This is a genomic window from Pediococcus cellicola, from assembly GCF_001438655.1.
Classification (GTDB): Bacteria; Bacillota; Bacilli; order Lactobacillales; family Lactobacillaceae; genus Pediococcus; species Pediococcus cellicola.
Genome location: NZ_JQBR01000006.1, coordinates 1 through 115,343 on the forward strand (window position 1 = coordinate 1; position 115,343 = coordinate 115,343).

Sequence of the window (115,343 nt, forward strand, 5' to 3'; positions counted from 1 at the left end):
TTGTAGGTTCGACTCCTACTGGGTGCATTTTTAGGCCTAACTGTTTAGGCAGTTGCCAGACATATGTAAAAATGCCAACTGTTTGAACCGGTTGGCATTTTAGTTAGGCTGAAGATAAAGTTTTTAGAGCGGGAAGTAGCTCAGCTTGGTAGAGCACCTGGTTTGGGACCAGGGGGTCGCAGGTTCGAATCCTGTCTTCCCGATTGAGTATGCGAACTTAATATGGTATCAAAGTCCTACAACTTAAAAATATGAACGGGAAGTAGCTCAGCTTGGTAGAGCACCACGTTCGGGACGTGGGGGTCGCAGGTTCAAATCCTGTTTTCCCGATAATAGAGAGAAGTCTAAAATCATTTTTGATTTTAGGCTTTTTTTATTCTATTGATCAAATAAGAGATGTACGCTGTTAAAATGGAAAATTCACAATCCAATTGTTTTTATCAGTACAAAAAACTTTGCTTTTGAGTGAGATTTTCGTATAATGAAAGTCAACATTAGTCAAAGATGCGAGGAAGGGTGTGCAAAATGCAAGGTCAAAATATTTCCGATATTATTGAAAAATATTTAAAGCAGATTTTGGCAGACTCAGAAGAAATTGAGATTCGGCGCTCGGAGATTGCTGATTTGTTTGATGTTGTGCCATCGCAAATTAACTATGTCATTAAAACGCGTTTTACCATTCAAAACGGCTATGTCGTGGAGAGTAAGCGGGGTGGTGGCGGCTATATTCGGATTGAGAAAGTCAAATTACTTGATGATTTGGATGTTTTGGATACACTTATTCAAGTGATTGGTAAAGCCATCAATCAACGTGATGCGCTTTCAATTGTAAAAAGTTTGTATGAAGATGATGTGATTGACAAACGAGAAGGTAATTTAATTCTGGCCGCCATTGATCGCCACACGTTGGCAATTAGCGATCGTGATGAAGAAGATCAGTTGCGGGCACGGATTTTAGTTGGAATTTTAAATCACTTAAGGTATGAGAGTTAAGAAGAAAGCAGGGTGTTAGCATGGATAATTTATTTACACCAAGTGCCAAAAATGTGCTGGCGATTTCGCAAGAACAAGCAAAACGTTTTAAGCATCAAGCAGTTGGTACAGAACACTTGTTGTTGGCCCTAGCAATTGAAAAAAATGGTATTGCGTACAAGGTTTTTCAACAATTTTCCGTTACAGAGACAGATATTGTTGAAGAAATCGAACGTTTTACGGGTTATGGGACGTTGAAAAATATTGGTACCGATGATTATTTGCCTTACTCACCTAAAGCTAAAGAAATTTTAGCTTTAGCAGGAGATGAGGCTAAGCGACTTGGAGCAGCTAAAATTGGAACTGAGCATTTATTGTTAGCGCTGTTGAGTGATGAAAACATTTTATCCTCACGTATTCTGATCAGTTTGGATATGGATCTGAGCCAAACGCGGAAAGTGATTTTGAGAAAATTAGGCGTCAGTGCATCGGCACAGTTACGCCAAAATCAAGCTCAAGGTAGTCGTGGCAATAAGCCTAAAGGAACACCGACGCTTGACTCAGTAGCCCGTGATATGACGCAGATGGCGCGTGACGGGCAAATTGATCCTGTCATTGGCCGTGAAAAAGAAGTTAAACGTGTTATTCAAATTTTGAGTCGCCGAACCAAGAACAATCCGGTTCTTATTGGTGAACCTGGTGTTGGGAAGACAGCAATCGCCGAGGGATTAGCGCAACGAATCATTGATGGTCATGTGCCAAGCGATTTAGCCAATAAACGGTTAATGATGTTGGACATGGGGTCTTTGGTTGCTGGGACAAAATACCGTGGTGAATTTGAAGACCGGCTTAAAAAAGTCATTGATGAAATTCATGAGGATAAACATATTGTGCTGTTTATCGATGAATTGCATACACTAATTGGTGCTGGTGGCGCAGAAGGAGCAATTGATGCTTCTAATATTTTGAAACCAGCCTTAGCCCGTGGTGAACTGCAAACTATCGGTGCCACAACTCTGAATGAGTATCAAAAATATATTGAAACTGATGCTGCGTTGGAACGTCGGTTTGCCAAAGTGGAAGTTGATGAACCTACCCCTGAAGAATCGGTTCAAATTTTACGTGGATTACGTGATAAATACGAACAACATCATCAAGTTGCCATTACAGATGATGCCATTAAGCAGGCCGTAGACTTATCAGACCGATATATTAGTGATCGTTTCTTACCAGATAAGGCGATCGATTTAATGGATGAGGCAGCCGCCAAAGTTCGGATTGACCAAATGGGTAAAGAGGATCAAAAAGGTTCAAAATCTAAATTGCAGCAGCTTGTGGATGATAAGGAAGCAGCAATTGAAGCCCAAGATTTTGAAAAAGCGCAAAAGATTCGTGTTAAGGAAGAAAAATTGCGTGCTAAATTGGCAAAACAGCAAGCGACAGACGATGGCGATAAAAAGCCGAAGTATCAATTGCAGGAAACTGCCGAAGACGTGGCTCAAGTGGTATCTGAATGGACTGGCGTACCACTGACACAGTTGCAAAAGACTGAAAGTGAACGGTTAGTCAACCTAGAAAAAATCTTGCATGAACGTGTCATTGGCCAAGAGGAAGCTGTTTCGGCTGTTTCTCGTGCGATTCGTCGGGCACGTAGCGGATTGAAAGATCCTGGTCGTCCCATTGGTTCGTTTATGTTCTTAGGACCTACAGGTGTTGGAAAAACAGAATTGGCCAAGGCGTTAGCTGAAGCTATGTTCGGTTCGGAAGACAACATGATTCGGATTGATATGTCTGAATATATGGAAAGATACAGCACGAGTCGTTTGATCGGTTCTGCACCAGGCTATGTCGGTTACGATGAAGGTGGGCAATTGACAGAACGAGTACGTCAAAAACCATATTCTGTCGTCTTATTTGATGAGGTTGAAAAAGCACATCCTGATGTCTTCAATATTCTCTTACAGGTTCTGGATGACGGCTACTTGACTGATTCTAAGGGTCGAAAAGTTGATTTTAGAAACACAATTTTGATTATGACATCTAACTTGGGAGCGACTGCTTTACGTGACGAAAAGTCGGTTGGCTTTGGTGCTAAAGATGCAAGTCAAGATTATCAAGCAATGGCGGCTAAAATTCGAGAAGTCCTTAAACAGAGTTTCCGTCCTGAATTTTTAAACCGAATCGATGAAACAATCATTTTCCATTCTTTGACACGACCACAATTACATCAAATTGTGAAACTGATGGCTCGCAATATTTTGAAACGCGTAGCAGATCAAGGAATGACAGTCAAAATTACACCGGCGGCAATTGATGCGGTTGCTGAAGCAGGATTTGATCCAGAGTATGGCGCACGACCAATTCGACGCGCTTTCCAAACAAAGGTTGAAGATCAGCTTAGTGAATTAATGCTTTCAGGTGAAGCCAAAATCGGTGATAACATTACGGTTGGTGCACGGCACGGCAAAATTCAAGTTGCGGTTCGCAATCCGAAGCCAAAACCTAAACAACCAACAGCTTAAAATAAATAGGAGTCACAGTTAATTAGTTGACAGAAGTCAATAAAATGAGTATGATGTACTTTGTTTGTAACTGTGAATGAAATGAAGCGTTGCGATCTATTGTCCGTGGCGCTTTTCATAAAAAAAGCAAAAATAGCTATCAAATAAAAGAGCTATTTTTGGTTTTTTTTTGCCAAAAAACAGTGCGTTTGTGCATTTGTAATCAAAACGTAACATTGATTGGCAGTTCACGGAAAATTTTAGAGAGGTGAATAACTTGGCAGGACATTTGGTAAAATACGGTAAACACCGAACCCGTAGAAGTTACGCACGGATTAAAGAAGTGCTGGAACTTCCTAACTTGATTGAGATTCAAAGTAATTCATACCAATGGTTCCTTGATGAAGGCTTAAAAGATATGTTCGATGACATTATGCCAATCGACGATTTTGCCGGCAATCTTTCTTTGGAATACGTTGATTATCAATTACTTGAACCAAAGTATACGGTGGATGAGGCGCGTGAACATGAAGCAAATTATTCCGCACCTTTACACGTTACCTTGCGTTTGACGAACCATGAAACTGGCGAAATCAAATCTCAGGATGTGTTCTTTGGTGATTTTCCACTAATGACAGAACAAGGCACATTCATTATTAACGGTGCAGAACGGGTTATCGTTTCGCAGTTAGTTCGTTCACCTGGTGTTTATTACACTAAGGACACTGATAAAAACAGCCGCGATATTTGGGGAACCACGGTCATTCCTAACCGAGGAGCTTGGTTAGAGTACGAAACCGACGCCAAAAATATTGCATATGTTCGAATTGATCGAACACGTAAAATTCCAATGACTGAATTAGTTCGTGCCCTTGGGTTCGGATCTGATGAAGAAATTGTCGATATGTTGGGTCAAACAGATAGTTTGGACAACACTTTAGACAAAGATGTTCATAAGAATTCTGACGATTCACGTGTTGAAGAGTCCTTAAAAGATATTTACGAACGTCTCCGTCCTGGTGAACCTAAGACGGCTGATAGTTCACGTAGCCTTTTGACTGCCCGGTTCTTTGATCCTAAACGTTATGATATGGCCCCAGTTGGCCGTTACAAAGTTAACAAGAAGTTAAGTTTGAAGACTCGTTTGGTAGGTCAGACTTTAGCTGAAACTTTAGCAGATCCTGATACAGGTGAGGTTATTGCTCAAAAGGGTACAGTTGTGACCAAAGATGTTATGAAAGATTTAGGACCTTATTTAGATCGTAAAGATTTCAAAACAATCACATACACACCTTCAGATGAAGCTGTTGTGACGGAGCCAATGACTGTTCAATCTATTAAGATTGCGGACCCTAACGATCCTGAACGTGAATTAATTATGATCGGCAATGGCAATATCGACTTAAAGCTTAAGCATATTACACCAGCTGATATTATTGCTTCAATTAACTACTTCTTCTTGTTGCAAGAAGGAATTGGCTCAACGGACGACATTGACCATTTGGGGAATCGTCGTATTCGTTCTGTCGGTGAATTATTACAAAATCAATTCCGGATTGGTCTTTCACGAATGGAACGCGTTGTTCGTGAACGTATGTCTATTCAAGATGCGACAACCGTGACCCCACAACAATTAATTAATATTCGTCCTGTTGTGGCTTCTATTAAGGAATTCTTTGGTTCTTCACAATTGTCACAATTCATGGACCAAACTAACCCATTGGGTGAATTAACGCATAAGCGTCGTTTATCTGCCCTTGGTCCTGGTGGTTTAACTCGTGACCGAGCGGGTTATGAAGTTCGTGATGTGCATTACACTCATTATGGTCGTATGTGTCCAATCGAAACGCCTGAAGGTCCTAATATTGGTTTGATTAACAGTTTGGCTAGTTACGCTAAGATCAACAAATACGGCTTTATTGAAACACCATATCGTCGTGTTTCTTGGACAACCCATAAGGTTACGGACAAGATTGATTATTTAACTGCTGACGAAGAAGACCAATACGTTATTGCACAGGCTAACTCACCATTAAACGATGATGGTTCGTTTGTCGATGATGTGGTTATGGCACGACATGAAAGTGACAATATCGAAATCAACATTAACAATGTCGATTACATGGATGTGTCACCAAAACAAGTAGTTGCGGTTGCAACGGCATGTATTCCTTTCTTGGAAAATGATGATTCCAACCGAGCTTTAATGGGTGCCAACATGCAACGTCAGGCGGTTCCTTTGCTTGATCCTCATGCGCCATTGGTCGGAACGGGTATCGAATATAAAGCAGCACATGACTCCGGAGTGGCTTTAATTTGTAAGCATGAAGGAACAGTTGAATATGTTGATGCACGTGAAATTCGTGTTCGCCGTGATGACGGTGCTTTAGATACCTATAAATTAATGAAATTCCGCCGTTCAAACGGTGGTAAGAACTATAACCAACGCCCAATCGTAAAAGTTAACGATCATGTGGATAACGATGAAGTCTTAGCTGATGGTCCTTCAATGGAGGGCGGCGAGTTAGCACTTGGTCAAAACCCATTAGTTGCTTTCATGACTTGGCAAGGATATAACTTCGAAGATGCCATCGCCATCAATGAGCGTTTAGTTCGTGATGATGTTTATACTTCTATTCATATTGAAGAATATGAGTCTGAAGCACGTGATACCAAGCTCGGACCTGAGGAAATGACGCGTGAAATTCCTAACGTTGGTGAAGATGCCTTAAAGGATCTTGATGAAGATGGGATTGTCCGCATTGGTGCTGAAGTTGAAGACGGCGACATCTTAGTAGGTAAAGTAACGCCAAAGGGAGTTACTGAATTATCCGCTGAAGAACGATTATTACATGCGATCTTTGGTGAAAAAGCCCGTGAAGTTCGTGATACTTCGTTACGTGTACCTCATGGTGGCGGCGGTATCATCCAGGATGTGAAGATCTTTACTCGTGAAAACGGGGACGAACTTTCACCTGGTGTCAATATGATGGTTCGTGTTTATATTGCCCAGAAACGTAAGTTACAAGTGGGTGATAAGATGGCCGGACGTCATGGTAACAAAGGGACTGTTTCCGTTGTTATTCCTGAAGAAGATATGCCGTACATGCCAGATGGAACACCAATTGATATTATGTTAAGCCCAATGGGTGTGCCTTCACGTATGAATATTGGTCAGGTTCTTGAATTGCATTTAGGAATGGCTGCTCGTAACTTAGGTATCCATGTGGCAACACCTGTTTTTGATGGTGCTCGCGATAAAGATATTTGGGATGCTGTTAAAGAAGCTGGAATGCAATCTGACGCTAAGACGATCCTCTATGATGGTCGTACTGGTGAGCCTTTCGAACAACGCATTGCCGTTGGAGTTATGCATTACATGAAGTTGGCCCACATGGTTGATGATAAAATTCATGCACGTTCAATTGGACCTTACTCATTAGTTACGCAGCAACCATTAGGTGGTAAAGCACAATTTGGTGGCCAGCGTTTTGGTGAAATGGAAGTTTGGGCGCTTGAAGCTTATGGGGCTGCTTATACCCTTCAAGAAATCTTAACTTACAAGTCTGATGATGTGGTTGGTCGTGTGAAAACATACGAAGCAATTGTCAAAGGTGATCCGATTCCACGTCCAGGTGTTCCAGAGTCGTTCCGAGTTTTAGTTAAGGAATTGCAAGCACTTGGTTTGGATATGAAGGTTCTCGATGCTGACAAGAACGAAATTGAGTTGCGTGATATGGACGACGATGATGACGATGTTGTCAACGTGGATGCACTCAGTAAGTATGCTGAAGAACAAAAAGATAAGTCAAAAGAGGATGCTAAAGCAACGGCATCTAAAGACGCTTCTTCTGCCAGCACAACAAAAGCTGAAACAGAAAACAATCAAAAGTAGATTCAAATTGAGGTAACTTTAAATCTTGGAAGCAGGAATAAGTTAGTTTAAGCAATCGAAATAGTTTAATTTAAGAAATCAATTTAAGAAGGAGGTCGATCCTTTGATCGATGTCAATAAGTTTGAAAGCATGCAAATTGGGCTCGCTTCCCCTGACAAGATCAGAAGTTGGTCATATGGTGAAGTAAAAAAGCCAGAAACGATTAACTATCGAACATTAAAGCCTGAAAAAGATGGGTTGTTTGATGAACGAATTTTCGGACCAACTAAAGATTACGAATGTGCCTGTGGAAAATACAAACGTATTCGTTATAAGGGAATTGTCTGTGACCGATGTGGGGTTGAAGTAACGAAGTCCAAGGTACGTCGTGAACGTATGGGCCATATCGAATTGGCAGCTCCTGTAACTCACATCTGGTACTTCAAGGGTATTCCTAGCCGTATGGGCTTAGTTTTAGATATGAGTCCTCGTGCACTTGAAGAAATCATTTACTTCGCTTCATACGTCGTAATTGACCCAGGCAAGACACCTTTGGAAAAGAAACAACTTTTAACTGAACGTGAATATCGTGAAAAGTTAGAAGAATATGGAAATACCTTTAATGCTAAGATCGGTGGCGAAGCAATTAAAGAATTGCTTCAAGACGTTGATCTTGATAAAGAAGCTAAGACCTTAAAAGAAGAACTCAAGGATGCCTCCGGACAGAAGCGGACACGTGCCGTTCGTCGTTTAGACATCGTTGAAGCCTTCATCAAATCTGGTAACGATCCGGACTGGATGGTTATGGATGCCATTCCAGTTATTCCACCAGATTTACGACCAATGGTTCAGTTGGATGGTGGTCGTTTTGCCACATCTGATTTGAATGATTTGTATCGTCGTGTGATCAACCGTAATAACCGTTTGAAACGATTATTAGACTTGAATGCACCTGGAATTATCGTTCAAAACGAAAAACGGATGTTACAAGAAGCCGTTGATGCTTTGATTGATAATGGTCGTCGTGGCCGTCCAGTAGCTGGTCCAGGTAACCGACCATTGAAGTCACTTTCACATATGTTAAAAGGTAAGCAAGGACGTTTCCGTCAAAACTTACTTGGAAAACGTGTGGATTATTCTGGCCGTTCCGTTATTGATGTGGGACCATCACTTAAGATGAACCAAATGGGCTTACCTGTGCCAATGGCATTGGAATTGTTCAAGCCGTTCATCATGAAAGAATTAGTTTCGCGTGGGTTAGCTTCTAATATTAAGAATGCTAAACGTAAGATTGACCGCAAAGATGATGATGTTTACGATGTCTTAGAAGACGTTATTAAAGAGCATCCAGTTCTTTTAAACCGTGCACCTACCTTGCATAGACTAGGTATTCAGGCTTTTGAACCTGTCTTGGTCAGCGGGAAAGCTATGCGTTTACATCCACTAGTTTGTGAAGCTTATAATGCCGATTTTGATGGGGACCAAATGGCGATTCATTTGCCTTTATCAGATGAAGCTCAAGCTGAAGCTCGGTTGCTTATGTTAGCTGCTCATCATATTTTGGCACCTGCAAATGGTAAACCAGTGGTAACACCTTCACAGGATATGGTTATCGGAAACTATTGGTTAACGATGGAACGTGAAAATAGTGTGGGCGAAGGCATGATCTTTAAAGATCTTGATGAAATTCGCTTGGCAATGCAAAATGGTTATGTGTCAGAGCATACACGAATTGGTCTTGCTGTGAGTTCAATGCCTGAAAAGCCATTTACTGATGCACAACGCAAACGAATTCTTGTTACAACTGCTGGTAAAGCAATCTTTAATGACATTTTGCCAAAGGGATTAATTTATTTGAACGAACCTACTGATGAGAATTTAGTTGGGGGAACACCAGATAAATACTTCCTAGAACCTGGTGAAGACATTAAAGCCTTTATTCAGGCTCAACCATTGATTCCACCGTTCAAAAAAGGTTTCTTGAGTGACATTATTGCGCAAGTATACAAGCAATATAAAGTTACCCAAACTTCTTTACTTTTGGACCGGATGAAAGACCTTGGTTATGATGTTTCTACGAAGTCTGGTTTGACGGTTGGTATTTCTGATATTACTGATTTAAAAGAAAAGCCAGAAATTGTGGATGCTGCTCATAAACAAGTTGCCACAGTTACAAAGCAGTTCCGTCGTGGTTTAATCACAGACGACGAACGTTATGAGCGTGTTGTGGGAATTTGGAATGACGCTAAAGATCAGATCCAACAAAAATTGATGGAGAGTTTTGATCCTCAAAACCCAATTTACATGATGAGTGATTCTGGAGCTCGTGGTAATATTTCTAACTTTACCCAGCTTGCCGGCATGCGTGGCTTGATGGCCGCACCTAATGGTAAAATCATGGAATTGCCAATCCTTTCAAACTTCCGTGAAGGACTTTCTGTTTTGGAAATGTTCATTTCAACTCATGGTGCTCGTAAAGGTATGACCGATACGGCGTTGAAGACAGCCAACTCTGGTTACTTGACACGTCGTTTGGTTGATGTGGCTCAGGATGTTATTGTGCGTGAAAAGGATTGTGGGACTGATCGTGGCTTAACAATCTCTGCCATCGTTGAAGGTAATGAAGTGATTGAATCTCTGTACGATCGTATTTTAGGTCGCTACACACAAAAATCAGTTTATGATCCTAAGACTGGCGAAAAGATTATCGGTAAGAACAAGATGGTCGACGAGACAAAGGCACAACAAATTATTGATGCCGGCGTTGAACAAGTAACGATTCGTTCAGCCTTCACTTGCAACACTCGTCATGGTGTTTGTGAACGTTGTTATGGTCGTAACATGGCTACTGGTGACCGTGTTGAAGTTGGTGAAGCAGTGGGTACTGTTGCTGCTCAATCAATTGGTGAACCCGGTACTCAGTTAACGATGCGTAACTTCCATACCGGTGGTGTTGCTGGAAACGAAGATATCACGCAAGGATTACCACGTATCCAAGAAATTGTGGAAGCTCGTAATCCTAAAGGTCGTGCAGAAATTACAGAAGTAACTGGGACGGTTGAGTCTGTTGAAGAAAATCCTGCGGAACGTACTAAAGAAGTTACGGTCAAAGGTGAGACTGATACGCGGACTTACACATTACCAATTACGGCACGGATGAAAGTTGCTGAAGGTGACTTCATTCACCGTGGTTCTGCTTTGAATGATGGTTCTATTGATCCTAAAGAATTATTGAAGGTTCGCGATGTACTTTCAACAGAAAATTATCTGTTGCGTGAGATCCAACGTGTCTATCGTATGCAAGGTGTAGAAATCTTGGATAAGCATGTGGAAATCATGGTTCGTCAAATGCTTCGTAAGATTCGGGTTATGGATCCTGGCGATACAGACTTGCTTCCTGGTACTTTGTTGGATATCAACGACTTCAAAGATGCTAACTACAAGACGTTAATCGCTGGTGGTATTCCGGCAACGGCTCGTCCGGTATTACTTGGAATCACCAAAGCTGCCTTGGAAACAAATAGTTTCTTGTCAGCTGCATCCTTCCAGGAAACAACTCGGGTATTAACCGATGCTGCTATCCGTGGTAAGAATGATCCGTTAGTCGGATTAAAGGAAAATGTTATTATTGGTAAGATTATTCCTGCTGGGACAGGAATGCCTGACTATCGTAAGATTCTTCCTAAAAACGTCGGTGGTAACTTGGCTGAACCTAAGTCATTAAGCGATGTTGAAAAAGAAATGAATACAGAGACAACCAAGTAGGTTTCTGAATTTCAAAATTAAAAGTGCAGTTATTCGAATTCATTCGAATAACTGCATTTTTTTGTTAGGCAGTTACTAAAAAATAGGCGAAGGTAAGATAAGGGATGAATGGGATTTGTTTTGTTCGATAGTGTGAAAATAGTAGCTGACTAATTAAACAGGAAGCAGCAGCGACAAATAAAATGACCACACTTGCTTGCAGATGGGTGAGTAAAATGAATGCAAAAAAGAGTTCGAAGTCAGCTTCACCAAGACCCGGTATGAATGAAGAAAGCTGAAATGAGGTTAACAAGCTAATTGCCAGTAAACCTAGCACGATCAGATTTAGAAAAGTTGGGTGGTAAATGAAACCAATAACTCCAAGGACGCCGATTAAATTGCCATTGACCCAGGTTGTTTTTAAGTCTGTTAAGCTCAAATAAATTAGGCTAATGACAATGAGGAGACGACTAATTAAAGCTAAATTGCTGGAAGCAGTTTGAAAATTGTGCAAAAATAAGATTCCCATCAGCAGCTCAATTAGACATGAGGTGGGGGAAAATTCTTTTTGACAATACCGGCAGCGCCCGTTCAAAAGACAGTAACTTATGATAGGAATGAGATCGAAGGGTTGCAAAACGTGTAGACAGTTGTCACAGTGTGATCTGGGTGAAATAATGGACTGACCTAGAATTGTGCGCGCCACACAAAGTGTCAAAAAAGAGCCAAGGGATGCACCAAGAACAAAAAAATAGATTTGAATAAGCATGATAAAACCTCCATTACAGAATAAATACGTCTTTTTTAAACAAATCAATGTTTAGTCAAGGAGTTTTTTTCAAAATAAAAGAGCTGATGATAGCGATTAATTCGTAAATTAGATGTTATAAGCGATTGACAAGGCGGGGGGATGATGATAATCTAAGAAAGGTGCTTTTTGTGGACAGGTTCTGTATTAGACAGACATGCTGACTGGAAACAGTGGCACAAAGCCATATCAAGGCGATTTTTTTATAATCAAAAAAGAACCACCTGGATGTGTGTACTTAAATAGTTTAAGATTTTTTATTTGGAAGGGGAAACAATTAATGCCTACAATCAACCAATTGGTTCGTAAGGGTCGTCATTCGCAGAGTTCTAAATCTAAAGCTCCTGCTTTGAACTATGGCTACAACAGCATGAAGAAAAAAGCAGTTGCTAACCCAGCACCACAAAAACGTGGTGTTGCAACTCGTGTTGGTACCATGACACCTAAGAAACCTAACTCAGCTTTACGTAAATATGCACGTGTACGTCTTTCTAACTTGATCGAAGTCACTGCATATATCCCAGGAATCGGTCATAACCTTCAGGAACATAGTGTTGTGCTTATCCGTGGCGGCCGTGTTAAGGATTTACCTGGTGTTCGTTATCACGTTATTCGTGGTGCACTTGATACAGCTGGTGTGACAGATCGTAAACAAAGCCGTTCTAAATACGGTACAAAGAAACCTAAGAAGTAAGGAGGTTATTTAAATGCCAAGAAAAGGTCCTGCATCAAAACGTGAAGTATTACCTGATCCAATTTACAATTCAAAGCTTGTTACTCGTTTAATTAACCATTTAATGTTAGATGGTAAACGTGGTACAGCTTCAAAAATTCTCTATAACGCATTCGATATTATCAAATCTGAAACTGGTAACGAACCAACAGAAGTATTTGATGAAGCAATGAAGAACGTTATGCCTGTTCTTGAAGTTAAGGCTCGTCGTGTTGGTGGTTCAAACTACCAAGTACCAATCGAAGTTCGTCCAGATCGTCGAACAACTTTAGGCCTTCGTTGGATTGTGAACTATTCACGCCTTCGTGGTGAACATACAATGACAGAACGTCTTGCTCGTGAAATCATGGACGCTGCTAATAATACAGGTGCTTCAGTTAAAAAGCGTGAAGATACTCATAGAATGGCTGAAGCCAACCGAGCATTTGCTCATTATCGTTGGTAATTTTCCGCTTGTTGCTTAATCCGTTTGATAACGGTGAGCAATAATGAATGGCTATTATATGAAGTCCATATAGTAGTCATTTTTTATAATTTTGACTCTTTGACCATTAATTTGAAGGGAGAAACATTTTTTAATATGGCTAACAAAAGAGAATTTCCACTTGAAAAGACTCGTAATATCGGGATCATGGCACATATTGATGCTGGTAAAACGACTACTACAGAGCGGATTTTGTACTACACTGGTAAAATTCATAAAATTGGTGAAACCCATGATGGTGCTTCACAAATGGATTGGATGGAACAAGAACAAGAACGTGGGATTACCATTACATCAGCCGCAACGACTGCTGCATGGAAAGACCACCGTATCAACATTATCGATACACCAGGACACGTGGACTTCACTGTTGAAGTTGAACGTTCCCTACGTGTGTTAGATGGTGCGGTTGCTGTTCTTGACGCTCAAGCAGGTGTAGAACCTCAAACAGAAACTGTTTGGCGTCAAGCTTCTGATTACAGTGTGCCACGGATTGTGTTTGCAAATAAGATGGATAAGATTGGTGCTGACTTTGATTACTCAGTACAAACCATTAAAGACCGTCTTCAAGCAAATGCCTTACCAATCCAAATGCCAATTGGTGCTGAAGACGATTTCGAAGGGGTTATTGACCTTGTCGAAATGAAAGCTGACCTTTATGATGAAGATCAACTTGGTACTGAGTGGGATACAGTGGATGTTCCTGATGAATACAAAGAAGAAGCTGAAAAACGTCGAACAGAAATGATCGAACAATTGGCTGATATCGATGATGACATCATGGAAAAATACCTTGGTGGCGAAGAGATTAGCAAAGAAGAAATCAAAGCTGCTATCCGTAAAGGTACTTTGAATCTTGAATTATTCCCTGTTTTGGCTGGTTCAGCTTTCAAAAACAAGGGTGTTCAGATGATGTTGGATGCTGTTGTAGATTATTTACCATCACCATTGGATGTGAAACCATACAATGCAACTAATCCTGAAACGGATGAAGCTGTTGAATTAACAGCCGGTGACGATAAGCCATTTGCTGCCTTGGCATTCAAAGTTGCTACTGATCCATTCGTTGGTCGTTTGACTTATATTCGTGTTTATACAGGAACTTTGGAATCAGGTTCTTATGTTTTAAATGCGACTAAAGACAAACGTGAACGTGTTGGTCGTTTGCTACAAATGCATTCTAATCACCGTCAAGAAATTCCAGAAGTTTTCTCAGGTGATATTGCCGCAGCAATTGGTTTGAAGAATACCACTACTGGTGATTCTTTAACTGATCCAGATCATCCATTACATTTGGAATCCATGGAATTCCCTGATCCAGTTATCCAGGTAGCCGTAGAGCCAAAATCTAAGGCTGACCAAGATAAGATGGATATTGCTTTACAAAAGCTTGCTGAAGAAGATCCTACATTCAAGGCTGAAACTAACCCTGAAACTGGTGAAACTTTGATTGCTGGTATGGGTGAGTTACATTTGGATATTATCATTGATCGTATGAAACGTGAATTCAACGTTGAAGCAACGGTTGGTGCTCCTCAAGTAGCTTATCGTGAAGCCTTCACAAAACAAGCTTCTGCACAAGGTAAGTTTGTTCGTCAGTCTGGTGGTAAAGGTCAATATGGTGATGTTTGGATTGAATTCACACCTAATGAAGAAGGTAAAGGATTCGAATTCGAAGATGCTATTGTTGGTGGGGTTGTTCCTCGTGAATTTATCCCAGCTGTTGAACAAGGCTTGCGTGAAGCTTTGAATAACGGTGTACTTGCCGGATATCCATTAGTTGACTTGAAAGCTAAGTTATATGATGGTAGTTATCATGAAGTCGATTCTAGTGAAGCTGCATTTAAGGTAGCTGCCTCAATCTCACTTCATAATGCTGCTAAGAAAGCTGCACCTGTAATTTTGGAACCTGTTATGAAGGTTGAAGTTCGTGTACCAGAAGAGTACATGGGTGATATTATGGGTCAAATTACAGCTCGTCGTGGTCGTGTTGAAGGAATGGAAGCTATCTCTGGTGCTGAAGAAATTCATGCCTTTGTCCCACTTTCAGAAATGTTTGGTTATGCTACTACCTTACGTTCTGCATCACAGGGTCGTGGTACTTTCACAATGACCTTTGATCATTACGAAGCTGTTCCTAAGTCTATCCAAGAAGATATCATCAAGAAAAATGGTGGTTCTTCAAGCAAAGACTAAGGTCTAAAGCTTTTAAAACGAAATTAAAAACGTCTGATTACAGTTTTTCACTGTGATCAGACGTTTTTTTGTTAAAAGATTTCGGCACCTAAGCAATTTTTGAAATGGGAGATGGCCCATTCGTGTCCAATAGGATCAAAACTAGCGACTGCCTTTTGATCGATACGAATTTTATAATTTAAATTGTAAGCAGAAATCGCAGTTTGTAAAATACAAATATCTGTGCACACGCCAGTTAACAGAAGTGTGTCGATTTTATGCGTACGCAAGTAATTATCTAAGTTGGTATTTACAAACGCACTGTATCTATTTTTGTCGAAATAATAGACTTGATCGCGATCGGCATTCTGGGTATACCAGTTTTGAATTTCACCATACAATTCGTGACCCCAGGAGTCCTTCAAGTTGTGCGGCGGAAACAATTTTGTTTCAGGATGAAACGGCTCATCTTTTTTGTGCAGATCAGTAGGAAGAATAACGAGGTTATCGTTTTTTATGAAGGAATTTGCTAACTTTAAAATTTCGTCTTCAAGTTTTTGACCGGGTGTGCCAGTGGTCAAAGCACCTTCATCGGCAACAAAATCGTTTGTGTAATCTATAATAAGAAGTGCGGTAGTTTTATCCAAAGAAACCACTCCATTTCATTTTAATGATTAAAGTATGCACTTAAAACCGTTTTCAAATGTTACAAATACATTACAATTCGCAGAACGAGAAAGAATTACGTTCAAACTCTTGTAAAGCCGCGCCATATCTAGTAATATAGACAAGTACTTGAATTTTAGCGGGCTTTTTATGCCCACTAGTCAGGTAAAACAAGGAGCTTTGATGTGGAAGGTTGCGACACACCCGGCCGCTTTGCCACGACGGTGTGGCGGTAATTTCCACGGAGCAAGTCTCATTTTCAAAATAGACGAAGGAGGGAACACAATGGCAAAACAAAAAATTCGTATCCGTTTGAAGGCTTACGAACATCGCATTTTAGATCAATCCGCAGACAAGATTGTCGAAACGGCAAAAAGAACTGGTGCCACAATTTCTGGTCCAATTCCACTACCAACAGAACGTACAATCTACACGGTTTTGAGCTCGCCACATAAGTTTAAAAAAGCTCGTGAGCAGTTTGAAATGCGTACACACAAGCGTTTGATTGATATCGTTAACCCAACACCAAAGACAGTTGACTCATTAATGAAGTTAGATCTGCCAAGTGGCGTTGATATTGAAATCAAGCTTTAATTTTTAGGAACACAAATTTAGTATCACAATAATATTGGAGGTGTACTCATGACCACAAAAGGAATCTTAGGAAAAAAGGTTGGTATGACCCAAGTCTTTACGGATAACGGCGAATTAGTTCCCGTTACCGTTGTTGATACAACACCAAACGTTGTATTACAAGTTAAAACCGTTGAAAATGATGGTTATAGCGCAGTGCAATTAGGGTTCGATGACAAACGTAAAGTATTGAGCAACAAACCTGAACAAGGTCATGTAGCAAAAGCAAATACAAATCCTAAGCGCTTCATTCATGAAATCAGAGATGTTGAGCTGGGAGATTTAAAGGTTGGCGATTCAATTAAAGCTGACTTGTTCGCAGCAGGCGATATCGTTGATGTCACAGGTACTTCTAAGGGACATGGTTTCCAAGGAAATATCAAGAAGGATGGACAACATCGTGGTCCGATGGCACATGGCTCTCGTTATCATCGTCGTCCTGGTTCACTCGGTGCAATTATTAACCGTGTGTTCCCTGGCAAGAAATTACCAGGTCGGATGGGGAATAACACACGAACAGTTCAAAACTTAGAAGTTATTAAAGCTGACACAGAAAACAATGTTTTATTGATCAAAGGAAATGTCCCTGGATCAAAGAACTCATTCTTAGTTGTTAAGAATGCGGTTAAACCACATAAAAAGTAGAAAGGAGGACTAAATTAAATGACAAGCGTATCTTTATATAAACAAGATGGTACAAAGAATGGCGACGTTGAACTTAATGCTGACATTTTTGGTATCACACCAAACGATAATGTGATTTTTGAAGCTGTTGTGATGCAACGCGCATCAATGCGTCAAGGCACACATGCTGTTAAAAATCGAAGTGCAGTTCGTGGTGGTGGTAAGAAGCCATGGCGTCAAAAGGGTACTGGTCGTGCACGTCAAGGTTCAATTCGTTCACCACAATGGCGTGGCGGTGGTATTGTATTTGGCCCCACACCTCGTTCATATGCATACAAGTTGCCAAAGAAAATGCGTCGTTTAGCGTTGAAGTCTGTACTTTCACAAAAAGTATTGGATGACAGTTTGGTAGTTGTTGATGATTATAGCTTTGACCAACCAAAGACTAAAGCTTTTGCACAATCACTTGACGGCTTAAAAGTTACAACGAAAGCATTATTAGTCCTTGAAGATGATAACGTGAATGCTGCTCGTGCAGCTCGTAACCTTAAGAATGTGAAGATTGTTTCACCAGCTGGTGTAAATGTCTTAGACGTTGTTAATAGTGACAAACTCGTTATTACTCAAAAGGCTCTTTCTCAAGTAGAGGAGGCTCTCGCATAATGGAATCACGTGATGTAATTTTACGTCCAGTTGTCACTGAAGCTTCAATGGCAGAAATGGACGACAAACGCTACACATTCGATGTTGATACTCGTGCAACTAAGACAGAAGTCAAAAAGGCCGTTGAAGACGTTTTTGATGTTAAGGTTGTGAAGGTAAACATCATGAATGTTAAAGGTAAGCTCAAGCGTCAGGGACGTTATTCTGGTTATACCAAGAAACGTCGCAAGGCAATCGTAACCTTGTCATCTGACTCAAAAGAAATCAAATTATTCAACGAAGAATAATAAATAAATTATAGGAGGAAAAACACGTGGGGATTAAGAAGTTTAAACCAACGACAAATGCTCGTCGTGGTATGACACAGCTTGATTATAGTGAAATTACCAAGACGACTCCTGAAAAATCGTTACTCGAATCTCAAAGCCACACAGCTGGCCGTAACAACTCCGGCCGTATGACTGTTCGTCACCGTGGCGGCGGTAACAAACGTCAATATCGTATTATTGATTTCAAACGAATCAAAGATGACGTTCCTGCTACTGTTAAGGCAATCGAATATGATCCAAACCGTACAGCTAACATCGCTTTACTTGTTTATGCTGATGGAATTAAATCATATATCATCGCACCAAAAGGACTTAAGGTTGGCGATAAGGTTCAATCAGGTTCAGATGCTGATATCAAAGTTGGTAATACATTACCATTAAAGGATATTCCAGTTGGTACAATTATTCATAACATTGAATTAAAGCCTGGTAAGGGTGGCCAGTTAGCACGTTCTGCTGGTGCATCAGCTCAATTACTTGGTAAGGAAGGTAAATACGTCTTAGTACGTTTAGCTTCTTCTGAAGTTCGTATGATCTTATCTGCTGGTCGTGCTACTATTGGCGCTGTTGGTAATGAGGAACACGAATTGGTTAATGTTGGTAAAGCAGGCCGCACACGTTATAATGGTCAGCGTCCACATGTTCGTGGATCTGTAATGAACCCTAACGACCATCCACATGGTGGTGGTGAAGGTAAAGCACCAGTTGGTCTTCCATCACCTCTTTCACCTTGGGGTAAGAAGACAGTTGGTAAGAAGACACGTAACAAACGGAATAAGTCTAACAAATTTATCGTTCGTGGTCGTAAACGTGGCCGCTTAGGTAATATTTAGTCGAAAATTTCCCTAAAGGAGGTTTCATAATGGGTCGTAGTTTGAAAAAAGGACCATTTGCAGATGAACATCTTTTGAAGAAGATCGATGCACAAAAAGATCAAGAAAAGAAATCTGTAATCAAAACATGGTCACGTCGTTCCACAATTTTCCCAAGTTTCATCGGTTATACAATCGCTGTTTACGATGGTAGAAAACATGTCCCAGTTTATATTCAAGATGACATGGTTGGCCATAAGCTTGGTGAGTTTGTTCCTACACGAACATTCCATGGACATGGTACCGACGATAAGAAAACAGCTGCTAAATAAGGAGGATGAATCATGGCTGAACAAGTAACATCTGCACATGCAACTGCAAAGACTGTTCGCATTGCCGCTCGTAAGGTTCGTTTAGTAGTTGATCTTATTAGAGGAAAAAGCGTCGCAGAAGCAATTGCAACTCTTAAGTTTACACCAAGAGGTGCATCACCAGTTGTCGAAAAAGTTTTAATGTCTGCTGTAGCAAATGCTGAAAATAACTTTGACTTAGATCGTGAAGACTTGGTTGTAAGTGAAGCTTATGTCAATGAAGGACCAACTTTAAAACGTTTCCGTCCTCGGGCAAAAGGTTCTGCTTCACCAATTAACAAAAGAACAAGTCATATTACAGTAGTCGTATCTGAAAAATAGGAGGGAACACGCGTGGGTCAAAAAGTAAATCCAAATGGATTTCGTGTTGGTATCATCCGTGACTGGGAAGCAAAATGGTATGCTGAAAAAGATTTTGCTAACTATTTACGTGAAGATTTACAAATTCGTAAATTCATCTCAACTAAGCTTGCCGACGCATCTGTTTCCAATGTTGAAATCGAACGTGCTGCAAATCGCGTGAACATTTCAATCCATACCGCTAAACCTGGTATGGTCATTGGAAAAGGCGGATCCGAAGTAGAAAGCTTACGTAAACAATTAAATGAACTAACAGGTAAAAGAGTTCATATCAATATCATTGAAATCAAGAAACCTGATTTAGATGCTAAATTAGTTGGCGAAAACATTGCTGCTCAATTGGAAGGCCGTGTTGCTTTCCGTCGCGCAATGAAACAAGCTATGCAACGTACAATGCGTGCAGGTGCTAAAGGTATCAAGACACAGGTTGCTGGCCGTTTGAACGGTGCAGATATGTCTCGTGTTGAACATTATTCTGAAGGAACAGTTCCATTGCACACATTGCGTGCTGATGTAGATTATGCTTGGGTTGAAGCAAGTACTACATACGGTCGTTTAGGTGTTAAAACTTGGATCTACCGTGGAGAAATCTTGCCAGAAGCTAAGAGTTCCAAAGGAAATTCTAAAGAACAAGGAGGGAAATAATCATGCTAGTACCAAAACGAGTTAAGTTCCGTCGTGTGCATCGTGGTAAAATGCGTGGTGCCGCAAAGGGCGGTAAGACTGTTACATTCGGCGATTACGGTTTACAAGCTTTGGATTCACATTGGATCTCAAACCGACAAATCGAAGCAGCCCGTGTAGCTATGAACCGTCACATGAAACGTGGTGGTAAAGTTTGGATTAAAATTTTCCCTCACAAATCTTACACTTCTAAAGGTGTGGGTGTTCGTATGGGTAATGGTAAAGGTACTCCCGAAGGTTGGGTAGCACCAGTTAAACGCGGTAAGGTAATGTTTGAAGTTGGTGGTGTTAGTGAAGAAGTTGCACGTGAATCTCTACGTCTTGCTTCCATGAAGCTACCAGTTAGAACTAAGATTCTCAAACGCGAGGAAGTAGGTGGCGAATCAGATGAAGGCTAAAGAAATTAATGAATTAACCACTGATGAGATGCTTAAAAAGGAACAAGATTACAAAGACGAGTTATTCAACTTACGTTTTCAATTAGCTACTGGCCAGTTGGAAAACACAGCACGTTTGAAGCAAGTACGTAAGAACATTGCTCGTATTAAAACAGTTTTACGTCAAAAAGAATTAAGCAAGTAGAAGAATACGAAGGGAGGAACTTAACACATGAGTGAAGAACGTAACGCTCGTAAAGTATATCAAGGACGTGTTGTTTCAGACAAGATGGATAAAACAATTACGGTTCAGATCAATACTTACAAAACGCACCCTGTTTATGGCAAACGTGTTAAATATTCAAAGAAATACAAAGCACATGATGAGAATAATGAAGCTAAAGTTGGCGATATCGTAAGAATCATGGAAACACGGCCTTTGTCCGCAACTAAACGATTCCGTTTAATCGATATTGTTGAGAAAGCAGTTATTATCTAAATTTGTTATTTTTAATCTCGTATTCTGATACAAAAATGGAAGGAGGACACTAACTGTGATCCAACAAGAGAGTCGTTTAAAGGTTGCTGATAATTCTGGAGCACGTGAAATTTTGGTCATCAAAGTTTTGGGTGGTTCCCGTGTTAAATTTGGTTATATTGGTGATATTGTTGTGGCTACTGTCAAACAAGCAACACCAGGTGGCGTTGTCAAAAAGGGTGACGTCGTAAAGGCAGTTGTTGTTCGTACAAAAGATGGTGCACACCGTGCTGATGGCTCATACATCAAATTTGATGAAAATGCTGCAGTTCTAATTAAAGATGATAAGAGCCCTCAAGGAACACGTATCTTTGGACCCGTTGCACGTGAATTGCGTGACAAAGATTACATGAAGATTGTTTCTTTGGCTCCTGAAGTATTGTAATTAAGGATCGGATCGAAGGAGGTGCAACACGGCATGTTTGTAAAAAATGGTGATAAAGTTCGCGTAATTAGCGGAAAAGAAAAAGGCAAAGAGGGTACAATCATTAAAACCCTTGCTAAAAAGAATCGCGTTGTGGTTGAAGGCCTAAACAAAGTAAAAAAACATCAAAAGGCAAGCAATTCTAATCCTCAAGGTGGGATTGTCGATGAAGAAGCAGCAATTGATGCTTCTAATGTGATGTTAATCGATCCATCAACTAACGAACCTACTCGTGTAGGCTATAAAGTAGTCGATGGTAAAAAAGTACGTTTTGCTAAAAAATCTGGCGAAACAATCGATAAATAATTCGTGAAAGGAGGAAAAAATTTTCATGTCTAATCGTTTGAAAGAAAAGTATGTTAAAGAAGTTACCCCAGAACTCATGAAGAAATTCGATTATACTTCAATCATGCAAACACCTAAGGTTGATAAAATCGTTTTGAACATGGGTGTTGGTGACGCAACAACTAATGCAAAAAATCTTGACGAAGCAGTTGAAGAATTAACTTTGATCTCTGGTCAAAAACCATTGGTTACAAAGGCTAAGAAGTCTATTGCTGGTTTCCGTTTACGTGAAGGAATGTCAATTGGTGCTAAGGTCACATTACGTGGTGAACGTATGTATGATTTCTTAGACAAGTTGATTAATGTTTCCTTACCTCGTGTTCGTGACTTCCATGGTGTTAGTTCAAAGGCTTTTGATGGTCGTGGTAACTACACATTAGGTGTCCGTGAACAATTAATCTTCCCTGAAATTGATTATGATAATGTCAACCATGTACGTGGTTTGGACATCGTTATTGTAACCACTGCTCAGACAGATGAGGAATCACGCGAATTATTGGCACAACTTGGAATGCCATTCGAAAAGTAAACGAAGGGAGCAATAAATTTGGCAAAAAAATCGTTAGTTGTTAAGAGTCAACGTCCTGCAAAGTATTCGACACAGAACTACACACGTTGTGAGCGTTGTGGCCGTCCACACTCTGTATATCGTAAGTTCCACCTTTGCCGCATTTGCCTTCGCGAGTTAGCTCATGAAGGTCAAATCCCTGGCATGAAAAAAGCAAGCTGGTAAAATTATACCGGAGTAAAAGGAGGGTAAACATTAATGTCTATGACTGATCCTATCGCAGATTTCTTAACACGGATTCGTAATGCCAATATGGTACGTCACGAATCTTTAGAAGTTCCTGCATCAAAAATCAAGCGTGATATTGCTGAAATTCTTAAGAATGAAGGCTTTATCAAGAACGTCGAATATGTCGATGATGACAAACAAGGTATTATTCGTGTGTTCCTAAAATATGGTAAAAACAAAGAACGTGTCATTACAGGCTTGAAACGTATCTCAAAACCTGGTTTACGTTCATACGTAAAAGCTGATGATGTACCTAAGGTCTTGAATGGTTTGGGTATTGCAATCATTTCAACATCTGAAGGTGTGATCACTGATAAAGAAGCTCGCGCTAAAAAAATCGGTGGCGAAGTATTAGCTTACATTTGGTAGAATTTTAAAAGAGTAAGGAGGTGCCATCAAATTGAGTCGTATTGGTTATAAACCCGTAGAAATCCCATCTGGCGTTGAAGTTAAGGCTGATGGTGATCAAGTAACTGTTAAGGGACCTAAAGGAACTTTAACACGTACTGTAAGTGATGAAATCACAATGACTGTTAAAGACAATGTGGTTACATTTGAACGTCCAAGTAATGATAATAAAATGCGTGCCTTACATGGGGCAACTCGTGCAAACTTCAACAACATGGTTGAAGGTGTTACAAAGGGATATAAGAAAGATTTGGAATTAGTTGGTGTTGGTTATCGTGCTCAACTTAAAGGAAAGACCTTGGTATTGAACTTAGGCTATTCTAACCCAGTTGAACTTGCAACTCCTGCTGATTTACAATTGGAAGTTCCTGATAACACGCATATCACTGTTAGTGGAATTAGCAAACAACGTGTTGGTGATTTTGCTGCTGAGATTCGTGCTGTTCGTTCTCCAGAACCTTACAAAGGCAAAGGTGTTCGCTATGTTGGTGAATATGTTCGTCGTAAGGAAGGTAAAACTGGTAAGTAATGCCGCATAGGCTAAACATATAGAATATTCTAGAGGTGAAAATTGTGATTTCAAAACCAGATAAAAATAAAACACGTCAACGACGTCATACACGTGTTCGTAATAAGATTTCTGGGACTGCAGAGTGCCCACGCTTAAATGTATATCGTTCAAACAAAAACATCTACGCTCAAGTAATTGATGACGTAGCGGGTGTGACGCTAGCAAGTGCCTCAACATTGGACAGTGAAGTTAGTGGAAACACAAAAACTGAACAAGCAAGTTCTGTTGGTGCTTTAGTTGCAAAGCGCGCAACAGAAAAGAAAGTTGAAAATGTCGTTTTTGATCGTGGCGGTTATTTATACCACGGACGAGTACAAGCTTTAGCTGAAGCTGCTCGTGAAAACGGACTTAAATTCTAAGATAAGGAGGGAATACCGTACATGTCGAATTATATCGATCCAGAAAAGTTGGACTTAGAAGACCGTGTTGTTTCCATCAATCGTGTTACTAAGGTTGTAAAAGGTGGACGTCGTCTTCGTTTTGCTGCTTTAGTTGTTGTTGGCGATAAGAATGGTCACGTTGGTTTTGGTACTGGTAAAGCTCAAGAAGTACCAGAAGCTATTCGTAAAGCCGTTGATACTGCAACTAAGAGCTTGATTGAAGTACCAATCATTGGCACAACCATCCCTCACGAAATCATCGGTGAGTTTGGTGGCGGCCGTATTTTATTGAAGCCTGCTGAAGAAGGTTCTGGTGTTGCAGCCGGTGGTGCTGTTCGTGCCGTTATGGAACTTGCAGGAGTTGATGATGTTACAAGTAAACGTTTAGGTTCAAACACACCTGTTAACGTTATTCGTGCAACATTCGAAGGACTGAAAGGCTTACGTAGTGCTGCTGATATTGCTGCATTGCGTGGGGTTTCAGCAGAACACTTGGCTGAATAAGGAGGAACAAATGATGGCTCAATTAAAGATTACACTTATTAAAAGTGCAGTACATCGCCTCCCAAAGCAACGCAAGATTGTTAAAGAATTAGGTTTGGGACGGGTTAACAGCTCAGTCGTTTTACCTAACAATGAGGCGACTCGTGGTGCAATTTTCCATATTGCCCATTTAATCGAAGTTGAAGAAGTTAAATAATTATAATTAGTTAGGAGGTGCCGAAACTTATGAAGTTAAATGAATTAAAACCAAGTGCTGGTTCTCGTAAAGTACGTAATCGTGTTGGCCGTGGAACATCATCTGGTAATGGTAAGACATCTGGCCGTGGCCAAAAAGGCCAAAAGGCACGTGGAAAGGTTCGTTTGGGCTTTGAAGGTGGGCAAATGCCTCTGTACCGTCGAATTCCAAAACGCGGATTTACTAACATTAACCGCAAGGAATATGCTGTTGTTAACCTTGACAGCTTGAATATTTTCGACGAAGGTGCAGAAGTTACCCCAGAAGTTCTTTTAAAAGCTGGCGTAATTAAGAAAGTACTTAGCGGCGTTAAAGTTTTAGGTAACGGTGAGTTATCAAAGGGCTTGACCGTTAAAGCTAATAAATTCTCAGAAAGCGCAGTAAAAGCAATTGAAGCTGCAGGTGGCAAAACTGAGGTGATTTAATGCTATCGACTATCAAAAACGCTTTTAAAGTAAAGGATATTAGAAACAAAATTCTATTTACCCTAGGTGTTTTGATTATTTATCGTTTAGGTGCGTATATCACAGTTCCTGGGATTAACGCCAAAGCATTACAAAGTGTTGCTTCCTCTGGATTGGTTGGCATCTTGAATACCTTTAGTGGTGGTGGCCTGTCCAACTATTCGATTTTTGCGATGGGAGTTTCACCATACATCACCGCTCAAATTGTGATTCAGTTATTACAAATGGACATTGTGCCACGGTTTGTTGAATGGAGCAAACAAGGTGAAGTCGGGCGTCGGAAATTAAATCAGGCGACTCGTTACTTAACAATCATTCTAGCGTTTGTGCAATCAGTTGGGATTACTGCCGGATTCAATGCTTTAAGTAGTTTGAATCTGGTTGAAAATCCAAGTGTTCAGACTTATGTCACAATTGGGTTAATTTTAACTGGTGGAACCATGTTAGCAACCTGGATGGGTGATATGATCACCGATCGTGGGCTTGGTAACGGGGTGTCCATTCTGATCTTCGCGGGAATTATCGCGCGAACACCAACAAGCATCTATCAAATTTATCAAGAACAATTTGTTGATGTGGCGAAGAGTGATTGGCTGAATAGCTTCCTCTTTGTAGGTGCTTTAATCATAATTGTTTTGGTTATCGTCATCTTTGTAACTTGGGTTCAACAAGCTAGTCGCCGGGTACCTATTCAGTACACTAGAAGAGCTTCCGGTGCGCCAGACAGTAGTTACTTACCTCTAAAGGTTAATGTGGCTGGTGTTATTCCAGTTATCTTTGCGAGTTCGTTCATTGCAACACCACAAACTATTTTGATGGCGTTTGCGAATAACCACTCACAAGATACTTGGTATCAAGTTTTGTCTGATGTATTTAACATGCAGACAACGGATGGTGCCATTCTTTACACGTTCTTGATTGTTGTCTTTACCTTCTTCTATGCTTTTGTTCAGGTTAATCCAGAGAAGTTAGCAGAAAATCTTCAAAAACAAGGGAGTTATATCCCTGGCGTTTGGCCCGGTCATGAAACACAGAGTTATGTGTCTCAGTTATTAATTCGTTTATCAGTTGTCGGTTCACTATTTTTGGGACTAGTTTCTCTGATCCCGTTATTAGCGCAAGACTTCTGGAATTTGGATGAATCAATCGGTTTGGGCGGAACGAGTTTGTTGATTGTTGTTGGTGTTGCGATTGAAATCATTAGTCAAATTGATGGCTTAATGATGAAACGTGAATACGTCGGCTTCATTAGAGATCCAGAACAAGTGAAATAATATGGAGGGAAACATGATGACAACACTTAATCTTGTGTTAATGGGATTACCTGGTGCTGGTAAGGGAACGCAAGCCCAAAAAATTGTTGATGAATTCAAAATTCCTCATATTTCTACCGGTGATATTTTCCGAGCAGCAATGAAAAATGGCACTGAAATGGGAATTGAAGCAAAGAAATACATTGACCAAGGTAACTTGGTTCCTGATTCTGTTACAGATGGTATTGTTGAAGAACGACTTTCTGAGGATGATACGAATGCCGGTTTTATGCTGGATGGTTATCCCCGAAATATCGATCAAGCGCATGCTTTAGAGACAATGACCACCAAGTTAGACAAATCAATCAATGCAGTGATTAATATTCATGTTGATCCAGCTGTTTTGGTTGAACGTTTATCAGGTCGTTTCATTTGTAAAAACTGTGGGGCAACCTACCACAAGTTGTATAACCCACCAAAGGTTGAAGGTACTTGTGATGTTTGTGGACACCATGAATTTTATCAACGTGAAGATGATAAGCCTGAAACCGTTAAAAATCGTATCGCAGTTAATACAAAGTTGAACACACCTTTAATTGATTTTTATAATGAAAAGAAATTATTATATACGGTTAATGGTGATCAAGATATCAACGATGTATATAAGGAAATTCAAAAGGTGTTACGAGCTATTTAATGGTTGCCTGTTCATTATTACCGGTTAATTTCGTTTATTTGCAAATGAAATTACCTTATGGTAAACTTGTTCAGGTTTAGCTTATAGTACTTTGATACGGTAAGCACTGAACGAAATGAGTTTGTAAAGAAAAGAACAGTGAAATGGGAGGCACATTTAGTGGCAAAAGATAATGTCATTGAAATTGAAGGTAAGGTAAAAGAAACTTTACCAAATGCGATGTTTAAAGTAGAACTCGAAAACGGTCATGAAATATTGGCACACGTTTCTGGTAAGATTCGTATGCATTATATTCGGATTCTTCCGGGAGATAGGGTAACTGTCGAAATGTCGCCATATGATCTCACCAAGGGTCGTATTACCTATCGTTTCAGATAAGTTTTAACGTTTTAGGAGGAATATTCATGAAAGTACGTCCATCAGTAAAACCAATGTGTGAACATTGTAAAGTAATTAAACGTAAGGGACGCGTTATGGTTATTTGCTCAGCAAATCCAAAACATAAACAGCGTCAAGGAAAATAATTAAGCTGGAGGTGAAATTTAATGGCTCGTATTGCAGGTGTTGATTTACCACGTGATAAGCGAATCGTGATTGGTTTAACATACATTTTTGGTATCGGAAATACTACTGCTAAAAAGATTTTGAAGGATGCTGGCGTCTCTGAAGATGTCCGTGTTCGTGACCTTTCTGCAGATGATGAAGATAAAGTCCGTGCACAAGTAGATAACTACCGTGTTGAAGGTGACCTTCGTCGTTCCGTAAGTCTTGATATCAAACGTCTCCAAGAGATTGGTTCATATCGTGGCATGCGTCATCGTCGTGGTTTGCCTGTTCGTGGACAAAACACAAAGAACAATGCACGTACTCGTAAAGGCAAAAAAGTTTCAATCGCCGGAAGAAAGAAATAATAAATAAAGGAGGCTAGCATATTGGCAACCAGAAAGACTTCTCGTAAACGTCGAGTAAGAAAGAATATTGAAGCTGGTGTGGCACATATTCACTCAACTTTTAACAATACATTAGTTATGATTACAGATCCTCAAGGAAATGCTGTGGCATGGTCATCAGCAGGTTCACTTGGATTTAAAGGTAGTCGTAAGTCGACTCCATTTGCTGCTCAAATGGCTTCTGAAGCTGCAGCAAAAGCAGCAATGGAACATGGAATGAAATCCGTTGAAGTTGCTGTTAAGGGTCCTGGTTCTGGTCGTGAAGCTGCTATTCGTGCACTTCAATCTACTGGATTAGAAGTTACTGCTATTCGCGATGTAACACCAGTTCCTCATAATGGTTCTCGTCCTCCAAAGCGCCGTCGTGTATAGTGCGTCAATTTTTTTGAGGGCTAACTTCAGGATGCATTCAAAGTTAATATGCACAACGCGTTTTGAAAGGGGTAAAGATTAGAATGATCGAATTTGAAAAACCAAACATTCATAAAATTGATGAGAATGAAAATTACGGCAAGTTTGTCGTCGAACCACTTGAACGTGGCTATGGCACAACTTTAGGTAACTCTTTACGCCGTATTTTGTTGTCGTCATTGCCGGGTGCAGCGGTTACAAGCATTCAAATTGATGGCGTTCTTCATGAGTTTTCAACGATTGAAGGCGTGGTTGAAGATGTCACACAAATCATCTTGAACATTAAAAAGGTTTCTTTGAAGATTGAAAATGATGAAGAGAAATCTTTAGAGATTAATGTTAAGGGACCAGCAACAGTCACTGCTGGTGACATCCAAGGCGACAGTGATGTCGAGATCCTAAATCCGGATCAGTATATTTGTACCGTTGCTGATGGCGTTACCTTTCATGCCGTGTTAACAGCTGATACTGGTCGTGGTTATGTTTCGGCTGATGAAAATAAGGCTCGCAAGGATGATATGCCAATTGGTGTTCTTCCAATCGATTCCATTTATACCCCAATCGAGCGTGTCAACTATCAGGTTGAAAATACACGTGTTGGTCAGCGGGATGACTATGATAAGCTCACATTGGATGTTTGGACAGATGGTTCAATTAGTCCGAGTGAAGCTACCAGTCTTTCAGCTAAGATCTTAACTGAACACTTGGCTTTATTTGTTAATTTGACAGATGAAGCTCAAGAGGCTGAGATCATGGTCGAAAAGGAAGAAACACATAAAGAAAAAATGTTGGAAATGTCCATTGAAGAGCTTGATTTATCAGTTCGTTCATACAATTGTTTGAAACGTGCTGGAATCAATACTGTTCAGGAATTAACTGACAAAACTGAAGCACAAATGATGAAAGTTAGAAATCTAGGCCGTAAATCTCTTGAAGAGGTTAAAGTTAAATTGTCTGATCTTGGACTTTCATTACGTAATGAAGACTAATTATAAGGAGGGTTTCCATTCATGGGCTATCGTAAATTAGGTCGTACAAGTTCACAACGCAAGGCTTTGCTTCGTGACTTAACTACTAACTTAATTGTTAATGAAAAAATTGTCACAACTGAAGCACGCGCTAAAGAAGTACGATCAACTACCGAAAAAATGATCACATTAGGTAAACGTGGCGACTTACACGCACGTCGTCAAGCTGCTGCTTTTCTTCGTAATGTTGTGGCTGATGTTACTGAAGATGGTGACGATGTTAAAGTTACCTCAGCTCTTCAGAAAGTATTCGGTGATTTAGCAACTCGTTACGCTGATCGTAAGGGTGGTTATACACGAATTCTTAAGACTATGCCTCGTCGCGGAGACGCTGCACCAATGGTTATCTTGGAGTTTGTTGACTAAAGCTTCAAACATAATTTAGAATTTTTGATTTAACAAATTTATCACTAAAAGTTGTGGTAGGGTGTAATGATGTTGGAAGTCCATTCCGAGTCTAGCCCACGGTTAATAGTTTCTATTAACTATCACTGCTTTTCAGTGATTTTTTTGTGCTTACATAAAAAGAGAAGTATACTAGGGAGCATGTTTTTGATGTGGTAAAATATAAAAAAAGTCGAAGGAATGTTTACGATGAACAATGTAATCAAAGTTACTAATTTAACTTATGCCTATTCACCAGATACACCAGCTGCACTTAAAGACGTTTCCTTTTCGATTCCTGAAGGCAGCTGGGTGGCAATTGTGGGTCATAATGGTAGTGGCAAAAGTACTTTGGCTCATGCAATTGACGGCTTACTAGATTTCAAAGAAGGCCATATTTGGGTTGACGGTATTGCACTCACTGAGGAAAATTTGTGGCAAGTTCGTAGTCGAATTGGCATGATCTTCCAAAATCCTGATAATCAGTTTGTGGGATCAACAGTGGAAGATGATGTCGCGTTTGGCTTGGAAAATTTAGCGGTTCCTCATGAAGAAATGATGATGAGAGTGACGGAAGCTTTGGAACAGGTTCAAATGAATGATTTTCGAAAAAAGCAGCCGGAGCAACTGTCTGGTGGTCAAAAACAGCGCGTGGCACTGGCAGGTGTGATTGCGATGCAGCCTAAAATCATTATTCTAGATGAAGCTACGAGTATGTTAGATCCCATTGGACGTCGCGAGATCTTAGACGTCATAAAACGGCTCCGGGAGCGCTTGGGGATCACGGTGCTATCGATTACTCATGAAATGGACGAAACTACTGGTGCTGACCAAATCATTGTGTTAAATGATGGGCAGATTGTGGAAACAGGCACGCCAGACAGAATCTATGCAAAAAGTGAAGTGCTTAAAAAATTGGGATTAGATGTGCCTTATCCCCAGCGTTTAAAGCAAGCTTTGATGCAACGGCAAATTACAGTGCCTGAAACCTATTTTAATGAGGAAGGAATGGTGACTTGGTTATGGCAATCACTTTTAAAGAAGTAAGCTACATTTACCAGCCGGATACGCCATTTGAATTTCAGGCTTTGCAAAAAATAACGACGCAGATTAAAGACGAGTCGTTTACCGCGTTAATTGGCCATACTGGTAGTGGGAAGTCGACATTTTTACAGCATTTAGATGCTTTACTGAAGCCGACTTCTGGCACCGTTTTGATTGGTGACACAGCTATTACGCATGAAACAAGTAACAAACATTTGCGGCTTCTACGGAAGCGAGTTGGGATTGTTTTTCAGTTTCCTGAAAAACAACTGTTTGCAGACACGGTGGAAAAAGATATTGCCTTTGGACCGGAAAACTTTGGTAGCTCACCGGAACAAGCAGCCCAGATTGCACGTCAGATGTTAAAACTCGTCAAACTTCCAGAAGACATTTTAAACCGATCACCTTTTGAGCTGTCTGGTGGGCAAATGCGGCGTGTCGCCATTGCTGGTGTTTTAGCTTTGCAACCAGAGGTTTTAGTTTTGGATGAACCAACTGCGGGATTGGATCCTAAAGGGCGTCAAGAAATGATGCACCTTTTTGCAGAGTTACAGAAGCGTGAACATTTGACCATTGTGTTAGTTACCCATCAAATGGAGGATGTGGCAAACTATGCGGATCAAGTCATTGTGATGGAACACGGAAAGATTGTCAAAGAAGGGACGCCAAGATACGTCTTTGCCGATGTGAAATGGCTGCGAGATAAACAACTGGACGTTCCAGCCAGTACAGAATTTGCATTTGAGATGCAAAAAAGAGGTTTCCTTTTTGACCAGTTACCACTGACGGAAGCCGAACTTGCTGATGACATTGCTGATATGTTCAAAGCAAGGGGGAAACGCAATGAATAAGCTATTATTTGGTCGCTATATTCCCCAAGAGTCATTTGTGCACCGCATGGATCCACGTGCAAAGTTAGTTTTGAGTTTTTTGTATGTGATCATTATCTTTTTTGCGAATAATTGGTGGATATATGCCCTGATGGCAATTGTGGCCCTTTTAAGTATCTGGGCTTCTAAAATAAAACCAAAGCTTTTTGTTGAAGGTGTTATGCCGCTCATTTGGATTATTGTCTTTACGATGGTGATTCAGATTTTCTTTGGAACTGGTGGGCAAATGTACTGGCACTGGGGCATATTTTCTATTACGAGTTTGGGGATTTTGAATGCCGCCTATATTTTTGTACGGTTTACGCTCATTATCCTGATTTCGACATTGTTAACGTTGTCCACGTCGCCCATTCAACTTTCAGACGCGATAGAATCGTTACTGCGACCGTTGACTAAATTACATTTTCCGGTTTATGAAGTGGCTTTGATGCTGTCCATTGCGCTGCGGTTTGTCCCGACCTTGATGGACGAGACAGAGACAATTATGAATGCGCAGCGGGCTCGGGGAGTCGATTTTGGTACGGGAAATCTTTTTACACGTATTAAAAAAATTATTCCTATCTTAATTCCTTTATTTGTCAGTGCCTTTAACCGGGCGGAAGATTTAGCCACTGCAATGGAAGCACGTGGGTACCAAGGTGGCAATGGTCGTACAAAGTATCGTTTATTAAAATGGGGAATCAGAGATAGTATTGCGACACTCGTCTATTTATTGATGGCGGTTATCGTCCTCGCTATCCGATTTCTTTAGGAGGATTTTATGTATCGTTATAAAATAACCATTGCTTATGATGGCACTCATTTTGCAGGTTTTCAAAAGCAACCCAAGCAACGCACTGTCGAGGGCGTTTTGCAGCGAGCGGTAAACAAGATTGCTAAGAATCCTGTAAAGATCATAAAGGTTTATGGTTCAGGCAGAACGGATGCTGGGGTACACGCCTTAGGACAAGTTGTGCATTTTGATATTCCGTTTAACTTGTCAGAAAATGCCATGTTGCATGCGTTAAACAGCATTTTGCCACTTGATGTAGAAGTTCTAGAAGTACGTCATGTGCCCGCAGAATTTCATGCGCGATATGGCACACAGGGGAAACGCTATCAGTATCGTCTCGCGTTAGGAGAATTTGTCGATCCGTTTAAACGAAATTATACAGGACATTGGAAGTTTCCCTTAGATGTCGAACGTATTCAAGCAGCATTGCCTGATTTGATTGGCAAACATGATTTTTCAACTTTTTGTGCAGCAGGCGGTCACACGAAGACTAACATTCGTGAAATTTTTGAAGCAACTGCCAAATTTGACGAGAAACAAAATGAAGTCATTTTTGAATTTTATGGTAGTGGTTTTCTTTATAACATGGTGCGAATTATGGTTGCCGTTTTAATTGAAATTGGGAGTAAGAAACGCCCAGTTCACGATATTCAAAGATTGATTCAGGCAAAGGATCGCAACGAGGCAAGACAAACAGCACCCGCAAGTGGCCTGTATCTAAAAAAGGTCTATTATCCAGAAGAATTTGAAAAATGAGGATTGACTTTAGTGGCGGTAATTAGTAGAATTGAACATGGTATTGTTTACCTCCACAAATAGGCCCCGGAAACTTATTAAAGTTGAGTTAAACAAAACAGAAATTGGAGGAAATACAAGTGCGTACAACATATTTAGCAAAACCAGGCGAAGTAGATCGCAAATGGTACGTGGTAGATGCCACTGATGTTCCTTTGGGACGTTTATCAAGTACAGTAGCAGCTATCTTACGTGGTAAAAACAAACCAACATTCACACCAAACGTTGATACAGGTGACTTTGTAATCGTTGTGAATGCAGCAAACGTCAAATTAACTGGTCGTAAAGCGACACGTAAAATTTACTATCATCATTCCAATCATCCAGGTGGCTTAAAAGCTAAGACTGCTGGTGAAATGCGTGATAAGACTCCTGAAAAATTAATTGAGACTTCAGTTAAGGGAATGCTTCCTCATAATTCACTGGGTCATAAAATGGGACTCAAATTACATGTCTATGCTGGCTCAGAACATGATCACCAAGCTCAACAACCTGAAAAGCTTGACATCACTAACTTAATTTAAGGAGGAAACGAATTTTGGCAGAAGCACAATATCGCGGCACTGGCCGTCGTAAAAACTCTGTTGCTCGTGTACGTCTTGTACCCGGCACAGGAAAAATTACTGTAAATGACAAAGCAATCGAAGACTACATTCCATTTGCTAACTTACGCCAAGTGGTTATTCAACCATTTGAAGTAACTGAAACAACTGGCACTTACGATGTTCTTGTAAATGTTAATGGTGGTGGTTTCTCCGGACAATCTGGCGCTATTCGCCATGGAATTGCCCGTGCATTACTTGATGTAGATCCTGATTTCCGTATTCCTTTGAAACGTGCAGGTCTCTTAACTCGTGACCCTCGTATGAAGGAACGTAAGAAATATGGTCTTAAAAAGGCTCGTAAAGCTGGCCAATTCTCAAAACGTTAATATGCAATCAATGTTTCAAATACCTCTTCGTTGCGAAGAGGTATTTTTTTGTACTAAAAAAAGGCACGCAAGCGTTTGATGGCTGCGTGTCCTTTACAAAGAGAAGCTTATTTGTTGATTCGGTGATAGTTTTCATCGAAGTACTTACCGGCACGAATTTCGTCAGGAAGTTCAGGATAAGGGGCTTCACTAATGACATCTTCATTATTCTGACCGGCATCACCCATGTAAGTAATGTTGGCAAATTCTGGGACCACTAACTTAGGGTAAGTTTCGTATTTTTCTCGAGAAGCTTCCATGAGATCAATGTGGTCATTTTGGTAAGTGACTGTAATTTCGGGATGTTCTTGGACCCAACGTGGAAAGAAAATGGTACCGTTTAGCTTCTTTTCATTAGGGACAAAGTCCAAAGCCACATCAGTGCCAGTTGGTTCTGTCCAAGCTACCTTATAAATACCGGGAACTAACATAACAATGTTAGCTTCTTGATCCTTTACCCAGCGGCCAGCGACCATACCGCCATGAATACGGTAGTCAACAGTATGATCATTCTTGGCGTACCATTCGTATTCCCAACCGTTATCGTATGTGTAAATAAAGTGCGTTCCTAAAAAGTCGTCAAGTGTTTTAAATTCTTTTGTCATAAGTAATTCCTCCTGCAAATATTTATAGGTCAATTAAAACATGTATTTATTTACATGTTTTAATTGACTAGATCATGTTACAATACTTTTATTAAATCGTCAAGGGAGAAGTCATCATGGCGCAAAAAAATCGTTTAAAATATATTTTATTAGGGTTACTAAAAGAAAAAAAACAAACGGGTTATGATTTGGCAAAGTCCTTTGACTCTGATATTGGTGAGTTTTGGAATGCCAATCACAGCCAAATTTATCCATTATTGAAGCGGATGGAGCAAGCTAGCTTAATTGACCACGAACTTGATACTGTGGGGGAAAAATTAGAGAAGAAGACTTATTTTCTAACAGCTTTGGGTCAACAAAGTTTCGAAGATTGGTTAAAGTCGCCATCTGAAATGGGTGGGGCACATGATGAATTTATTTTGAAACTCTATTTTATTAATGATGCCCGTTCTCCCTTGTTGAGCACCATGATTAGTGAGCAAGAAAAATACCATAATGCTAAACTGGCACAGTTACAAGCTCAATTTAAAGCTAAATTTCCTACTGACAAAGAAGTTCAGGCAAATTTTGGCCATTCGTTGGTTCTACGTCATGCCATTGAACGAGAAAAAGGATACCGCAGTTGGTTAGAAGAAATTAATCAAACTCTGGAAAATTAAATGTCGGAAGAAGTGTGGTAACGGCGTTGCTAGTTATTTTTTTAAATAAACGCATGCGGACAAAAATTGACATGTTCTTAAATGTTGATTAGAATTAATCATTATATCTAATGAATAACCCATAATTTTAGGAGTTGAACTATGCCAAAAAATAAAAAGCTTGCGGATTTGTTTGTTCGTAAAGAAGTGAACACAGATATGTTTAAAAAAACAGGATTAGAGAAGTCGTTAACGGCGTTCAGTTTAACCACAATGGGTGTTGGGGCGATTGTCGGTGCAGGAATTTTTATCACACCCGGGATTATTGCCGCTATGTATAGTGGACCAGGCGTTTGGTTGTCATATTTATTGGCGGCCGTGGTTTGCTCATTAGCCGCACTTTGTTATTCGGAATTTTCGTCAACCATTCCGTTAGCAGGCAGTGCCTATACGTACATTTATACGGTGTTTGGCGAACTTTTAGCCTGGATTCTTGGATGGTCACTCATTTCGGAGTACTTATTCGCCGTTTCGTCGGTTGCAGTGAGTTGGTCAGCTTACTTTCAAAATATTTTGGCTGGTTTTCATCTTCACCTTCCTGAAATCTTTCGGGCCGCTTATGGGACTTCCGGTAGTCCACATGCCATTTTTGATTTACCTGCTTTTGCGATCACCATGATTATTGCCTATCTGCTGGTACAAGGCGTTCGAGAATCCGCTAAGGTTAATGCTGTGATGGTCATTCTCAAAATTTCGGTCATTTTGCTTTTTATCCTTGTCGCAGCGTTTTACGTTCGTCCAACTAACTATAACCCAATCTTACCTTTTGGCTTCAAAGGAGTCATTAGAGGCGCTGCTGTGGCTTTCTATGCCTATATTGGCTTTGATGCGGTCTCAACTGCTTCCGAAGAAGTTAAAAATCCCAAAAGAGACATGCCAATCGGGATTGTGTCTTCATTGATCGTAGCTTCCGTGCTTTATATTTCACTATCAGTGGTATTAGTTGGCGTGGTGCACTACACGAAGTTAAATGTGGCGGATCCAGTCGCCTTAGCGTTGCACCTTATTAAACAAAATTGGGTTGCGGGCATTGTGTCATTAGGGGCCGTTGTGGGAATGACCACGGTTCTAATTGTGATGTCGTATGGTGGCACACGCCTGATCTTTGCGATTAGTCGAGATGGTCTGTTACCAAAGGTGTTACATAAATTAAATCCTAAAACACATGTGCCAGTCATCAATACATGGGTGTTTGGATTGATTGCTAGTATTTTTGCTGGTATCATCCCGTTAAGCAAAATTGCAGAGCTGGTTAACATCGGAACCCTTTTTGCGTTTGCAATGGTGTCCTTGGGCGTTGTTTTTCTACGTAAAGATCGCAAATTTCGTAATTTACCAAAGTCGTTTGAAGTTCCGCTCTATCCAGTTATTCCCATTTTGTCGTTCTTAGCTTGTGGCTATCTGATGTTGCAGTTGGCTGCATTTACTTGGGAAATGTTTGGTATTTGGCTGGTTATTGGTTTGATTTTGTATTTTAGTTACGGATTTTCACACAGTGTGGCACGTCGTGAAGAAAAACTTTAATAAAAAAATATTGAAAAATCCCTCAAGTTTGGCTGATTGGCTAAGCTTGAGGGATTTTTGGTTTTACAGATGGTTAGTATCCTTTAGTGAGATCGACTTGATTTTTCAAGGACGTATCCTGTTTTAAAAACTTTTGGAGGTTTCCTAAAAAGAGTTTGTGCTGAGCGCGACCTAGGTGTTTCATTTGTGGTGAATAATGAGGCGTCAGTATGACATTTGACAGCTGCCACAGCGGATTATCTGGTGCAAGTGGTTCTTGTTCAAAAACGTCAAGCGCCGCATGTTGTACGTGGTGGGTATGGAGTGCCTCAACTAGCGCTGAGGTGTCAACAGATTTCCCGCGACCCACATTGACGAAGAGATAGAGGTTTTGCAAATAGTCAAAAAACGCTTGGTTATAAAAATGGGTTGTCTCATTAGTGAGCGGCATGACATTGACAATCACATCTGTCGAAGCCACGGCCTGTTGCCAATCGGCTTGCGCAAAAGTGTGTTCAAAATTAGCTACGGGATGACCAGTTCGATTGACGCCATTGACTTTAACATGAAAAGCCTGCAGGAGACGAGCTAATTCACTGCCAATATGACCAGTCCCAAAAATAGTCCAGGTTGTTCCTTCCAAAGTTAAGGCATTAGTAAGAGCTGGCCGTGGTGTCCAAGTAGCCTGGCGTGCGTTGTCTAGAAGAATTGGAAAGTCACGCATGAAGTACAGGGCATACAAGATAACTGTCTGTGAAATGGGAACCGCATGAATGCCACTCATGTTAGTCACTAAGATATGATGGGCTTGCAATTTTGCTAAGGGCAAATAGTCTACACCGGCACTGAGTGTTTGTACCCATTTGAGTGCACTGTTGGGGCTTTCCAAGACAGCCGTTGAGAGATCTGGTTGCCATCCCAGCATGATCGTGATTTGTGCGTAATCTTTAGGCTGAATGGATTGCGCTGTAAAAACTTGGACATTTAGTTGTTGATATGCCGTTATGTCTAAGTCTGGATTGGTGGATAAAACTAAAAGTTTTTCCAAAGCTTAACATCTCCTTATAAAGTCGCTTAAAATTAAATTTCTCGCTGGTTTCATGATATAATGTTTTCTAACAATTAAGAAATTAAACGGCTTTTTAGTTTTGTGAGGGATTAAAATGGGGAAAAGACGTGTTGCTGGCCGTGTGAGTATTTTAGGATTATTCGCGGCCATTATTATTTTACAAAATTATGTCCCAATGATTGGGTATTTACCAATTGGACCACTAAGCGTGACCACGATTCACATCACGGTGATCATTGCAGCGGTCGTGTTAGGACCGGTTGATGGGGCAATTGTCGGTGGTGTCTGGGGAATCGTGGATTGGATCCGAGCTTTGACGGTGACTTCCAGTGCTTTAGGAAATATCGTTATGGTCAATCCACTAATTTCAGTGTTGCCGCGAATTTTGATTGGTTTGATTGCAGGATGGTTGTTTACCAAATTGGCAAAAGACAAAACTAAATTAGGGTTACCCTTATTAGTTAGTGGGATTGTTGGTGCACTCACCAATACAGTGTTAGTTTTAGGTGGTATTGCGTTATTTTTTGGTAATGGCTCAGCAGTTTTGTCCGCAATAAATTTTTCGGCACTGACGCCTTATATTTTGTTGGTTGCTGCCACAAATGGGATTCCTGAAGCAGTCGCAGCTGCTATTTTGGTACCATTGATCGCAACGCCATTGTTGAAATATACTAAAATTGGTCAACAACGATTCGCCTAAATATTTATTGAACGTCACATTTAAGCAGAAAGATGGATGAATTTGGCAAAAAAGCGAAAACGACGAAAAAATAATCTGTTATTTAAACGGGGCAAGCTGCAATTGTCAGGTGTTATTTCGGTGATGCTTATAGTGGGGATGCTGATTGTTTTGGTTGCACAATTGGTGCCAAGGTTAACAACGACCACGACAAATTCGACGACCAGTGATTTGAGTACTGCAAATCATCAACAATTTATCCGTACCATTGCGCCATATGCGCAGAAAATGCATAAACAGTACGGCATTTTACCAAGTATTACGATTGCACAAGCTATCTTAGAGTCAGATTGGGGCACTAGTCAGCTTTCCAAGTCTTACAATAACTACTTTGGAATTAAAGGCACCATTTATCAGACAACTAAGGAAATGAAAACGCAGGAATTCGTGAACGGAAAATGGGTGACGGTGACAGCACGTTTTCGTGTTTATAACAATTGGCAAGAATCCGTTCGTGATCACACGTTGCTATTTGTCAATGGCACCAATTGGAATAAAAACCAGTATCGCAGTGTGTTAAGTGCCAAAGATTATCAAACGGCGGCTAAAGCCCTGTACGAGGACGGTTATGCCACGGACCCAGATTATTCCCAAAAACTGATAAGTCTAATTCAGACTTATCAGTTACAAAAATATGACCAACAATAAAAATAATTAGGAGGTACTAGTTTGAAACTATTAGAAGATCGTATTCGCCAGGAAGGAATTGTTTTACCACACAACGTTTTGAAAGTTGATAGCTTTTTAAATCATCAAGTTGATCCTGAATTGATGTTTGCAGTGGGGAAGGAATTTGCCAAACGGTTTGCTGACAAGCCCATTACCAAAATTTTGACCGTGGAATCTTCAGGAATTGCACCAGCAGTCATGACTGGGTTAGCGATGCACGTTCCTGTCATTTTTGCGCGTAAACATAAAAGTTTAACACTGACAGATAATTTATATACTGCGGATGTGTATTCTTATACAAAGCAAACCACCAATAAGATTTCAATTGCCAAACGTTTTGTTTCACCAAATGATTCGGTATTAATCATTGATGATTTCTTAGCAAACGGACAAGCTGTTGAGGGGCTACTCTCCATCGCAGAAGACGCAGATATTTCAGTACAAGGAATTGGCATTGTGATTGAAAAAACTTTTCAAAAGGGACGCAAAATCATTACCGCACATGATATTCAATTGGAAGCGTTAGCGCAAATCAGTAGTTTAGAAAATGGACAGGTCCATTTTCTAAATTAATTGAAAAACTCGTTTAAATTGCTTGCCAACGGGCAATGACAACAGTAAGATTATAAACAGAAGGCTTATAATCGAAAATGAAGAAATGCACATTATGACGTGTGTAAGAATGGGTGGGTTAAATGACAGTTTCAAATAATGCAACGCTATATCCTGGTAATACTTTAGGCATTATTGGGGACAGCACGAATGGGTCTCAGTTGATCACAGCAGCGCGCCGATTGGGACTGCGCGTAATTGCCTATGGGGCTAATGAAGTCAGTGAAACCATGCAATTGGCGGATGTACATATTGTTGGCGAGTCCACTGATGGCAATAAATTACGTGAATTTGGTGAAAAGTGTGATGCCGTTATTTACGAATCGGACCACGTGGACGTTCAAACACTCAAGTACTTGGAGCAGTTTACCAAGATACCTCAAGGCACTAACGGACTTGAGGTCACACAAGACCGGTTAATTGAACGCGCGTTTTTTGATCAATTAAATTTGAATTCGGCACCGTATGCTACAGTGATTAGTCTCAGCGATATTTATGAATCAATTAATGCCATCGGTTATCCAAGTGTGCTGAAACCAATTCAGAAGAACTTTGGTGATCGTAAGGAGTTACGGATTCATACCCAAACGGATATTCCTGAAGCAGCCGATTTATTGAATGAACAAACTTATATTTTGGAATCCACAATCCCAGCAAAACAAGAATTAGCGGTCACAGTTGTGCAGGGCATGAATGGAGAACGCAAGATTTTTCCAATTGTGGAAAACGTTTATGCTGAAGAACATTTGGTGGAGTCTATCGTACCAGCAGTTGTTTCTGATGGTGTTCAAAATGAATTGCTCCGGATTACGAATGAAGTAGCGGACGGTTTGGAATATGTTGGTGTGTTTGAGATTGCATTTGCGGTCACTCAAGCTAATGATATTTATGTCAAACGTGTGGTTCCGGCTATTCACCGTCCTGGTTATGTATTTAATCGAGCGACTAACGTGAGTGTCTTTGATCAACATTTACGGGCGGTTGCCGGAATGCCACTTAGCGATATCAAGTTGTTTGTGCCAACGATTATGGTTAATTTTGACAAGAGTCAGATGGCGGCCATCCGTACGCAGTGGAATATTAAGAATAATTGGTATTTTCACTTATATGCGCAGAACAAAACGACTGAAAAACAGACACGTGCAGGATATGCTTTGGTTGAAGCTAATTCCATTCAGCAAGCACAAGAGCAAATTGATAATACCGAGATTTGGTCAAAGGCAGTTGTTGATTTTAACGACGCACAATAAAAGTAAACTTTCAGAATCAGGATGCAAATTGATCTTGATTCTGTTTTTTTACAATTTTTCAGAATCCAAGAGATATTTTGATATTGCGGGTCAAGTCGTGGCTAGTTTTTGTTATAATTAATGTTGATTGATTTTTTTGTTATAGAACTGTTTTATATAGAGAGGATTGAAACTTTTGACCGAAAATAGGTTATTGAAGGGGCTAAATGATAAACAAGCCCAGGCTGTCCAAACAACCGAGGGACCGCTTTTAATTATGGCAGGTGCCGGAAGTGGCAAAACACGGGTTTTGACGCACCGAGTGGCTTACTTAATCGAAGAAAAGGCCATTAATCCTTGGAATATTTTAGCCATTACGTTTACAAATAAAGCGGCTAAAGAAATGCGTGAACGGGTCATTAAGTTATTGGGTAGCGCGGGATCTGATATTTGGGTTTCCACGTTTCATGCGCTATGTGTCCGGATTTTACGGGCTAACATTGATCAGATTGGCTATAATCGCGCATTCTCAATTGCGGATACCAGTGAGCAACGGACATTAATGAAACACATCGTGGCTGATTTGAACTACGATCCCAAAAAGTTTGATCCGAAATCCTTACTAGCGGCTATTTCAAATGCTAAAAATGACTTGTTGACACCAGAAGACTTTAAAGCCAATGCTAAAACGCCATTTGACGCAGTTGTAGCTGCTGCATACGAGGAGTATCAACGCCGACTGAAGATCAATCAAGCGTTAGATTTTGATGACTTGATTATGCAGACGATATTTCTATTTAAAAAGAATCCGGATACCTTAAGTTTTTATCAAAACAAATTTCACTACATTCACGTGGATGAGTATCAGGATACGAACCAAGCACAATATACATTGGTTAATATGTTGGCTAAACGCTTTGAAAATATCTGTGTGGTTGGGGATGCAGACCAGAGTATTTATGGCTGGCGAGGCGCGGATATGACCAATATTTTGAATTTTGAAAAGGACTATAAGGATGCTAAAGTGATTTTACTCGAGCAAAATTATCGGTCGACTAAAAAGATTTTGGAAGCTGCCAATTCCGTGATTAAGCACAATACTACCCGCCGCCCTAAAAAATTATGGACCCAAAATCACGATGGGGATCCGATTACCTATTATCGTGGTCAGAGTGAAAATGATGAGGTCCATTTCATTGTGCAGCAAATCAAGCAGCAAATTGAAGAAAAGCACTATCAATATGGGGATTTTGCCGTTCTGTACCGCACAAATGCACAGTCACGTGCAGTTGAAGATACTTTTTTGAAATCCAATATCCCGTATACAATGGTGGGAGGCCATAAGTTCTACGACCGAAAAGAAATTCGTGACGTGTTGGCTTATCTCACGCTGCTAGCCAATCCTGACGACTCTATGAGTTTTGAACGCGTTATTAATGAACCAAAACGGGGCATTGGGGCTAGTTCACTAGAAAAGCTGACGGATTTTGCCAACTATAATCGTTGGTCGCTATTTGAAGCAGCCCAAAATGTGGAAGTCGCTAATGAAATTGCGGGACGTGCTAAAAACGCGATTGACCATTTTGCTGCGGTGATGACCGATTTGAAACGCATGGCGGAATTTTTAAACATAACTGATTTGACGGAACAAGTCTTAGATAAAACAGGCTATAAGGCTGAATTAGAAAAGTCACGTTCGTTAGAAGCTCAGACACGTTTAGAAAATATTGAAGAATTTTTGACGGTTACCAAGCAATTTGATGATAGCCATGAAGATGATGAGGAAACAACTGCTGAGACACGCCTAGCTGATTTCTTAGCAGACTTAGCGTTAGTTTCTGATCAGGATAGCGTAGCAGAAGAGCCTTCAGCAGTGACACTAATGACACTTCATGCAGCCAAAGGTTTGGAATTTCCGGTTGTTTTCTTAATCGGAATGGAAGAGGGCATTTTTCCCTTATCAAGAGCAGCTATGAATGAAGATGAGTTAGAAGAAGAACGACGCTTAGCCTATGTTGGCATCACACGTGCGCAGAAGAAGCTGTATTTAACAAATGCTTATTCCCGTATGTTATACGGGCGGTTACAAAACAATCCAGCTTCGCGCTTTATTGATGAAATCGATCCGGATGTTTTAGAATCGGCTAATCAAACTGCCGGTGGTGCTGCAAATGGGTACGAAAATGGTGCGCACACTTATCCGTTCGACAAAAAGATGGAAAGAGCAACGGCAACGACGTATCATCGTCCACCAGTCAAGCCACAGAAATTTACGGGAACCGGTGCAGATAAAATGAGCTGGTCAGCCGGTGACAAGGTACAACACAAGGCTTGGGGTGTTGGAACCGTGGTAAAAGTGACTGGTAAAGGGGAAGATGCAGAATTAGATATTGCCTTTCCTGATCAAGGCGTCAAACGGTTATTAGCAGCTTTTGCCCCAATTAGTAAAGTGTCGTAGCCCCAAATTTTAATTTTTAAGAAATAAACGTGAATTGTAATGAAAAGCCCTTGACAGGTTTTCGATTTAATCCTCATAATTCAGAGTGAATTATGATTAAAACGGGAGGAAATACACGGTGAATCTAAAGAAAAGTTTGGTTGGGATGGCAATGTTACTTAGTGTGACTTTACTAGCTGCATGCGGCAATTCAAACAGCACGACGAATTCGTCTTCCAGCAATAAAACGGCAACCAGTTCTAAAGGTGGAAATTATCAGGTAACTGGTCAATCTAACAGTGATCAATACGCCGGCGTCATTAAGAATGGCAAGTATCTCACCAGCAAAGCACGGGGGATTACGTCTAATCAAAACTCTAATTTAATGAATTTAAAGAGTTTTGAAACTGGCCTGCAGGATATTTCCAAGAAACAATTTTCAACAGAAAAATATGTTTTTCAAGAGGGCCAGTACCTGTCCAGTAGCACCGTACAAAATTGGATTGACCGTAAGTCTAAATCTAATCCGGATGGATTGAATCCAGAAAGTAATGGGTCAACTGATCCTGAAAAACGAAACCCGATGTATTTGCAGTCACTGGAAGAACAAGATTACGTACAAAAAAGTGGCAGTAAATTAAAAATTGGTGGAGTTACCATTGGTTTGGCAATGAATTCTGTGGACTATTACCGAAAGACAACTTATGGTGCACAGTATCAAACTGACATTAGTGATGCTACTTTGGAAAAAGAAGGCAAAGCAATGGCTAAAGAAGTCCTCACACGACTACGTAAAAAGCCGGCTTTGAAGAATGTTCCAATCGTTATTGCTATCTATAAGCAAGCCTCCAACGATAGTTTAATTGGTGGTAAGTTTGTGACTTATGCCATTAATACGGGAAACAGCCTTGGCAAGTGGCGAGCGATGGATATTCAAAACGTGGTCTTCCCTCTGAAGACAGGAGAATCTGCGCCTAATGATAATGATGCCGATGCCTTTTCTAACTTTAAGACTGAAGTAGAAAGCTTCTTCCCTAACTTGAGTGGGGTTACCGCGCAAGCTCAGTATAAAAATGGGTCGTTACAAGGCATGAATGTGTCAATTACCACCCAATTTTACAGTGAAACAGAAATCAGTAGCTTTACCCAGTTTTTAGCTGATCAAGCACAAAAATACTTACCAAGTGGTGTCAAAATTGATATCACGGTCAGTTCAACCACAGATGGGGTTCAGAGTTTCTTAAGTCGTTCAAGTACGGCCAAGAAGTTTTCAACTCACGTATTTGGGAGCTATTAACTAGTTACTTTAAATAAGCGTCAAAAATTATGGTAAAATTATTTGATAGATTTGAAAGAAGGATGAATCATGGCAAACGAAGAAAAAATCGATAAAGCCCAAGTTGAACACGTTGCCAGCTTAGCAAAATTGCAATTTGAAGATGCTGATCTTGGTAAGTTTACAACGCAACTAGGTGACATCATGGAATTATTCAATACTTTAAGTGAAGTGGATACCAGCAATGTCGCACCCACATTCAGTGTCACTGATCAATTTAACACGATGCGTGAGGACGTTGCCGTCAACAGTCACCAAAAAGAAGCCTTACTAAAAAATGCGCCTGACACTGAAGAAGGATTCATTCGTGTGCCAGCAATTATTGACGAAAGTGAAGGTGCAAACTAAATGAATTATTTTGATACTGATCTCACAACCTTGCATGACAAGCTTGTCAATAAAGAATTGACTGCAGAACAGTTAACTCGCGAAACATTAGCAAAAATCAAAGCGGATAATGAAGCAATTAATGCCTACATCACCATTGATGAAGAAGGGGCTTTAAAAGCTGCTAAGGCAATTGATGAAAAAGGAATTGACGCAGACAATTTATGGGCCGGAATTCCAGTTGCTGTAAAGGATAACATTGTGACTAAGGGTTTGCGGACAACTGCTGCTTCTAAGATGCTTGAAAATTTCAATCCCATCTATGATGCCACAGTAATTGAAAAGTTGCGGGCTAACGACGTGATTGTGATTGGTAAGACCAACCTAGATGAGTTTGCCATGGGGGGTTCTACCGAAAATTCTTACTTTAAGACAACCCATAATCCTTGGAATGTCAATAAAGTTCCTGGTGGTTCTTCAGGTGGCTCAGCAGCAACTGTTTCAGCTGGTGGCGTGTTAGCAGCTCTCGGTACTGATACGGGTGGTTCCATTCGTCAGCCAGCATCATTTACTGGTGTGGTTGGTGTAAAACCCACATATGGCCGTGTTTCTCGTTGGGGGATTATTGCCTTTGGTTCTAGTTTGGATCAAGTGGGTCCCTTTACCCGATCTGTGAAAGATAACGCAGCATTGTTGAATTTGATTGCGGGCCATGATGAACATGATATGACGAGTTCTGACAAGGCTGTACCTGACTTCACCGCCGGATTGGACGGTTCTGTTAAGGGAATGCGAGTAGCTTTGCCAAAGGAATACTTAGGTGAAGGTGTTGACGAAAACGTCAAAAAGGCTGTCTTAGATGCCGCAAATACTTTCAAAGAATTAGGTGCTACAGTAGACGAAGTTTCTTTACCACATAGTAAATATGGGATTGCGGCGTACTATATCATCAGTTCTTCGGAAGCTTCCTCTAACTTGCAGCGTTTTGACGGCATCCGATATGGGTTCCGTGCTCAAGATGTGAAAAATCTAGAAGACGTTTATGTGCGTTCACGTTCAGAAGGTTTTGGGGATGAAGTGAAACGTCGAATTATGCTTGGAACTTATTCTTTGTCTGCAGGTTACTATGATGCATACTTCCGTAAAGCAGCTGAAGTACGGACATTGATGATCAATGATTTCAAAAAAGTTTTTGAGGACCATGACTTCATTATTGGGCCAACAGCACCAACACCAGCTTTTGGAATTGGTGAAGAGTCGTCTGACCCTAAGAAGATGTACATGAACGATGTGTTGACGGTTCCAGTCAACATGGCTGGCTTACCAGGCATGTCCTTGCCAGCAGGTTTTAGCAATGGCTTACCAGTGGGCTTGCAAATTATTGCGAAACCATTTGATGAACAAACGCTTTACAAAGCAGGCTATGCTTTCGAGCAAGCCACTGATTTTCATAAACAAACCCCTGAGATTGGAGGAGACAAATAATGAATTTTCAAACGACAATTGGACTAGAAGTCCACGTGGAATTAAAGACGAATTCTAAAATTTTTAGTCCGTCTCCAGTTGAATTCGGGGATGAGCCAAACGCAAATACGAATGTGATCGATTGGGGCTATCCTGGTGTGTTACCCACCACCAATAAAGGGGTTGTAGAATCAGGAATTAAGGCTGCTTTGGCCCTTCACGCCGAAATTGAAAAGCATAATCATTTTGACCGAAAAAATTACTTCTATCCTGATAATCCTAAAGCTTATCAAATTACACAGGCAGATAAGCCAATCGCTCATGATGGCTGGATTGAAATTGAAGTTGATGGGAAAAAGAAAAAAATTGGGATTGCTGAAATGCATATTGAAGAGGATGCGGGGAAAAATACCCATAATCCTAATGGCTACTCCTTCGTGGACTTAAACCGTCAGGGAACGCCTCTGATTGAAATTGTGTCTAAACCTGATATTGCATCACCAGATGAAGCTTATGCTTATCTAGAAGCTTTACGTCAACGCATTCAGTTTACGGGAGTTTCCGATGTGAAGATGGAAGAGGGCTCGATGCGTGTCGATGTCAATATTTCCATTCGTCCTTATGGTTCCGACAAGTATGGGACCAAAACAGAATTAAAAAACTTAAACTCCTTTAATTATGTCCGTAAAGGCTTGGCTTATGAAGAAAAACGGCAACAACAAGTGTTGCTGTCTGGTGGTACTATTCAACAAGAAACGCGTCGTTTTGACGAGACCACTGGCCAAACGATTTTGATGCGTGTTAAGGAAGGTTCCGATGATTATCGTTACTTCCCAGAACCTGATTTACCGGCCTTATCAATTAGCGACGATTGGATTCAGGATATTCAAGAATCCATGCCAGAAATGCCTGGAAAACGTCGTGAACGTTACGTGAGTGAGTTAGGTTTGAAGGATTACGATGCCATGGTCTTGACGCAGACTAAGGAAATGTCAGATTTCTTTGACGCCACGGTCAAAAACGGGGCGGATGCCAAGATGGCAGCCAACTATTTGATGGGTGATGTGAATGCCTATCTGAATGATCAACAAGTTGATTTGCAGGATACGCAACTCACACCAGAACATTTAGCAGCGATGATCAAGATGATTAGTGACGGCACGATCTCTACCAAAATTGCTAAAAAAGTTTTCAAGGCAATTACAAAAGGTGAAGAACCAGTTGCTTGGGTCAAGAGTAAAGGGCTTGTTCAATTATCAGACCCTGCACAATTGCAACCCATTATTAAAAAAATTGTGGATGACAATCAGCAATCTGTCGATGACTTTAAGAACGGAAAAGATCGTGCAGTTGGCTATTTAGTGGGTCAGGTGATGAAACAGACCCGTGGACAAGCTAATCCAAAGGTTGTTAACGAACTTTTGATGAAAGAACTCAATAATCGTTAATCAGATTTTGTGGAGGAACCAAAATGCAGAAAAGAGCACGCGTCATTTATAATCCTACTTCCGGACGTGAAGTTTTAAAACAAAATATGATTGACATCCTGAATGTCTTTGAAGAAGCGGGCTTCGAAAGTAGTGCCTACGCGACGACACCAGAACCTAATTCAGCACGCAATGAAGCTCGGCGTGCGGCTAAAGCTGGGTTTGATTTAGTCGTTGCGGCTGGTGGAGACGGGACCATTAATGAAGTGGTTAATGGCATTGCCGATTTGCATTTCCGACCAATGATGGCAATCATTCCCGCTGGGACAACGAATGATTACGCACGAGCTTTAAAGATTCCTCGTGAGGATCCCGTTGGTGCTGCTAAAGTTGTGCTGAAGAATCAGCGCATTAAAATGGATATTGGTAAGGCAGGCGACAATTACTTTATTAATATTGCGGCTGGTGGGTTACTCACGGAGTTAACCTATGATGTGCCGTCTAACATGAAAAGTATTTTCGGTTACCTGGCTTATTTGGTTAAAGGAGCAGAATTACTGCCACAAATTAAACCAGTTGATATGGATATTGAGTATGACGGTGAACATTTCCGAGGAAAGGCGTCGATGTTTTTCTTAGCCTTAACTAATTCTATCGGTGGTTTTGAGCAGATTGTGCCTGATGCTTCATTAGATGATGGTCGTTTTACACTAATTATCGTGAAGGCGTCTAACCTGGTTTCCATTTTACATTTGATGGTGAAAGCTTTGAATGGCAATCATATTGACGATCCGCGGATTATTTATCGCAAACCTAAGCGGGTAAAAGTCAACCCAGTTAATGACCGAGTTATGGTAAACATTGATGGGGAGTACGGTGGGGATGCCCCCATGGTGTTTAAAAATTTGCATAAACATATTGAAATGTTTGCAAATCTTGACAAAATTCCCGATGCCGCCTATGATTTACCAGAACCCGGCGTGGCAAAGGCGGAAGAAAACTTCGTTAAACAGGTCAAAAAATTACCTGAAGATGACGAAACCAAACAAGACCAATAAATATAATTCAAAAGCCGTCCTTGAATATGAGGAATTTAAAAGTTTTCGATCATTGCGCGTGTGAATAGTTGCTTAACGTGGCGATGAGGTGTAAAGTTTTAAATTGCTGAACATTCAATGGGACGGTTTTGTGATAGTTACTTGAAAAGAAAAATGAGGATAAATATGAAATTTAAAGCACCAGTTACCAAAAATGAAACGTATGACGTGACCATCATGGATTTGACTTATCAAGGCATGGGAGTTGCCAAAATTGATAATTTTCCAATCTTTGTAGCTAATAGTTTGCCTGGAGAAGAAATTACCATGAAAGTTACAAAAGTGGCTAAAACTTATGCTTTTGGGCGTGTACAAACATGGAAATCAAAGAGTCCTGACCGTGTTGAAATCAAGGATAAGCAGTATACCCAAACTGGGATTACACCATTGCAACATTTGGCTTACCCAGCACAATTGGAATTTAAGCAACATCAGATCCAAGAACTCTTTTATAAAGCCCATTTAGACGAAGTTGAAGTTAGCCCAACCGTTGGTATGGAAAAGCCTTATGGCTACCGAAATAAGGCACAGATTCCCGTTCGCAGTGTAAATGGTCAATTGACAACTGGTTTTTATCGTCGTAATAGTCATGATCTAGTACCAATTGAAGACTTCTATATTCAAGATCCTGAAATTGATAAGGCTATTTTAGTTGTTCGTGATATTTTACGTCAATATCATACAGCACCTTATAACGAAACTAATCATACCGGCGTGATTAAAACAATTATGGTCCGTCGTGGACATTTTACTCACGAAATGATGATCGTGTTAATTACACGTGCTAAAAAGATCCCAATGAACTTTGAAATTGTGGAAGAGATTCGTAAACAGCTCCCTGAAGTGAAGAGTATTATCCAAAATGTGAACGCAGCGCAAACGAACGTTTTGTTGGGTAAAGAAGAAAAAATTCTCTGGGGTAGCAACGTGATCCATGACGAATTACTAGGATTACGTTTTGCAATTTCCGCTGATTCCTTCTATCAAGTGAACCCTGTTCAAACAGATAAGTTGTACGACCTTGCGATTCAAAAAGCCGGTTTGACTGGTAAAGAAACTGTTATTGATGCTTATTGTGGAATCGGTACGATTTCCTTAGCAATGGCTAAACACGCTAAAAAAGTTTATGGCGTGGAAATTGTCGATAAAGCCATTCAAGATGCCAAAATTAACGCTAAATTAAATGATATCCGTAATGTGAGATTTACTGTTGGTAAGGCTGAAGAAAAAATGGCTGATTGGCAACATGATGGTCTGAAACCTGATGTTATTGTGGTGGACCCACCACGTAAAGGTTTGGCACCAGAATTTATCACCGCTGCTGCTGAAATGGCACCAAAACGAGTTGTGTATGTGAGCTGTAATCCAGCTACTTTGGTTCGAGATGTGCAAACATTCATGGATAATGGCTATCACGTGGCACAACCAGTTATTCCATTGGACCAGTTCCCACAGACACCACATGTGGAATCTGTTACAGTTTTGGAACATAAATAGACTTACAGAAAGTGACGGTGACGTCGCTTTTTATTTTTAAGTGGCGCTTGCGTTGAATATAAAAAAGCAGATTTGAAATCCTTACCATTGAGTTTGAAATCTGTTTTTAGTTTAAATGACACTCCGGTTTAGTTTAATGGACTCGCTTGGTGAGGATAAAAGAGCCTGCAAACGCCAAATATAATAACTTTTCTGGTCATGGTACAAGCAGCCAGCTTTCATCTTCAGGATGTAAATTGTATGCGTGACTGTGTTGATCAATTGAAAAATGCCAATTCCGCACGGTGTCGTACGTTGCCCTTATCACAAGAGGTGCAAATTCTGCTTGCATGGGTAGATACTTTTGATAGGGGCCAAAACCTAACCGATTGAAAAGTTGCATGGCGTAACGGTCAGCGATGAAGACCCTTCGCTTAAATGTATAAAGTAAAATGGTGTCAGCTGTCTCGTTGCCAATGCCTGGCAGTGACAACAGTTCTTTACGTAGTTGAGGCGTAGGGATTGCTATAAAATTTTCATATTTACCACCATGACTAAGGTACCAAGTTGTAAATGCTTTTAAATAACTTGCCTTATGCTGATGAAAACGAATATGAGCAATCAGTTGATTGACTTGTGGAAGTGACAATTGGTCCATTTTTGATGGTGTCAAATAAGGCCGTAGCAAGGTCATTGCTGCTTGAACATTAGGTCGATTTGTTTGTTGGCCAATTATGGTCCGAACTGCGCCAGCAAAGGGGGAAAATTGCGAAACTTGTTGTCTGGGGTAGTGCAGATTTAAATTCGTTAAGATAGTCAGTTTTTTTTCGTCATCATCCATTTAAAACACCGTCTTTCAAAGAAATAAATTTTAACTTATTTTAAGCGTAATGGTTTTCGTTTTGCAAATAAATGGGTTACTTCAACATATTGAAACTATATAGACTTGGCTATTCGCATGTTTTTGATGTAGGCTGAAACCTTCTCAAGATATAAGTTATGAAATTTGCTACCATGACTTCATTTATCGGGAGAACTTTAACGGTCCCAATTTAGGCAATCTTCTGCCAACTCGGATTCGAAGTCCCGTAGATTAAGTGCGACCTTAACTAAACTTTCAGTGTAATCAAAAAAAGTTCTGACATGAATCGAATTTCATCGAATTATGTCAGAACTTTTTTTGATGATTTCTGTCCTTAGACTTTACTAGTCAAAATCGAGGGGAAAACTGCCCATTTTAGTCACAAAAACGAAAAGATTCAAAGAACGACTCGTTTGTTTCCTGGACCTTTTTCCTCACTCACTTTTAGTTAGGTCAGAATGTGGAATTGTGTCTGTAAAATGATGACCGTAATGTTAATGATTAAGAAGAGTGCGATCACGATCACATGGAAGGTCTTGTGCTGCATCAAAATGGCAATGTACTCTCGAATAAATGCATTGGGAATAAAAAATTTGCTGGTTTTGGCACCAATTCCATCAATGTTTAAACCCACAAACCGGGCATAACCAGCAGCTCTAAAGGTGTGATAGTCACTCGTGGCGAAAATACCTTGTTGCAGGTTGAGTTGCCGTTGTTCTAAGAGCCGTTTTGAAAACAGCATATTTTCATAAGTGTTTTTGGACTTTGTCTCTGCGATTAGAGGATAGTCTGCCATACCATGGGCCATCGCATAGGCTTTCATGGCTTGTCCCTCTGGCAGAGTTTCATCAGCACCTTGCCCACCAGAAAAAATAACTAGTGGAAATTTACCGGTCTTTTGATATTGGAGATCGCCAAACTGCTTAGCTTTTAGGATCCGAGAAGCCAGTAATGGTGAGACTTCATTGCCATTAATCAGACCAGCTCCCAGGACAATAATATAATCTTGGTGTAATTTTGGTCGAAAAATTCGAGTAATTAAAAACGAAGTCATAAAGTTGAGTAGCCAGAAAACAGCGTACAACGTTAAGAAACTAAAAGTATTTAGCAAAAATTGTGCCACTGGAGCTGGTAAGTTTGCCTTAATGAATCGAGAGAAAAATGGGGCTAAGATGACCACGAGACCCAAAAATAACGTGAGCATGTTACCTAGTGAATGACTTTCCCGCCGCCAAACGATCCACGCATTCCAGAGTAAAAGAATGCCTAACGATAAGTATAGCAGCAAAATTGGGACCATAATCAAGACAATGATCACCGCTAAGACAGCCTCTAACCACTGAATACCACTTTCAAAGATAGTTAAACTCACAGCAAAAGCGAGCATTAGCAGAGCTGAGTTCCCTAAGATACCATTTAGTAAGCGAAATTTATTTTTCTTTAGGCTAAAAAATAAAAGGGCCACCAAGATGATAAATATGGCCCAGCTTGTGAGCGTCACAACCGTTTCAATGTCAACTTTCATAGCAATTTCCTCCGTAACTTTATAATAGCAAATTACGCGAGTTTTAGAAATTTATTTGTGGGACCTGTAATGATAATAGCGCTTAGTTAGGTAGTAAACGGGGATGCCAAGAATCGTAATCAAAACGCCAATGACAGCCAGCCAAAATTCCGTGATGATGGTGGTGACTAAAATGAAGACACCGCCCAAAATAGCAATGATGGGTACGACTGGATAACCAGGAATCCGATACGGCCGTTTAAGATCAGGTTCTCGTTTACGTAAAATAAACACCGCGATAAAAATCAAGAGGCTAAAGAACCACATGACGAACACAATCATATCTGTTAGATGATCAAAGTTGCCTAACAACATCATGAGGACGGCAATTGCAAATTGTAATACGCCCGCACCATAGGGAGCAGCGGTCTTTGTAGAAACTTTGCGAATGAATCCACTAAATGGTAACGATTGTTCTTCAGCCATTGCTAAAGGAACTCGCATACCAGTCATAGTATAACCGTTGATAGCGCCATAGACAGAAATTAAAATGCCAATTGTGACTAATTTTCCGCCTAGAGCACCAAATAAATGGATCGCAGAAGCGGAAGCCGCATTTAAGTTGCCGGCAATTTCAGAGATGGGTAAGGTTTTTAAGAAGACTAAGTTGATTAAGGTATAAATAATGGTGATGAAGGCTAAGCCCCAGCCAATAGCGCGTGGTAAATCTTTTTCAGGATGTTTCATTTCGCCGGCGATCGCGCCAACACCAAGCCAACCATCGTACGCAAACATGGTGGCCAGCAAACCACTGGCAAATGCTGAAAATAGATTTGTATGCGTACTTGTACTCGGTAATAGATGAAGCGCGGTGTCTCCGGGAGAAAACAAACCCACAACCACAATCAAGGCGATTGGGATCAATTTAAAAATTAAAGCCCACGACTGGAGGCGACCAGCAGCCTTAGCGCCAAGAAAGTTAATTAATGTGATCGAAAGACCGGTCACAATCGCAATTAGCAGCTGACTAGCTTGGTTTAAATGCAAAAGCGCTTGTAGCTGTCCACCAAAAACAATGGCTAATGCGGCAATATTGGCGGGAAAATAGATTAAACTTTGAGCCCAACCAAATAAGTAGGCAGGAAGTTTGCCGTAAGTGTATTCTAAATATTTCACAGCCCCACCAGTTAAGGGAATTGCAGCAGCCAATTCGGCACTGGTCAGGCCTGCACAGATCGTTAGCAGACCGCCAAGAACCCAAGCGACTAGGGTCAGACCGGCAGATTGAGTTGCTTCGACCACGCTTGCTACTTTAAAGAAGACACCGCCACCAATCACAGTCCCCATAACCGTTGCTAAGGCCGCAAATGTGCCAACTTCTTTTTTTAGTCCGTCGTTTTCAGCTTGCAAGTTAAATCCATCTCTTTTCTGTTCACAGTTTTTCCATTATAGCAGAAATTAAGGACGGACCTATAGTGATAATCATCAAAAAGAGAAATGGTGTACAATAGAAAAAAACGGCGGTAGGGGATGAATTGATTTGAGTCAGCCAGAAATCAAACCGATTTATAGTAGTACCTATAAACATCAAAAACGGCGACCTTGGCGAAAGTGGTTGATTGCACTCGGTGTGATAGCAGTCATCGCCCTCTCCTTTCTGGGGTGGCATTTGTGGCAATTACATCAAACCCAAACTTTACGACGGTATCCCATTCGTGGCGTGAGCGTTTCACAACAAAACGGTTTTGTTGATTTTCAGGGTGTGCAAAAGGCAGGAATGCGCTTTGCCTATTTGAAAACGACAAGTGGCACGACTTATTTTGACGATAACTTTACTGCCAATTACGACCGCATTCAAGGCAGCAATTTGAAGGTAGGGGTATATCAGGTTTTTAGTTTCAGTAAATCCGCCCGTGAACAAGCCCAGTACTTTATCCGTAAAGTGGGTCATAAAGTGGGCAACTTGCCCATTGCCATTCAAGTTACCTACTATGGGAACTATGCCGATAAGCTACCTGATAATAAAAAAACGGGCCAGAAACTGCAAGCCTTAACGCGACAGTTGGCTAACTACTATGCGAGTCCTTGTATTATTTGGACGACGTCAACAATTGCGAAAAATGTCGTGACGCCGTACCTTTCGGATAGTCGTCAGTGGTTGATGGTCAACAGTTTAAGTCAGTTAGCCAATAAAAAATTGGATCGGCGTGTGGAATTTGTTCAATATGATGACGCCGCTGATTTACAGGTATCAGGACAAAAGATGTCTTTTACCATGTCTGTTTTTACGGGTGAAAAACAAACCTGGCAAGAAATTGATTAATGCATGCATTTTAAAAGGGACTGAAATCAGCATAAGATTTCAGTCCCCTTTATTTTATTTCGTCACTTTGTAATTACCCAGCAAAATTGGGTAGGTTTCATTGTCCGTTTCGTCATAAATAGAAACTGGACGCTGGTCATTGGCGCGAATGCGGATATGGTAGCCATAGCGATCTAAAAAAGTGATCGTGTATTTATCCCAATTTTCGACTTTGGACTTGATGGCATGACCGTCAATTAATAAATCAAAATTAGGCCGAATTTCAACGGTATGAATGCGATTTGAATCGTTTGCGCGGTAATTCCACGTGCCAACAAAAAATAGCGGGTTAAGTTGCGGTTCTGGGATGTCGTTTTCGTGGAGTTTTTTTGAAGTTAAGATTCCTGTCACAAACGAAGCTGCAATTAGCCCGATATTTTTTAATTTCACCATCATCAAATCCTTTCCGTTAACTTTACTCTAAGAGTAGCATTTATATATTTAAAATACACGTCATTTTAATTAAATTTTAACGACTTTTTGAATATACGGCTTTTAAATATACTTACCTGAATAACACTGATAAAATGAAAGTTGAAAGTAAACAAAATTGGAGGGCGGATCATGATTAAATTAGGAATTATTGGAACGGGTTGGATTACACAACAATTTATCGATGCAGCACATGCCACACAAAAATATCAGCTCACGGCGGTTTATTCACGAACTGTAGAAAAGGCCAAGCAATTTGGAGAAACCAAAGGCGCTACTTTTTTCTCCGATGACCTGAATGCCTTCATGGCTAGTGATGCCATCGATGTGGTGTACATTGCCTCACCAAACAGTTTACATTTTGAACAGGCAAAATTAGCCATTGAAAATGACAAGGTTGCGATTGTGGAAAAACCAATTGTGGCCAATTTGAAACAAATGGAAATACTTCGCCAGACGTTGGAAAAACATCCTAAGGCGTTGTTATTCGAAGCAGCTCGTCAGATTCATCAACCAAATTTCAAGGCGGTAAAGGACCAAATTGAAAATCTTGGTCGTATTCAGGGCGCGACGCTGACTTATATGAAATACTCAAGTCGCTACGATGCTGTCTTAGATGGCAAGGAACCTAATGTGTTTTCATTAAACTTTGCGGGTGGTGCGCTTCAAGACTTAGGGGTCTATGTGACCTATGATGCAGTGGGGTGGTTTGGAATGCCTGATGATGTGGCCTATTACCCAACCTTGACACCAACGCGTGTGGACGGTAAAGGCGTGGCTATTTTACGATATCCTGAATTTGACGTCACATTGAATATTGGTAAAACGAGTAATTCTTACTTACCATCTGAGATATATGGCTTAAAAGATACGATTGTCATGAGCAATCCTGCTGATTTGGAGACCGTGAGTTATCGGGATGATAAAGGAAATGAAATGTTGATTGGCACTAAGCCCGCAGACAATCCGATGATCTCAGAAGCTGAAGACTTTGCGCGTGTGATTGAAGATCCGCAAAATGACCAAAATCAAAAAGACTACTGGAAATGGCTTGATTTAAGTCAAAATGTGACGAAATTGTTGTATAATTTACGTCAATCTGGCAAAATAGTTTTTCCAGACGATAATAAATAGACAGATAGGATAAAAAATGGATAAGCAATTTGAACAATATTTTGAACAACAAGGCTTTAAATCTCAGACCGCCATTCAAAAGGCGGTTTATGAACCTTTAAAAGAGGACCGCTCTTTAATGGGGTTGGCACCAACCGGATCCGGCAAAACGCTGGCATTCGTGATTCCGCTATTAGAAAAAACAGCACCTAGTGATGGAACTCAAATTTTGGTGCTGGCTCCTTCTCAAGAATTAGCCGTACAAACCACTGATGTCTTTCGTCAGTGGGGGCAGGTCAATCAAATCAAGACGACTTCTCTAACCGGCGGTGCTAACATGCAGCGTCAGATCGAACGTTTGAAAAAGCATCCAGAAGTTGTGGTAGGAACTCCCGGTCGGATGTTGTCGTTGATTCATGAAGGCCGGCTGAAATTAAAAGATGTCCAGACAGTGGTGGTGGATGAAGCTGACGAACTTCTCAAGGACGAAACCCTGGATGAAGTACGTGAGATTGTCATGTCAGCGCCTGTGGATGTCCAGTTGGCCTTTTTCTCAGCTACACAAGCTAACACGCCAGAGAAATTATCACAGCTTTTTGGTGTAACGGTTGAACAATTTGATGTCCGCCAGACCGACACCACCCAAGGCGAAGTGATCCATGGTTTAGTCAGGGTGGCATCTAATAAAAAGGTGACCTTTTTACGGCGCTTAGCCAAGCTGAAGCATTTTCAAGCTTTGGTCTTCTTTAATCACGTGTCCACATTAGAACATGTAGCGGCAGAGCTAAAACACCAACACGTTTCTAGTGTAAAATTAGCCGGACATCAAGTGCAAACGGAACGGGCGACTGCAATGCGCAAGTTTCGTAAAGGCGAAGCAAAGTTGTTGTTGACCACTGAAATGGCAGCTCGTGGTCTTGACATTGCCGACTTGCCAGCCGTCGTCAACTATGATTTACCAGAGACCGCCACAGCCTATACGCATCGTACCGGACGAACAGGCCGCATGGGGCGCGATGGTATGGTGGTCAATATGGGGGATGATCATGATCTCCGTGATCTTCGTAAGTTAGTTACCGAATTTACATTTAAGCCGTTGTACTTGTTACATGGACAGTTGACGGACCAAAAAGAGGTCTTGGTAGAATCATCAAAAGCAGCTGATGAAACAAAGGCGGATCTCCAGGAAGCAACATCCAAAGTATCCACAAGTCAACCAGTAGCAGCCAAACAGGTGAAAAAGGCAAGTAAATCAGCTTTTGCGGGTGGCAAACCTAAAAAGAAAATTAATCGCAAAAAGCATTCCAAGAAAAAGGGGATGCGGCATAAGAATATAGAACGTTTTGAATGATAAGGAGTAAGAGAAATGACAACACCTTTAAAAACTTTAACGATTGCCGGCAGTGACACCAGTGCGGCTGGGGGCATGCAGGCCGATTTGAAGACCTTTGAGGAATTTGGTACCTATGGTATGGTTGCGTTAACCTGTATTGTGACAATGGATCCTACAGATTGGAGTCATCATGTCAATCAGGTTGATCCGCAACTTCTAAAGGATCAATTAGCCACTGTGTTTAGCGGTGGCAATCCAGATGCGATGAAGACGGGGATGCTGGGAGACCAGGCAACGGTTGAAATCGCGTATCATGCGATTAAAGATCACGGCTTAAAAAATGTCGTGATTGATCCTGTGATGATTTGTAAGGGTGAAACCGATGTGTTGAATCCGGACGCAGCCAACGCTATTCGGGATTTGTTGCTTCCACTAGCCGATGTCACTACGCCTAACTTATTTGAAGCCGGTGTGCTCTCTGGCATGGGGACCTTGCATAATGTCGATGAAATGAAGCAGGCCGCTCGAAAGATTCATGAATTAGGTGCTAAAAATGTGGTCGTTAAAGGTGGCAAAGGCTTGAATGGTGACGAAGCAGTTGATGTCTTCTACGATGGCAAAATGTTTGAATTACTGAAATCTGAAAAGCAAGCCACTGATCGTAATGCTGGAGCAGGCTGTACATTTGCGGCGGCTGTAGTTGGTGGGCTTGCCAATGGCTTGAGTGCTGTGGATGCGGTTCATCTCGCGAAGAAGTTTGATACTGCAGCGATTCAAAACGGTTTTGACTTGAATAATTTCCTCGGTCCCGTTTTCCATCCTGCTTATCGCATACAAGAGATTGGCAAACTGGTTTAGAGAGATAAGTTACAAAAATGTAATATTTCTAAAATAAAGTATGAATCATCTGACAAAGAGTATGATTATATACAAGAAATAAATAAGAAATCGTTTTCGGGTAAAATTTGAAAATGGTTTCTTTTCTTTTAGGCGTGTAAAGGGGACAATGAAGCATTGCGTATTCAATTATTGCATGGTAATCTATAATTTAGTTGTGATAGTTAAGATAGTGAATGATTACTTTTAAGTAAATTTATAAAAATACATAAATGAGATAGACGGAGGATATTATGGAACAAACCGACCAAAACGTTGTCACGATTAGCGAGATTCTGCTGACCTTACGAAAGCACATTAAGTTAATCTTAGGGACCACCATTTTGATCACTGCTTTGGCAGCAGTCGTGACATTTTTTGTGATGACGCCTAAATATAGTGCTGGCACACAAATCTTAGTTAATCGAAAATTAAGTGCTGATATGCAAGGCGCACAACTACAGGCTAACCAGGCTGATATCCAAATGATTAATACATATAAAGATATTATTACAAGTCCGGTTGTTCAAAAGGTCGTGAAGACGCAAACGCGGAATTTGCCAGGCTCAGTAGATAGTGAAGTCAGTGTAGCAACACAAACAAATTCGCAAGTCTTTACCGTAAATGCAACGGCAACGAATCCCAATACGGCAGCTTCTGTAGCTAACAAGACAGCGACGGTCTTTAAGCAAAAAATCGGTAAGATTATGAGTATCAATAACGTGACGATTGTGTCTAAAGCTGTTGTGAATAATACCCCAGTTTCACCACGAGTTAATCTTAATTTGCTTGCAGGTGTGGTTCTGGGATTGATCTTGGGTATCGGGTTAGCCTTCTTGAGTGAATTTAACGATAAGACCGTTAAAGATGAGAGCTTCTTAACAGATACGTTGGGTTTGACCAGCTTAGGAATTGTCAATGAGATTAAGCAAAGAGATTTAGAAAAACAAGTCAGTCAACGTTTAGCTGGATTTGAACGTTCCGAAAATATGCGCAGAAGGGTGTAGGTGAAATATGCCATTATTTAGAAAAAAACGTAAGTTGAATAATGCAAGTCTCAAAAACGGAGTTGGGTTGGTGACGGTAACAGATCCGAGTTCTGTCGTTTCCGAGCAGTTTCGGACCATTCGGACAAACATTCAATTTTCTTCCGTAGATAAGACATTACGTTCCATTGCGGTCACTTCACCAGAACCTTTTGAAGGCAAATCAACAGTTGGGGCTAACTTAGCTGTTGTATGGGCTAAGCAAAATCAGAAAACGGTGATTATTGATGCGGATATGCGGAGACCAACCGTTCATCGAACGTTTAATTTACTGAATGCTAGTGGGTTATCAAGCTATTTGGCAGGTAACGCAGTCTATGAAGAAATTGTCCAATCGACTGATGTGCCTAACCTCAGTGTCATTACCAGTGGTCCCGTGCCACCAAACCCGGCAGAATTACTGAACTCGCAACGATTAGATACGTTGATTCAACGTTTACAAAGTGAGTTTGAGATGATTATTGTCGATGCGCCACCTGTTAATACCGTGACGGATGCCCAGGTTTTGGCTGCTAAAGTAGATGGTGTCGTTTTAATTGTGCCTCAAGCTATTGCGGAAAAAGGTAGTGTGATTCATGCCGTTGAGCAACTTAAGAAAGTGCAAGCAAAAATCTTAGGTACTGTTATGAATCGTTTTAAGGCATCAAAAACACCTGGCTATTACGGTGGTTATTATGGTGGTAACTACGGTGGTTATTACGGAGTAGATGACAAGCATGATTGATCTTCATTGTCATATTTTGCCCGGAGTTGATGACGGATCCCCTGATTTGGAAACGTCGATCGGGCTTGCAAAAGTTGCCGTAAGCCAAGGAATTACACATATGTTATTAACACCTCATCATATGGACGGGGTGTATTTTAACGCTAAGAATAGTGTGATTGAAAAAACAAATGCCTTTCAGACAGCGTTAAAAGCAAATGATGTACCTTTAACTGTTTTTCCGGGTCAAGAGGTACACATCACGGGTGAGCTTTTGAAAGCTATTGAACAGGATCAAATTTTGTTTGCCGATGAGAGTAACCGATATTTGATTTTGGAATTACCACATAACGAGGTGCCTGAATACACCAGCAAGTTATTATTTAACTTGCAATCACTTGGAATTACACCGGTGCTCGTGCATCCGGAACGTAATCAAGGATTTATGGCAGATCCAAGTAAGTTATATGGCTTCGTGAGTCAGGGCTGCGTGACGCAATTAACAGCTAGCAGTTATGTGGGTGTGTTTGGCGAACATGTGCAAAAGTTTACCGAACAGATTATCGACGCTGGTTTAGGTTTCGTGTTTGCCTCTGACGCGCATAATTTCAAGGGACGGAATTTCAAAATGGCACAAGCTTTTGAAAAGTTAGAAAAACAAAAGGGCGTTCGGTTTGCAGAAATTTATAAAGAAAATGCGAAAAGTATTATTAATGGGGATGATGTGATCTTGGGGGAGATTCATCATATTCACGAGAAAAAAAGAAAGAAATTTTGGGGATTGTTTTAAATTAATTATTAGTGAACTTTAACTTGAAATAAACTGAGATTAATTCAATAACACTTCTTAATGGGTAATGGAGTTTAGTAAGTTAGAGTTCTGGAGGAATATGGATGACTCGTCGGACAAAAAAAATAATTCTGATGTTGATTGATGCTGTTTTGCTTGTATTGGCAAACGGCATTGCGTTCTATTTTGTAGATCGTTATGTGGCATTATCAGCTTTATATTTGAGTGTAACTATCTTTGCAGAAATAATATTGTATTTAGTTATTGCCAGTGTAGATCGAGTATTTTCAAAAATTAATCGTTATACAAGCATCAAAGAAGTTACTTCAATCGTTCTTGCGGTGACTGTTGCATTTGGTATTACTTTACTTGGATTGATGTTGCTAGGTGCTAATTATAGTTTGCGTCATTTAGTGTTGACGTATCTTTTTTCGATCATGTTCATTGCTGGTAGTAGGTTGACTTGGCGTTATTATGTGGAATATAGACTGCACAGACGAGGCTTAAAATCTAGTAAACTAATTCCTACCTTGGTAGTTGGCGCTGGTGATGGTGCAAGTATCTTGCTGAGTAGATTAGCCTATGATCAACCAAATGTAAATGTGATTGGTCTGGTTGATGATGATCCTGATAAACAAGGAACGTGGTTGCATGGTATTAAAGTACTCGGAAAATTAAAAGATTTACCTAGTTTGATTCGAAAAAATGAAATTGAACAAGTGACAGTCGGTATTCCGTCTTTATCGCCAGCCGGTTATGAAAAAATAATGAGTGTATTGGAGAATACAAAAGTTACGGTCAATAGAATGCCAAAATTGGGTGATATTCTACTTGATCAAAGTAATGTGGGTCATTTGGAAGATATTGATGTTGCTGATTTGCTAGAACGCCCTGAGGTTAAATTAAATATGGACCAAATTTCTGACAAAATTACTGATAAGGTGATTCTGGTGACTGGCGCAGGGGGCTCAATTGGCTCTGAAATAGTTCGACAGGTTTCGAAATTTCGTCCCAAAAGGGTATTATTGTTAGGACATGGGGAAAATTCAATTTATATGATTAACCGGGAGATGCGGAAACTATACCCAGATCAACACATAGATTTTGTACCATTGATTGGCGATATACAAGATCGCAAGTTGATGTTTAGCTTGATGCAGAATTATCACCCCAATATTGTATATCATGCCGCGGCGCACAAACACGTTCCTTTAATGGAATATAATCCACATGAGGCGGTTAAAAATAATGTCTTTGGAACTAAAAATGTGGCGGATGCAGCAAAAGCATCGGGTGTGACGAGTTTTGTTATGATTTCAACTGATAAAGCGGTAAATTCATCTAGTGTCATGGGTGCAACCAAACGAATGGCAGAAATGATTGTGACGAGTGAAAACGAACCCGAAAAGACAAAGTTCTCTGTTGTGCGTTTTGGTAATGTTTTGGGAAGTCGTGGAAGCGTTGTGCCATTATTTAAGCGCCAAATCAAAGCGGGTGGACCTTTGACTTTAACTGATAGAAGAATGACAAGGTACTTTATGACCATACCAGAAGCTAGTCGATTAGTTATTCAAGCTGGTGCTTTATCACACGGAGGAGGTCTATTCATTCTTGACATGGATAAACCAGTTAAGATTCTTGATTTAGCGAAAAAAATTATTCGTTTGTCTGGACATACTGAAGAAGAAATTGGAATTAAAGAAGTCGGAATGCGTCCAGGTGAGAAACTTCATGAAGAGTTGGTTACAGATGCTGAAGCCACCAATAAAAAGGTTTATGACAAGATCTCATTAGGCCAAGTTACATTTTATGATACAAATAAGATTATTAAGTTTGCAAATCATCTGTTAACTTTAAGTGATCAAGAATTAGAAAAAGAAGTTATTGCTTATTCGAATCAGCATAATGGTCAGGATAAGGTTGCAGAGCAAAAGGAAGGATAGATTGATATGTATGAACGCTATGTAAAACGAATACTTGATTTTGTATTAGCAGTTTTTGGGTTGGTCATTCTATCACCGCTCTACTTGATAATAATTATTGCCATTAAATTAGATTCAAGAGGGCCAGTTCTTTTTGAACAAAAACGAATGGCTCAAAATAAAAAATCATTTAAAATATATAAATTTAGAACGATGCGTATAGATACACCGCATAACATGCCAACACATATGCTAGTACATGCAGATAGTTATATTACTACTGTGGGTAAATTTTTGAGAAAGACAAGTTTAGATGAATTACCACAGTTACTAAATATTCTTAAAGGCGAAATGAGTGTAATTGGACCACGTCCGTGTTTAATGAATCAGAAAGATTTGATTTTGGAACGTGATAAGTATGGTGCTAACAATGTAAAACCAGGATTAACGGGATTAGCACAAATTAGTGGGCGTGATGAGTTACCAATTCCAGTTAAAGCAAAATATGATGGTGAATATTGTCGAAATATTAGCTTTGGTAAGGATATTAGAATATTGTTTGGGACTGTTACATCTGTATTGAAACATGATGGAATTAAGGAAGGAAAAGCGACAAACACTAACGCTAAGAGGTTGTAATGAATGAAAAAGGTGTTAATAACAGGTAAAAATAGTTATGTTGGTCTCAATTTTAAATCATATGCAGAAAAAAAATACTCAACTAAAATTCAAGCAAAATGTGTTTCAGTTCGGGGAGAAAATTGGCAGAAATTAGACTTTTCAAAGTATGATACTGTGTTGCATGTTGCAGCCCTAGTTCATAAGAATGAAAGAAAGCATTCTTTGAATGAATATCAAGCAATAAATAAGGATTTGACTATAAAAATAGCAAAAATGGCTAAATCAGCTCATGTTGGCCATTTTATTTTTATGAGTACAATTGCGGTTTATGGAACTGTAGAAGACTCTAAAATAACAACATACTCTACTTTAGACCCAGTATCTAAGTATGGTAAAAGTAAATTAGAGGCAGAACAAGAGTTAAAGAGATTAGAATCAGATGATTTTGTGGTTACAATTGTTCGTCCTCCAATGATTTATGGGCCTAACTGTCCCGGAAATTATAATAATTTAAGTAGATTGGCTAGTGTATGGGGAATCTATCCTAAGTTTTCAAATCAAAGAAGCATGATATACATTGATAACTTGGCTGAATTCTTATCTCAACTTACCATTAAGAAGCTGGGAGGAATATATTTGCCTCAAAATTCAAAATATGTTAGTACTTCTGACTTAATTCAATTGATTAGACAAAATAACGGAAAAAAAACATTTTTTATTAGGGGACTCTCAAGTATCGTAAATATTATGGTAAAACATAATTCTATACTTAATAAAGTATATGGATCTTTAAAAATTGATTTTGAATTGAGCAAACAGAGTCTTAAATATAATAAAGTTAAATTTAATACGAGCATAAAAATGACAAAGATTCGAAGAACTGTAAACAAATGAGGTTAGAATATTGAATAACTTGCAATTTAGTATACTTTTATCAGTGTATTTCAAAGAAAAAACAAAGTATTTACAGCAAGCACTGGATAGTATTATTCAACAGTCTGTTCTACCAACGGAAATCGTTCTTGTAGAAGACGGACCAATAGATGTCTCCTTAGAAAAAATAATAGTCAAATATAAAATTATCTTTTTAAAGCATAAAATAGATTTTCGAATTTATCGTTTTAAAAGTAATCAAGGTTTGGGTAAGGCACTTAATTATGGTGTAAAGAAATGTCGATATAATTTAATAGCTAGAATGGATACTGATGATATTTGTTCAGATTGTAGATTTGAGAAACAGATTCAATTTATGTCTACACATCCAGATATTACAGTTGTCGGATCGGATGTCTTGGAATTTTCAGATGATTCTGCAAATGTATATTACAAAAAAATGCCACAAAAAAACATCAAGGAATTTAGTAAATTAAGGAATCCGTTATGCCACCCCAGCGTTATGTTTCGCAAGAATGATATTATAAGTGTTGGTAGTTATCAACAGTGTCCAAAGTATGAAGACTATTATTTGTGGATTAAATTGTTAGTAAAGGGATTTAAAGTGTATAATATCGGTCTTCCGTTGGTGCAAATGAGAGCAAATTCTGATCAGTATTTACGTCGAGGAGGCATTAGTTATATACAAAATACGTTGTACTTTATTAAATTGGTTCAAAATACTGGTTATTTTGACAAACTCGATATAATTAGTTTCATGAGTAGCAGGGTAGTTACAGCAATTCTACCAAATAAAATGTTAGCTTATTTATACAAAAAAAAATTAAGAGAAAAGATAGATGAATAATTAGAATGTTGATCGTAATTGCTATAAAGCCAAAATAAATTAATTATAATTGATGGAAAAATTGAGCTATGAGATGGAAAAAACTATGACAAGGGGTAATAGTTTTAAAGATAATTAGATTAAAGTTTTCATTATTTATTCTGTTAATTAATTTGAAAAGTACCTTTGGTGCTATACCATCGAATGTTAAATGCTTGGAATTAAGAGAAAATAATAAAAAACACTAGAATTGGACGTTAAAAGGGGATTGGGGGAATTATGACACTTATTTTTAAATTACTTACTTGGCTCAACGCTAGAGTCCCCAAAAAAAAAGACCGTATTGTTTTATATGCAAATTTGGGTTTTCGAGATAATGTGAAGGCTTTATATGACTTTATAATTAAAAAAGAAATTAATAAAAATTATCAAATAATTTGTGTTTCAAATGATTTTATGGAGCTTAGAAGGATTCCAGGAGTTAAATACGTTGGTCTATATACCGGACTATATTACTTTTTCACATCGAAATTTTTTTTCTATTGCTTTGGTAAATATCCAATAAAACCAAATAGAAATCAAGTTGTAGTGAATTTATGGCATGGAATTCCTTTAAAAAAAATTGGGAATATAGAGAAAGGAAATAATAAGGATTATAATTTTTTTAATTATCTTCTTGTTAGTTCTAAAAAGTATGAACCAATAATGAGTGCAGCATTTAAAGCGAAGAATAACCAGTTGTTAAGGTACGGAAGTCCCAGAAATGATCAATTATTCAAAGTGAATAAGCAAAACAAGTATGGTAAAAAAGTTATTTGGATGCCAACTTATCGTGACGAAAATGTTAGACGGAAAAGTTTTATTTATTCTTTTACCAAAGGTGAGTGGAAAAGCTTGAACAATTTATTGCATAAATTGAATATCATGGTGTATTTTAAACCGCATCCTTTAGAAAAACAAAAATTTGCATTCCCTGATAGTATGTCAAATATTCATGTTATTACGGACAATATATTAAGTGGCAAAAAAATTGATTTGTACAAATTAATTGGAACGATGGATGCAATGTTGACCGACTATTCATCTGTTGCATTGGATTTTCTTCTGTTAAACCGACCAATTGGTTATATTATCGACGATTTTAATAGCTATAAAAAAGATAGAGGTTTCATTAGTGAAGATCCTAAAAAGATGTTTATCGGCACAAAAATAGTTTCGAAAAATAGTTTAATCAACTTTTTTCAAGATGTTGCTAACGATAAAGATAATTGGATAAAAGAACGTGTAGAGGCCAATAAAGTTTTTAATCAGTATGATAGTAAGGGGCATAATTCAGAAAAAATATTGGAAAGAGTAGGAATTAAATTTTGACAATACGAGTTTTACAAGTTTTAGGAAGAGAACCTGTGGGTGGTGTGGGCACGTTCATCAAAAACAATATTGATAATTCTACTAACATTGTTTTTGATGTAATTGATTCTCCAAGTAAAAAAAGTGGCTTTAATAAGTTTATTGAGGAAAAAGGAGGTAAGGTTTTTTCTTTTCCAGCTTTGAATGCACATGAAATGTTCTCCTACTGGAAACAAACTTATGATTTTTATAAAAAAAATGCTGAGTATTATGATATTGTTCATGTGCATAGTCCTGCAGTAGTACTTCCACATATGATTTTTGCAACTTTATTCGGTATAAAAATTAGAATATATCACGCACACAATGTACGTTATAGTGATTCTTTTGTTAAGGAAATTAGAAACGCTCTGCTTGTAAAGATTGCTCTTTTTTTTACGACAGATTTTTTGGCTTGCGGTGAATTAGCTGGACGAGTAAATTATGGGAAAAAGTTTTTCACGGTTATAAAAAATGGCATTGATGCTAATTATTTTAAATTTGAAATAAAAACCAGAGAAAGAATGAGAAAGAAGTATAACGTTGAAAAAAAGATTGTCGTGGGATACGTGGGAACTTTATCAAAAATTAAAAATGTAACTTATATATTACAAATTGCAGAGAACATGAGGGATACCAAAATACAGTTTATGATTGTGGGAGATGGAAATGAAAGGCAAAAGATAGTTAATTTAATAAAACAAAAAAACATTAAAAATGTACAATTAATTGGTAGAGTAGAAAATGTACAGAAATTTTATAACGCATTTGATGTTTTGATTTTACCTTCTTTAAGTGAGGGATTTCCTATGGTTGCAATTGAAGCACAAAGTAATGGACTTCCTCTAGTTGTTTCAAAAAGAATTGATTCGACCATTGATATTTCAGGAAAAGTTGTTTTTGAAGGAATTGCAAAAAAGAATTTATATCAATGGCAAAAAAACATTGAATATTGTATTAGTAAACCGAACAATAGAATAGAAGCATATTTAAAAATTAAGCAACATGGATATGATATTTCGCAAACAAAGTATGAATTGAGTAGCTACTACGCTGCAACTATGAAAAAGAGGTAATGTTATGATCTTTTATGTCGGAACATTTTTCTTGATATCTATATTAACTTTGATTGCGCAATATTTTTCTCCTGAAAACCTTAGACAAATTTTACTTTTTTTAGTTTTTTTAATTTTATTATTTATTTTAGGGTTTCGGAATTATACTGTTGGAAGCGATACTCCGACGTATGTAAATTTGTATAACTCTATTGGAACTTTTCCTATACATTGGAGTGATTTTTTTTCCAGTCGGTTTGAAATTGGTTTTTTAAAATATTTGTCATTCTTACATTTATTTTCTACAAATTACGTAATAATGCTTTTCACTTCAGCTTTTATATTTCTATTTTGTTGGTTTTGGTCAATAAAAAAGTTGTCAACAAACATTTTTCTAAGTTTTGCGATTTTTTTTGGATTGAGAATTTTTACGTTTGCGATGACTAATCTCCGTCAAACCCTAGCAATGGGATTGGTTCTTGTTAGCTATTTGTTGTTTGTTAAGGGAAAAAAATTTTTAGCAGTAATTATGGTTATTATTGCAACTACTTTTCATATATCTGCTATTGTTTTTTTGCTTTATTATTTGATTAGTTCCGTAAAATTGACTGTTAAAGTTGAAATTGCTTTAGCAGTAGTGACCGTTATTGCTCTGTCGTTGTTTCAAACCATAACTGAATCGTTTTCGCAAATTTTTAGCCGATTTGAATCATATACGGAAGCGGGAATGACGCAGGGAACTGATAAACTATCAATAGTGGTTAATATATGTATTTTAATTTTGATATTTATATTTATGCAAGTAATCAATTATTCTTATCAAAAAAATGATAAATCATTGCAAAATTTCGACTTTGAAAATTCTTATAATATGATTATTTTTATTGGCATACTTTTTAGTATTATTTCTTTAAAATTTGTAATGATTAGTCGATTAGTTTATTATTTTTCTATGTTTTCGGTTTTTTCTCTGCCTAATGCGTTGAAGAAAATTAAAGATAAGCTTTTACAAAGCACTTTGGTTATTATTCTTTTTTTGTTTTTTATGGCTTATGTGTTGATAATCATGTGGTTTCGCCCAGAATGGAATGTAATTATTCCGTATTCATCATCATTATTTTTGTAAGTGATTTCAAATAAATAAATTTGAGTGAGGTAAATTATGATTCCGAAAACGATTCATTTAATTTGGTTGGGGAAAAGTTCATGGAGAATAAGAAAACAAATAAATAATATAGCAAAAAGTTGCCCAGACTGTGAAATAAGAGTATGGACTTTGTCAAATTTTGATACAAGTAAGTTTGAATATACTTGTCAGGCTATGCAACAAAAACAATATGCTTTTGTAAGTGACTATATTAGATTGTGGGTACTATATAATTTTGGTGGCACATATCTTGACTTAGATGTTAATATTATTCAACCGATTAATCGAGATTTTTTTGAAAATGATAATTTTGTGGTTGGGTTTGAAAAAAATGATATTATTGGCAGTGCAGTTATATCTGCCGTAAAAGGATCTCAGGTAGTTAAGGAAATGTTAGATTATATGGACTCGTTAGTCAAAATAAATCCCGAGACAATTGGTAAAATTGCAAATGTAACTTGGATGAGTCAAATTATTCATAATCATGGAATTCTGCTTGATGGCAAGGAACATGTTAACTCTTATGGAATTCATGTTCTCGGTTTGGAAGCATATGGTTTTCCAAATGCGTGTTCTACAGTTGTTCATATTATGTCAGCATCTTGGGTTAGCAGGCGTCCTCTATCACAAAAAATTGGATCAATTTTGCGAAAACAAGTAACTAGCAAAAAAAGGGCAGTATTATATCATCGGGTAAGATCTTTAATTTGGAAGCGACAGGGAGAATAATTATAATTCATGAAAGTATATAAAAACTTGTTGTGGAATTTATCATTGCAATTTGTCACGTTGGGATTACCACTTATTACTATCCCGTATATTTCTAGGGTATTAGGACCAACTGGTGTGGGAATAAATGCATATACAAGTTCGTTTGCTCAATATTTTGTTTTAGTTGCGGGTCTTGGAATTGGATTGTATGGTACAAGACAGATTGCTGAAAGTCGTGACAATAAGATTGAATTGAGCAACCAATTTTGGAGATTAATAGTAATAAAAATTACTCTTGGACTGATCTTAACTGGAATTTATTTTTTGCTTGCGCTTCATAGTGAAAAATATCAAATGTTTTATGCTGGACAATCTTTGACGCTGTTTGCGACAATAGTCGATGTTACTTGGTTTTTTCAAGGAATTGAACTTTTTAGAACAACAGTTCTTAGAAATGTTTTCATGCGGTTAATCTCTACTATTTGCATTTTTTTGCTTGTAAAAACTCCTAGTGATACGCTAATTTATATTATTATTTCATCAGGATCTACACTTCTTGCAAATGTTATTTTGTGGTTTGGTATTAGACGACATGTTTCCTTTACTTTTCCTTTCAAATTACATGATATTTTTAATGATCTTAAAGGAGCAATTTCTTTATTCATTCCCCAAGTTGCCACTCAAATTTATTATCCAATTAGTAAGATGTTGATAGGACTACTGATAGGAGTACAGGCATCTGGTTTTTTTGAAAATTCTGACAAAATTATTAAAGTAATTGTTGGTATAATTACCTCTTTCAGTACAGTCTTTTTACCGCACATTACGCATTTTTTCGCAAATGGGGAAACAAAAAAAATTAAAGAATCGTTTTATAACTCGTTTCACATTATAGTGTTTGCTGGACTTGGATTAACGGGATTAATGATTGTTAATGCTCCTCAGTTTTGTATATGGTTTTTTGGAAATAAATTTGCAAACGTTGGAGAGTTGATGCAGACTGAGGCGGCAGTAATCTTTTTTATTGCTGTTAGTAACACTATTGGTTATCAATATTTAATTCCCACGGGTCAAGTACGTCAGTATAACATTGGAGTTATAATTGGATCCATGTTGAACATTATATTAGATATTCCACTTATTCTGTTATACGGGGTTTTAGGAGCAATGGTGGCAACTGTAATTTCAGAATTTGTTGTTGTAATTATTTTGGTAAGAATGTTACGTTCGGCATTTGAGTATAAAATGCTTTTTGTAGAGAATATAAAATATCTTATTGCATTTGCAGGATCAATCATATTTGCTCAATTTGCAGTTCAGGTTATGAAATCTTCTTCCATTTTTTTATCATTAATAAGTGTATCACTAGTATCACTTGTTAGTTATTCTATACTGATAATTGTGCTGAAACCAAAAATATTGGTAAAAGCAATTAAATATGTGCTGAAATTATAGTATTCTTAGAAAAAAATGAATTTAGTACGAAAAAATTGAGTTTAGAAACTTTCGTTGATTTCATGAATTGACGTAGGCTGGTTTACAGAAGAATCTAAGCATGAGACATGAACACAAAGGATCGTCCAGGTCACGATATGCGTTATGCCATTGATTCTACTAAGTTGCGCGTCCAGAACTGGGGTGGCAGCCTGAATTTATGGACTTTGCAAGAAGGCTTCAGACCACTATTGATTGGTATACGTAGCATGAAAATTGGTGGAAAGATAAAAGAAGGCTGTTGAGAGCAGATATACAGCAACTTGGCCGTTTTACAATTCAGGTGGCTGCGTTTTGCCACCTTATATAAGAAAAAAGTTAAGATTTCAAATATTTAATGAATTTAACAGGGTATAAGGATACGATGGCTATAGATATTCACAGGGACCAATGATGAGAAACGAACATACAAGGGCAAAGAAGCGTCACACGGTCAGGAACTTCATCTTGACGATCATTATAGTGCTGGTAGTTTCCGTTGGGGCGTATATATGCAGCTCATCTGAAACACGCAGCTGATAATACCTACCAAAGTGAGAAAATTAAAAAAATCGTAATGCTAGAGCGGTGCTTCAGCAAAAGAGTCCCATTTCAATTTTGTTGATGGGTACTAATACTGGCGCATTAGGGTGTTTATATAAAGGGCGAACCGACGCGATATGATGCTAATTACAATGAATCCCAAGACAGATCCAGTATTTCCCTTATACAGGCGTAACGATTTCTGGATACGAAAGTGAATCGCCCTCGACGATTAATGTGGTTTATGTGTTTGGTAGTTCAGGAACTGCGATTAAGTCAGTTCAAGAAACGCTGAATGTCCCAATTGTTTTTTATGCTGCGATAGACATGGGTGGCATGGAGAAAGTAGTTAACATAGTTAGCGGCGTGACGATGATGACTATTATAAGTTTTAAGTATGAGGGCTATATCTTTACAAAGGGTGAGTCTACACATATGAATAGTGGCTTATTCACGAATGAGCTACGATGATCCCCAAGGTGATTATGGATGTCAAATATGTCAGCGCGAAGTGATCATGGCAATTGTGAGTAAGGTTGGTTCAATATCATTCTTACAAAAATTTCTTAGATTCTATTTCGGCTCAAATGGAGACAGACTTGACATTTAGTGATTTGACCGCCATTGTACAAAAAACTATCGTGGTGCTAGAAAGACCGTTTTACAGTCACATTTACAAGGAACTGATGGTACTGTGAATGGTCGAAGAATGAAATTGATGGCTAATAGTAAATTACAACGGGTGACAAACTTAAAAAAGTAATCTTGATTTAAGCCACGCTAAAACTGGTAACATTGCATTGAGTATATCGGCTACTAAATCTAGTTCTGATAGTAGTGTGCAAAGTTATAATGTGGACGCAGGAAACTAAAATAAATGAAAAACGCGACATTCGGATTTTACTGATTCGAATGTTATTTTTTAGGATCACTTAATGCATAATTGATAACGTATTATTTAAGGAGGGGTAACTAAATGCGTAAAGACGAATCGTATCTAAATTTGTTTAAAAATCCTGAAAAATTAGAAATAGGTAACCAGTTAGTAATAAAATTTGTTTCACCAGAGTATGTTCAAGATGTATTAAATGGAAATGTATATATGCGACAATTGAAATTTTTTAAGCACTTGGAGGATGATCAGCGTGGAGATGAAAATGAAGGCACTTGGAGACAAAAATTTGTTAACGAAGATACTGAAGTGAGTTCAAAAGTTTCGTATAAATTTATTGATGAAATACAGATTGCCTGCTTTACCCTATTGGATAGAGATCGAGATTTTAATAAGATTGAAGATAATTGGTATAAGCTAAAAGCAGATGTAGCAAAAGACTTAGAAAAAATAAGATGAGGAAGAGATGCGGTCTTTTTGAATGCTAAGGATTTTAACCAATCTCTATATCAAACACATCAAAAAAGTCCAGATTTTACTTGGTCAATGATAGGATATACTGACTGCATGCAAGAGGATGTGAATAATGATTTTAGGGCGAAGTACATTGAAAGTCAGATTTTTATTAAAGATAATTTTTTTGCCAGTCAACGTGAATTGCGATTAGCAAAAATCGGACCAGATGCAGAAGATTCAATAATGGTGAAGTTAATAGGACAATTAAGAATGAGGCGGTTTAAAAGATCTACGTTGAATTTGAAAAAATTAAAGGTACAGAACAGGATTTTCATGTGAAAGAAAATGAATAAATTATAATAGTGGCTTTGTTGTAAAATTCTAGTTGGTGGAATGAAAAGACTTTATTTAGTGTTGTTATTTACTACGGGTTTTAAAAATGCAAATCTCTTCCTTGATGAACCTTTTTATGCATATTTGGATAAAAAAGATATTAATTACTGAAAAGCTATATTCATGTGATGTCAGTTATATTAATTAGCATAAGAAAAAGCTTGGGAGACTTATTGCAGTTTGAAGATGAAGATACAAAAAAGAGTAATTCAATGAATTTGATGAAAGATCGAATATTGAGGAACAAGGCGAATTTCGGAAGTCTCATTTTCAAGGGCAAAAGAAGTGAACAGTTTGCTAATCAAAAAGGGCTTTTAGAATTTTTTCTGAGGAATATTCTCGATTTATATAGGTGTTTACTGATGATACTTTTAGATAATCTTAAACCCGTACTGTATATTATTGATATGAGTTAAGAAATTTGTAATTATGAGAGGCTTAAATTGAGCACTAGAGAATTAGCGATTATAAGTTGGATATTTTTGATCGGAATCTTCTGTATATTGGATGGTAAATTAAGATCATCTGTATTTGGTATGTTTGAAACAGTAAAGGAATTACTAGCTCAACCAGTATTTAAGATAATTCTTTTTAATCAGATAATTATACTGATTTTTTTTAGTTGGAAAATCTTTCAATACAATTTGTCTTGGTGGATGTTAAAAGATTATTCAATAGATTTTTTTACAATTTTGACTTTTTTGGGAAGTTATCAGTTCATTAAATTTCGAAATGCCTTATTTGGAAGCCTAGGGTTGAGCTCCCTTTTTCAATACTTATTGGGAAATTTTACGTTTTCGTATTGTGTGGAGATGCTGCTAATCCCGGTACTTGTAGTCCTAAGTCTGATTGTGGTTGTTGCGGAGCAAAAGGGATTTACCAGTGTTTTTAAGTTCTTTAACGAAATTCTCAGTATCATTGGAATGTTTTTAATTGTTTATGTAATTTTTAGGGCAGTAATTAGCTGGCCACAAGAGCTTAGCGTTGCATATTGGTCAGGATTCTTCATTACAGCAATAGCTTGGATTGTTAACTTACCGCTTATGTTTCTTTCTATTCCAATGTTTCAGTATGATGTTATTGATAATTTTCGAAATGGGAAAAAAACTATTTTAGAGATTTTATGTCAATCTAATCTATTTTGGTTAAAAAGGTTTATTTACGGTTACCTATTTTTTCAGAAAGTTGATCAAAAGATTGTTTCAATTTCTCAAGGAGGGTTATTGAATAGGAGGTTAGTCATTATTTTAAAACGGGGAACTCTTCCGAAAGAGGCGAAAAAGGTCGAAATGTATTATAGATTACTTTTTGCTAAAAGTTCAAATTATAAACAAAACAAGAAAATTATTCCGATTAGAATTGAATGTAGAAATGATTTGGACAGAGCTTTGATAATTAAGCCCTATGAGATTTCAGATCTGCAGGAAATTTATAGAATTGATTAGTTATGCTCTCAAAGTATGAAATCTTTATTAGCATTCGTTATTTCCATTTTTTTGAAAAATGTTCTTGCAAGTTTAAAGTATGTGTCGATACGCAGACAATATCAGATCTATATCGAGCTAAAATGGCAAATAATTCTAACATTTTGTTACCTTGGAATTGTTTGCCATTATTTTTGTGCAGATTTTTCCAGATAACTAAGGGTATAAAAACGGAAGCAATCCCTGTAAAATGTTATTCACCAGTATGATTTTAATTACATCTTCAAAAATGTCTTTCAGAATCTTTTTTTCTCAACGATGTTACCAATAGCCTACTAGGTATAAATAAAATACATGTACTTTAATCTATGCAGTTATCAAAGATCGAGAGTGTCAAATTTTATGTGTAAATGAAAAAGCCTCTCACCTTTGGACTTCACATTGATTCTAATGTGTCTTGAACTAGGTTGAACCCTTTATGTGTTCGTTGGTCAATCAAGAATTACGGTCATTAAGGTTCTTTCCAAAGATTCTTCATTGGAAAATTGTTCACGTTTCATTGTTTGTCGCTTAAATTTTTTGTTAAAGGATTCGATAAGATTGGTACTATAAATACTAGAACGAATAGCCGGCGGGAAATTAAAACATACCAGTAATTTCTGGCTCTTTAATAATGCTTGTGTAACTTTGCACCAATGATCAATAAAATTGGCTAAGCTGTGCTCAGCCATTCGTTTATTGGCTGCTCGATGAATTAACTTAAAATCATTTAACACAGCCTTACGGTCATGAACTCGTATATGATGCGAAATATTACGACTTACATGAACTAGGCATTGTTGAATACCAGCGTCTGGATAGTATTTACCAACGGCAGTTTCTAGGCCAAACAAGTCATCGGCCACAAAAAGTAAGGTTTATTGCACGCCACGGTGCTTCAAATCAGCTAATACTTCAGACCACACAGAACTAGATTCTGTAGGAGCTATCTTGTAAGATAGCACTTCCTTATGACCATTAGGTTGAATGCCAATCGCAATATGAACTGCTTCTTTGGCAACCGTGTCACGCCGTAAGGAAGAAACGTGGCATCTAAATAAACGACGGTGTATCGTTCTGATAACGTTCGATTCTTGAAAGCCTCAACTTGTTCTTTAACTACCTTAGTTAAAGTGGAAACTGTCTGTGGCATGTAATAGGAACCATACATCTTTTCCATCAGACCTGCGATCTCATGAGTGGTAATTCCCTTTTCATAAAGTTGAATGACGTTTTGTTCTAACTGGTCTGTTCGTCGTTGATAAGCTGGTAATGTGTGGTTAACAAATTCTCTGTTTCGATCACGGGGAATCGTAAGATTCAATTCGCCATATTTTGTATTAAAGGTTCTCATGTAGTGTCCATTACGAGAATTCCCTGAATTGAAGCCATTCCTATCGTAGGACTCATAACCTAAAAATGCAGAAAGTTCGTTTTGTAATAGCTCATTAACGGGCGATTCTAGTTGTTTTTTGAAAATAACATCTAGATCCTGGTGCTGTGACGATTTCTTTGGTAAACCATGGGGAAGCCTCCTGTGATGTTTGTTTAGACGCTATAAGGGAGAGGCTTCCCCTTTTCAATAAATCATTTACACATAATTATTTAAACACTCATTTTCTAGAGTGGCATTATACTTCCATTGATGTTTCGGGTTATAATTATTTAGAGAAGAAAAAATAAATTTATTTTAATTCTGGAGGAAAAATGAAAGGTATAGTTTTAGCAGGTGGTTCGGGGACGCGTTTGTATCCTATAACTGAAGCAGTATCAAAACAATTAATTCCAATTTATGATAAACCAATGATCTACTATCCACTATCAACAATGATGTTAGCAGGAATCAAAGATATTTTATTGATTTCCACACCACGAGACACACCAAGATTCAAAGAATTATTTGGTGATGGTTCACAACTTGGTCTCAGTATTTCCTATAAAGTTCAGGAGAAGCCAAACGGCTTGGCTGAAGCCTTCGTACTAGGTGCTGATTTTATCGGTGACGATTCGGTTTGCTTAATTTTGGGGGATAATATTTATTATGGCAGTGGTTTATCTGAACTTGTACAGCGTTCAGCTAAGAAGAAGCAGGGAGCTACCGTCTTTGGTTATCAAGTAAATGATCCAGAACGTTTTGGCGTGGTTGAATTTGACAAAAATCATCATGTTAAATCGATTGAAGAAAAGCCAGCACATCCCGCCAGCAATTATGCAGTGACGGGCATGTATTTCTATGATAATCAGGTAGTTGAAATTGCTAAAAACTTGAAGCCGTCTCCTCGAGGTGAGTTAGAAATTACAGATATTAATAAAGCATATCTCAAATGCGGACAGCTTGATGTTGAATTATTAGGACGTGGCTACGCTTGGTTAGATACTGGAACGCATGAATCATTGCACGAAGCGTCTGGTTTCATTGAGACGGTTGAAAAACGGCAAAATTTGAAAGTTGCTTGTTTAGAGGAAGTCGCCTATCGCATGGGGTACATTGATAAGGATCAGGTCTACAAATTGGCACAACCGTTGAAGAAAAATGATTACGGGCAATATTTGTTACGATTAATTCAGGAGGATAACTAATGGGAAAGTTAAAAGTTAGCACAACCAATTTACAGGATGTCAAAATTATCGAACCAGCTATTTTTGGTGATCAACGAGGATTCTTTACAGAAACCTATTCTGATCGTGATTTTAAGGAAGCTGGAATCAACTTTGATTTTATTCAGGATAATCAATCTCTTTCAAGCCAAGCTGGCGTTTTGCGAGGCTTACATTTTCAGCGTGGCAAGGCTGCACAAACAAAATTAATCCGAGTAGTGACTGGTGCTGTTTTGGATTTAATCGTTGATGTTAGAAAGGGGTCTCCTACATATAAAAAATGGGAAGGCTACATCATTTCTGCAAGTAATCATAGACAGTTGCTTGTTCCTAAAGGGTTTGCCCATGGTTTTGTGACCTTAACCAATGATGTTAACTTCTTGTACAAGTGTGATAATTACTACAATGCAGAAGCTGATGGTGGCTTTTCATTCAAGACACCTGAACTAGGAATCAAATGGCCAATTGATTTTGACCAGGCGATCACATCTGAAAAGGATGCAAAGCAACCTACATTTACTGAATTTGAAAAGAACAATCCGTTCGTTTATGGCGAAATTTAGGAAGGACAGCTAACATGAAGAATATTATTGTAACTGGCGGGGCGGGTTTTATTGGCTCTAATTTTGTGCACTATGTGGTTAATAATCATCCTGATGTCAAAATCACAGTCTTGGATAAGCTCACCTATGCTGGTAATCGTGCAAATTTAGCAGGTCTTCCTGCAGATCGCGTAAAATTAGTTGTGGGTGATGTTGCGGATGCTGAATTAGTGGATAAGCTGGTTAAAAATACTGATGCAGTGGTACACTATGCGGCTGAAAGCCATAATGACAACTCATTAATTGATCCTAGCCCATTTATTCAAACTAATATTATCGGCACATATACGCTGATTGAAGCCTGTCGTAAATATGGTGTGCGTTACCATCACATTTCAACTGATGAAGTATTTGGAGATTTACCATTGCGTGAGGATTTGCCAGGCCATGGCGAGGGCGTGAGAGAAAAATTCACACCCGATTCACCATACAAGCCAAGTAGTCCTTATTCTTCATCAAAGGCAAGCTCAGATTTATTAGTTCGCGCTTGGGTGAGATCATTTGGATTAAAAGCCACGATCTCTAATTGTTCCAATAATTACGGTCCTTATCAACATATTGAAAAATTCATTCCTCGTCAGATCACTAATATTTTAAGTGGGATTCGTCCTAAATTGTATGGGTCAGGTAAAAATGTGCGTGACTGGATTCATACGAATGATCATTCCCGTGCGGTTTGGTTAATTCTTAATGAAGGTAAGCTTGGTGAAACCTATTTGATTGGCGCGGATGGTGAAAAAGATAATAAGACAGTTCTTGAGATGATCTTGAAGCAGATGGGACAACCAGCTGATGCTTATGATCATGTGAAGGATCGTCCAGGTCATGATATGCGTTATGCCATTGATTCTACTAAGTTGCGTACTGAACTGGGGTGGCAGCCTGAATTTACAGACTTTGCAAAAGGGCTTCAGGCCACTATTGATTGGTATACGGAGCATGAAGATTGGTGGAAAGATGAAAAGAAGGCTGTTGAGGCTAAGTACGCTAAAAATGGGCAGTAACAGCTAGCGGGGTAACACCCGTTTTTTTGATAGAAGGGAAACTATAATGAATCATATTTTAATAACAGGTGCTAATGGACAACTAGGTACAGAGCTACGTCACTTATTGGATGAAAAGGGCATTACATATGCTGCCACTGATACAAAGGAATTGGATATTACTAACCAACAAATGGTAAATGACTATTTTGCTAAAAACAAGCCGGAGTTAGTTTTCCATTGTGCGGCTTATACGGCAGTAGATGCTGCTGAAGAAGAGCCAGGAAAGTCAATTGATGAGAAGGTTAACGTACTTGGGACTCAAAATCTGGCAACCGCTGCAGAGTGTGTAGGTGCAACCTTAGTATATATTAGTACTGATTATGTGTTTGATGGTCAGAATACTGGTATGTATCAAGAAATGGATCCACAAAATCCTCAAAATGAGTATGGCCGTACCAAGAGTTTAGGTGAAAAAGCAGTTCGCGATACCATGAGTAAGTACTATATCATTCGGACATCATGGGTATTTGGTAAGTACGGTAAGAACTTTGTGTACACCATGTTGAATCTTGCTAAAACGCATGACGTCATCACAGTGGTGGACGATCAGGTGGGGCGACCAACTTGGACACGTACTTTAGCTGAATTCATGGTTTACGCCGTTGAGCATCAAGTTGCCTATGGCACATACAACTTGAGTAATGACAATCAGGCCAACTGGTTCCAGTTTGCCACTGAAATTTTGAGGGATACAAAAACAGAAGTCAAACCAGTTAGCTCAACAGAATATCCACAAAAAGCACATCGTCCAGAACATTCTGTTATGTCTTTGGAAAAGACGAAGGCCACTGGTTTTAAGATTCCAACTTGGCAAGAGGCTTTAAAGCAGATGATGGCAATTATTGATAAGTAGTAACCATTTTAAATTTTTTGTTTATGAATAAAGATAGCATTTGAGAAAATCTTATTTTCTAAATGCTTTTTTTGTGACATTTTTTTAAATTGAAATGTTGAAAAATCCTTAGTTATCGGCTTCAATTTGATTAAATATTAAGCATATGATAAGATTTACGAGGCGACTTTGCTGTATTCTAAAAGAAAACATATTTTATTATGAAGGCGAGTTTTCAAAATTATGAATAGAGAAGTAGTGCAAGGTAAAAGAAAGAGTTCAAAAAATAAAATGGGACCAAAATCGAATACGTACATAAAAAAACGACTTTTTAGTGTCACTAAAAGGTCAATCGACATATTATTGAGCTCTGTTGGGCTAATTATTTCATTACCTATACTACTGATAACTGGGGTGTGCATTGTAGTGGATGATCCTGGGCCAATTTTTTATTCACAACAACGAGTGGGAAAAAATGGAAAAGTTTTTCGGATGTATAAGTTACGATCGATGTATCAAAATGCAGATAAAATCAAAGATAAGCTATTAGATAAGAACGAGATTAATGGGCTGATGTTTAAAATGAAGGAAGATCCACGAATTACGCGGGTAGGGTCGTTCATTAGAAAACACAGCTTGGACGAATTACCGCAACTTTACAATGTGCTTATTGGCGATATGAGTGTTGTGGGACCACGGCCACCACTGCTTAATGAATATCAGTATTATACTGAAAAAGATAAGCAACGGTTAGTTGTTAAGCCAGGCTGTACGGGTTTATGGCAAGTAACAGGTCGGAATGCACTTGATTTTGACCAAATGGTGGCGCTTGATTTAAAGTACATCCGACATCAAAGTTTACTTTTAGATTTAAAAATTATGTTTCGCACTGTTAAGGTTATTATTTTTCCTAATGATGCCTATTAATTGTTAAATGAATGAAAAATGGAGTTGTATGATGAATAAAGAATTTTCGTTTTCGTACTTAATTAAATCCTTAATTAGAAGCTGGTATTGGATTGTTGGACTGGCAGTCGTATTTGGACTAGCCGCTTATATGATTCAAAAGTATACGTTCAAACCTACTTATACGGTTAGTACCAATGTTATTGTGAGACATATTGATGTGTCTGCAGGAAATAAATATGATCAATTTACTGAGGATGCCAATCAGATGAATACAAATGCCGTTCTCGCTGCAGATACGTCTAATTTGGAAAAGGTTCAAAAAAAGTTAAAAGATAATGACAGTATTTCGATGTCATTGAAACAACTTGAAAAGAAAATTAATGTTGTCCCACATCCAAGCAGTGTCATTTTAAATATTGCGGCTACAACTTCAAATGCCTACACAGCCACAAAAATTGTCAATTATTTAGCAGAAGCCTATACGCAAAAGTACAACTCTAAAAAAGATAATTATGAAGTGCGTCAAATATCTCGAGCAAAAGAGAGTACTGCACAAAAATCAACGTATGACCATTTTCAAGAGGCTAAAAAATATGGCATAATTGGCGCACTACTCGGTTGCATCATTGGTCTGTTTAGAGGAGTAGGGAAAAATCGTCGAAATCGAGGCACAGCGATCAGATGAAGATAAAAATATTAGTTGCCGCACATAAAAATTATGAGATGCCCAAAAATAGAGAACTGTATTTGCCCATCTTTGTGGGGAAAACACTACATCCTGATGTGAATGAAAGCTTTCAAGGAGATAACACAGGAGATAATATTTCCGAAAAAAATCCGAATTACAATGAGTTAACCGCTATTTATTGGGCTTGGAAAAATTTGGATGCTGATGCGGTGGGTTTAGTCCATTATCGTCGATATTTATCACTTAATAAGAAAAAAGACCTGAATGCCGTTCTTACAAAAGCAGATGTCGAAAAGCTGTTTCAAAAGGCTGACGTCATTTTGCCGCAAAAACGTCGTTATTATGTAGAAACCAATTATTCACATTATGTACATGCTCATCATGCTGAACCATTAAAAATCACACGGGATGTCATTGGTACAAAATTTGCGGTCTATCTTGATGAATATGATCGGGTCATGAACCGACGTTCGGCACACATGTTTAATATGTTCATTATGAAGCGCCCGCAATTTGATGAATATTGTGAGTGGTTATTTGATATTCTTGGTGAAGTAGAAAAAAGAGTAGATATCAGAGATTACAGTGATTACGAAAAGCGAGTCTTTGGATTTATCAGCGAGTTATTACTTGATGTGTGGCTAAATGTGAATCAGGTACGAACTACGGAAGTCAAGTATGTCTTTATGGAACGACAAAATTGGTTTGTTAAGGGCGGAAAGTTTTTACAAAGAAAGTTGACAGGATTTAAAGAATGAAGAAGATCTTGGTTGTTGGAGATTTTATGGTTAGAAGTGGGGTTACCCACTTCATTTTTAATTCTTTTGGAAATCTGGATCCCCACAAATATAAAATTGACGTTGTGAATGTTTCCGGGAAAAACGAATGTCAACAAAAGCTTGATGATTTGGGATGGCATCAATACATGATAAGGCCAGCCAATCAGAAGCTATTGATGCATTTAAAAGACTGGTTTTTATTTTTAAAGGCGAATGCCTCAAACTATGATGCGATCCATTTTAACTATTCAGCAATGTGGAATTTTTTACCAATTCTATTTGCTAAGCTTTTTGGCATTAAACAGATTGTGATTCATTCGCATAATACTTATTTTGGTACAGATGGCAGTGCAACCAAACTAAAAATTCTAACAAGATTACATAATTTAGGTAAAGCAATTATTTGTAACTGGGTGGCAACAGATTTTTTGGCAGTTTCTGAGCAAGCTGCTAAATGGTTATTTACTGCAAAGATTATTAACAAAAATGCATATCGTATTGTTAATAATGGGATCGATTTAGACAAATATAAATTTGATGTTCACGCGCGTCAACGAGTTAGGACACAATTGAATCTAAATTCCAAAAAAGTTTACGGACATGTGGGAGTCTTTGAAAAACGAAAAAATCATCGGTTCTTAATTGAGACTTTTAATCATATTCAGATTCAGGAACCAAATGCTGTTTTAATGCTGATTGGTGAAGGAGTTCTCCAAGATAAGATTAAGGCACAAGTACATAATTTGGGACTAGATGAAAAAGTTCTTTTCATGGGTCGTCGCAACGATTTGAATCGATTATACAGTGCCATGGATGCTTTGATTTTTCCGTCTCTTCATGAGGGTTTGAGCACAGTATTTGTTGAAGCACAGGATTCGGGTCTACCAATTTTTATTTCGGCTGAAATTCCGCTCGGAAATTATCTAAAGGATCTGGTCGTACCAATTTCACTCACAAAAAATGCTTCTCAGTGGGCGGCTTGCATCTTAAAACATCCGGGCAATCCCAATCGCCTTGAACAAACAAAGCAATTGAAAAAAAATGGGTATGGATTTGGCGCGGCAATTCGAGTTTTAGAAAAAGTGTATCAGGATTGAGGAATAGATATGGAAAATGTTGCAATACTTTTGTCGACTTATAATGGCGCCCAGTACTTAAAAGAACAATTGGACTCGATTAAAAATCAGACCTATACGGATTGGGTCCTTTATATTAGAGATGATGGATCTAGTGACGGCACGCAACAAATAATTCATCAATACTGTAAGACTGATACACGGATCAAGTTTATCAATCAAAAAAATCAAGTGAACTTAGGTGTGAAAGACTCTTTTTGGGACTTATTAAAAAATAGCGAAGCTGATATTTATTTGTTTTGTGATCAGGATGATTTCTGGAAGCCTAATAAGGTGGCATTGTCAGTTGAAAAAGTAACGAGATTAGGCTTTGAAACACCAGCGTTAGTATTTACAAACCTTACGGTGACTGACGAGAACCTTAAAGTCGTCTTAGATCGGCAATTACCGGCAAATATTCTGGATACTTTGAGTTTTGAAAAGATGATGACTGATAATCGTGTTACGGGCTGTACTGTTGCGATAAATCACGCATTAAAGAAAATCGCCCTTAACACGGATACAAATAAAATTGTGATGCATGATTGGTGGCTTGCATTATTGGCGAAGTGTTTTGGCACTATGGCATATATATCAGAGCCCACCATTCTGTATAGGCAGCATGGGACTAATCAAGTTGGCACGCATCAAAGCTTAAGTGCACGTCTTAAAAAGTCATTTGATTTAGAAAAACTGTATCAGCAATTTTGTTTAAGTGTGACACAGCTTGAATATCTCAGAAAGAACTATCTGACTGAGGATAGTCCGGATGCACAAGCTATTTCAAATTATTTAGCGGATGTTAAGCATTCACGTTCGTTTGAATCTTTTTTTAAAATTTTTCAGAGGAAGTATAAAAAACATACTTTGCTTGGGACCCTGTCGTTGAACTATTTTGTGTTTGGTAACTATCGAGATCACCAACGAGGGAGGAAATCAAAGTGACTCATAAAACTATTATAGAGCGACTTCGTGCAAGAAAAGACAATCATGTCTTTTTCGTATATGCTTTGTATGAAATCGAATATTTTTTGTTAGGTGCAAGTCAGTTATCAGCAAATCCAGCTTTGTCCAAGTATACAAGACTGTGGTCACTAGGAATCATCCTGTTATTAGGTCTTATAATAGTCTTCTTAAATAAGTTAAATACGTGGGATTGGCTCTTGGGAGGAGCAATCGCACTTCTTGGCGTCTACTCGTACTTTGCGGTCAAGAACAACAATCTCTTGTTGGGGGCACTCTTTATTTTAAGCGCAGCTAACATTGACTTCAAAAAATTTGTAAAAAGAGATTTGGTCTTAAGAACAATTCTATTTGTAACAGTCCTTTTTTTAAATCAGATTGGGGTCATTGCTAGTAACATAGCTGTTCGGCCAGATACGGGTGTGGTTAGAAACGCACTGGGATTCAAACAATTTAATGTTGCTGGAGCAATTGTGATGAGCATTTTGCTAGAGTACATTTTTTTACATTTTGATCATATTAATTGGTATGACGTATTAGGGGTTGCCATTTTTGAAGGGGTCATTTTTAAACTAACGGATTCAAAAGGTGGCCTAATTGCGGTCGGCTTATATTTAGTCATTGCCATTTTGAATACAGCACAAAAACAAATTCATCCTCTAGATTTTGCCTGGATAAAGGGCATTGTTAGTTGGGCATTTTTTGGCTTAAGTGCCATATCTTTCTACTTGGTTATGAATTTCAGATGGGGATCGTCATTTTGGATGAAAATAAATAGTTTATTATCAGACCGAATTAACATTTTATCCCAGTACTACCATCAATATGGAATTGGCCTGCTTCCAAAACAGGTCGGCGCCTATCGAGGTTCTGGAATAGTGATTATGGATAATACATATGTCACTTTAGGAATCCAATTCGGGTTAATTGTTCTTTTGGTTTATGGTTTGTTTTATAATCAATTGGCGATAAAGGCTTTTAATGCGAGTGATTGGGCATTGGCAAGCTTAATCCTGGTTATTAGTATTTTTGGACTTGTGGAATCATCACTTTACATTGTGGGAATTAATTTTACGTTAGTTGCGCTTTTATCCAAAAGTAGAGAGCAATCACGAAAAGAGAAACCTGTCGTTTTGATGAATAAGGAGTTTGTATGAAAATTGTTTTTGTGCTACCCGAAAAAATGAACGTACCTGTTGGTGGATATAAAATCATTTACGAATATGCGGATTTCTTGGCTGGTCAAGGATACGAGGTAGCCATTGATCATTTTTGGTTTTGGAAGCATGATCCTCGTTTTACATCTGCCAAAACTAAGACCAGGCTTTTTTTGAAAAAAATAGCTTATCTTTGTCACTTGAAGCGTGTTGATCCCAAAATTCCTTGGTACACTTTTAAACACAGAGTAAATTTGAATTTTAAATTGAATTTCAAGCCATCCCAAGTAACAAATGGCGATTGTGTCATTGCTACGGCCTGGTTCACGGCGCCATATGTGAATACATTATCCAAGTTTAAAAAAGCAAAATTTTATTTTGTTCAGCATTATGAAATCTGGGACGGCGCAAAGTCACTAGTAGATGCCACTTGGAAGTTACCCATGCACAAGATTGTTATTGCTTCTTGGTTGAAAGATATTGCGGCGCAGATGGGAGAGAAGGCGGAATTCATTCCCAATTTTGTGGATGATGATATCAGACTTACTAATCCGATTGAACAGCGTAAGCCAACTATTTCAATGCTGTACCATACAAATGAGTGGAAGGGAACTCAAGATGGCCTAAAAGCAATCACAAGCATCCATCGAAAAGATCCTAAAGTGAAAGTCAAGCTTTTTGGTGTGTATCCTCGACCGACCACACTGCCAGATTGGATTCAATATTATCAGAATCCAGCAAGAGAAGTTTTGCGAGATGAAATTTATAATCAATCTAGCATTTTCGTGTTTCCGAGTCGAACAGAAGGCTGGGGGTTGACGGCAACAGAGGCTATGGCATGTGGTGCCGCTCTGGTAGCCACTGATAATGGCGGTGTTCGCGATTTTGGAATTCATAATCAGACAGCACTAATTTCTCCGGTTCAGGATTCAAAACAACTTGCTGCGAACATTTTGAGATTATTGAATGATGAGCAATTAAGAGTAGAACTGGCTACTAACGGGATAAAGTTTGTGGCTAAATATAGAATCTCTAATTCAGGCAGCCAGTTGGCAAAGTTTCTTGAAGAACAGTCAAAAAATGAGTGAGGTATATGAAAAACAAAAAACACATTTTTATCTTTTTGCTTTTGATTTTATGCTTGCTTGGTGGCTTGTATGTGGTCAAAGCGCAATTGACAACTGCAAAAGAAAATGTAGTTTCTGCCAAAAATGAATTGAGGAAAAACAAGAGCATTTCTCAAAAAGTGGGCGTTTTTGTTTGGCCATATAAAAATTATCAGAAAGAGGAAAGAAATCATACTTATATCGATGCACAGTTGAAGATAGCAAAAAAGGATGGTTTCCGGTATGTTGTTATTCCCGTTGTTTTTTACCGATCACTTGTGCATGGAAAAAAATATGATGACCAAGTTTTTAAATACGCGATTACGCGTGCTAGAAACCTCGGGTTACATCCGATAGTACCTTTTTCGACAAGTAATTCTAGAGAAAACAGAGTTTATCAAACTGACCATAAACAGATTGTCAATAAATATAAATCGCTTGTTTCACAAGTGATCAGAACTTATGCTGGACAAGGAATTATTTGGGAAGGATGGAATGAACCTAATAGCCTATTTTGGTTTGATCAAAGTCAAGACGGACTAGATGATCATTTGGTCAAAGCATGGGTTGAATTAGACAATTACATTGGTAAAACAATCAAAGCGTACGATGCTCACAGTATTTATTTAACCGGCAATTTCTCCGGATTTTCACAAGATAATCAAAAAGTCCTTTCGCGCGCAACGTTGTACGGCCTTCTCAAATATGGGGATGCCATTGCGAATCATCCGTATCAATTTCAGACAACCAATAATGGCAATCCCGAAAACCTGTTTACTAATGATCAACAGGCCTTTGTGAATGATAGTGTGCAGGCGGCTAAAAGAAAGTCACTTCCGCTGGTTACAACTGAAATTGGCTATTCTACGACCCCATCATTTCAGGGGAAATGGTCACAAGATGAACAGGCTGCTTTTGAGGCACGGTCAGTTCTAGTTTTAGACATGATGAGGCAACCGATTATCGTTCTCTATAGTCTAGTTGATGATGGCAATGCGGGCGATTGGGGACTTTATTCCGGATCATCGCCGAATTTTAAAGAGAAAAAAAGTGCTGTGATCGTTCGTAAGATGTTAAAAGAGCTTGACGGTTATCATTTTGTAAAGCAGCATGTTTTACATGATAAAGATGATTTTATTGTGGTGTATAAGAAAAAAAATCGGTTGAAGTATGTTTACTGGACTTCAGGAACGTCAAAAACGGTGCTGTTTAAAGGAAAAAATTTAGTTTTAACTAAGACACCCAGTTATCTCAATCAATAAAATCCAAGGGGAGTAAAATATGGCACAAGGGAGAACTAAGCGATTAATTCAACGAATTAGTAATTTCTTTATTGAGCCAGTGGAAAAATCTCATAATGAGATTGACTATTCTGGTTTGAATCGACGGGCGTTTAAGAAGATTCATCAGTATAAACACAGCGAGAATATTAAATTTCGCGTGGGCACGATCATTTTAGTTGTTTTTTTATTTGTTTCCTTAGTTGTTGGTGGAAAAATCTTAAATCGAAAATTAGGGCATCGTCAAGTTTCACCGGTTGTATCTAAACAATTGAACATGATTTTTACGAGTAATGAGTATGATAATATTACAATAAATACATCTAAAAAAGATATTAATAGGTTAAAACAAACTTTAAAAGAGCATCCTGTTAAACGTGGAAATCAGATCGTTTCTAGAGCCCAACAAATGTTGAAATTTCGTGAAAACTATCAGACACTTTTCAATAAAAAAGGCCGGTTAAAGGCGACTATATATGAAAATAATATTTCTAAATTGCAGTTGCAGTTAGTTTCCAATAAGAAACTTAAAAGTTCAACCAGTTTTGCTACTAAATATCACAAATTGTTAAAAAATGATTTATTGGCTGTAAAACAAGGGGATCATCTGATTAAGCGTTCGGAAAAGCAACTCATGCTGATGCAAACGGAGCAAGTATATAATACGCAACAATTAAAGCATATGGTACATGAACTAGAAGCTTACAGTAAATCCCAAAGAGTAGTGAATGAGATTCAAAAATTAAAAGAGTTCTATTAAATCGAGAATGGAGTGATAGTTGTGTACGATTATTTGGTGGTTGGTGCTGGTTTGTTTGGAGCAACTTTTGCATATGAGGCAGCAAAACAAGGAAAAAAAGTTAAAGTAATTGAAAAAAGAGACCACATCGCAGGTAACATATATACCAAGGAAATTGATGGTATTCAGGTACATGAGTATGGGGCTCACATTTTCCATACCAGTAACGAAAAGATCTGGCAATACGTCAATCAATTTGCTAAATTCAATCGTTATACGAACAGTCCAGTCGCAAACTATCATGGCGAAATCTATAATATGCCTTTTAATATGAATACTTTTAATAAACTGTGGGGGGTTGTGACACCTGCACAAGCCAAGCAAAAAATTGCACAACAAGTTAAGGACAGCGGCATAGATACAAAATTAGCAAGGAATGTAGAAGAACAGGCTATTTCATTGGTGGGTCCTGATGTTTATAAGAAGTTGGTTAAGGGCTACACCGAAAAACAATGGGGGAAACCGGCAACTGAATTACCTGCTTTTATCATAAGAAGGTTACCAGTTCGTTTTACTTATGATAATAACTACTTTAACGATTTATATCAGGGAATTCCGATTGGTGGTTATACACAAATTATTGATAAAATGTTGGCCTCAGATTTGATTGATGTGAGTGTTAACACTGACTTTTTTGCCAAAAAAGACTATTATATCAACCACTTTGATCGCATTGTTTTTACCGGAATGATTGATCAATTTTTTGATTATCGTCTCGGTGAATTGGAGTACCGTAGCTTAGATTTTGAGACTGAAGAAGTAGATACGGGCAATTACCAGGGTGTTGCCGTTGTGAATTACACGGACGCAGAAACACCATATACACGAATCATTGAGCATAAACATTTTGAGTTTGGCAAGGGTAATAAACACAAAACAGTCATTACTCGTGAATATCCCAAAAGTTGGCATCGTGGTGATGAGCCATATTATCCTGTAAATAACGAGGCCAATAACCGTTTATATAAAAAATATCAAAAGCTTGCCGACCAGCAAGCCAATAACGTTATTTTTGGGGGACGTTTAGGACAGTATCGATATTATAATATGGACCAGGTTTTGATGGCGGCGTTACAAACTACCAACCGTGAATTAAAATAAACGATGATAAATAGAAAATCTAATAAAGCGATTGGAGAGTAAGGCCAATATGTTAGTGGTTAAAAATTATCTTTATAATGTTGGATATCAGTTATTAATTCTGATCGTTCCCTTACTCACTGTTCCGTATATTGGCCGTGTCTTAGGGCCAACTGGGGTGGGCATTAATGCCTTTACCAATTCGATCGTAACTTATTTTTTAATTGCCGGAACGGTTGGGATTACACTGTATGGTAATCGAGAAATCGCGTATGCGAGAGATGATATGGAACGTAGATCACGCACTTTTTGGGAAATTGAGTTATTGCAAGTGACCACTATTTCAATTGCCCTTTGTATTTTGGGAATTTACTTATTGTTTGTAGCAAAATATCGTACATACGTTATTTGTCAATCATTATTTGTTATTGCGGGTGCCTTTGATATCTCATGGTTGTTTATGGGATTAGAGGATTTTAAGAAGACAGTTTTAAGAAATACGATGGTCAAATTAGTTTCGCTGGTAGCTATTTTTACGCTGGTAAAAAGACCAAGTGATTTGGCAACCTATATCTTGATTTTGTCGGGTTCACAGTTACTAGGAAATTTAACGTTGTGGCCCTATCTAAAAAAGAATATTAAATTTGTTCCCATTGCCAATTTACATATTTGGCACCATTTTAAGCCAGCTTTTTTATTATTTGTCCCACAAGTAGCCGTGCAAATATATTTAGTAGTTAATAAAACAATGCTTGGTCAATTTGACTCCGTGCAAGCTGCCGGATATTTCGACTATTCGGATAAACTCGTTAAAATGGTGTTGGCCATTGTTACAGCTCCCGGTACGGTACTTTTACCACGAATTTCTAATTTAGTTGAAAAAAAAGATATGAAAAAGGTCAGGAATTTTTTATATCTGTCATTTGATTTTGTGACTTGTCTTGCTGTGCCTTTTATGTTTGGTGTAGCTGCAATTGCAACCTCACTAGCGCCATGGTATTTTGGCCCACATTTCACAGTAGTGGGGCGGCTCATGATGATTGAATCTCCAATTATCATTTTCATTGCCTGGAGCAATGTCATCGGTCAAGAATTTTTAATTCCAACGCGAAGAGTTAAACAATTCACAATCTCCGTGACGTTGGGCGCTGTAGTAAGTATTGTTTTAAATGTGCCATTTATTTTAATGCTGGGTGTGGTTGGTGCAACAATTACTACGGTACTATCAGAAGCTTCTGTGGCTTTATATCAAATGTATGTTGTGCGCCGAGATTTGAAAATGCACATACTATTAGAAAATTTTATTAAGTATTTAGTAGCGGGCGTGGTGATGTTTGCAGTGGTCTACTTCCTAAACCTAACAATGAAGATAACGGTTTTGAATTTGGGTATACAGATCGTTATTGGCGTGTTATTATATGCGACCGTTTTGCTTCTTTTGCGACCAACAATTCTAAAAAACTTTAAAATGCTTTTTCAAGACAAATGATCGCAATATCGCGAGTAATTTTAGCATATTTATTAAGATAGGGGTTTAAAGCGTTAAATTTTGAAATTTTAGTGAATTTTGAAAAACAAAAGCATACAATAATAATAGACATTTCAGGAGGGTATACCATGAGACATGAACATGTTAAAAAAAGACATACAGTTCGCAACATTATATTAACAGTGATTTTGGTCCTTTTAGTTTCCGTTGGGGCGTATGCAGCTCGCAAGTATTATAATTTAAAACACGCAGTCGATAATACTTACCAAAGTGCGGGAATTAAAAAAAATCGTAATGCTAGCACGGTGCTTCAGCAGAAGAGTCCCATTTCAATTTTGCTGATGGGTACTGATACTGGTGCATTAGGGCGTTCATACAAAGGGCGAACCGACACGATGATGTTGGTTACATTAAATCCGAAAACCAACAAAACAACGATTACAAGTATTCCACGGGATACGGGTGTGACGATTCCAGGCTATGAAAGCGAATCCCCTTCGAAGATTAATGCAGCATATGCATTTGGTAGCGCAGGAACCGCCATTAAAACGGTACAGGAAATGTTGAATGTGCCCATCGATTTTTATGCACTTATGAATATGAGTGGTATGGAAAAAGTGGTGAATGAAGTAGGTGGTGTGACTTTGGTACCATCTTTGAGCTTTAAGTATGAAGGTTATACTTTTACCAAAGGCAAATCTACACACATGAATGGTAAAAAAGCTTTAGCCTATTCACGGATGCGCTATGATGATCCTAACGGAGATTATGGACGTCAGACGCGCCAACGAGAAGTTATCTTGGGAATTATGAGTAAAGCTAGTTCAATTTCAACACTGTTAAATAAGGACTTTCTAGATTCAATTTCAGCACAAATGAAGACGGATTTAACGTTCGCAGATTTAACCGCCGTTGCACAGAATTATCGTGGCGCTAGACAGAATGTTTCTCAGACTCACTTACAAGGAACTGGTCAGTCTGTTAATGGTCAGAGTATGGAAATCATGGCTAAAAAAGAATTACAACGGGTGACAAACTTTAACAGAAGCAACCTCGGATTGGACCACGCGACTACTGGTAATATTGCATTGAACCTGTCTGCTAGTTCCGATTCTAATAGTAGTGTACAGAGTGATAATGTGAATGCGGGTAATTAAATAGTTAACGTAAAAAGACTTGATAAATGATAGTTTATTAAGAAAAAAGCCTCAGAATTTTCCATTCTGAAGGCTTTTTTCTTCGGATCGTATAAATAAATTGAAAGGTGTCATTAGGTAGAATCCAACGACCACACCTAATCCGTTGTGCAACACGTCCATGATGTCAACGGTTCGGTTGATATGAATGAGCTGATCCAAAACGAATTGACCGCCTTCATTAAACAATGCGATTCCTAAGGCAATGAACAGGACTTCAAACAAAATGGGGCGATGTTTAAAGGCAAAGATATATAGATAAACGCCAGCTGGAATGGTCATAATGACATTTAAAATCGCCTGCATGCTGTAATCACGATATGGCATCACAATTACTTTTGCGTAACCTATATGAATGGTTTGAAAGATGGCGTCCATACTAAACGAATAATTACCAGGCGTAAATATTAAGTAAAACACGCTGACAACATATATAATAAAGGTGGTTCTTACTAAGATCGAAAACGGTGATCGATTTTTCTTCAATTTTCGGATGTTATAGATGGTAACTAATAGAGAAATTGTTACAAAAGGTAAATATCGAAGTGCCGTCATTAAACCACCTCCTAAAATGATTAATGTTTCCATTGTAGCGCATATTGATTCAGAATAAAACCGTTTCGTACCGGGGTTTTACTTAACTTTTTCTAAACTTCTTTGCTGTTTCTTAAACTAATACAAAAAATGATTGCATTCGAATTCAAAATGCTATATGATGAACTTGTAAAGAAATTGTAATAGTTATGTAACATTTTTTGGAGGCGGTTTTGATGAAAAAAGTAATGCGATTTTTACTAATTGTTAGTTTAGCGATGGGTGTTTTCATGTTTGCAAATAGTACAGAGACTCAGGCCGCTTCCCGAACTTCTGTGCCGGCAGCAATGAGAGGTAACTGGTACTTAACGAAAAAGACTGGTTTAAACATTAAAAAAAATTCAATGGTTGGTTTGCATCATACCGTTATGGAGCGGACATACGGCAAATACATGGTATTCAAACCGTATTATAAGGGAAGTTATTCATTATCCGATAAACGTTGGGGATTTGGCTTTTTCTTTAAATTAGTGACAGTTAAGGGTAAGAATGGCCGTCAATACCAAGCACTTGCAATGTGGGGACAAGGGCCAGAAGCACAACTGTATTACAAGAAATTAAACCGTAATGAACGACACAGCTTGTCATGGCGAAAAACAATTAAACTGATGAATGGGCAACGTCGTTTTTAAAGTGAGAATTCTAAAATGTTAGGATCGCTAAATGGAGATCCTAACATTTTTTATAGTTTGAAAGCGTTCATTCCCAGCGTTTGACTTTACCAATTACCTGAAAGGCTTTATAATATCAAAAAGGGTGTTCTAGATCGCATCGCTTTTCGACAAATTTGAAAGGCAAGCTTCTAGAACACATTTACGCTATGACACAATAAGTGGCCCATTCACGAAAGGAAGTTACTCATGGAAAAAAATGAAGAAGAACCAGTCAAGAAACCTTTTGACATTGGCGATAAGGTTCATGTGAAAAAAACAGCCTTACTCCCAACCGGCTTTGATGGCGAAGTTGGTAAGGTTTATGAAAACTCAATCTTAATTGATATCGATCCTGAGACAGTTGCAAAAGCACGTAGCGAAGAACTACATGATCTGCATGGACGCGTGATTGTGCGCTTTGCAGAAGCCAAAAAAATTGAAGCTTAATCTGACTCTAAAAGACAAGAATGTTTAACACATTCTTGTCTTTTTTTAATTTCTCTCATTATATCCAACCAATTATGCCGCTATTTTAATTTTTATTTAATATTACTATTGACAAAGACGCTCTGCTAAGCTATGTTTGTTATTAAATTCTGATTAGATACTTTCTCATAATCAGATTAAAAATACTAGAGGAGTTGGCTGTATATGAAAATTAAAAAGGGATCGGTGACACTTTTAGTGGCGCTGCCGTTACTTTTATTAGCTGCTTGTGGCAATGGCAAATCTGCATCTTCAAGTGGTGGTGTCAATAAAAGTAATTTAGCTGCTAAACAAGTTGTCAACTGGACGGAAAAGTCAGAGTTACCTTCAATTGATCCATCGCTTGCTACAGATCAAATTAGTTTCGATGTCATGAACAATGTGGGTGAGGGATTGTATCGCCTAGGTAAGGATAATAAAGTCCTACCTGGAATTGCCACAAAGACCAAAGTTTCCAAAGATGGCAAGACGTATACCTTTACGTTACGTAAAAATGCCAAGTGGAGTAATGGAGACAAAGTGACTGCTAAAGACTTTGTGTATTCCTGGCAACGGATTAACAATCCTAAGACTGGTTCGCAGTATGCCTACTTATACAGTGGTATTAAAAATGCAGATAAGATTCAGGCTGGGAAGAAACCAGTTAGCAGCTTAGGGATCAAGGCAGATGGCGACTACAAGTTGACGGTATCCTTAGAAAAGGCTATCCCATACTTTAAGTTACTTATGGGCTTCCCTAGTTTCTTTCCACAAAATCAAAAGACCGTTGAAAAATATGGCGATAAATACGCGACTCAAAGTAAATACCAAGTTTATAACGGACCATTTACATTACAGGGATGGACGGGAACCAATAACAAATGGACTTTAGTGAAGAACAAAAACTACTGGGATAAAAAGCACGTTTATTTATCTAAGTTAGTGGATCAAGTCGTTAAAGATCCTCAGACTGGTTTGAACATGTTCCAAGGGAAGCAAGTAGATCAAACCGTTCTAGCCGGCACACAAGTTGCCAACATGAAGAGTAACAAGGCTTACTTCCTTGGTCGTGAAGCACGGAATTCATATCTGGAATATAACTACAAGAAAATCAAAGCTTTCCGTAATGTGAATATTAGAAAAGCAATGTCGCTTGCAATTAATCGTAAACAGTTAGTCACAAACGTCCTCTCTGATGGCTCTACAGTACCTAGGGGCTTTGTCACAGACGGTCTAGCTAAGAATCCTAAGACGGGTAAAGACTTTGCCAAAGACGCTTATAATGGCGAAGGTGTCGTCTACGATTTAGCCAAAGCTAAAAAAGCTTGGGCTAAAGGTCTGAAACAAGAAGGCAAGAAGCGTGTGACTTATACGTTGATGGCCGACGATACGGACGCAGGTAAGAAGACTGCTGAATTCTTGCAGTCACAACTTGAAAAATTACCTGGTTTGAAGATTGATGTCCAAACGATTCCTTATAAGACTCGTTTAACACGTTCAGCTAAAGGTCAATTCCAATTAGTTATCACTAACTGGGGGGCCGACTTCTCGGATCCAATTTCTGATTTAGGCTTATTTACTTCCGATAACAGCTTCAATAACGGAAAATGGGCTAATAAGGAATACGATCAGTTGATTGACAAGGCAAATAATGTCGATGCTAATAACCCAGAAAAACGTTGGGCCGACATGGTAAAGGCAGAAAAAGTCTTGATGAGTGACCAAGGTAATGCACCACTTTACAATGGTGTTGTGCCACAATTGATCAACACTAAAGTTAAAGGCTACGTTTACAACACGGCTGGTGTTCCTTGGAACTGGAAGGGCATTTACGTAGAAAAATAATAAAACATATAAAATTCAGAATTATCTGTTCGAACGATTAGACAGATGTTCTGAATTTTTTAATTTTGTGTGAAGATGTTCATAATTTTTGACTTTCAATGCGAGGCTTGTTACCCTCAGTAAAGGGTAGTTAATGATGTAAAGTTTTAGGTGGGTTTCGTTTCCACCTTGTGACAATTCAAATTCGCTTGTCACGGGGTGAAAAGGATAGTAAATCCTGTTAAATGGAGACTTTGAGCGATTCTTGAGCAACGATGTCGTCATGATTCTAGGCGTTGGCGTATAATTTGGGCACTTACTAATTTAGGAGTGAAAAAATTGACGAAGACTGCGATTGTGACTGACAGTACGGCGTACCTTCCCCAAAACATTTGCGAAAAACTGCATATTACGATAGCACCCATTTCGGTGGGGTTTGGCGCACAACAATATCGAGAACGAATAGATATTAGTGATGCTGAATTTTATCGGCGTTTGAAGACGGAAAAAAATTTTCCGACAACAGCGCCGCCTTCGATGGGGACCATGGCGACTATTTATCAACAATTGGCAAGTGCTGGTTATGATGAGGTGGTCAGTATTCATTTAGCAGGTGGTATTAGTGGCTTCGTGAATAATTTGAACCAATTTGTTCAGGATTTTTCTGAAATTAAGGTGCATGTGGTAGATTCACAGTTGTCCTTGCAACCAATGGGATACTTGGTGATTCAAGCCGCTAAAATGGCGCTAGCTCACTATTCAGTTGCCGACATTTTAGCGAAGATTGATGCTTTGAAGGCAACTTTTGGCGAGTATTTCATAGTCGATGACCTTCAAAATTTGGTTCACGGTGGGCGCTTGAGCAGTGGTTCAGCATTTGTGGGATCGCTTTTAAAAGTCAAACCCATTCTTTCGTTGAACAAAACGCATTTCAATATTGAGGCAGTGGATAAGGTCCGTTCCTTAAAACGAGCCAAAGCTACCATTGTTGAGCGTTTTATTAAGGAGACGCAAGACTTACCCTATTCAGTTCGCGTGTTTTTAGCAGGGACTGCAAATGAACCAGAGATTGAAAAATGGCAACATCACATTCAAGGAAAATTAACGAATGTGATTGCCATTGAGACCGGTCAGATTGGACCGGTAATTGGGGCACATGTGGGACCTGGGGCGTTTGCCATTTTGTGGGTGAAAGAAGCAGAAGAATTTTAATTAAAAGTGAGGGATAGCAAGTTATGAAAAAATTGAAGATTGATTTGAATGACGAAGATTATATGGGAAGCCATGAAGCTAGCACCATGTGGGGCAAGCAAAAAGATTACGTGCGTACCATTTATAACAAATATCCAAAACGATTCCCAGAAGGAACGATTCGTAAGTTTGGCAAACAATTAATTGTCACACGTGAAGGTATGGAGACGGTCACTGGCATTAAAAAAAGTCAGTTAGCTGAAATCAAACGTAACAAAGCAAAACACGCAGCTGAAAAATAAAGTTTGTGAATGTGAGTGAGGCATTGGAAAATGCTTGATTCACATTTTTTTATTGTCGAATTTATGAGCGAAATATGGGGAATGGTTTTCTTGTTAAGTTAAGCAGTGATGGCAAAACTTGGTCCGAAAAAGAGCCGAGGCCCTTTGTTAATACTTGCATAAATTAGTTAAAGGTGTAAACTATATATCGTGTTATTTTTTCAAATACGCTAACTTTCCTGAATCCCCTCCTGGAATTTAAGAAAGTTATAGCCTCACTACCCTGTAATTAGTGAGGCTTTTTTTGTGTCAAAAATTTGGTAAAATTATTGTCAAATTATGGTATATAACACATTTTTAATCTAGGTGGTTTGTCTAAATGGGTGCCAGTATATGTCCATTTAAAATTCAGCTGATTTTGTTTGTGCCGTTTTAGGTATAAAAAAAGCTATATCACCATCATTGTTAGAACGATGGTAATATAGCGGGGCCGAATTTCAGGTTAGAAAATGTCGCAAAATAATCATTTATGTCCCCGGTGAGACTTGAACTCACAACCTATCGCTTAGGAGGCGATTGCTCTATCCAGTTGAGCCACGAGGACCTGTTACCTTTCGTATTTTCCCATAAAATTAGTGGATAATCAAGGTGACCCAAATTGAAAAAGTGATTTTCTGAGCTTTTTTGAGTTTAATCGACAAAACTTGATCGCAATCAATTTCAAACTTGTCTTTTGCGGCTATATTAGACTTATCAAATAAAGGCAAGGGGATAAAAAGATCATGATGAAATTCGAACAGGTTGTTCAAAAAAATGTGAATGCTATTACGTGGACATCAGCTGCATTAATTGTAATCGGCTTTTTAGGGGAGACAATGGGGCTACAACTAGTTTATACAGTTGCATTTGTTCTAGCTTCCATCATAGCCGCAACGCCGATCATTATTCGCGCTGTGGAAGCTTTAAAGGTTCGTGTGATTGGCATTGAATTATTAGTCAGTATTGCAGTCGTAGGGGCTTTTGTCATTCAGGAATTCAATGAATCCGCCATTGTGACTTTCTTATTTTTGTTCGGCAGTTTCTTGGAAGCTAAGACATTGGCTAAAACGCGAGAATCAATCAAAACGTTGACCGAAATGGCACCGACCACGGCTGAGGTGGTTCAAGCAGATGGTTCAATTGAAGAAACGGATGTCGATGATGTCGATGAAGGCGATATTGTTTTAGTGAAAACAGGCGGTCAGGTCCCAATTGATGGCGATATTGTTGAAGGTTCGGGCTATTTAAACGAAGCAAGTGTCACCGGAGAATCCAAACTGGTTAGCAAGCAAGAATCTGACAGTGTTTATTCTGGAACTATTTTAGATAACGGAACCTTAAAAGTGAAAGCCACCAAAGTTGGCGATGATACCACGTTTGCCAAAATAGTGGAATTAGTCGAAGATGCTCAAGATACGAAATCTCATGCAGAGAAATTTATCGATCAATTTGCGAAGTACTATACGCCAGCCGTTTTGATTTTAGCTTTATTAGTGGGCTTCATTTCACGAGATTTTCGTTTAGCCATCACGGTTCTGGTACTTGGATGCCCTGGAGCCCTAGTCATTGGTGCGCCGGTATCCAACGTAGCCGGGATTGGAAATGGTGCTAAAAATGGGGTGCTTATTAAGGGTGGTGAGGTTGTAGACACCTTTGCCAAAATAGATACCTTAGTCTTTGATAAAACCGGAACTTTAACGAAAGGGCACACAGAGGTTTCGGATATGAAGAGCTATACGCCAGAACAATCCCAAGCGTTGGCTTATGCCGCAAAACTTGAAAGTCAATCGGATCATCCTTTAGGCAAGGCGATCACTACTTATGCCCAAAAGAATCAAATTGCGTTTCAAGATTTGCAAGTTACAGAAAATAATACAATCAAGGGTCAAGGAATTGAAGCCCAGATTGCAGGTCATCAGATTTTGGTGGGAAATCAGAAATTGTTAACCAGTCAGCAACTCGAATTAAGTGCGCAAGAAGTTAGTGACTTGCAGGCCTTACAAGCTACTGGAAGTTCTACGGTGATTGTGGCTGTAGACCATCAGGTGCAGTTAATCATTGGGGTTTCAGATGTGATTCGCGATAATGTTAAGGAAAACTTGGCCGCGCTAAAGCAACTTGGCATCAAGAAATTAGTAATGTTGACTGGCGATAACGAAATCACCGCAAAACACGTAGCCACTCAGTTAGGCATTGATGAAGTGCATGCTAACTTACTTCCTGAAAACAAGGTTACCTTTGTGAAACAACTCAAAGATGCGGGTCATAAAGTAGCATTTGTGGGTGACGGTATTAACGATAGTCCTTCAATTGCGACTGCAGATATTGGTATTGCGATGGGTGGTGGAACGGATGTCGCGATCGAAACCTCTGACATTGTTCTAATGCAGTCCAGTTTCCAAGAACTCGTCCATGCTTATGGGCTAGCTAAGAAGACAGTTGCCAATACACGTCAAAATATTACGATTGCGATTGGTACAGTTATCTTTTTGCTCATTGGTTTGATTTTCGGGTATATTTATATGGCAAGTGGGATGTTTGTGCATGAAGCCAGTATCTTAGTGGTTATTTTCAATGCGATGCGCCTCATTCGTTACCGTGCACTTACCGAAAAATAAATCAAAAAGAGTTATCAAAACTTGATCGGCATCAATTTTTAATTAACAAAGCCACGTTATACTTTAAGCATAGCAATTAGGAAAAAGCTTTTAGCTAAAAAAATCATAGGAGGTTTTTAAAATGACAAAAGCAGTTTTACAATTAGGTGCATTAACTTGCCCATCATGTATGCAAAAGATTCAGGGTGCGTTGGAAAAACAAGCTGGGGTTCAAAAGGTTAAGGTCCTGTTCAATGCCAGTAAGGTAAAACTCGAATTTGATGACAGTGCCAATACCGCTGATGCGTTAGCTGAAGTTGTTAAAAAACTTGGCTATGAGGTCAAAAGTGTTAAGGTTAAACAGCCAGCCGAATAAGAAACTAAAATAAGCTTCATCCTGCTAATTCAGAACTACAGGATGAAGCTTTTTGTAGCGTACTAGCATTAATTTTAGTGTGGATTATGCTAATCACAGATGAGTGATGTCACGCTGGCGCCTATTGAAAACGATCATTTTGCGTGGTATAGTACTTTAGTAATTAAAAACGAAATGCATATATAAACGCCATAATAAGGATGGCGAGTTTCTACCCAGAACCGTAAATTCTGGACTATACGCAATAAACTCATCAAACGATGTCTATTTGCGGACATCGTTTTTGTTTTACTGTGATATGGATATATGCCTAGGAGGCAATGAGTTGGTTTCAAAAGAAGAATGGGCACAAGAGCAGCTTGATTTCGACGCAGGAGAGGGTGTTCCACAGGAAAATTCAACGTCAACGGTGCATGCCGCAGTTTTAGGGTTGCAGCATTTATTGACGATGTACTCGGGAGATGTCATGGTGCCTCTCTTGATCGGGGCGATTGTACATTTTACAGCTACCCAGATGGCACTGTTGATTTCAATGGATTTATTCATGTGTGGGGTTGCCACGTTACTGCAAGTTCACCGAACACGCTTAGTTGGGATTGGGTTGCCTGTCGTTTTAGGATGCGCGGTTCAAGTGATTACCCCACTTGGGACAATCGGCAAAGATCTTGGTATCACAACGATGTATGGAGCTATTATTATTTCCGGATTATTTGTTTTATTGATGAGCGGAATTTTTTCGAAAATGCGCAAACTTTTTCCACCGGTTGTGACCGGGTCTTTAATTATTGTCATTGGTTTCACCTTGATGCCCGTCGCAATTACTGATTTAGGCGGAGGAACCGTTAGTGCCCATGACTTTGGGTCATTCAATAATTTATTGGTTGGCGGTTTTACTTTAGCGGTGATCATTGCGGTTAACGTTTGGGGAAGAGGATTTGTGCGGTCCATTGCCGTTTTAATTGGTTTAGTGGCCGGGACAGCCTTATCAGGTGCTTTAGGGATGATCAAGTTAAGCACTGTCTCCCAAAGTGGTTGGTTCCGTTTTCCAGAACCCTTCATGTTTGGAGTACCACACTTTGAGTGGTCTTCATCCGTTACCATGATCTTAATTGCTTTGACTACCATGATTGAGTCGACCGGTGTGTTCTTTGCCTTGGGTGATATGACGCATCGTAATTTAACGGGTGATGATCTTAAACGAGGCTACCGAGCAGAAGGAATTGCCCAGATCTTAGGCGGCATTTTCAATACCTTTCCTTACTCGACATTTTCAGAAAATGTGGGTGTGGTTCAATTTTCTGGGGTCAAAACACGAAAACCTATTTACTTTGCGGGCTTGTTTTTACTTATTTTAGGTTTATTGCCAAAAGTAGGGGCTTTGGCCACAGTTGTCCCAACGCCAGTTTTAGGCGGCGCAATGCTAGTCATGTTTGGTACGGTAGGCTTACAGGGGGTCCGAATTCTTAAGACGGTTAACTTTGATGATAGTCGCAACTTGATTGTGGCGGCTGTCTCCATTGGTGCCGGTTTGGGTGTTTCGAGTGTGCCTAGTATTTTCCAAGCTTTGCCTGCTGAACTTTATCTTATTTTAGGTAATGGGGTTGTGGTGACAAGTATTGTCGCAGTTGTCTTAAATCTAATCTTTAAATTTCAAAAACAAACAACAAATTAAAAAAATTCGCGAATTTCATTTTTTCAAAAAAGAAAATGATTTTCGCGAATTTTTTAGTTATAAGCTGTTTTAGTTTACCCAATTACCATCTCTAAAAATAGGAATCACGGTTCCATCAGCTTTAATGCCATCGATGTTCATTTGGTTGGAACCGACCATGAAATCGACGTGCACCTGGCTATTGTTGATGCCATGTGCTGCTAATTGTTCAGGCGTCATTTTGGTGCCATTTGCCAGATTGAAAGGATAGGCTTGTCCTAGTGCCATGTGATCAGAAGCATTTTCATCAAATAAAGTATTGAAAAAAACGATTCCTGACTGTGAAATTGGGGATTGATCAGGCACTAGAGATACTTCACCAAGGGAGCGTGAACCGGCATCCGTATCTAACAAATGATTCAAAACGTCTTCACCCTGGCCAGCTTGGGCGTTAATCACCTGACCAGCTTTAAACGTTAACTGAAGATCCTTTAAAATTGTGCCGCCGTAGCTTAACGGACGTGTCGAAACGACGATACCATCAATGCGACGATTATCAGGCGCTGTAAATACTTCTTCAGTAGGCATGTTAGGTACAAAGAAATTACCTTGTGCATCGTGACTCCCAGCCGCCTCCCAAATATGATTTTTAGGTAGGCCAACGCGAAGATTTGTTTTAGAGCTTTGATAGTGGAGTTCATCGAATTGTTGGGCGTTCAACCAATCAGCGTGTTGATTAAGTTCTGCAATTTTAGTTTGCCAAGCAGCTACAGGATCTGGTTGGTCTACCAGCGTGGTTTTGAAAATTTCTGTCCAAAGCCGATCAGCTGCAGCTTGACCATGAAGGTCAGAAAAGACTTTTTCGGCCCACGGGATGCCGGCAGCAGAAACCACGAGCCAACTAATGTCATTATTGGTCGTCACTTTCATAATTGGCGCACGAGCCTTACCGATGGCTTGATTATGCATGGCAATCCGCTGACTGTCGATGCCAGCAAGTGCGTTGGGATCAGCTGAAATTAAAGAAATGCGACTTACTCGTTTATCAGCTAATTGTTGGGCACGTTGCCCCACATAAGCCGGCTCTTCTTTTAAGCGACTTTCGGGAGCATGACGTAAGAATTGTCGATTAGTCTCTGTATCGGTCCAATCCACAATCACTTCTTGAGCACCTAAACGATAGGCAGAACTAGTAATCAGGTGAACAAGTTGGGCTTGGTCAATGCTTGCTGAGAGGACAACGGTTTGTCCGGGTTGGACATTGACCCCAACTTGGGTAATGAGATTGGCATACTTTTTTAAGTTTTGTTCAAAAGTAGTTTTATTCATAGAGAAAACCTCCTTATTAAGTGAATCTATCGTAGCACAGGCCTCTGCACAAATCATTAAAACTAGTTTGAGATTTTTAGGGCTTAAATATTCCCCTTCGGCGCGTTATACTAATTGGGAAGCTTAAAAGTGGGTGGCATCCCATTTTCCATAACTAATCAATAGGAGGCACATTTTGAAAAAATTACGTGTGATGACGATTTTTGGGACCCGCCCAGAAGCCATAAAAATGGCACCCATTATTTTAGAGATGCATAAGCGTCCGGCTGAATTTGAAGCCATTACTGTTGTGACAGCCCAGCATCGTGAAATGTTAGACCAAGTTTTAGAAATTTTTAAAATTAGCCCCGATTATGATTTGAATATTATGAAACCGAATCAAACTTTAAGCCAAATTACCAGTCGGGTTTTAAATAAACTGGATACCATCATTCAAGAAGTCCGGCCGGATGTGATTCTCGTTCATGGAGATACCACGACTACTTTTGCAGCTAGCATCAGCGCTTTTTACAATCAAATTCCCTTAGGGCACGTGGAAGCGGGATTACGAACGTGGGATAAGTATTCGCCATATCCGGAAGAAATGAACCGTCAATTAACGGATGTGCTGGCTGATTTTTATTTTGCGCCTACCACACTAAGCAAGGAAAATTTGTTAAAGGAACATCATCCGGAAACTAACATTGCCATTACGGGAAACACAGCTATTGATGCCTTACATGAAACGGTGAGTGAACATTACCATCATGCCGTTTTAGATTTAGTTGCTCCAAATCATCGATTAGTTCTGTTGACCATGCACCGGCGCGAAAATCAGGGCGAGCCGATGCGGCGCGTCTTTCGTACCATTAAACAGGTTGTCGATACGCACAAAGATGTCGAAGTAATTTATCCCGTTCATCTGAGTCCCAAGGTCCAACAAGCTGCCCGCGAAGAGCTGGGCGATGACAACCGTATTCATTTAATTGAGCCACTAGATGTGGTTGATTTTCATAACCTATCAGCGCGTAGCTATTTTATTATGACTGACTCTGGCGGCGTTCAAGAAGAAGCCCCATCCCTAGGCAAGCCGGTCTTAGTCTTGCGTGATGAAACCGAGCGCCCAGAAGGGGTAACCGCTGGGACGTTGAAGTTAGTGGGTACAGATCCTAAAATAGTGCAGCGAGCGATGGAAGACTTGCTAGACAAGCCGGAGATCTATACACAAATGGCCGATGCCAAGAATCCATACGGTGATGGGCATGCAGCCACATATATTCTTGATTTCCTTGAACAAAAATTTAAAGATAGTGGAGTTACGAATAAGTGAAAGCTTTAATTAAAAAAAATCAGGCCGTCATTCTTTATTTGGTGTTTGGCGCGTTGACGACAGCCGTTAATATTGGTACTTTTACGATCATTGAATTTACGACAGATTGGAATTATCAGATTGGCACCGCCATTGCGTGGGTTTTGTCAGTTTTAGTGGCCTTTTTTACAAATAAAGTTTGGGTATTTAGTTCACATTACACGACTTGGTATGCTTTTTGGCGAGAATTAGGTTCGTTTTTCTTTTTCCGACTCCTAAGCTACTTTATGGAAGTTGTGATTATGTGGGTGGGTGTTTCTTTGCTACACCAAAACGAAATTTTAACTAAATTAGTGGATAACATTGTGGTGGTAATTGTGAACTATGTTTTCAGTAAGTTGATTATATTTAAACAAACGCAAATAAAAAAAGATTGAAACGTTTAGGTTCCAATCTTTTTCTACTTTTGTGCAGCTTCATAACTATCGACGAGTTTTTTGGCGAAGGTATCCAGTTGCGCTAAGTCTTCTTCTGATTCGGGAGCTAAGTTGATTTTAACGGGTTCAGCACCTTGTGAGGCATGTGCTTTTTGAAAAGCCTTGCCGAATGCATCGACGGCCACACAATAGAACTCTTCGTAAAAAACGTCACCTGAACCAGCGACCCCAAAGATTTTGCCATTAAGGTCTAAATCGGGAAGCTCCTCATAGAAGTCTAGGCCTTCCTCAGGTAAGGCACCTTCATCATAAGTATAAGGGACAACGACGCAAATATCGTAGTCTTCAAATTCGGCGGCATCTGTTTGAGAGATTTCGGATTCATCAACCTGCACGCCCAAATCTTCAAGTGCTTCGGTGATGATGTCCGCACAATCTTCGTTATTTCCAGTAATCGTTGCAAAAACAACCTTTGCAGTTGGCATGTGAGTTCCTCTTTTCCATATAAGTCCTAAAGAATTATAGCAGACAAACCGCATTTAGTGAATTAATTCCGTCAGGAGGCAAGAATGACAGATAAACAAGTACTTCCAAAAGTAACCAAAATTACAGCTCAAAAAAGGCAGGGACGATACAACGTTTTTTTAGACGATCACTATGCGTTTCCTATTAGTGAAGACGTGATGATTAAATTTCGTATCTTTAAGGGAATGGAGATTGATGACCAGCTTCAAGCAAAAATTCTAGCAGCAGATGATGTTTCTAAAGCCTATACACGGGCGTTAGCATTTTTATCCGGCCATTTACGAACTGAAAAAGAAATTAAACAGAAACTGCAAGAAAATGAAATCCCGGAAACCACCATTGAAGCTACACTGAAAAAATTACGCGGCTTAAATTTAGTCAATGATTTACAGTATGCTGGCAGTTATGTGAGAACAATGGCCAGAACTTCTGATAAGGGACCGATTGTCATTCGGCGCAATTTACGTGCTAAGGGGGTCCTTGAAAACGATATTGATGAAGGCCTGCGTGAATATCCAGAAGAGCAGCAGGTTGAAAACGGAGTAGAGATTGCAGAAAAATTAAGTCATCGTTATCGACGAGATCCTGTTTCGAAAATGAAACAAAAGGTACGACAGGGATTGATGACGAAAGGTTTTTCTGGGGATGTCATTACACAAATTTTGGCTAAAACGCATTTTGAAATGAATCCAGAGTTAGAAGACGAAAAACTACAAAATGAATTTACCAAAGTTTGGCACCGGAATCGACGCTATCCGTTTATGCAAAGAAAATTACGTACCAAACGTACTTTATATAGTAAAGGTTTTCAATCAGATGATATTAATCGTTTGTTAGATCAGCAAGTTGATTCGCAGTAAGTTTTAAGTAACAGCATTTTATGGGGGCTAGTCACAATGAAAAAATATTTAGGAAGGCTTATTTTTGTGGGCTTTTTGGTAGCAGTCATTTTAGGTGCAATCGGATTTTCTTATCATAATTATCGGGTGATGCAGGTGAGTGATCCCACGTTTTTTAGTGAATCTACCAAGCACATTCCTGCCCGAAAATTAGTGCCAAAGACGTTTAAGCCGCAACGCCTGATTTTGAACCAACCACCTCTAACCCCACAAAAACGGCGTATCAAAAGAGCGTTAAATCCAGTGATTGGTGAAAACAAATTTGTGGGAACAATCTTGTTAGTGAGAAATGGTCAACAAATATATAATCAGGGCTATGGCTATGCCAATTTTCAGCGTCAGGGCTTGAATAATGCTCAGTCAGAATATCAGATTTTATCTATGCAAAAATCCTTAACGGCGACACTAGTGATGCAGCAAATTCAGGCTGGTAGAATAAAACTGACAGATCGACTAGCCAAATATTATCCAGAGGTACCGGGATCTGAACAAATTACGATTCGGATGATGTTAAATATGATGACTGGCTTACGGATCAGAAAGTATTCGACACGTTCACTTTCGGGACATGCAGTTGTAGATTATGCAATCCATCATGTCCGCTTTGTTTCAACGTTGAACCATCAATGGTCTTATCAACCGGTGAACTTCACACTTTTAGCGGGCGTTTTACAGCAGGTCACCCATAAATCTTATTACCAACTATTTCAAACACACCTTATAAAGCCTTTGCGACTTCATCATACGGGTTTTGTGATGCTAGCCAGTCGGGCCAAATGGTTGTCCACGCCGTATCACAACAAATCATTGCGCGAAACGACTGTGAATTATTTATATCCTTTTCATGAATCGCCAGCAAACCAGCATAATGAATTGGCAACGGGCAATGTTTATATGAACACTGCTGATTTCTACAAGGCAACCAAAAACATCCTTCAAGGTGGCTTAATTACGTGGCAAAGCGCACAGATTTTGCATGATGCTGCGGGAAATAAAAAGGGATATGCGGGTGGTTTATATCAGGCTTCGGCGAACAGCTATTGGAGTCATGGATTGGGTTATGGCGAAGAAAGCGGCATGATGATCAGTAAAAATGGGCAAAACGCAGTGATTATGCTGAGCAATTATCACCGTAAGACCCCAAATTTGGTGAAGCAATGCCACTTTATTTATCAACAACTAATGGCGGGGGCTTATTAGGTGTAAAGGATCAGGGGACATTCTTTCGTCTCTTGGCCTTTTTTGATATAATGACTAGTGGAATTCTAAGTTATTAAAACTTTCAGAATTGGAAAGCTGTGTCATAAATGAATCGCAAGTCGAAGAAACCCAGAGCTGGGGACTACATTGCGATCAAAAGTTATAAACACGATGGCAGCTTGCATCGTACGTGGCGCGATACAATGGTATTAAAGAATAGCGATGACGAGTTTATTGGGTGTAATGACCATACACTTGTGATTGAAGACGATGGGAGACGATGGGTAACTCGTGAGCCAGCGATAGTTTATTTTCATAAAGATTATTGGTTTAACGTGGTAACCATGATTCGCAAAGGTGGCGTATCAAATTATTGTAATATTGCTTCACCCTATGTATTGGATGAAGAGGCATTAAAATATATTGATTACGATTTAGATGTGAAAGTCTATCCAAATGGGGATCGGAAGTTACTGGATGTTGATGAGTATGAGCGTTTTAGTCATCGGTGGCATTATCCTAAAGATACGGATCAGATCGTGCGCGCAAGTGTACTAAATTTGATAGAGTGGATTGATGCGGGGATTGGACCGTTTTCTGATGAGTTTATTAACATCTGGTATCGTCGTTATCAAGAACTTGTTCAGCGCAATAACCAGCGTTGATTTTTGATCGTGGCAATAGTGGGATCGACTATGGCGACCCTAGTTCTGTAATAAAGACAACTGGCAACACCTGAGGACGTCTCAGATGTTGCCAGTTTGTGTTTATAAAGCTATTGAGGGGTGCCGGGCTTTAAGGGAAAGCAAATGAAAAATCATGTCCAGAAAACTTCATTTAATTATTGTAATTGAGAGAAATAAGTTATAATGAAAACATTATGAAAATGTGGCGTTAAGCTTAGGCTTAGCAGCTAAAGGGAGTTGTGCTATGTTTGACAAAATTAGGAGGTCGCCATTATTATTTTGGTCACTAGAGCTTTTAATTGTGGCGACTTTAATTTATGTCTGTACAAAGATTAATTTCTTGTTTGCACCAATTGGGACCTTTATTTCAACGGTGTTCGTGCCGATAATTTTATCAGGATTTTTATTTTACCTGTTGAATCCGTTGGTGAAATTAATTGAAAAAGTTAAGATCAAGAAATTTCATGTTAATCATACGTGGGCCGTGGTTATCGTATTTTTACTGCTCTTCGGTGTGATTGGCTATGCATTGGGATGGATGATTCCACGGCTAATAAACCAAATCGCACAATTGATTTCGAATTTGCCGGCGATTGCTAATAACCTACAAACGGAATCCCAGCATTTTGTTGAGCATTCAGACTGGATAAAAAATGTTGATTTGGATCCTTACATTAAAAAGATGAACGCCTCTGTGGGGACCTATGCGCAGTCTATTTTAAGTACGATGACTAGTAGTATTGGTACGCTTATCGCAACGATTACTAGTGTGACTGTGGTTATCATTACGGTTCCAGTGATGCTGTTTTACATGCTCAAGGACGGATGGAAGCTTATGCCAAGTATTAAACGAGCGTTACCACCAAAAAATGCAGATACAATTGTGGAGCTATTTAATAAAATGAGTGCGACGTTGTCTTCTTATATTAGTGGACAAGTACTCGAATGTTTGTTTGTGGGGACATTTACAGCCATTGGTTACATGATTATTGGGCAACCTTATGCCTTGTTGTTGGGCGTGATTGCCGGAATTTCTAATATTGTGCCTTACATTGGGCCGTATATTGGTATTTTCCCGGCGCTGTTGGTGTCTTTAACAGTCTCACCTATGCAGGTAATTTGGGTGATTGTGGTCGTGTTGATTGTGCAACAGGTGGATGGCAACTTGATCTATCCCAATATCATTGGTCGCAGCTTACAAGTGCATCCGTTAACGATCATTATTTTATTGTTGGCAGCAGGTAAGATTGCGGGAATTCCTGGTATGATTTTAGCTATTCCAGCCTATGCAGTTGTGAAAGTGATTGTCGAATTTATTTATCATATTTGGATTTTAAATAACGAGGAATAGTTTATTTTCATTTAAAGTTCGTGTGAAATGCTGAATATACTGGAATGAGTGGGCCTATATGTGGTAATATTGGGAAGTATTTTAATATAAAAGTCTTAGGAGAAAGAACATTGAAAAAGGTAATTACTTATGGCACTTTTGATTTATTGCATAAGGGACATATTCGCTTGCTTAAACGTGCCAGAGCATTGGGCGATCATTTGACAGTTTGTGTATCAACTGATGAGTTTAATGCCCTCAAAGGTAAAAAAGCTTATACAAGTTATGAAGATCGTAAATACATTTTGGAAGCTATCCGTTATGTAGATGAAGTGATTCCTGAAAAGGGTTGGGACCAAAAAATCAAAGATGTTCAAGAACGGCATATCGATACTTTTGTCATGGGTGATGATTGGAAAGGCAAATTTGATTTTCTGAAGGATTACTGTGAAGTCATTTACCTCCCAAGAACTGAAGGCATTTCAACAACCAAAATTAAACGTGACCTAGGTCTTGCAGGTGACGACGAAAAATAAGGATTTAATGGGAGCTGGGGGAGTGCATCCTCCAGTTTTTTGTATAACTGTAAATTAGAAGAGATGGGCGAATCCAATGTGAGCAGTGTGCTGTAAATAGACACAAATTATTTCAAATAACTGTAACTAAAAAAGATTAAAAGTAGGGAAGGTAGTTATGAACGAAACAAAATTAGATCAGGCAGTGGCCAAGCGGCGAACTTTTGCCATTATTTCTCATCCTGATGCGGGGAAAACCACCATCACTGAGCAACTTTTGCTTTTTGGAGGTGTGGTTCGCGAAGCTGGGACGGTTAAAGCACGTAAATCCGGTAATTATGCGAAGTCAGACTGGATGGAAATTGAAAAGAAACGTGGTATTTCTGTAACTAGTTCAGTCATGCAATTTGATTATCAAGGCAAGCGAATCAATATTCTAGATACCCCAGGACATGAGGATTTTTCTGAAGATACGTACCGGACTTTGATGGCTGTTGATTCTGCAGTCATGGTTATTGATTCTGCCAAAGGTATTGAACCGCAGACCAAAAAATTATTTCAAATTTGTAAAATGCGTGGGATTCCAATCTTTACGTTTATGAATAAATTAGATCGCGATGGTCGTGAACCGCTGGATCTTGTAAATGAATTGGAAGAAGTTTTGGGCATTGACGCATATCCAATGAACTGGCCTATTGGTATGGGGAAAGGATTACAAGGGTTATACGATCGCTACAACCACCGTGTGGTGTTATACCATAAGGATGCCCAAGGTAATCAGTATTTGCCATTAGATGAAAATGGCCAGTTATCTAGTGAATATCCGTTAACCGAAGATAGTACTTATCAAGATGCGCAAGGTGACATGGAATTGCTAGACGAGGCAGGAAATGATTTTGACGCACAAAAAGTGGCTTCCGGTGATCTGACTCCTGTGTTTTTCGGGTCGGCTTTAGCTAATTTCGGGGTTAAAACTTTCTTAGACACGTATTTGCAATATGCGCCATCACCAGCCGCACACATTGATGAAAATGAAGAAAAAATAGAACCAGATGCTGAACAATTTTCCGGTTTTATCTTCAAAATTCAGGCTAATATGAATCCTAATCATCGGGATCGAATTGCGTTTGTCCGTATTTGTTCGGGTGAATTTGATCGCGGGATGGATGTTACTTTGCACCGAACAGGTAAAGTGATTCGTCTATCGAATTCGACTCAGTTTATGGCTGATGCGCGCCATACGGTGGAAACAGCTGTGGCAGGGGACATTGTTGGTTTATATGACACAGGTAATTTTCAAATTGGGGATACCATTTATTCGGGAAAACACGATGTTCAATTTGAGAAACTGCCACAGTTTACGCCAGAACTATTTGTGCACGTGACAGCCAAAAATGTGATGAAACAAAAGTCATTCCATAAAGGTATCCAACAGTTGGTTCAAGAGGGTGCGGTTCAGTTGTACACGAACTTCAATACTGGTGACTACATTCTGGGAGCAGTTGGGCAACTACAATTTGAAGTTTTCCAGTTTAGAATGTTAAATGAGTACCATTCTGAAGTTGTAATGGAACCCATGGGCAAAAAAATTGCTCGCTGGATTAATCCAGAGCAGTTGGATGAAAGAATGTCATCTTCACGAAATCTGTTGGTTAAGGATCGAGCAGGTAACCCATTGTTCTTATTTGAGAATGAATTTGCTGAGCGCTGGTTCAAGGGTAAATACCCTAAGGTGGAATTAACAGCTAAGCTATAAAAAAATGGGGTAAATCCGAATTTTGAGCGGAATTACCCTCTTTTTGTGAATTATTTCTTTAATGGTGTTTAAAGTTATCTAAAATATGCATAAATGAAACGGAAAGCCCTATTAAAAATACTAATTTTCAGTTATACTTATTTAGTTTATGAACGGCATTTTTTGTTCAAATTTATCTGTTGATGTGTAATGGAGGTTCAACTATGAGTCAAGCGTGGCATAAGATCCGTCGAGGATTGAATACTCGGTTTGGATTTTTCTTGTTCGCCGTTGTTCTGTTTTGTATCAAATCTTACATGGCCTACCAAATGAAGTTTAGTTTAGGTGTGCAAGGACATATGCAGGAGCTAATTCTAGCCATCTCGCCGATTGCCACCGCGCTTTTTCTTTTTGGAATTGGGTTATATTTCCGAGGAAAGTGGGCCTATTGGTGGATGATCCTCATGGATGCAATCTTATCAACGTGGCTATTTGCGAATATCCTCTACTATCGAGAATTTTCGGATTTTATTACGTTTAATTTGATTAAGGGATCTGGCTCTACCTCAGATAATCTGGGGAAAAGTTTAATGGGAATCATGCGTGGGACCGATTTTTTAGTCTTCGTCGATGTTGCTGTAATCGTGCTCCTGTTAGCCATCAGATTCATTAAGATTGATAATACGCCTTTTAAAATTCGCTATGCGTTTGCGACCACTATTTTATCAGTCGGCGTTTTTGGCGTGAACTTGGGGATGGCTTATAGTAATCGTTCTGGTTTACTGACACGAACTTTTGATAATAACTATATCGTCAAGTACTTGGGACTACAAACGTATACAGCGTATGATGCAATTAAGACGTATCAAAATAGTGAACAGAAATCAAAAGCTTCTGATAATCAACTTAAACCGGTAGAGAAGTTTTTAAAAGAACATCACGTTTCTTCAGACATTCAGTACAAAGGAGTGGCAAAGGGAAAAAATGTTTTTGTCATCCATTTAGAGAGTTTGCAGCAGTTTGTCATTGATAAGAAATGGGACGGACAAGAAATTACACCTAATTTAAACAAGCTGTATCATCAAAAAGATACGTTGAGTTTTGATAATTTCTTTAACCAAGTGGGTCAAGGTAAAACGGCAGACGCGGAAATGATGTTAGAAAATTCCTTGTTTGGCTTAGCTGAAGGTTCAGCAATGGTTATGGATGGGACAAGCAATACTTTTCAAAGTGTGCCCGCCATTCTAGATCAGAGCGGCTATTCCACGGCGTCATTCCACGGGGATGTTCCTAGTTTCTGGAATCGGGACAATGCCTATAAATCATTTGGTTATCAATATTTCTTTAGTAAGGAATACTACAAAATCAAACCAGGTTATGTGAGTGGTTATGGCATGAAAGATAAGATCTTTTTGAAAGATGCCATGCAGTATGTGGAACAGCTTCCGCAACCATTCTATGCAAAACTAATTACAGTTTCTAATCATTATCCTTATTTGATTTCTAAGAAAGATGCTTCAATTAAGGCTTGGGATACTGGAGATCCAACAGTAGATCCGTACGTTCAAACTGCGCATTATTTAGATCAATCAATTGGGGAACTGTTGAGTTACCTTAAAAAATCGGGTCTAGAGAAGAACAGTATGTTAGTTCTATACGGGGATCACTATGGGATTTCTAATAATCATAAGGCGGCCATTGCTAAAATTCTTGGCCTGGATCAGATTGATAATTACAATTTAGCAATGTTCCAAAAGGTACCATTTATGATTCACATGCCTGGGCTAAAGGGTGGAGTGAACCACACGTATGGTGGAGAAATTGATGTGATGCCAACAATTATGAATTTACTTGGTGTCAATAACTCGGGTGCCATTCAATTTGGACAAGATTTGTTAGCCAAGAATCGTAACCAAATCGTGGCT

119 protein-coding genes, 3 tRNA genes, 2 pseudogenes and 1 riboswitch (1 of these 125 running past the window's edge) are annotated in these 115,343 nt (G+C 38.9%); of the genes and pseudogenes, 110 read left to right on the forward strand and 14 right to left on the reverse strand.

Annotated elements, in window-relative coordinates; all coding sequences use genetic code 11:
• Positions 1-129: 129 nt before the first annotated feature.
• From IV80_RS06235 to rpoC, 6 genes are all read left to right on the forward strand, one after another.
• A tRNA-Pro gene (locus IV80_RS06235) sits at positions 130-203 on the forward strand.
• A 53-nt stretch (positions 204-256) separates the two neighbouring features.
• Positions 257-330, forward strand: a tRNA-Pro gene (locus IV80_RS06240).
• Between the two features lie 195 nt (positions 331-525).
• Entirely contained in the window at positions 526-993 is a 468-nt protein-coding gene (locus IV80_RS06245; RefSeq protein WP_057751115.1) for a CtsR family transcriptional regulator, read from the forward strand.
• Positions 994-1,013: 20 nt separating this feature from the next.
• Complete coding sequence (locus IV80_RS06250; protein ID WP_057751118.1) at positions 1,014-3,494, forward strand: ATP-dependent Clp protease ATP-binding subunit; 2,481 nt, start codon at positions 1,014-1,016, stop codon at positions 3,492-3,494.
• Between the two features lie 256 nt (positions 3,495-3,750).
• Entirely contained in the window at positions 3,751-7,368 is a 3,618-nt protein-coding gene (gene rpoB / locus IV80_RS06255) for a DNA-directed RNA polymerase subunit beta (RefSeq protein ID WP_057751121.1), read from the forward strand.
• Positions 7,369-7,471: 103 nt separating this feature from the next.
• A complete protein-coding gene (gene rpoC, locus IV80_RS06260; protein WP_057751123.1) occupies positions 7,472-11,113 on the forward strand; it encodes a DNA-directed RNA polymerase subunit beta' in 3,642 nt (1,213 codons plus the stop codon).
• A gap of 64 nt (positions 11,114-11,177) precedes the next feature.
• On the opposite strand, the gene IV80_RS10190 is transcribed toward rpoC, so the two are convergent.
• Both IV80_RS10190 and IV80_RS10275 read right to left on the reverse strand, forming a co-directional pair.
• A complete protein-coding gene (locus IV80_RS10190) occupies positions 11,178-11,606 on the reverse strand; it encodes a prepilin peptidase (RefSeq protein WP_236699582.1) in 429 nt (142 codons plus the stop codon).
• Positions 11,607-11,612: 6 nt separating this feature from the next.
• Positions 11,613-11,861: pseudogene (locus IV80_RS10275) on the reverse strand (prepilin peptidase); the annotation flags it as partial.
• A gap of 319 nt (positions 11,862-12,180) precedes the next feature.
• Between IV80_RS10275 and rpsL the strand changes: the two are divergent.
• The 3 genes from rpsL (at position 12,181) to fusA (ending at position 15,313) form a co-directional block, all read left to right on the forward strand.
• Positions 12,181-12,594, forward strand: coding sequence for a 30S ribosomal protein S12 (gene rpsL / locus IV80_RS06270; protein ID WP_057751129.1), 414 nt, complete (start codon positions 12,181-12,183; stop codon positions 12,592-12,594).
• 13 nt (positions 12,595-12,607) lie between these two features.
• Entirely contained in the window at positions 12,608-13,078 is a 471-nt protein-coding gene (gene rpsG, locus IV80_RS06275; RefSeq protein ID WP_057751132.1) for a 30S ribosomal protein S7, read from the forward strand.
• A 135-nt stretch (positions 13,079-13,213) separates the two neighbouring features.
• On the forward strand, positions 13,214-15,313 hold the full coding sequence (fusA, locus tag IV80_RS06280; RefSeq protein WP_057751135.1) for an elongation factor G: 2,100 nt from the start codon (positions 13,214-13,216) through the stop codon (positions 15,311-15,313).
• A gap of 71 nt (positions 15,314-15,384) precedes the next feature.
• On the opposite strand, the gene IV80_RS06285 is transcribed toward fusA, so the two are convergent.
• A complete protein-coding gene (locus IV80_RS06285; protein WP_057751138.1) occupies positions 15,385-15,939 on the reverse strand; it encodes a cysteine hydrolase family protein in 555 nt (184 codons plus the stop codon).
• Between the two features lie 304 nt (positions 15,940-16,243).
• On the opposite strand from IV80_RS06285, the gene rpsJ reads away from it, so the two are divergent.
• From rpsJ to rpsI, 35 genes are all read left to right on the forward strand, one after another.
• Positions 16,244-16,552, forward strand: a complete 309-nt coding sequence (gene rpsJ / locus IV80_RS06290; RefSeq protein WP_046871293.1) for a 30S ribosomal protein S10 — start codon at positions 16,244-16,246, stop codon at positions 16,550-16,552.
• Positions 16,553-16,600: 48 nt separating this feature from the next.
• Entirely contained in the window at positions 16,601-17,236 is a 636-nt protein-coding gene (gene rplC / locus IV80_RS06295; RefSeq protein WP_057751141.1) for a 50S ribosomal protein L3, read from the forward strand.
• Positions 17,237-17,254: 18 nt separating this feature from the next.
• Positions 17,255-17,878, forward strand: a complete 624-nt coding sequence (gene rplD / locus IV80_RS06300; RefSeq protein ID WP_057751144.1) for a 50S ribosomal protein L4 — start codon at positions 17,255-17,257, stop codon at positions 17,876-17,878.
• Positions 17,878-18,165 carry a 50S ribosomal protein L23 gene (gene rplW, locus IV80_RS06305; RefSeq protein ID WP_057751148.1) on the forward strand — a complete coding sequence of 96 codons (288 nt, stop codon included), beginning with the start codon at positions 17,878-17,880 and terminating at the stop codon, positions 18,163-18,165. The genes rplD and rplW overlap by 1 nt, the downstream gene beginning before the upstream one ends.
• Before the next feature lie 26 nt (positions 18,166-18,191).
• A complete protein-coding gene (gene rplB / locus IV80_RS06310; RefSeq protein ID WP_057751151.1) occupies positions 18,192-19,040 on the forward strand; it encodes a 50S ribosomal protein L2 in 849 nt (282 codons plus the stop codon).
• A gap of 29 nt (positions 19,041-19,069) precedes the next feature.
• A complete protein-coding gene (rpsS, locus tag IV80_RS06315; protein WP_057751154.1) occupies positions 19,070-19,351 on the forward strand; it encodes a 30S ribosomal protein S19 in 282 nt (93 codons plus the stop codon).
• Positions 19,352-19,363: 12 nt separating this feature from the next.
• The gene (rplV, locus tag IV80_RS06320; protein WP_057751157.1) at positions 19,364-19,711 is read left to right on the forward strand and encodes a 50S ribosomal protein L22; all 348 of its coding nucleotides are present in this window, start codon (positions 19,364-19,366) and stop codon (positions 19,709-19,711) included.
• 12 nt (positions 19,712-19,723) lie between these two features.
• Positions 19,724-20,395 carry a 30S ribosomal protein S3 gene (gene rpsC, locus IV80_RS06325; protein WP_057751161.1) on the forward strand — a complete coding sequence of 224 codons (672 nt, stop codon included), beginning with the start codon at positions 19,724-19,726 and terminating at the stop codon, positions 20,393-20,395.
• A 2-nt stretch (positions 20,396-20,397) separates the two neighbouring features.
• On the forward strand, positions 20,398-20,832 hold the full coding sequence (rplP, locus tag IV80_RS06330) for a 50S ribosomal protein L16 (protein ID WP_057751165.1): 435 nt from the start codon (positions 20,398-20,400) through the stop codon (positions 20,830-20,832).
• Positions 20,822-21,016 carry a 50S ribosomal protein L29 gene (gene rpmC, locus IV80_RS06335; RefSeq protein ID WP_046871302.1) on the forward strand — a complete coding sequence of 65 codons (195 nt, stop codon included), beginning with the start codon at positions 20,822-20,824 and terminating at the stop codon, positions 21,014-21,016. The genes rplP and rpmC overlap by 11 nt, the downstream gene beginning before the upstream one ends.
• 27 nt (positions 21,017-21,043) lie before the next feature.
• Positions 21,044-21,310, forward strand: coding sequence for a 30S ribosomal protein S17 (rpsQ, locus tag IV80_RS06340; RefSeq protein WP_057751167.1), 267 nt, complete (start codon positions 21,044-21,046; stop codon positions 21,308-21,310).
• 55 nt (positions 21,311-21,365) lie between these two features.
• On the forward strand, positions 21,366-21,734 hold the full coding sequence (gene rplN, locus IV80_RS06345) for a 50S ribosomal protein L14 (protein ID WP_057751170.1): 369 nt from the start codon (positions 21,366-21,368) through the stop codon (positions 21,732-21,734).
• A 33-nt stretch (positions 21,735-21,767) separates the two neighbouring features.
• A complete protein-coding gene (gene rplX / locus IV80_RS06350; protein ID WP_057751174.1) occupies positions 21,768-22,079 on the forward strand; it encodes a 50S ribosomal protein L24 in 312 nt (103 codons plus the stop codon).
• 25 nt (positions 22,080-22,104) lie between these two features.
• Positions 22,105-22,647, forward strand: coding sequence for a 50S ribosomal protein L5 (gene rplE / locus IV80_RS06355; protein WP_057751177.1), 543 nt, complete (start codon positions 22,105-22,107; stop codon positions 22,645-22,647).
• An 18-nt stretch (positions 22,648-22,665) separates the two neighbouring features.
• Entirely contained in the window at positions 22,666-22,851 is a 186-nt protein-coding gene (locus IV80_RS10010) for a type Z 30S ribosomal protein S14 (protein WP_083490539.1), read from the forward strand.
• Between the two features lie 33 nt (positions 22,852-22,884).
• Positions 22,885-23,283, forward strand: a complete 399-nt coding sequence (gene rpsH / locus IV80_RS06360) for a 30S ribosomal protein S8 (protein WP_057751180.1) — start codon at positions 22,885-22,887, stop codon at positions 23,281-23,283.
• A gap of 31 nt (positions 23,284-23,314) precedes the next feature.
• Entirely contained in the window at positions 23,315-23,851 is a 537-nt protein-coding gene (gene rplF / locus IV80_RS06365; RefSeq protein WP_057751182.1) for a 50S ribosomal protein L6, read from the forward strand.
• 35 nt (positions 23,852-23,886) lie between these two features.
• Positions 23,887-24,252: a 50S ribosomal protein L18 gene (gene rplR, locus IV80_RS06370; protein ID WP_057751186.1), complete on the forward strand. Its 366-nt coding sequence runs from the start codon at positions 23,887-23,889 to the stop codon at positions 24,250-24,252.
• Positions 24,253-24,273: 21 nt separating this feature from the next.
• Complete coding sequence (rpsE, locus tag IV80_RS06375; protein ID WP_057751188.1) at positions 24,274-24,777, forward strand: 30S ribosomal protein S5; 504 nt, start codon at positions 24,274-24,276, stop codon at positions 24,775-24,777.
• 13 nt (positions 24,778-24,790) lie between these two features.
• Positions 24,791-24,973 carry a 50S ribosomal protein L30 gene (rpmD, locus tag IV80_RS06380; RefSeq protein WP_057751191.1) on the forward strand — a complete coding sequence of 61 codons (183 nt, stop codon included), beginning with the start codon at positions 24,791-24,793 and terminating at the stop codon, positions 24,971-24,973.
• A gap of 29 nt (positions 24,974-25,002) precedes the next feature.
• A complete protein-coding gene (gene rplO, locus IV80_RS06385) occupies positions 25,003-25,437 on the forward strand; it encodes a 50S ribosomal protein L15 (protein ID WP_057751194.1) in 435 nt (144 codons plus the stop codon).
• Entirely contained in the window at positions 25,437-26,750 is a 1,314-nt protein-coding gene (gene secY, locus IV80_RS06390; RefSeq protein WP_057751197.1) for a preprotein translocase subunit SecY, read from the forward strand. The genes rplO and secY overlap by 1 nt, the downstream gene beginning before the upstream one ends.
• Before the next feature lie 16 nt (positions 26,751-26,766).
• Complete coding sequence (locus IV80_RS06395; RefSeq protein ID WP_057751200.1) at positions 26,767-27,426, forward strand: adenylate kinase; 660 nt, start codon at positions 26,767-26,769, stop codon at positions 27,424-27,426.
• 159 nt (positions 27,427-27,585) lie between these two features.
• Entirely contained in the window at positions 27,586-27,804 is a 219-nt protein-coding gene (infA, locus tag IV80_RS06400; protein WP_057751203.1) for a translation initiation factor IF-1, read from the forward strand.
• A gap of 26 nt (positions 27,805-27,830) precedes the next feature.
• On the forward strand, positions 27,831-27,950 hold the full coding sequence (gene rpmJ / locus IV80_RS06405; RefSeq protein ID WP_011668476.1) for a 50S ribosomal protein L36: 120 nt from the start codon (positions 27,831-27,833) through the stop codon (positions 27,948-27,950).
• A 21-nt stretch (positions 27,951-27,971) separates the two neighbouring features.
• Positions 27,972-28,337, forward strand: coding sequence for a 30S ribosomal protein S13 (gene rpsM, locus IV80_RS06410; protein ID WP_057751206.1), 366 nt, complete (start codon positions 27,972-27,974; stop codon positions 28,335-28,337).
• Positions 28,338-28,358: 21 nt separating this feature from the next.
• Complete coding sequence (gene rpsK, locus IV80_RS06415) at positions 28,359-28,748, forward strand: 30S ribosomal protein S11 (protein ID WP_057751209.1); 390 nt, start codon at positions 28,359-28,361, stop codon at positions 28,746-28,748.
• Between the two features lie 83 nt (positions 28,749-28,831).
• Positions 28,832-29,776: a DNA-directed RNA polymerase subunit alpha gene (locus IV80_RS06420; protein WP_057751212.1), complete on the forward strand. Its 945-nt coding sequence runs from the start codon at positions 28,832-28,834 to the stop codon at positions 29,774-29,776.
• 21 nt (positions 29,777-29,797) lie between these two features.
• Positions 29,798-30,181 (forward strand): 50S ribosomal protein L17, encoded by a 384-nt coding sequence (gene rplQ / locus IV80_RS06425; protein WP_057751215.1) that lies wholly within the window; start codon positions 29,798-29,800, stop codon positions 30,179-30,181.
• 228 nt (positions 30,182-30,409) lie between these two features.
• Positions 30,410-31,246, forward strand: a complete 837-nt coding sequence (locus tag IV80_RS06430; protein WP_057751217.1) for an energy-coupling factor ABC transporter ATP-binding protein — start codon at positions 30,410-30,412, stop codon at positions 31,244-31,246.
• Entirely contained in the window at positions 31,222-32,094 is an 873-nt protein-coding gene (locus tag IV80_RS06435; protein WP_057751422.1) for an energy-coupling factor ABC transporter ATP-binding protein, read from the forward strand. The genes IV80_RS06430 and IV80_RS06435 overlap by 25 nt, the downstream gene beginning before the upstream one ends.
• Positions 32,087-32,884, forward strand: a complete 798-nt coding sequence (locus IV80_RS06440) for an energy-coupling factor transporter transmembrane component T family protein (RefSeq protein WP_057751220.1) — start codon at positions 32,087-32,089, stop codon at positions 32,882-32,884. The genes IV80_RS06435 and IV80_RS06440 overlap by 8 nt, the downstream gene beginning before the upstream one ends.
• 9 nt (positions 32,885-32,893) lie before the next feature.
• Complete coding sequence (gene truA, locus IV80_RS06445) at positions 32,894-33,661, forward strand: tRNA pseudouridine(38-40) synthase TruA (RefSeq protein ID WP_057751223.1); 768 nt, start codon at positions 32,894-32,896, stop codon at positions 33,659-33,661.
• A gap of 119 nt (positions 33,662-33,780) precedes the next feature.
• Positions 33,781-34,224, forward strand: a complete 444-nt coding sequence (gene rplM / locus IV80_RS06450; protein ID WP_057751225.1) for a 50S ribosomal protein L13 — start codon at positions 33,781-33,783, stop codon at positions 34,222-34,224.
• Between the two features lie 14 nt (positions 34,225-34,238).
• Positions 34,239-34,631: a 30S ribosomal protein S9 gene (gene rpsI, locus IV80_RS06455; protein WP_057751229.1), complete on the forward strand. Its 393-nt coding sequence runs from the start codon at positions 34,239-34,241 to the stop codon at positions 34,629-34,631.
• A 107-nt stretch (positions 34,632-34,738) separates the two neighbouring features.
• Here rpsI and IV80_RS06460 read toward each other — a convergent pair whose 3' ends face one another.
• Positions 34,739-35,275 carry a phenolic acid decarboxylase gene (locus IV80_RS06460; RefSeq protein WP_057751231.1) on the reverse strand — a complete coding sequence of 179 codons (537 nt, stop codon included), beginning with the start codon at positions 35,273-35,275 and terminating at the stop codon, positions 34,739-34,741.
• Positions 35,276-35,391: 116 nt separating this feature from the next.
• Between IV80_RS06460 and IV80_RS06465 the strand changes: the two genes are divergently transcribed.
• A complete protein-coding gene (locus tag IV80_RS06465) occupies positions 35,392-35,934 on the forward strand; it encodes a PadR family transcriptional regulator (protein WP_057751234.1) in 543 nt (180 codons plus the stop codon).
• A gap of 141 nt (positions 35,935-36,075) precedes the next feature.
• Complete coding sequence (locus IV80_RS06470; protein ID WP_057751236.1) at positions 36,076-37,497, forward strand: amino acid permease; 1,422 nt, start codon at positions 36,076-36,078, stop codon at positions 37,495-37,497.
• Positions 37,498-37,570: 73 nt separating this feature from the next.
• Here the strand turns inward: IV80_RS06470 and IV80_RS06475 are convergent, their stop codons facing one another.
• On the reverse strand, positions 37,571-38,524 hold the full coding sequence (locus IV80_RS06475) for an NAD(P)-dependent oxidoreductase (protein WP_057751239.1): 954 nt from the start codon (positions 38,522-38,524) through the stop codon (positions 37,571-37,573).
• A gap of 115 nt (positions 38,525-38,639) precedes the next feature.
• Here IV80_RS06475 and IV80_RS06480 point away from each other — a divergent pair, with 115 nt between their 5' ends.
• The 11 genes from IV80_RS06480 (at position 38,640) to rlmD (ending at position 51,379) form a co-directional block, all read left to right on the forward strand.
• A complete protein-coding gene (locus tag IV80_RS06480; protein WP_057751242.1) occupies positions 38,640-39,245 on the forward strand; it encodes an ECF transporter S component in 606 nt (201 codons plus the stop codon).
• A gap of 42 nt (positions 39,246-39,287) precedes the next feature.
• Positions 39,288-39,932 carry a glycoside hydrolase family 73 protein gene (locus IV80_RS06485; RefSeq protein ID WP_057751424.1) on the forward strand — a complete coding sequence of 215 codons (645 nt, stop codon included), beginning with the start codon at positions 39,288-39,290 and terminating at the stop codon, positions 39,930-39,932.
• Positions 39,933-39,953: 21 nt separating this feature from the next.
• The gene (locus IV80_RS06490; RefSeq protein ID WP_057751245.1) at positions 39,954-40,526 is read left to right on the forward strand and encodes a xanthine phosphoribosyltransferase; all 573 of its coding nucleotides are present in this window, start codon (positions 39,954-39,956) and stop codon (positions 40,524-40,526) included.
• A 122-nt stretch (positions 40,527-40,648) separates the two neighbouring features.
• The gene (locus tag IV80_RS06495) at positions 40,649-41,815 is read left to right on the forward strand and encodes an ATP-grasp domain-containing protein (protein ID WP_057751249.1); all 1,167 of its coding nucleotides are present in this window, start codon (positions 40,649-40,651) and stop codon (positions 41,813-41,815) included.
• A gap of 175 nt (positions 41,816-41,990) precedes the next feature.
• Positions 41,991-44,252, forward strand: coding sequence for a DNA helicase PcrA (pcrA, locus tag IV80_RS06500; RefSeq protein WP_057751251.1), 2,262 nt, complete (start codon positions 41,991-41,993; stop codon positions 44,250-44,252).
• 118 nt (positions 44,253-44,370) lie between these two features.
• Positions 44,371-45,528, forward strand: coding sequence for a CamS family sex pheromone protein (locus IV80_RS06505; protein ID WP_371861645.1), 1,158 nt, complete (start codon positions 44,371-44,373; stop codon positions 45,526-45,528).
• Positions 45,529-45,597: 69 nt separating this feature from the next.
• Positions 45,598-45,915, forward strand: a complete 318-nt coding sequence (gene gatC, locus IV80_RS06510; protein WP_057751254.1) for an Asp-tRNA(Asn)/Glu-tRNA(Gln) amidotransferase subunit GatC — start codon at positions 45,598-45,600, stop codon at positions 45,913-45,915.
• On the forward strand, positions 45,916-47,379 hold the full coding sequence (gatA, locus tag IV80_RS06515) for an Asp-tRNA(Asn)/Glu-tRNA(Gln) amidotransferase subunit GatA (RefSeq protein WP_057751257.1): 1,464 nt from the start codon (positions 45,916-45,918) through the stop codon (positions 47,377-47,379). It abuts the gene before it with no gap.
• On the forward strand, positions 47,379-48,806 hold the full coding sequence (gatB, locus tag IV80_RS06520) for an Asp-tRNA(Asn)/Glu-tRNA(Gln) amidotransferase subunit GatB (RefSeq protein ID WP_057751260.1): 1,428 nt from the start codon (positions 47,379-47,381) through the stop codon (positions 48,804-48,806). Before gatA ends, gatB begins: the two co-directional genes overlap by 1 nt.
• A gap of 23 nt (positions 48,807-48,829) precedes the next feature.
• Positions 48,830-49,843 carry a diacylglycerol kinase gene (locus IV80_RS06525; RefSeq protein WP_057751263.1) on the forward strand — a complete coding sequence of 338 codons (1,014 nt, stop codon included), beginning with the start codon at positions 48,830-48,832 and terminating at the stop codon, positions 49,841-49,843.
• 165 nt (positions 49,844-50,008) lie between these two features.
• Positions 50,009-51,379 (forward strand): 23S rRNA (uracil(1939)-C(5))-methyltransferase RlmD, encoded by a 1,371-nt coding sequence (gene rlmD, locus IV80_RS06530; RefSeq protein WP_083490542.1) that lies wholly within the window; start codon positions 50,009-50,011, stop codon positions 51,377-51,379.
• A gap of 196 nt (positions 51,380-51,575) precedes the next feature.
• On the opposite strand, the gene IV80_RS06535 is transcribed toward rlmD, so the two are convergent.
• The 3 genes from IV80_RS06535 to IV80_RS06545 form a co-directional block, all read right to left on the reverse strand.
• The gene (locus IV80_RS06535) at positions 51,576-52,199 is read right to left on the reverse strand and encodes a hypothetical protein (protein ID WP_057751270.1); all 624 of its coding nucleotides are present in this window, start codon (positions 52,197-52,199) and stop codon (positions 51,576-51,578) included.
• Positions 52,200-52,668: 469 nt separating this feature from the next.
• Complete coding sequence (locus IV80_RS06540) at positions 52,669-53,745, reverse strand: YdcF family protein (RefSeq protein ID WP_057751273.1); 1,077 nt, start codon at positions 53,743-53,745, stop codon at positions 52,669-52,671.
• Positions 53,746-53,796: 51 nt separating this feature from the next.
• The gene (locus IV80_RS06545) at positions 53,797-55,134 is read right to left on the reverse strand and encodes an APC family permease (protein WP_261763750.1); all 1,338 of its coding nucleotides are present in this window, start codon (positions 55,132-55,134) and stop codon (positions 53,797-53,799) included.
• Positions 55,135-55,264: 130 nt separating this feature from the next.
• On the opposite strand from IV80_RS06545, the gene IV80_RS06550 reads away from it, so the two are divergent.
• Complete coding sequence (locus IV80_RS06550; RefSeq protein ID WP_057751276.1) at positions 55,265-56,047, forward strand: GH25 family lysozyme; 783 nt, start codon at positions 55,265-55,267, stop codon at positions 56,045-56,047.
• 54 nt (positions 56,048-56,101) lie between these two features.
• Here IV80_RS06550 and IV80_RS06555 read toward each other — a convergent pair whose 3' ends face one another.
• The gene (locus tag IV80_RS06555; RefSeq protein WP_057751279.1) at positions 56,102-56,479 is read right to left on the reverse strand and encodes a DUF4828 domain-containing protein; all 378 of its coding nucleotides are present in this window, start codon (positions 56,477-56,479) and stop codon (positions 56,102-56,104) included.
• A 171-nt stretch (positions 56,480-56,650) separates the two neighbouring features.
• On the opposite strand from IV80_RS06555, the gene IV80_RS06560 reads away from it, so the two are divergent.
• The 19 genes from IV80_RS06560 to IV80_RS06655 all read left to right on the forward strand — a co-directional run bounded on the left by IV80_RS06560 (position 56,651) and on the right by IV80_RS06655 (position 76,146).
• Complete coding sequence (locus IV80_RS06560) at positions 56,651-57,652, forward strand: Gfo/Idh/MocA family protein (RefSeq protein WP_057751282.1); 1,002 nt, start codon at positions 56,651-56,653, stop codon at positions 57,650-57,652.
• Positions 57,653-57,668: 16 nt separating this feature from the next.
• On the forward strand, positions 57,669-58,982 hold the full coding sequence (locus tag IV80_RS06565; protein WP_057751285.1) for a DEAD/DEAH box helicase: 1,314 nt from the start codon (positions 57,669-57,671) through the stop codon (positions 58,980-58,982).
• A gap of 15 nt (positions 58,983-58,997) precedes the next feature.
• Positions 58,998-59,822: a bifunctional hydroxymethylpyrimidine kinase/phosphomethylpyrimidine kinase gene (thiD, locus tag IV80_RS06570; protein ID WP_057751288.1), complete on the forward strand. Its 825-nt coding sequence runs from the start codon at positions 58,998-59,000 to the stop codon at positions 59,820-59,822.
• A gap of 272 nt (positions 59,823-60,094) precedes the next feature.
• Positions 60,095-60,847 carry a YveK family protein gene (locus tag IV80_RS06575; protein WP_057751291.1) on the forward strand — a complete coding sequence of 251 codons (753 nt, stop codon included), beginning with the start codon at positions 60,095-60,097 and terminating at the stop codon, positions 60,845-60,847.
• A gap of 7 nt (positions 60,848-60,854) precedes the next feature.
• Positions 60,855-61,610: a CpsD/CapB family tyrosine-protein kinase gene (locus IV80_RS06580; RefSeq protein WP_057751294.1), complete on the forward strand. Its 756-nt coding sequence runs from the start codon at positions 60,855-60,857 to the stop codon at positions 61,608-61,610.
• Positions 61,594-62,379: a tyrosine-protein phosphatase gene (locus IV80_RS06585; protein WP_057751297.1), complete on the forward strand. Its 786-nt coding sequence runs from the start codon at positions 61,594-61,596 to the stop codon at positions 62,377-62,379. Before IV80_RS06580 ends, IV80_RS06585 begins: the two co-directional genes overlap by 17 nt.
• Before the next feature lie 104 nt (positions 62,380-62,483).
• Positions 62,484-64,322 (forward strand): polysaccharide biosynthesis protein, encoded by a 1,839-nt coding sequence (locus IV80_RS06590; RefSeq protein ID WP_057751300.1) that lies wholly within the window; start codon positions 62,484-62,486, stop codon positions 64,320-64,322.
• Positions 64,323-64,328: 6 nt separating this feature from the next.
• Entirely contained in the window at positions 64,329-64,940 is a 612-nt protein-coding gene (locus IV80_RS06595; RefSeq protein WP_057751303.1) for a sugar transferase, read from the forward strand.
• A gap of 3 nt (positions 64,941-64,943) precedes the next feature.
• Positions 64,944-65,816, forward strand: coding sequence for an NAD-dependent epimerase/dehydratase family protein (locus tag IV80_RS06600; protein WP_057751306.1), 873 nt, complete (start codon positions 64,944-64,946; stop codon positions 65,814-65,816).
• 10 nt (positions 65,817-65,826) lie between these two features.
• Positions 65,827-66,663 carry a glycosyltransferase gene (locus IV80_RS06605; RefSeq protein WP_057751308.1) on the forward strand — a complete coding sequence of 279 codons (837 nt, stop codon included), beginning with the start codon at positions 65,827-65,829 and terminating at the stop codon, positions 66,661-66,663.
• A gap of 258 nt (positions 66,664-66,921) precedes the next feature.
• The gene (locus IV80_RS06610; RefSeq protein WP_057751311.1) at positions 66,922-68,013 is read left to right on the forward strand and encodes a CDP-glycerol glycerophosphotransferase family protein; all 1,092 of its coding nucleotides are present in this window, start codon (positions 66,922-66,924) and stop codon (positions 68,011-68,013) included.
• On the forward strand, positions 68,010-69,107 hold the full coding sequence (locus IV80_RS06615) for a glycosyltransferase (protein WP_147186339.1): 1,098 nt from the start codon (positions 68,010-68,012) through the stop codon (positions 69,105-69,107). The genes IV80_RS06610 and IV80_RS06615 overlap by 4 nt, the downstream gene beginning before the upstream one ends.
• 4 nt (positions 69,108-69,111) lie before the next feature.
• Complete coding sequence (locus IV80_RS06620) at positions 69,112-70,212, forward strand: EpsG family protein (RefSeq protein WP_057751318.1); 1,101 nt, start codon at positions 69,112-69,114, stop codon at positions 70,210-70,212.
• A 36-nt stretch (positions 70,213-70,248) separates the two neighbouring features.
• On the forward strand, positions 70,249-70,962 hold the full coding sequence (locus IV80_RS06625; protein WP_057751321.1) for a glycosyltransferase family 32 protein: 714 nt from the start codon (positions 70,249-70,251) through the stop codon (positions 70,960-70,962).
• A 9-nt stretch (positions 70,963-70,971) separates the two neighbouring features.
• A complete protein-coding gene (locus tag IV80_RS06630) occupies positions 70,972-72,399 on the forward strand; it encodes an oligosaccharide flippase family protein (RefSeq protein WP_057751324.1) in 1,428 nt (475 codons plus the stop codon).
• An 807-nt stretch (positions 72,400-73,206) separates the two neighbouring features.
• Complete coding sequence (locus IV80_RS10245) at positions 73,207-73,431, forward strand: LCP family glycopolymer transferase (protein WP_307723485.1); 225 nt, start codon at positions 73,207-73,209, stop codon at positions 73,429-73,431.
• A 505-nt stretch (positions 73,432-73,936) separates the two neighbouring features.
• Complete coding sequence (locus IV80_RS06640; RefSeq protein WP_057751327.1) at positions 73,937-74,311, forward strand: hypothetical protein; 375 nt, start codon at positions 73,937-73,939, stop codon at positions 74,309-74,311.
• Positions 74,312-74,329: 18 nt separating this feature from the next.
• Positions 74,330-74,647 (forward strand): hypothetical protein, encoded by a 318-nt coding sequence (locus IV80_RS06645; RefSeq protein WP_057751329.1) that lies wholly within the window; start codon positions 74,330-74,332, stop codon positions 74,645-74,647.
• A 497-nt stretch (positions 74,648-75,144) separates the two neighbouring features.
• Positions 75,145-76,146 carry a hypothetical protein gene (locus IV80_RS06655; protein WP_057751334.1) on the forward strand — a complete coding sequence of 334 codons (1,002 nt, stop codon included), beginning with the start codon at positions 75,145-75,147 and terminating at the stop codon, positions 76,144-76,146.
• Positions 76,147-76,561: 415 nt separating this feature from the next.
• Here IV80_RS06655 and IV80_RS06660 read toward each other — a convergent pair.
• Positions 76,562-77,644 (reverse strand): annotated as a pseudogene (locus tag IV80_RS06660) (IS256 family transposase).
• Positions 77,645-77,871: 227 nt separating this feature from the next.
• Between IV80_RS06660 and rfbA the strand changes: the two are divergent.
• The 16 genes from rfbA to IV80_RS06740 all read left to right on the forward strand — a co-directional run bounded on the left by rfbA (position 77,872) and on the right by IV80_RS06740 (position 93,764).
• The gene (gene rfbA / locus IV80_RS06665; protein ID WP_057751337.1) at positions 77,872-78,744 is read left to right on the forward strand and encodes a glucose-1-phosphate thymidylyltransferase RfbA; all 873 of its coding nucleotides are present in this window, start codon (positions 77,872-77,874) and stop codon (positions 78,742-78,744) included.
• Complete coding sequence (rfbC, locus tag IV80_RS06670) at positions 78,744-79,325, forward strand: dTDP-4-dehydrorhamnose 3,5-epimerase (protein WP_057751339.1); 582 nt, start codon at positions 78,744-78,746, stop codon at positions 79,323-79,325. The genes rfbA and rfbC overlap by 1 nt, the downstream gene beginning before the upstream one ends.
• 14 nt (positions 79,326-79,339) lie before the next feature.
• The gene (gene rfbB, locus IV80_RS06675; protein ID WP_057751341.1) at positions 79,340-80,368 is read left to right on the forward strand and encodes a dTDP-glucose 4,6-dehydratase; all 1,029 of its coding nucleotides are present in this window, start codon (positions 79,340-79,342) and stop codon (positions 80,366-80,368) included.
• 46 nt (positions 80,369-80,414) lie between these two features.
• Entirely contained in the window at positions 80,415-81,263 is an 849-nt protein-coding gene (gene rfbD / locus IV80_RS06680; RefSeq protein ID WP_057751343.1) for a dTDP-4-dehydrorhamnose reductase, read from the forward strand.
• 270 nt (positions 81,264-81,533) lie between these two features.
• Entirely contained in the window at positions 81,534-82,169 is a 636-nt protein-coding gene (locus IV80_RS06685; RefSeq protein WP_057751431.1) for a sugar transferase, read from the forward strand.
• Between the two features lie 31 nt (positions 82,170-82,200).
• Positions 82,201-82,836, forward strand: coding sequence for a YveK family protein (locus IV80_RS06690; RefSeq protein WP_057751345.1), 636 nt, complete (start codon positions 82,201-82,203; stop codon positions 82,834-82,836).
• Positions 82,833-83,597, forward strand: a complete 765-nt coding sequence (locus IV80_RS06695; RefSeq protein ID WP_057751347.1) for a DUF4422 domain-containing protein — start codon at positions 82,833-82,835, stop codon at positions 83,595-83,597. The genes IV80_RS06690 and IV80_RS06695 overlap by 4 nt, the downstream gene beginning before the upstream one ends.
• On the forward strand, positions 83,594-84,715 hold the full coding sequence (locus IV80_RS06700; RefSeq protein ID WP_057751349.1) for a glycosyltransferase: 1,122 nt from the start codon (positions 83,594-83,596) through the stop codon (positions 84,713-84,715). Before IV80_RS06695 ends, IV80_RS06700 begins: the two co-directional genes overlap by 4 nt.
• Before the next feature lie 9 nt (positions 84,716-84,724).
• Positions 84,725-85,678, forward strand: a complete 954-nt coding sequence (locus tag IV80_RS06705) for a glycosyltransferase family 2 protein (RefSeq protein ID WP_057751351.1) — start codon at positions 84,725-84,727, stop codon at positions 85,676-85,678.
• Positions 85,675-86,853, forward strand: coding sequence for a hypothetical protein (locus tag IV80_RS06710; protein ID WP_057751352.1), 1,179 nt, complete (start codon positions 85,675-85,677; stop codon positions 86,851-86,853). The genes IV80_RS06705 and IV80_RS06710 overlap by 4 nt, the downstream gene beginning before the upstream one ends.
• Positions 86,850-87,941 (forward strand): glycosyltransferase family 4 protein, encoded by a 1,092-nt coding sequence (locus IV80_RS06715; RefSeq protein ID WP_057751355.1) that lies wholly within the window; start codon positions 86,850-86,852, stop codon positions 87,939-87,941. Before IV80_RS06710 ends, IV80_RS06715 begins: the two co-directional genes overlap by 4 nt.
• A gap of 5 nt (positions 87,942-87,946) precedes the next feature.
• On the forward strand, positions 87,947-89,221 hold the full coding sequence (locus IV80_RS06720) for a cellulase family glycosylhydrolase (RefSeq protein WP_057751357.1): 1,275 nt from the start codon (positions 87,947-87,949) through the stop codon (positions 89,219-89,221).
• Between the two features lie 19 nt (positions 89,222-89,240).
• Complete coding sequence (locus tag IV80_RS06725; RefSeq protein ID WP_057751359.1) at positions 89,241-89,999, forward strand: hypothetical protein; 759 nt, start codon at positions 89,241-89,243, stop codon at positions 89,997-89,999.
• Between the two features lie 15 nt (positions 90,000-90,014).
• Positions 90,015-91,139: a UDP-galactopyranose mutase gene (glf, locus tag IV80_RS06730; protein ID WP_083490550.1), complete on the forward strand. Its 1,125-nt coding sequence runs from the start codon at positions 90,015-90,017 to the stop codon at positions 91,137-91,139.
• 49 nt (positions 91,140-91,188) lie between these two features.
• Positions 91,189-92,607, forward strand: a complete 1,419-nt coding sequence (locus IV80_RS06735; protein WP_057751363.1) for an oligosaccharide flippase family protein — start codon at positions 91,189-91,191, stop codon at positions 92,605-92,607.
• A 128-nt stretch (positions 92,608-92,735) separates the two neighbouring features.
• Positions 92,736-93,764 carry an LCP family glycopolymer transferase gene (locus IV80_RS06740; protein ID WP_057751366.1) on the forward strand — a complete coding sequence of 343 codons (1,029 nt, stop codon included), beginning with the start codon at positions 92,736-92,738 and terminating at the stop codon, positions 93,762-93,764.
• Between the two features lie 51 nt (positions 93,765-93,815).
• Here IV80_RS06740 and IV80_RS06745 read toward each other — a convergent pair whose 3' ends face one another.
• Positions 93,816-94,358, reverse strand: coding sequence for a VanZ family protein (locus IV80_RS06745; RefSeq protein WP_057751367.1), 543 nt, complete (start codon positions 94,356-94,358; stop codon positions 93,816-93,818).
• 215 nt (positions 94,359-94,573) lie between these two features.
• Between IV80_RS06745 and IV80_RS06750 the strand changes: the two genes are divergently transcribed.
• The 5 genes from IV80_RS06750 (at position 94,574) to IV80_RS06770 (ending at position 98,832) form a co-directional block, all read left to right on the forward strand.
• Complete coding sequence (locus IV80_RS06750; protein ID WP_057751369.1) at positions 94,574-95,029, forward strand: hypothetical protein; 456 nt, start codon at positions 94,574-94,576, stop codon at positions 95,027-95,029.
• A 228-nt stretch (positions 95,030-95,257) separates the two neighbouring features.
• Entirely contained in the window at positions 95,258-95,497 is a 240-nt protein-coding gene (locus tag IV80_RS06755; protein ID WP_057751371.1) for a hypothetical protein, read from the forward strand.
• 204 nt (positions 95,498-95,701) lie between these two features.
• On the forward strand, positions 95,702-97,360 hold the full coding sequence (locus tag IV80_RS06760; protein WP_057751373.1) for a peptide ABC transporter substrate-binding protein: 1,659 nt from the start codon (positions 95,702-95,704) through the stop codon (positions 97,358-97,360).
• Positions 97,361-97,678: 318 nt separating this feature from the next.
• Entirely contained in the window at positions 97,679-98,551 is an 873-nt protein-coding gene (locus tag IV80_RS06765; RefSeq protein ID WP_057751375.1) for a DegV family protein, read from the forward strand.
• A gap of 23 nt (positions 98,552-98,574) precedes the next feature.
• Entirely contained in the window at positions 98,575-98,832 is a 258-nt protein-coding gene (locus IV80_RS06770) for a helix-turn-helix domain-containing protein (RefSeq protein ID WP_057751377.1), read from the forward strand.
• Positions 98,833-99,341: 509 nt separating this feature from the next.
• On the opposite strand, the gene IV80_RS06775 is transcribed toward IV80_RS06770, so the two are convergent.
• A tRNA-Arg gene (locus tag IV80_RS06775) sits at positions 99,342-99,415 on the reverse strand.
• Between the two features lie 181 nt (positions 99,416-99,596).
• Here IV80_RS06775 and IV80_RS06780 point away from each other — a divergent pair.
• From IV80_RS06780 to IV80_RS06790, 3 genes are all read left to right on the forward strand, one after another.
• Entirely contained in the window at positions 99,597-101,468 is a 1,872-nt protein-coding gene (locus IV80_RS06780; protein WP_057751434.1) for a heavy metal translocating P-type ATPase, read from the forward strand.
• Between the two features lie 121 nt (positions 101,469-101,589).
• Positions 101,590-101,823 carry a heavy-metal-associated domain-containing protein gene (locus IV80_RS06785; protein ID WP_057751380.1) on the forward strand — a complete coding sequence of 78 codons (234 nt, stop codon included), beginning with the start codon at positions 101,590-101,592 and terminating at the stop codon, positions 101,821-101,823.
• A 158-nt stretch (positions 101,824-101,981) separates the two neighbouring features.
• A riboswitch (purine riboswitch) is annotated at positions 101,982-102,081 on the forward strand.
• Between the two features lie 151 nt (positions 102,082-102,232).
• On the forward strand, positions 102,233-103,495 hold the full coding sequence (locus IV80_RS06790; protein WP_236699585.1) for a nucleobase:cation symporter-2 family protein: 1,263 nt from the start codon (positions 102,233-102,235) through the stop codon (positions 103,493-103,495).
• A 69-nt stretch (positions 103,496-103,564) separates the two neighbouring features.
• Here the strand turns inward: IV80_RS06790 and IV80_RS06795 are convergent, their stop codons facing one another.
• Positions 103,565-104,803 carry an aminopeptidase gene (locus IV80_RS06795; protein WP_057751384.1) on the reverse strand — a complete coding sequence of 413 codons (1,239 nt, stop codon included), beginning with the start codon at positions 104,801-104,803 and terminating at the stop codon, positions 103,565-103,567.
• A 193-nt stretch (positions 104,804-104,996) separates the two neighbouring features.
• Between IV80_RS06795 and wecB the strand changes: the two genes are divergently transcribed.
• The gene (gene wecB / locus IV80_RS06800) at positions 104,997-106,112 is read left to right on the forward strand and encodes a non-hydrolyzing UDP-N-acetylglucosamine 2-epimerase (protein ID WP_057751436.1); all 1,116 of its coding nucleotides are present in this window, start codon (positions 104,997-104,999) and stop codon (positions 106,110-106,112) included.
• Positions 106,109-106,528 carry a GtrA family protein gene (locus IV80_RS06805; RefSeq protein ID WP_057751386.1) on the forward strand — a complete coding sequence of 140 codons (420 nt, stop codon included), beginning with the start codon at positions 106,109-106,111 and terminating at the stop codon, positions 106,526-106,528. The genes wecB and IV80_RS06805 overlap by 4 nt, the downstream gene beginning before the upstream one ends.
• Before the next feature lie 23 nt (positions 106,529-106,551).
• On the opposite strand, the gene IV80_RS06810 is transcribed toward IV80_RS06805, so the two are convergent.
• Positions 106,552-107,013, reverse strand: coding sequence for a flavodoxin (locus IV80_RS06810; protein ID WP_057751389.1), 462 nt, complete (start codon positions 107,011-107,013; stop codon positions 106,552-106,554).
• 84 nt (positions 107,014-107,097) lie between these two features.
• On the opposite strand from IV80_RS06810, the gene recX reads away from it, so the two are divergent.
• The 7 genes from recX to IV80_RS06845 form a co-directional block, all read left to right on the forward strand.
• Positions 107,098-107,913 (forward strand): recombination regulator RecX, encoded by an 816-nt coding sequence (gene recX, locus IV80_RS06815; protein ID WP_057751391.1) that lies wholly within the window; start codon positions 107,098-107,100, stop codon positions 107,911-107,913.
• Between the two features lie 36 nt (positions 107,914-107,949).
• The gene (locus tag IV80_RS06820; protein WP_057751393.1) at positions 107,950-109,152 is read left to right on the forward strand and encodes a serine hydrolase domain-containing protein; all 1,203 of its coding nucleotides are present in this window, start codon (positions 107,950-107,952) and stop codon (positions 109,150-109,152) included.
• Between the two features lie 107 nt (positions 109,153-109,259).
• Positions 109,260-109,817 (forward strand): DUF402 domain-containing protein, encoded by a 558-nt coding sequence (locus IV80_RS06825; protein WP_057751395.1) that lies wholly within the window; start codon positions 109,260-109,262, stop codon positions 109,815-109,817.
• A 265-nt stretch (positions 109,818-110,082) separates the two neighbouring features.
• Positions 110,083-111,189 carry an AI-2E family transporter gene (locus IV80_RS06830; protein ID WP_057751397.1) on the forward strand — a complete coding sequence of 369 codons (1,107 nt, stop codon included), beginning with the start codon at positions 110,083-110,085 and terminating at the stop codon, positions 111,187-111,189.
• Between the two features lie 110 nt (positions 111,190-111,299).
• Positions 111,300-111,704 carry a glycerol-3-phosphate cytidylyltransferase gene (tagD, locus tag IV80_RS06835; protein ID WP_057751399.1) on the forward strand — a complete coding sequence of 135 codons (405 nt, stop codon included), beginning with the start codon at positions 111,300-111,302 and terminating at the stop codon, positions 111,702-111,704.
• A gap of 157 nt (positions 111,705-111,861) precedes the next feature.
• The gene (locus IV80_RS06840) at positions 111,862-113,439 is read left to right on the forward strand and encodes a peptide chain release factor 3 (RefSeq protein WP_057751402.1); all 1,578 of its coding nucleotides are present in this window, start codon (positions 111,862-111,864) and stop codon (positions 113,437-113,439) included.
• 203 nt (positions 113,440-113,642) lie between these two features.
• A protein-coding gene (locus IV80_RS06845) for an LTA synthase family protein (protein ID WP_057751404.1) crosses the window boundary here: on the forward strand, positions 113,643-115,343 show its 5' portion. Its footprint extends 411 nt past the window's final position; the window shows 1,701 of its 2,112 coding nt (coding positions 1-1,701); it begins with the start codon at positions 113,643-113,645; its stop codon lies off the right edge, out of view.

Bases quoted from the DNA above. Each gene is read 5' to 3' on its own strand.
- IV80_RS06245 (WP_057751115.1), top strand. From the start codon at position 526: ATGCAAGGTCAAAATATTTCCGATATTATTGAAAAATATTTAAAGCAG.
- IV80_RS06250 (WP_057751118.1), top strand. From the start codon at position 1,014: ATGGATAATTTATTTACACCAAGTGCCAAAAATGTGCTGGCGATTTCG.
- rpsL (WP_057751129.1), top strand. From the start codon at position 12,181: ATGCCTACAATCAACCAATTGGTTCGTAAGGGTCGTCATTCGCAGAGT.
- rpsG (WP_057751132.1), top strand. From the start codon at position 12,608: ATGCCAAGAAAAGGTCCTGCATCAAAACGTGAAGTATTACCTGATCCA.
- fusA (WP_057751135.1), top strand. From the start codon at position 13,214: ATGGCTAACAAAAGAGAATTTCCACTTGAAAAGACTCGTAATATCGGG.
- rpsJ (WP_046871293.1), top strand. From the start codon at position 16,244: ATGGCAAAACAAAAAATTCGTATCCGTTTGAAGGCTTACGAACATCGC.
- rplC (WP_057751141.1), top strand. From the start codon at position 16,601: ATGACCACAAAAGGAATCTTAGGAAAAAAGGTTGGTATGACCCAAGTC.
- rplD (WP_057751144.1), top strand. From the start codon at position 17,255: ATGACAAGCGTATCTTTATATAAACAAGATGGTACAAAGAATGGCGAC.
- rplW (WP_057751148.1), top strand. From the start codon at position 17,878: ATGGAATCACGTGATGTAATTTTACGTCCAGTTGTCACTGAAGCTTCA.
- rpsS (WP_057751154.1), top strand. From the start codon at position 19,070: ATGGGTCGTAGTTTGAAAAAAGGACCATTTGCAGATGAACATCTTTTG.
- rplV (WP_057751157.1), top strand. From the start codon at position 19,364: ATGGCTGAACAAGTAACATCTGCACATGCAACTGCAAAGACTGTTCGC.
- rplP (WP_057751165.1), top strand. From the start codon at position 20,398: ATGCTAGTACCAAAACGAGTTAAGTTCCGTCGTGTGCATCGTGGTAAA.
- rpmC (WP_046871302.1), top strand. From the start codon at position 20,822: ATGAAGGCTAAAGAAATTAATGAATTAACCACTGATGAGATGCTTAAA.
- rpsQ (WP_057751167.1), top strand. From the start codon at position 21,044: ATGAGTGAAGAACGTAACGCTCGTAAAGTATATCAAGGACGTGTTGTT.
- rplX (WP_057751174.1), top strand. From the start codon at position 21,768: ATGTTTGTAAAAAATGGTGATAAAGTTCGCGTAATTAGCGGAAAAGAA.
- rplE (WP_057751177.1), top strand. From the start codon at position 22,105: ATGTCTAATCGTTTGAAAGAAAAGTATGTTAAAGAAGTTACCCCAGAA.
- rpsH (WP_057751180.1), top strand. From the start codon at position 22,885: ATGTCTATGACTGATCCTATCGCAGATTTCTTAACACGGATTCGTAAT.
- rpsE (WP_057751188.1), top strand. From the start codon at position 24,274: ATGTCGAATTATATCGATCCAGAAAAGTTGGACTTAGAAGACCGTGTT.
- rpmD (WP_057751191.1), top strand. From the start codon at position 24,791: ATGGCTCAATTAAAGATTACACTTATTAAAAGTGCAGTACATCGCCTC.
- rplO (WP_057751194.1), top strand. From the start codon at position 25,003: ATGAAGTTAAATGAATTAAAACCAAGTGCTGGTTCTCGTAAAGTACGT.
- secY (WP_057751197.1), top strand. From the start codon at position 25,437: ATGCTATCGACTATCAAAAACGCTTTTAAAGTAAAGGATATTAGAAAC.
- IV80_RS06395 (WP_057751200.1), top strand. From the start codon at position 26,767: ATGACAACACTTAATCTTGTGTTAATGGGATTACCTGGTGCTGGTAAG.
- rpmJ (WP_011668476.1), top strand. From the start codon at position 27,831: ATGAAAGTACGTCCATCAGTAAAACCAATGTGTGAACATTGTAAAGTA.
- rpsM (WP_057751206.1), top strand. From the start codon at position 27,972: ATGGCTCGTATTGCAGGTGTTGATTTACCACGTGATAAGCGAATCGTG.
- IV80_RS06420 (WP_057751212.1), top strand. From the start codon at position 28,832: ATGATCGAATTTGAAAAACCAAACATTCATAAAATTGATGAGAATGAA.
- rplQ (WP_057751215.1), top strand. From the start codon at position 29,798: ATGGGCTATCGTAAATTAGGTCGTACAAGTTCACAACGCAAGGCTTTG.
- IV80_RS06430 (WP_057751217.1), top strand. From the start codon at position 30,410: ATGAACAATGTAATCAAAGTTACTAATTTAACTTATGCCTATTCACCA.
- IV80_RS06435 (WP_057751422.1), top strand. From the start codon at position 31,222: ATGGCAATCACTTTTAAAGAAGTAAGCTACATTTACCAGCCGGATACG.
- IV80_RS06440 (WP_057751220.1), top strand. From the start codon at position 32,087: ATGAATAAGCTATTATTTGGTCGCTATATTCCCCAAGAGTCATTTGTG.
- truA (WP_057751223.1), top strand. From the start codon at position 32,894: ATGTATCGTTATAAAATAACCATTGCTTATGATGGCACTCATTTTGCA.
- IV80_RS06460 (WP_057751231.1), bottom strand. From the start codon at position 35,275: ATGACAAAAGAATTTAAAACACTTGACGACTTTTTAGGAACGCACTTT.
- IV80_RS06465 (WP_057751234.1), top strand. From the start codon at position 35,392: ATGGCGCAAAAAAATCGTTTAAAATATATTTTATTAGGGTTACTAAAA.
- IV80_RS06470 (WP_057751236.1), top strand. From the start codon at position 36,076: ATGCCAAAAAATAAAAAGCTTGCGGATTTGTTTGTTCGTAAAGAAGTG.
- IV80_RS06480 (WP_057751242.1), top strand. From the start codon at position 38,640: ATGGGGAAAAGACGTGTTGCTGGCCGTGTGAGTATTTTAGGATTATTC.
- IV80_RS06495 (WP_057751249.1), top strand. From the start codon at position 40,649: ATGACAGTTTCAAATAATGCAACGCTATATCCTGGTAATACTTTAGGC.
- gatC (WP_057751254.1), top strand. From the start codon at position 45,598: ATGGCAAACGAAGAAAAAATCGATAAAGCCCAAGTTGAACACGTTGCC.
- gatA (WP_057751257.1), top strand. From the start codon at position 45,916: ATGAATTATTTTGATACTGATCTCACAACCTTGCATGACAAGCTTGTC.
- gatB (WP_057751260.1), top strand. From the start codon at position 47,379: ATGAATTTTCAAACGACAATTGGACTAGAAGTCCACGTGGAATTAAAG.
- IV80_RS06525 (WP_057751263.1), top strand. From the start codon at position 48,830: ATGCAGAAAAGAGCACGCGTCATTTATAATCCTACTTCCGGACGTGAA.
- rlmD (WP_083490542.1), top strand. From the start codon at position 50,009: ATGAAATTTAAAGCACCAGTTACCAAAAATGAAACGTATGACGTGACC.
- IV80_RS06535 (WP_057751270.1), bottom strand. From the start codon at position 52,199: ATGGATGATGACGAAAAAAAACTGACTATCTTAACGAATTTAAATCTG.
- IV80_RS06540 (WP_057751273.1), bottom strand. From the start codon at position 53,745: ATGAAAGTTGACATTGAAACGGTTGTGACGCTCACAAGCTGGGCCATA.
- IV80_RS06555 (WP_057751279.1), bottom strand. From the start codon at position 56,479: ATGGTGAAATTAAAAAATATCGGGCTAATTGCAGCTTCGTTTGTGACA.
- IV80_RS06560 (WP_057751282.1), top strand. From the start codon at position 56,651: ATGATTAAATTAGGAATTATTGGAACGGGTTGGATTACACAACAATTT.
- IV80_RS06565 (WP_057751285.1), top strand. From the start codon at position 57,669: ATGGATAAGCAATTTGAACAATATTTTGAACAACAAGGCTTTAAATCT.
- thiD (WP_057751288.1), top strand. From the start codon at position 58,998: ATGACAACACCTTTAAAAACTTTAACGATTGCCGGCAGTGACACCAGT.
- IV80_RS06575 (WP_057751291.1), top strand. From the start codon at position 60,095: ATGGAACAAACCGACCAAAACGTTGTCACGATTAGCGAGATTCTGCTG.
- IV80_RS06580 (WP_057751294.1), top strand. From the start codon at position 60,855: ATGCCATTATTTAGAAAAAAACGTAAGTTGAATAATGCAAGTCTCAAA.
- IV80_RS06585 (WP_057751297.1), top strand. From the start codon at position 61,594: ATGACAAGCATGATTGATCTTCATTGTCATATTTTGCCCGGAGTTGAT.
- IV80_RS06590 (WP_057751300.1), top strand. From the start codon at position 62,484: ATGACTCGTCGGACAAAAAAAATAATTCTGATGTTGATTGATGCTGTT.
- IV80_RS06595 (WP_057751303.1), top strand. From the start codon at position 64,329: ATGTATGAACGCTATGTAAAACGAATACTTGATTTTGTATTAGCAGTT.
- IV80_RS06600 (WP_057751306.1), top strand. From the start codon at position 64,944: ATGAAAAAGGTGTTAATAACAGGTAAAAATAGTTATGTTGGTCTCAAT.
- IV80_RS06610 (WP_057751311.1), top strand. From the start codon at position 66,922: ATGACACTTATTTTTAAATTACTTACTTGGCTCAACGCTAGAGTCCCC.
- IV80_RS06620 (WP_057751318.1), top strand. From the start codon at position 69,112: ATGATCTTTTATGTCGGAACATTTTTCTTGATATCTATATTAACTTTG.
- IV80_RS06625 (WP_057751321.1), top strand. From the start codon at position 70,249: ATGATTCCGAAAACGATTCATTTAATTTGGTTGGGGAAAAGTTCATGG.
- IV80_RS06630 (WP_057751324.1), top strand. From the start codon at position 70,972: ATGAAAGTATATAAAAACTTGTTGTGGAATTTATCATTGCAATTTGTC.
- IV80_RS06640 (WP_057751327.1), top strand. From the start codon at position 73,937: ATGCGTAAAGACGAATCGTATCTAAATTTGTTTAAAAATCCTGAAAAA.
- rfbA (WP_057751337.1), top strand. From the start codon at position 77,872: ATGAAAGGTATAGTTTTAGCAGGTGGTTCGGGGACGCGTTTGTATCCT.
- rfbC (WP_057751339.1), top strand. From the start codon at position 78,744: ATGGGAAAGTTAAAAGTTAGCACAACCAATTTACAGGATGTCAAAATT.
- rfbB (WP_057751341.1), top strand. From the start codon at position 79,340: ATGAAGAATATTATTGTAACTGGCGGGGCGGGTTTTATTGGCTCTAAT.
- rfbD (WP_057751343.1), top strand. From the start codon at position 80,415: ATGAATCATATTTTAATAACAGGTGCTAATGGACAACTAGGTACAGAG.
- IV80_RS06685 (WP_057751431.1), top strand. From the start codon at position 81,534: ATGGGACCAAAATCGAATACGTACATAAAAAAACGACTTTTTAGTGTC.
- IV80_RS06690 (WP_057751345.1), top strand. From the start codon at position 82,201: ATGAATAAAGAATTTTCGTTTTCGTACTTAATTAAATCCTTAATTAGA.
- IV80_RS06695 (WP_057751347.1), top strand. From the start codon at position 82,833: ATGAAGATAAAAATATTAGTTGCCGCACATAAAAATTATGAGATGCCC.
- IV80_RS06700 (WP_057751349.1), top strand. From the start codon at position 83,594: ATGAAGAAGATCTTGGTTGTTGGAGATTTTATGGTTAGAAGTGGGGTT.
- IV80_RS06705 (WP_057751351.1), top strand. From the start codon at position 84,725: ATGGAAAATGTTGCAATACTTTTGTCGACTTATAATGGCGCCCAGTAC.
- IV80_RS06715 (WP_057751355.1), top strand. From the start codon at position 86,850: ATGAAAATTGTTTTTGTGCTACCCGAAAAAATGAACGTACCTGTTGGT.
- IV80_RS06720 (WP_057751357.1), top strand. From the start codon at position 87,947: ATGAAAAACAAAAAACACATTTTTATCTTTTTGCTTTTGATTTTATGC.
- IV80_RS06725 (WP_057751359.1), top strand. From the start codon at position 89,241: ATGGCACAAGGGAGAACTAAGCGATTAATTCAACGAATTAGTAATTTC.
- IV80_RS06735 (WP_057751363.1), top strand. From the start codon at position 91,189: ATGTTAGTGGTTAAAAATTATCTTTATAATGTTGGATATCAGTTATTA.
- IV80_RS06740 (WP_057751366.1), top strand. From the start codon at position 92,736: ATGAGACATGAACATGTTAAAAAAAGACATACAGTTCGCAACATTATA.
- IV80_RS06745 (WP_057751367.1), bottom strand. From the start codon at position 94,358: ATGACGGCACTTCGATATTTACCTTTTGTAACAATTTCTCTATTAGTT.
- IV80_RS06750 (WP_057751369.1), top strand. From the start codon at position 94,574: ATGAAAAAAGTAATGCGATTTTTACTAATTGTTAGTTTAGCGATGGGT.
- IV80_RS06755 (WP_057751371.1), top strand. From the start codon at position 95,258: ATGGAAAAAAATGAAGAAGAACCAGTCAAGAAACCTTTTGACATTGGC.
- IV80_RS06760 (WP_057751373.1), top strand. From the start codon at position 95,702: ATGAAAATTAAAAAGGGATCGGTGACACTTTTAGTGGCGCTGCCGTTA.
- IV80_RS06770 (WP_057751377.1), top strand. From the start codon at position 98,575: ATGAAAAAATTGAAGATTGATTTGAATGACGAAGATTATATGGGAAGC.
- IV80_RS06780 (WP_057751434.1), top strand. From the start codon at position 99,597: ATGAAATTCGAACAGGTTGTTCAAAAAAATGTGAATGCTATTACGTGG.
- IV80_RS06785 (WP_057751380.1), top strand. From the start codon at position 101,590: ATGACAAAAGCAGTTTTACAATTAGGTGCATTAACTTGCCCATCATGT.
- IV80_RS06795 (WP_057751384.1), bottom strand. From the start codon at position 104,803: ATGAATAAAACTACTTTTGAACAAAACTTAAAAAAGTATGCCAATCTC.
- wecB (WP_057751436.1), top strand. From the start codon at position 104,997: ATGACGATTTTTGGGACCCGCCCAGAAGCCATAAAAATGGCACCCATT.
- IV80_RS06810 (WP_057751389.1), bottom strand. From the start codon at position 107,013: ATGCCAACTGCAAAGGTTGTTTTTGCAACGATTACTGGAAATAACGAA.
- recX (WP_057751391.1), top strand. From the start codon at position 107,098: ATGACAGATAAACAAGTACTTCCAAAAGTAACCAAAATTACAGCTCAA.
- IV80_RS06820 (WP_057751393.1), top strand. From the start codon at position 107,950: ATGAAAAAATATTTAGGAAGGCTTATTTTTGTGGGCTTTTTGGTAGCA.
- IV80_RS06825 (WP_057751395.1), top strand. From the start codon at position 109,260: ATGAATCGCAAGTCGAAGAAACCCAGAGCTGGGGACTACATTGCGATC.
- IV80_RS06830 (WP_057751397.1), top strand. From the start codon at position 110,083: ATGTTTGACAAAATTAGGAGGTCGCCATTATTATTTTGGTCACTAGAG.
- IV80_RS06840 (WP_057751402.1), top strand. From the start codon at position 111,862: ATGAACGAAACAAAATTAGATCAGGCAGTGGCCAAGCGGCGAACTTTT.